This is a genomic window from Rhodococcus shunpengi (assembly GCF_048381395.1).
Taxonomy (GTDB): domain Bacteria; phylum Actinomycetota; class Actinomycetes; order Mycobacteriales; family Mycobacteriaceae; genus Rhodococcus.
This window is the reverse complement of the sequence record NZ_JBLWIU010000012.1, coordinates 531,125-645,905: the sequence shown is the minus strand read 5'-3', so window position 1 is coordinate 645,905 and position 114,781 is coordinate 531,125. Positions and strand designations below refer to the sequence as shown.

Sequence of the window (114,781 nt, the reverse complement as noted above, 5' to 3'; positions counted from 1 at the left end):
GGTTCCTCTCGCCCTCGATCGCCTCCTCGCCGGCGAACCAGCGCGGACTGATCTTCCCGAGTGCCTTGATGGGCAGGTAGGCGTCCCTCGCCATGTACTTCGGGTCGTGCTTGTCGAGGTCGAGGTTGAGCAGCGGCGAGTAGCCGATCACCGCGGCCGGTCGCTGGATGCCGCGACGCGCGGCGAGTTCGGCGACCTTCGCCGCGAGATAACCGCCGGCCGAGTCGCCTCCGACGACGATGCGGGTCGGGTCGTCGGCCACCTCGAGCAGAGCCGTGTACGCGTTCATCGCGTCCTGCACCGAACCTGCGATCGGCACGGCGGGCACCTGCCGGTAGTCCATCGAGTACACCGGGGCGCCGGAGTCGAGCGCGAGCTGCACGCACAGCTGACGGTGGGTGGACGGGCCGCAGAAGATGAAGCCTCCGCCGTGGAAGTAGAGGATGGTGGCGTCGTCGAGCGGGTCGTCGACCGGCTTCGGGGAGATGATCCGCTCACCGGGCACTCCGCCGAGTTCGGTCGGCGTGACATGCACGGCGCGCGGCGTGGGCGTGATCCTGTCGACCACCCACGACAGCCGGCCGAGCACGGCGATGCCGAAGTCGTTGCTCGGCCAGAGACTCAGAATCGGCTTGAAGAGGATCCGGACCACCCACAGGAGGATCAGCGCGACCCTGCTGCTGCGGTCGTGCCAGGTCACCGCATCGGTACGCATGTGCACACACTATGTGACCGATATGTTTCGGGCATCGAGAGTTCCGACACCCGGCGGCCCCGGACCTCGAACGCGTCACCCGATCCGCAGCAGCGGCACGAGCAGTTCCTCGTCGGTCAACGCCCCGTGCTGCCCGGGAAGGTTCGACATGACCTGCTCGCCGTCGCTGCGGATCACCGTCGATTCGCCGCGTCCGACGGCCACGATGTCGCCGATCCGCTTGGTCAGCGCCGGATCGGGATCGGATCCGAACAGGCACGCCGCGAACGCGTCGTCGCGGGTGCCGACCCACGCGTGGTCGCCGAGTTCGTTGCGCCAGCGTTCGAGGACCCGGTCGACGTGGTCGGTGTAGATGTGGCGGCACCGCGGTTCCCCGGCGATGACGGTGACGTCCTCACCGAGACCGGGGGTGTGGTCGAAGTCGATGCGGCGACCGCGCGAGGCGTCGACCATGCCGTGATCGGCGGTGACGAGCAGGCGGGTGCCGGCCGGCAGCGCGTCGGCGAGTTGCTCGACGAAACGATCGACCACCGTGAGTTGCGCGAGCCATGCCGCGGACTCCGGCCCGTAGACGTGCCCGAGGGTGTCGACCTCGCCGATGTAGCAGTAGACGAGACTGCGGTCGCCGGCGCTCACCGCGGCGACGACCTGGGCGAGCAGATCGCCGTAGGCGGAGACCCCGACGAAGTTGCCGCCGCGCAGCACGGCCCGGGTGAGGCCGCTGCCCTCGAAGGCCTTCGGCACGACGGTGGTGACGGTCAGGCCCGCCTCGCGGCCGCGTTCGAACACCGTCGGGTGGGGCTGCACGGTCTCGGGGACAAGATCGTCGCGCTGGTCGATCGCGGTTCCGGCGAGGGTCCAGCGGAGCCAGTTGACCGGGGCCTCGATCTCGTCGACGTACGACTGGTAGCCGGTGATGCCGTGGAGGCCGGAGGGCAGTCCCGTCCCGAGGGAGGCGAGGCTGACGGCCGTGGTCGTCGGGAAGCCGGCACGCATCGGGCTCCCCGGCGCCTGCGTCAGATACGGAGCTGCTTTCGCGTTGCGCTGCAGCAGTTCCCACCCCATTCCGTCGACGAGCAGGACGACGGTGTGATCGACGGGGGTGAGATCGAGTCGGTTGGTCTCACCGGCGACCCCCGCGGACGAGAGCACCGACGGCATCAGGTCGGCGAGGGTCGGCTCGGCGTAGACGTCGCGCAGCGGCAGGCTCATATCCCGAGTATGAGCCACGCGCCGGCGCCGAGGGTCACTTGATGTCGGAGCCGTGCTTCGTCAACGGCATGACCTCGATGTTCATGTAGGGGAACAGCGGCAGGTTCCACAGGATCTCGTGCAGTTCGTCGGCCGACTCGACGTCGAAGATCGAGATGTTGCTGTACTGGCCGACGATCCGCCAGATCTCCCGCCACTTGCCCTGGCGCTGGAGATCCTGGCTGTAGGCCTTCTCCTTCGCGACGGTCTCGGCGCGCACGTCGGGGTCGAGATCGCGGGGGATGTCGACATCCATCCGAACGTGGAACAGTGCCATGATGTTTCTCCTTCTTCTGTTCTGACGAGAGCGCGGATCAGGAACGCGCGTACTTCTTCACGACGTCCATGTCGAGTTCGACGCCGAGTCCCGGCCCCTCGGGCAGGTGCACCTGCCCCTCGGAGTAGTCGAGCGGCTTCTGCAGCAGTTCGACGGCGAACAGCTGCGGACCGAACAGTTCGGTGCCGTAGTCGATCCCCGGTTCGGCGCACGCGAAGTGGATGGACGCGGCGGTCCCGATGGGACCTTCGATGGAGGTTGCGCCGTGGCACCGCAGGCCGGCTGCCTTCGCGACGGCGACGACCTGCTTGCTGCGCTGCAGTCCGCCGCACTTGGTGGTCTTGAGCGCGACGACGTCGGCGGCGCCCAGCTTGGCCACCTCGTACGCGTCGTGCGGGGTCTGCACGGACTCGTCGGCCATCACCGGCGCCGAGACGCGTCGGTTGATCTCGGCGAGCACGTCGAGTTGATCTGCGGGAGTGGGCTGTTCGATGAGTTCGACACCGCCGTCGACGAGCTGCGGGACGTGGCGCAGCGCGGTGAAGCGGTCCCAGCGGGCGTTGACGTCGATGCTGAATCCGACCTCGCCGCCGAACGCCTCGACGATCTTGACGACACGATCGGTGTCGACTACCGGGTCGAGCGCACCCATTTTGAGCTTGAAGGAGTAGTTCAGGCGCTGCTCACGCTTGTGGGTGACCTCCTCGACGATCTCTTCGAGGGGCGCGGCGCCGAGCGCCCACCGCACGTCGACGCCGGTCCGGAAGGCGCCGCCGAGCAGCGAAGCGACCGGCACACCCAGCGCGCGTCCCCATGCGTCGTGCATCGCTACGTCGACGGCGGCCTTCGCGAATCGCGCGTTGGCGACGATGCGCTCGATATCGACCATGACGCCGCTGATCTCGTCGACTCCACGCCCGATGATGTAGGGCCCGATGTAGCGGTCGACGATCTGCTGCATCGTCTCGACCGATTCGCCGCCCCACCACGGTCCGCCCGGCACGACGCCCTCACCGTAACCGGTGACGCCGCCTTCGGTGGTCACCGCGACGAGCAGGATCGGCTGCGCTTCCGCGGTGGTGGTGGCGAACTTGTGGGGTCGGATCAGCGGTACGTCGATGATCGTCGTGGTGACGGAGGCGATCTTCAGATCGGGGTCGGACATCGGAATTGCTCACAATCGGATCGGGGTGTGACAGGGGGTAGGCCGCCGCGCATTCAGCATGAATGCCGGTGCCCCAGAGGGACACCGGCATTCACGATGCGAACCGCACTCTCATTCGGGTTGATCAGGCCGCATCCGCGGTCCGGATCACGCTTCCGGGTCGAGCACGAAGTTGTAGGTCACTTCGGCGATGCCGTCGGCGTTGGGCTGCGGGTCCAGAATGAGCTCGGGCTTGACGGCCGTTGCGACATCGTCCTCGACCCACTCGCCGCCCTGGAAGTACAGCTGGGTGGTGATGGCGCGCTTGCCGGGGGCCTTCACCATCAGGTGCAGGTGGGCGGGACGCCACGGGTGCCCGCCGTAGGACTTGATGAACCAGCCGGTCGGGCCGTCGGACGGGATCTGGTAGGGAGCCGGCTTGAGCGTGGTGATCTCGAAGTTGCCGTTCTCGTCCACCTCGACGGTGCCGCGCAGGTTCCACTCGGGGATGCCGGGGGCGAACTGCGAGTAGTAGCCCTCTTCGTCCGCGTGCCACAGCTCGACGGTGGCGCCGGGCAGACCGTTGCCCTCGAGGTCGGTGACCTGGCCCTTGAAGATCAGCGGCGGTGCGACCTTGTCCTTCTCGCGCATCGGCATCGTGCACTTCGACGGGAGCTTGGGGCTGTCCGGGACGTAGTAGGGGCCTTCGATGGAGCCCTTGGTGCCGGTGAAGCCCTTGCGGTTGTAGTGCACCTTCTCGATCTCGTGCTCGAGGAAGACGTCCAGCCACAACGGCCACTCGCCGTACTCGCCCACGTCGATGAGCCACTGCTTGAGCACGCGGTACTCGTCGTAGGTCACCTGGTGCTTGTCGACGATGCCGGCGAGCGCTTCGAGCAGGTCTTTGTAGATCGCCGACGCGCGCTCGACCGAGGTATCGGACGTGACCCGCTCGGACTTGAACTTGTCGGTCGCAGCATTGCCGGACCCGTGAGCGGTGGGGTTCTCCATGGTGGTCATGGCTCTCCTCGTGAAGGGCTGAACTATCGGAAAGTGCGGGGCCGGTGCGACACGGGGGCTGCGGTGATCACCGGTCGGTACGCTGTGCGTACTTGTGTATCGCAGTGCGTACACCACATACTGTGCGTGGTGTCACACGGCTTGTCAACACCGGATCGGGCACCATAGGCGAGTGCGCAGGTAGGAGGCGGGATGTCGAGCATCGACCTAGGTAATGGTCCTAGCAGCGAACGGGACTTCATCCAGAGCATCGAACGCGGTTTTGCGGTATTGCACGCTTTCGACGACGAGGACCCCAATCCCTCACTCGCCGAACTCGCAGCCAAGACCGAGCTGTCTCGACCGGCAGTTCGACGCATCCTGCTGACACTGCAGAGGCTCGGCTACGTCACCTCACGCGGGACACGATGGTCGCTCACCCCGCGCGTGCTCAGCATCGGTCAGCACTACACCGCGTCCCACACCCTCGTGGACTCGGCGCTCCCCAAACTCGTCGAGATCGCGGAATACGCCAACGAATCGGCGTCGCTCGGTGTGCTCGACGGCACCGAGGTGGTCTACGCGGCGCGCGTTCCGGTCCGCAGGATCATGAGCATCAACGTGTCCGTGGGCACCCGGGTCCCCGCCTATGCCACCTCGATGGGCCGGGCACTCCTGGCCTGGTCACCGCGCGAACAGGTGGATCACGTACTCGACCGGACACACTTCGAGCGACTCACGAGCGCGACGATCGACAACCCGGCCGACCTGCGCGCCGAGCTCGCCCAGGTACGCAGTCGGGGATACGCGATCACCGCCGCAGAACTCGAAGAAGGGCTCATCACGATCGCCGCGCCCGTCTTCGACCCCACGGGCCACGCGGTCGGAGTGCTCGCATGTTCGACGTCGACCGGCCGGCACACTCTCGACTCGTTCCGCGATCTCACCGCGAAACGGGTGGTGGATTGCGCAGAGCGGCTCAGCAGCGAACTCGGCTACCGCCACCACTGAGAGCGGCCCACCTCATCCACGCAAGGTCGCCGACGGCGCGACCCCGTACTTGCGCTTGTAGGCCGCCGCGAACCGGCCGGTATGGGTGATGCCCCATTTGAGCGCCACATCGGTGACCGACAGTTCTGCCGCGTCACCCACCGCGAGTTCCTCGTGGATGCGCTCGAGGCGCAGGTCGAGCAGATAGTCCCGCGGGCACACCCCGAGATACTCACGGAATCCCTCCTGTAGGCGCCGCACGCTGACACCGGCCACCTCCGCCATCTCGGCGGTGGTCCACGCCGAGGCGGGATCCTCGTGCAGCCGATCGAGGACGCGCTTGATGATGCGCGGACGCGCACCTCCGGTCGGATCCGTGTCCTCCGGCATGACCGCAAGGATGAACGAGGTGGTCAGAGCGCCCGACAGTTGCTCCGCGACAAGCGGATTCCGCCACAGCGATTCGTCCGCTTTGAGCTGTTCCACAATCGAACGCAACAGCGTCATCCAACTCTCCCCCGCCGGGGTCGTCAGATCCACCCGGCTCGGAAGCTGCAGATCGGGACGGGCGAGGATGCGCGACATCTCGCGCTGCAGATAGTCGCGTTCGAGCTTGATCCCGACGATCTCGCAGTCGTTCGTCCACTTCTGCTCCGGAGCTGCGATGTCGGGGCGGAAGACGGCGGCGTGACCGACCTCCGACACCACGCCGTTTCCGGCGGCGATCCGACCGGAGAGCGGAATGTTCACCGCGTACGCCCCGGGATGCTCGCTTCGGATCGACACCGCCGCTCCCCAGCCGATGCGCGCGAGACGGATCGGCCCGAGCGGCAGCGTGCGGAGCCGGAGCGAGGGCGCGACGTCGTCGAGCGGCGTCAGGTCGTGCTCGAAATAGGCATTCGAAACGACCTCTTCCACCTCTTCCCATTCGACCGGCCCCGGAGTCGGCTCCATTGCCATCGGCCCCTCACCTTCGTTTCCAGCTCGTCGTCGGCGTCCCGACCTGCGCATCCGTGTGATTCGAGCGCGTGCGATCCAGTGTGATGCGGAACACGGCCCCAGGCAAACAGGGCCCTTCGGCCCACTCGTCGCGCTAGGTGGATAGTGACCGCGCTCACCGGATCGCACAAGCTTCTCGACGTCCATATGGTCTGTGTCACATCGAATCGAAGTCCATCACCACGCACCGGACAGGAGGACGCAGACATGGATCAGCGCACACTCCGCAACATCTTCGGACAGTTCGCGAGCGGCGTCACCGTCATCACCTGCGCGAACAGCGACGGGGAGCCGCACGGCGCGACCGTCACCGCGTTCACGGCCATTTCACTCGAACCGCGCCTGTGCCAGGTCACCCTGACCCGGACGTCGAAGGCCTGCGGATTCCTGTCCGACGCGCCATTCGCCGTCAACATCCTTGCAGCCGACCAGCTCGGCACCGCCCTGCACTTCGCCGGCCGGCCCCAGTCGCCCGAACCGGTGTGGGAACAGGGACCCACCGCACCGATCCTCGCCGGTACCGCCGCGACGCTGTCCTGCAAGCCCTGGCGGGAGTACGACGGCGGCGACCACGTCATCTACATCGGCGAAATCGTCGACGCGACATTCGACGAGACCGCTGACCCGCTTCTGTTCTACCGCAGTACTTTCCACGATCTCGGTGCGCCGAGCACGTCGACTGCGTGGAACGGCTGCCTGGACGACCCGCACAGCGGCTGGTTCGACTCCCAGACCCGTTTCGTGCCGTTCCACGCACTCGCCACCCACGCCTGAAACTTCACTCCCACCGGACAAGGAGACATTCCATGACCACCACCGAGCCCCGGCCCACCGACACCCTCGACCGTTCGAAGGTGAACGTCGCCGCCGACTCCCCGGCCAACAAGCAGCAGAACTTCGCATCGAAGCCCATGACGGGCGACGAGTACATCGCCTCCATCGACGATGGCCGCGAGATCTACCTGCACGGTGAGCGCGTCAAGGACTTCACCAACCATCCGGCCTTCCGCAACTCGATCCGGATGACCGCGCGTCTCTACGACGCCCTGCACACCGGCGAGCACGTCAACACCCTCACCACCCCGACCGACACCGGCAACGGCGGCGTGACCATGCCGTTCTTCCGGACCCCGAAGTCCGCGGACGACCTGCGGGCCGACCGCGACGCCATCGCCACCTGGGCGCGGCTGACCTACGGCTGGATGGGCCGCAGCCCCGACTACAAGGCGTCCTTCCTCGGCACGCTCGGTGCGAACGACGAGTTCTACTCGCCCTTCCAGGACAACGCGAAGCGCTGGTACCGCGAATCGCAGGAGAAGGTCCTGTACTGGAACCATGCGATCATCAACCCGCCGGTCGACCGCCAGCTGCCGCCGGACCAGGTCGGCGACGTGTTCATGAAGGTCGAGAAGGAGACCGACGCCGGCCTCATCGTCTCCGGCGCCAAGGTCGTCGCGACCGGCTCGGCCATCACGAACTACAACTTCATCGCCCACTACGGTCTGCCGATCAAGAAGAAGGAATTCGCGCTGATCTGCACGGTGCCGATGGACGCACCCGGCATCAAGCTCATCTCGCGCGCCTCCTACTCGCAGAACGCGAACGTCGTCGGCTCGCCGTTCGACTACCCGCTGTCGTCGCGGATGGACGAGAACGACGCGATCTTCATCTTCGACAAGGTACTCGTGCCCTGGGAGAACGTCTTCATGTACGGGGACGTCGACAAGATCAACAACTTCCTCGGTGGCTCCGGCTTCCTCCAGCGCTTCACCCTCCAGGGCTGCACGCGACTCGCGGTCAAGCTCGACTTCATCGCCGGTCTGCTCATGAAGGCCCTCGACGCCACCGGCGCCGGCGGATTCCGGGGCGTGCAGACCCGCGTCGGCGAGGTCATCGGATGGCGCAACCTGTTCTGGTCGCTCACCGACTCGATGGTCAACAACCCGGAGCCGTGGATCGACGGCACCGTGATCCCCAAGCTCGAATACGGCCTCACCTACCGGATGTTCGCGATGCAGGGCTACCCCCGCATCAAGGAGATCATCGAACAGGACGTCGCTTCGGGCCTGATCTACCTGCCCTCGTCCGCCGCCGACTTCAAGAACCCCGACGTGCGTCCGTATCTCGACAAGTACGTCCGTGGCTCGGACGGCATCCAGGCGGTCGACCGCGTGAAGGTCATGAAGGCGCTGTGGGATTCGATCGGCTCCGAGTTCGGTGGCCGCCACGAGCTGTACGAACGGAACTACGCCGGCAATCACGAGAACGTCAAGGCCGAGCTGCTGTTCGCGGCCGAGAGCCGTGGCGACGTCGCCTCCATGAAGGGCTTCGCGGAGCAGTTCATGAGCGAATACGACCTCGACGGCTGGACCGTGCCCGACCTGATCGGCAACGCCGACGTCAGCGCGTTCTACAAGTAGAAACCCGCACTCCGCGCGCGGGCGGATGATCTCCGTTCCCCTGCCCGCCCGCGCGCGGCCCCAACATCCACCCACCGCGAAGGAGCGTCCGAGATGACCACGACCGCTTCGAACTCCGTGTCCCATCCCCCTGCACCGGAATTCGACGCAGTGGTCCTCGGACGCTCCTTCGCCTCCCAGCGGGTCTCGGCCCGGTTGCGCGACGAGCTACGGCTGGCGGTCCACGAGATCGGCACCGCGAGCGCCGTCCGCTACGACGACATCGACCATCGGTGGGAGATCCTCATCGGTGGCACCGTCGTCGGCCGAGCGAAGTTCGTCGTCGACGGACACGGCGGTCTCACATTGCAGGGCCGAGACGGCGCCGCGCTCGAGCGCGATGCCCTGACGGTGCACGGATTCCCGAATCTGTTCCGCCCCATCGTCGGTACGCGCACGGACCCCGTCGGGTACACGGTGTCCTGCATCGAGTACATGCGCAGCAACGGCCTGGACTACGTCGAGCGGCGGCTGCGGACGCCGGTCGCGGACGACGACTTCCCCGAGTTGTCGTTCGATCGGCCCACCCCGATCCTCTGGTTCGGCTGAGCAGTTCGGGGAGGACGCACGAGCGGGTGACGACCACGAGGTCGTCACCCGCCTGCGTGCGTCCGTGTCCGCATGCGCTCACCCCCTCAGGACCTCCGTGGGGGTGACGCCGTACCGCTTCCGGAAGGCGGCGGCGAAACGTCCCGGATGGCTGAAACCCCACCGAAAAGCTACATCTGCCACCGTTGTTCCCCCGGCAGCGAGATCCGCGTGGGCGCGATCGAGCCGGATGTCGCGCAGGCACGCGGACGGACTGCTGCCCACGTACTCGGAGAATGCCTCCTGCAACCTGCGCACGCTCGTCCCGGCGATCTCCGCCATGTCGGCTGCCGTCCAGACGCGACCCGGATCCTCCTGCAGAGCGTTCAACACCCGCCGAACCATGCCCGGGCGGGGTGCCGGTGACACGTCATCGACCGGCGCGACCGCCAGGACGAACGCCGCAGTGACCGCACCGCCGAGCTGGGCCGACACGAGAGGATTCGAGAGCAGCCGGGTCGGCCCGGCGAGCTGCTCGCTCAGCGATGCCACGAGACGGTGCCATTCCTGCGCCGAGCCTCGCAGATCGAGGCGGTCCGGGAGTTCGAGGCGCGACCGCAACGGACCACCGAGAATGCGGTCCGCTTCGCGTTCGAGATGATCTCGATCGAACTTGATTCCGAGGACCGAACATTCGGCATCCCACCGTGTGATGAGCGACGGGGTGTCCGCGCGGAAGACCGTCGCCGAGCCGGGTTCGGAGACGACAGTGCCCGAGCGCCCCTGCGATTCGAGCCGCCCGCTCAGCGGAATGTTCACCTCGTAGGCACCGGGATAATCGCATTCGATCGCGACCTCCGCTCCCCAGCTCATCCGGCCGATCGTGACGCCTCCGAGATCGGCCGAGACCAGTTCGAGCTCAGGACGATCCACCTTTCCGAGGTCCGTCAGCCGGTGCGGGAAGTACACGTCCGCCACGACGCGCGAGGCGTCGTCCCAGTCCTCGATCTCGCGCACACTCACGCCTTCGAGACTAACCGTTGCCGAGACCTGGATCACATAGTCGCGTGATTCGTCCAGGGACCGCGCAATGCGCATCGACCGGTCGGTCGGCGGACTCGTATGGTCCTGGCCACGTCAACAACGGTCCGGCCGTCGCCGGACGGCTCCCGACCCGGAGGTACACCGATGACCAGCACCCTTTCGTGGCTCGACGAGATCACCATGGAAGAACTCGAGCGCAATCCGTACCCGGTCTACGAGCGCTTGCGCGCCGAAGCTCCGATCGCCTTCGTGCCCGTCCTCGGCGCCTACGTGGCGTCCACGACCGAGGCGTGTCGTGCGGTCGCGGCCGGCGACGACTTCGACGGCATCATCACCCCCGCCGGTGGCCGCACCTTCGGTCATCCCGCGATCATCGGCGTCAACGGCGATATCCACCGCGACCTGCGGTCGATGGTCGAACCCGCCCTCCAGCCCGCCGAAGTGGACCGCTGGATCGAAGATCTCGTCCGCCCGATCGCACGACGCTACGTCGAGGCGTTCGAAGCCGACGGCAGGGCCGATCTCGTGGCCCAGTTCTGCGAGCCCGTGAGCGTGCGGTCGCTCGGGGACCTGCTCGGACTGAAGGATGTCAGTTCGGACAAACTGCGCGAATGGTTCCACAAGCTGTCGGATTCGTTCACCAACGCAGCGATGGACGAGGACGGAAACTTCCTGAGCCAGGAACGTTTCGACGAGGGCGACCGCGCCAAGGACGAGATCCGCTCCGTCGTCGATCCGCTGATCGACCACTGGATCGAGCATCCCGACGACAGCGCCATCTCGCACTGGCTGCACGACGGGATGCCCGAGGGACAGACGCGGGATCGCGACTACATCTACCCGACGCTGTACGTCTTCCTCCTCGGTGCCATGCAGGAACCGGGACACGCCATGAGTTCCACTCTGGCCGGCCTGTTCACCCGCCCCGAACAGTTCGAGGCCGTGGTGGACGAGCCGGGACTCATCCCCCGCGCGATCTCCGAAGGGATGCGCTGGACCTCGCCGATCTGGTCCGGCACCGCACGTATCGCCAAGCGCGACACCGTCGTGTCGGGAATCGAGATCAGCGAGGGTTCGGTGGTGATGCTGTCCTACGGGTCGGCGAACCACGACATCGACGTGTTCGACGCCCCCAGCTGCTACGACCTGAGCCGTCCGCCGCTCCCGCACCTCGCCTTCGGTGCCGGCAAGCATGCCTGCGCGGGAATCTACTTCGCGAACAACGTGAGCCGCATCGGTCTCGAAGAGCTGCTCGAGACCATCCCCAATCTCGAACGGGACACCTCCGAGGACGTCGAGTTCTGGGGTTGGGGTTTCCGCGGCCCGAAGACCCTGCACGCCCGGTGGGAGATCTGACCATGTCGTACACACTGACCGCGGGCACCGGCGTCGTTCCCTGCGAACCCGGCCGGACGGTGCTGGAAGCGTTTCTGCGCAACGGCAACTGGATGCCCAACTCCTGCAACCAGGGCACCTGCGGCACCTGCAAGATCAAGGTCCTCGACGGCGAACTCGATCATCGGAACTCGCCGGAGGAGACGCTCACCCCCGACGAACTCGCGGACGGATTCGTCCTCGCGTGCCAGGCCACACCGCGCGGCGACGTCGTCTTCGAGACCCCCGCAACGGAGGAATCCGCCGGCACGCATGTGCTGCGCGACGTCGTCGCCACCGTCACCGAGGTGCGCGACATCGCCGCCGACACGCGCAAGGTGTTGCTCACCGCCGACGAACCACTCGAGTTCTCGGCAGGGCAGTACGTGGAGGTGACGGTTCCCGGGACCGAGATCCGCCGGCAGTACTCGCTCGCGAATCCGCCCTCCGAGGCCAAGCAACTCGAACTGCACATCCGCCGGCAACCCGGTGGAATCGCGAGCGAATGGGTCTTCGAGCGCATCGACGTGGGTGAACGAGTCGCCGTCACCGGCCCGTACGGCGACTTCACCTTCGATCCGGAGGGCACCGGCCCGATCGTCCTGCTCGGCGGTGGGACGGGCCTCGCCCCGCTCGAGGCCATCGTCCGGCAGGCGCTCTCCCTCGCCCCCGACCGGCAGATCCTCCTCTACCACGGGGTCCGTACCTGCGCGGACCTGTACGACGCCGACTTCCTCCGCGAACTGGAGACCCGCCATCCCGGCTTCCGCTACGTCACCTGCGTGAGCAGGGAGAGCGGCGGAGACCGCGAAGGCTACGTCACCGACGCATTCCTCGAGGACGTCGCGTCCGCGAAGGAGTTCACCGGCTACATCTGTGGATCGGACGCATTCGTGGAAGCATCGGTGAAGGCGTTCAAGCGTCGCCGCATGTCGCCGCGACGCATCCGGCGCGAACGGTTCACCCCGGCCGGCTGAGTGCCGTCTCCCCGTACCGCTCGTGCGCCCGCGCTGCTCCGGCACCGCGATGCGCTCGAGCGGTACGGTCGTGTCGAAGGGTCTTTCCGCCTCCCGCCCCCGAGGGCCTTTCGACCCTCCACCCAGGGGTCCTAGGTATCCCTAGGCATTTGCCTGGTGTGACCGTAGCCACAGGCTGTCATCGTGGAGATATCGCCGGACACATCGCGTCGAGCCGGACCGGAAACCCGGTCACCACGAATCTTCAGTACAGGCTCGGCCGCGTCGGACACAGCCCCGTCCGTCCCGGGAACGAAGCCCGATACCTGGAGGATCCCATGACCGACATCGTGGAGCACGTGCGCACTCGCCTCGACGGCGCACTCGTCGAAGACCCGAGCACCGGGCGGTACCAGATCCGCCGCGACGTCTTCACCGACGAGGAGATCTTCGAACTCGAGATGAAGCACATCTTCGAGGGCAACTGGGTGTACCTCGCCCACGAGAGCCAGGTCCCGAACGTCGGTGACTACTTCACCACGTACATCGGCCGCCAGCCCGTCGTCATCAGCCGCGACAAGGAAGGCGAGCTGCACTGCCTGATCAACGCGTGCAGCCACCGCGGTGCGATGCTGTGCCGTCGCAAGACCGACAACCGCACCACCTTCACGTGCCCCTTCCACGGCTGGACGTTCCGCAACAACGGAAAGCTGCTGAAGGTCAAGGATCCCCGCGACGCCGGCTACCCCGAGCAGTTCAACACCGACGGCAGCCACGACCTGCGGAAGGTCGCTCGTTTCGAGAGCTACCGCGGTTTCCTGTTCGGCAGCCTGAATCCCGACGTCAAGTCGCTCGAGGATCACCTCGGCGACACCACGAAGATGATCGACATGCTGGTCGACCAGTCGCCCGAGGGCCTCGAGGTGCTGCGTGGTTCGTCCACCTACACCTACGACGGCAACTGGAAGCTGCAGGCGGAGAACGGTGCCGACGGCTACCACGTCTCGGCCACCCACTGGAACTACGCGGCGACCACCGCGCGTCGCACCGCCGGTGAGTCCAGCAACGAGACCAAGGCGATGGATGCCGGCACGTGGGGCAAGCAGGGCGGCGGCTACTACTCGTTCGACCACGGTCATCTGCTGCTGTGGATGTGGTGGGGCAACCCCGAGGACCGTCCGCTGTACCCGCGCAAGGACGAGCTGGCGAAGGAGTTCGGCGAGAAGAAGGCCGAGTTCATGGTCGGGGCCTCGCGCAACCTGTGCCTGTACCCGAACGTGTACATCATGGACCAGTTCTCTTCGCAGATCCGGCACTTCCGCCCGATCTCCGTGGACAAGACCGAGGTGACGATCTACTGCATCGCGCCGAAGGGGGAGAGCCCCGAGTCCCGCGCCAACCGGATCCGTCAGTACGAGGACTTCTTCAACGCGACCGGCATGGCCACCCCGGACGATCTCGAGGAGTTCCGCTCCTGCCAGAAGACCTACCTCGCGACCGCCGCACCCTGGAACGACATGAGCCGTGGCGCGACCCACATCCTCAACGGACCCGACGAGGTCGCGAAGGATCTCGGGATGACGAAGGTGCTGTCGAGCGGTGTCAAGACCGAGGACGAAGGCCTGTACCCGATCCAGCACGGCTACTGGCTCGAAACGATGCGCGAGGCCATCGCCGCCGAGAGCTCCGCCGCCGACCCGTCCGCGCTCTGAGAGGACCCGGAATCATGACTGCTGTACGCGAATTCACGCAGACCGACATCGAACAGTTCCTCTACCGCGAGGCCCGGTTGCTCGACGACCGCGAGTTCGAGCAGTGGCTCGAGTGCTACCACCCCGACGCCGAGTACTGGATGCCGGCCTGGGACGACGCCGGTGCTCTCACCGAGAACCCGCAGACCGAGATCTCGCTGATCTACTACCCGAACCGTGGTGGCCTCGAGGACCGGGTGTTCCGCATCCGGACCGACCGTTCGTCGGCGACCTCGCTGCCCGAGCCCCGCACGGGACACAACATCACGAACGTCGAGATCCTCGAGCGTCGTGGCACCGAGATCGACCTGCGGCACAACTGGTTCTCGTTGTACTTCCGCTACAACACCACCGACACCTACTTCGGGACCACCTTCCTCACCCTCGACGTCTCGGGCGCACAGCCGGTGATCAAGAAGAAGAAGATCGTCCTGAAGAACGACTACATCCACCACATCGTCGACGTCTACGTCGTCTAGTTCCACCCCGATCACGAAAGGAGGCACGTGCCATGGCTTACCAGGTGGCATTGAGCTTCGAGGACGGGGTCACCCGCTTCATCAAGGTCAACCCGAACGAGACCGTCGCCGACGCCTCGTACAAGGCACGCATCAACATTCCGCTCGACTGCCGTGACGGTGCGTGCGGAACCTGCAAGGCCTTCTGCGAATCGGGCAGCTACGACGGCGGCGACTACATCGAGGACGCTCTCACCGACGAAGAGGCCGAGCAGGGTTACTGCCTGCCGTGCCAGATGATGCCGGAATCCGATCTGGTGGTGCAGATCGCGAGCACCTCCGATGTCGCGAAGACCGCGGCTGCGTCGTACACCGCGACCATCACGGATCTGCGCCGCTTCTCCGAGAGCGTCGTCGGGTTCACCGTCGAGATCGACAACCGCGACGATCTGGTGTTCCTGCCCGGGCAGTACGTCAACATCGGCGTGCCCGGCAGCGACGACGGCACCGGCAAGCCCGCGACCCGCTCGTACTCGTTCAGCACCGGTCCGAACGAGAATTCGCTCGCGTTCCTGGTGAAGATCACCGAGGGCGGTCTGATGTCCGAGTACCTGCGCGACCGCGCGCAGGTCGGCGACACCCTCGAGTTCACCGGCCCGTTCGGCAGTTTCTTCCTGCGCGAGCGCAAGCGCCCGTCGCTGCTGCTCGCCGGCGGCACCGGCCTGGCGCCGCTGCTGTCGATCCTGTCGAAGATCGAGGCCGACGGCTCCGACCATCCGGTGCACCTGATCTATGGCGTCACCTTCGATCACGACCTCGTCGAACTCGACAAGCTCGAGGAGTACACGAAGAAGCTTCCGAACTTCACGTTCGACTATTGCGTGGCCGACGAGTCGTCGTCCGCTCCCAACAAGGGATACGTGACGGGCCTGTTCGAGCCGTCGCATCTCAACGACGGCGATGTCGACATCTACCTGTGCGGTCCGCCGCCGATGGTGGAGGCAGTTCGTAACCACCTGTCGGACAACGGCATCAATCCGACGAACTTCTACTTCGAGAAGTTCAACACGTCCGCGACCCCGGGCGGGGCAACCGCCCCGGTGGCGACGGACGCGGAGAAGGCCGCTGCCGAGAAGGCTGCCGCCGAGACCGGCCGTCCGGTGGTGCTCGAGAACCCCGAGCCCGGCAACTACGAAATCGGTGAGGAGCATCCGCCCGTCGCCGAGTCCGACGAACAGTTCGATGCCCGTATGGCTCTCGAACTCGGCGTCGTCGAACTGACGATCGGCCGGCTCACCCCCGAGCAACTCGTCGAGTTCCGCATCCTGGCCGAGGCGTCCGGCGCCTCGGTGGAGGGTGATCACTTCACCGACGCCGCGGCGTTCACCGACACCAACGCGGCCTTCCACGAGTTCCTCTTCCGTTGCTGCACCAACCCGGTCCTGCTCGAGGCCTACAACAAGCTCGAGGTGACCCGGCTGATGAAGCAGGTTCTGCGCGACGCGCAGTGGGTCGAGGAGCACATCGTCGACGAGCACATGAAGATCGTCGAGGCGTTCGAGAAGGGCGACAAGGCCGCCGCGCGCGACCTGATCGTCGTCCACTCGCAGCACGCCAAGGAGACGATGCGCCGCGCCATCGCCAGCGGCGCCCCGGCAGGTGCCTCTTCATGACCGAGACGAAGATCTTCCCGGGCCGGTTCGACGGCCGGTGCCTGACGATCACCGGCGCCGCGCAGGGCATCGGTCTCACGGTGGCGACCCGCATCGCCGCCGAGGGCGGTGAGGTCGTGCTCGTCGACCGCGCGGACCTCGTCCACGAGGTGGCCGAGCAGCTGCGCGAGGCCGGCGGCAAGGCGCATTCGGTGACGGCGGATCTCGAGACCTTCGAGGGCGCGGAGGAGGCGATCTCCCACGCCGTCCGCACCACCGGCCGCATCGATGTGCTGATCAACGTCGTCGGCGGCACGATCTGGGCCAAGCCGTACGAGCACTATGCGCCGGAGGAGATCGAGAAGGAGATCCGGCGGTCGCTGTTCCCCACCCTGTGGACGTGCCGCGCCGCCGCTCCCCATCTGATCGAGCGACGCGCCGGCACGATCGTGAACGTCTCGTCGGTCGCGACCCGCGGCGTCAACCGCGTGCCGTATTCGGCGGCGAAGGGTGGGGTCAACGCGATCACCGCGTCGTTGGCTCTCGAACTCGCCCCCTACGGGGTCCGCGTGGTGGCGACCGCACCGGGTGGCACCGTCGCTCCCGAGCGGCGGATCGCGCGCGGTCCGTCGCCGCAGTCCGAGCAGGAGAAGGCCTGGTACCAGCAGATCGTGGACCAGACCGTCGATTCCTCCCTGCTCAAGCGGTACGGCACGCTCGACGAGCAGGCCGCCGCGATCTGTTTCCTGGCCTCCGAGGAGGCCTCCTACATCACCGGCACGGTTCTCCCCGTCGCCGGAGGCGATCTGGGCTGACCGCCCCTCGCTCGGCCTCACCGGAGGCGCCAGTCCCTCCGGTGAGGCCACTTTTCTCCCCGAATCAGCTTGTGACTCCCCTCACAGACCGGAGCAGCTCATGACCCATGCCACGCAGACCTGGGCCAGTCCACAACATCGGCGCAGCGTCGTCTGGATCGTCGCGCTCGCCACCCTCGCGATCATCTTCGACGGCTACGACCTCGTCGTGTACGGCACCGTCCTTCCCACCCTGATGGCCGATCCGACCCAGCTCGGGGAGATCTCCGCCCAGCAGGGTGGTGCCCTCGGCTCCTACGCCCTCATCGGCGTCATGGTCGGTGCACTGCTGACCGGAGCGTTCGGTGACCGCGTCGGCCGGCGCAAGATGATGTTGATCAACATCGTCTGGTTCTCCGTCGGCATGGGTGCGGCGGCCTTCTCCACGAGCATCACGATGTTCGGCGCGCTCCGCTTCTTCACCGGCATCGGCGTCGGCGGTCTCGTCGCCACCGCCGGAGCCGTGGTCGCCGAGTTCGCTCCGCCCGGCAAGCGCAACCTGTTCAACGCCATCGTCTACAGCGGTGTCCCCGCCGGCGGTGTGATGGCTTCGCTGCTCGCGATCCTGCTGCGCGACGCCATCGGCTGGCGCGGACTGTTCCTCATCGGCGCGTTGCCCCTCGTCATCCTGCTTCCACTGGCACTGATGAAGCTTCCCGAGTCGCCGGCCTGGCTGCAGTCGCGGGGACGCTCCGACGAGGCGCAGCAGGTGTGCGAGAAGTTCGGTTTCCCGCTGCCGTCCGCAGCACCTGTCGCCTCCACCGAGAAGATCGGTTTCGCGGCACTCGCGACCCGCAAGTACGCCCTCGGTACGGGACTGCTCGGCATGATGAGCTTCGCCGGTCTGCTGCTCACCTACGGCCTCAACACCTGGCTGCCGAAGATCATGGCCGACGCCGGCTACAACGCCAACGGCTCGCTCGCCTTCCTGCTCGTCCTCAACGGCGGCGCCATCATCGGCGGCCTGCTCGCGTCGAAGGTCGCCGACGGCCGCGGACCGCAGTCCGTCATCGTCACCACCTTCTTCCTCGCGGCCGTCGCCCTGGTGCTGCTGACCCTCGGTTTCCCGCTGCCGGTGCTGCTCACCGCCGTCGCGATCGCCGGTACCGGCACGATCGGCACCCAGGTGCTCATCTACGGGTTCGTGTCCAACTACTACGACACCCCGGCTCGCGCCGCAGGTGTCGCATGGTGCGCCGGCTTCGGTCGCCTGGGCGGCATCGTCGGCCCGGTCATCGGCGGTCTGCTCATCGGTGCAGGCTTCGCGAACAACGTGAACTTCTACATCTTCGCAGGTATCGCACTCGCCGGCGGTCTGGTCACCTGGTTCGTGCCCCGTCCGGCCGGCACCGTCTCGCCGGTCCGCAGTTCCGACCGCCCCGCGCCGACTACCGTGGATGTGTGACGGACAACAGTGTGCTGATCGGCCGGAACTCCGAGTTGATGCAACTCGAACGCCTCCTCGACGAAGCCCGCGCGGGTGTTCCCTCGCTGGTCCTCGTCGAGGGGGCATCCGGCGTCGGAAAATCCTCCCTCGTCTCGTATTTCGTCGCTCGCCACGACGACCTCGTCGTCCACGACGCCACCGGGGCACGCTGGGAGGCCGACCATCCCTGGTCCGTGCTCGAACAGCTGCTCGGTGAGACCGTCACGGCCGGCGACCCGGTGGAGGCGGCACGCACGCTCCTCGACCGGATCGACGACGTGACGGTGATCGTCGTCGACGACGCGCACTACGCGGATGTCGAGTCGCTGCAGTCGCTGTCGTCGTCGCTGAGGCGAGCGCACGGACGTCCCCTGCTCATAATCTGGATCGTGCCCGACGTGCTTCCCGACGACGTCGCTCCGGCGACCGCAGACCTCCTCTCGAACAGCCACCGTGTGGACACCCTCCACGTCGGCGCTTTGGCGCCACCGGATGTCGCGCAACTCGCGCTGCATCGCATCGGCGTCGATCTGTCCGCGTGGACGGCACGTCGCCTGCAGGAACACACTCTCGGTAACGCCCGCTCGATCCTGCAGCTCCTCGACGAGATCCCCCGCGACGAATGGCACCGCTGGCAGGCACGTTTCCCTGCACCGAGACAACATGCGGGGAAGGTGAGTCGCATCCTCGCCCGATGCTCACCGGACACGCGCGCCCTCGTCGAAGCGGTCGCCGTCCTGGACACCGCCGCGACGCGGGGAGCCACCGAATCGCTCGCGCTCGTCGCCGAACTCGCCGAGGTCGGTGATACGACCGGACCGCTCGACGAGGCCCACCGGCTCGGCTTGCTCACGATGCGTGAGCAACGGGGCGTGGTGTCGCTGTCGTTCCCCGATCCCATGACCCGCGCCGCCGTGGCCGACGAGATCGGCCCGGCGCGCTGGCACAGCCTGCACGAGCGCGCCGCTTCGCTCGTCGACGACGAGGGCGCCCGGTTGTTCCACCTGGTGTCCGCGACACCGACCGGCAACGAGGAACTCGCCGCCGACCTCGACGCCTACGCCCGACAGTGCGCCGCCGACGGCGCCTGGTCCCAGGCGGCCGAAGCGCTCATCACCGCGAGCCGCATCACTCTCGACCGAGAATTGCGGACCCGCAGGATGATCCGCGGTGTCGACGCGCTGACCGGTGCGGCGGATCTGCCCCAGGCACAGACGTTCGTCCCCGAGATCGAAAGTGTGCCGAGCGGGCCGATGCGCAACGCCGTACTGGGCTATCTCGCCATCCAAAGGGGGCGAGCCGCGGAAGCGCATCACCTGCTCAGCGAAGCGTGGTCGATGCTCGACGATCCGAATTCCGAACCCGAACTCGCCGCGACGATCTCCCAGCGTATGGTGCTGCACTCGCTGGCGAGGCTGCGCGGCGACGATCTCGTCCTGTGGGCCGATCGCGCGGCGGACACCCTTCCCGAGACGGCTCCGCCCGTCGTCGAGTCGCGGGCCATCCGCGGACTCGGACTGGCGATGACCGGTCGCGTCGATGACGCCGTAGAATCGTATTCTGCTCTGTCCGAAGGTATTCGGCTCGGGGCACAGAGTCAGCGCATCCGCATGGCGGAGGGGTGGCTCGCGTTGGTGCTCGACCGGCCCGATCTCGCACGGACCGAACTCGAGGCGGCCGAACCCACCACCTTCCGCGGCGGGTCACTGCGTATCTCGCTGTGGGCGCAGGCGTGGCTCGCGCGAACACAATTCGCACTCGGTGCGTGGTCCGACGCGCTGCGCACCGTCGACCGCGCGGCGGCGCAACTCGATGCGACTCAACTCGATCTGCTCCGGCCGCTCGTCCACTGGACCGGCGCCCAGGTCCAGGCGCTGCGTGGGAACTGGACCGCCGCACGTGAACACGCCCATCGTGCCCGCGCCGGGAACAACGACTATTCGCTCATGCTCGTACCGGCCTGCCTCTGCCTGGCGCAGTGCGCCGAAGTGGTATCCGACTACACGAGCGTGCTGCGTTATCTGCAACCGATCGTCACCCTGCGCGAGCGGGGAGCGGTCGACGAACCCGGTCACTGGCCGTGGCCGGATCTCTACGGCAACGCACTCGTGATCACCGGGCGCGTGGACGAGGCCGACGAATTCCTGCGGCGGCACGAGGAACTCGCCGCCGAACGCGGTCATCGGTCCGCCAAGGCGCGCCTCGGTTACGTGCGCGGCCGGATCCTCGGTGCCCGCGGCGACATCGACGCCGCCCGCGATGCGTTCGAACGGGCGCTCGACGAGATCGACACGCTGCCACTGCCCTACGACCGTGCGCGCATCAACTTCGCGTACGGCCAGACGATGCGCCGCGCGGGGCGTCGCCGCGACGCCGACGCGGTGATCCGCACCGCCCGCGAACTGTACTCGTCGCTCGGTGCCGTCTCGTACGTCGAACGTTGCGACCGGGAACTCAAGGCCGGTGGTCTTCGCACCGGCAACGGCGAGACCGAGACCCCGCGTTCGGATTTCACGACCCTCACTCCACAGGAACGCGCCGTGGCCACACTCGTCGCCTCGGGCCGCACCAACAAGGAAGTCGCCGGTGAGCTGTTCCTGTCCGTCAAGACCGTGCAGTACCACCTGACCCGCGTGTACTCGAAATTCGGCATCCGCTCGCGCAGCGAGCTCGCCGCGAAGTTCCGACAACAGGATCGAGGTTGACCATTGACCGCCGTGGACGATCGCCCCACCGACGAGACCGATCTGTTCGAACGCCCCGTGCGTCCCGTCGTCGGACCGCGCGGGATACTCCGGGATCTCGGCCCACGATACGCCGCGAACGGCTTGATCGGGCTCATCTTCTCGTGCACCGGACCGGTCGCGGTGATCCTCGCCGCCGGCGCCGCGGGCGGGCTGAGCGCACCGCAGTTGGCGTCGTGGATCTTCGGGGTGTTCGTCCTCAACGGGCTGCTCACCATCGTGATGAGCGTCGCCTACCGGCAACCGCTCGGGTTCTTCTGGACCATCCCCGGCACCGTGCTGGTCGGCGGGTCGCTCACCCATCTGAGCTGGGCGGAGGTGGTCGGCGCGTTCTTCGTGACAGCGGCCCTCGTGACGGTGCTGGGGGCGTCGGGACTGGTACGCCGAGTGATGGAAGCGTTGCCGATGCCCATCGTCATGGCGATGGTCGCGGGAGTGTTCCTGAAGTTCGGCATCGATCTGGTTTCGGCGCTCGGTTCCGACGTCGCCATCGCCGCACCGATGGTGATCGTCTTCCTCCTGCTCAGTTCCGTTGCGGTCCTCGGTAAGTGGATGCCTCCGATCCTCGGCGCTCTGCTCGCCGGGGTGGGCGCGGTCGCGCTGTCGGGCCGGTTCTCACCGTCCGGGACCGACAGCGCGGTCTTCGCCGCACCGGTGTTCACCGCGCCGCAGTTCACGTGGTCGGCGATCCTCGAACTCGTCGTGCCGCTCGCGATCACCGTGCTGGTCGTGCAGAACGGGCAGGGCATCGCGGTGTTGCGCTCGGCCGGGCACAACCCGCCCGTCAACGTCTCGGCGATCGCGTGCGGACTGTGGTCCTTCCCTGCCGCGTGCGTCGGCGCGGTGTCGACCTGTCTGACCGGACCGACCAACGCGCTGCTCGTGTCGTCGGGCGAACGGTCCCGTCAGTACACCGCGGCGATCACGTGCGGGACGCTGGCGATCGTCTTCGGACTGTTCGCACCGCTGTTCGTCCGGTGGATGATCGCCGCACCCGTCTCGTTCGTCGCGACCCTCGGCGGCCTGGCGATGCTCAAAGCGTTGCAGGGCGCCTTCGTGGCCGGGTTCGCGAGCAAGCACACCATGGGTGCGCTCGTCGCGTTCGTGGTCACCGCCTCGAACATCACCGTCTGGAACATCGGCGCGGCGTTCTGGGGGCTCGTCGCGGGTGTGGCCGTGTCGTGGCTGATGGAGCGTCCGGACTTCAGCCGCTGATCCCGACCCCGACGTACTCGGCGAGGTGCTCGCCGGTGAGCGTCGACCGCTGCTCCACCAGTTCGCTGGGGGTGCCCTCGAAGACGATGCGTCCGCCGTCGTGGCCTGCGCCGGGACCGAGGTCGATGATCCAGTCGGCGTGGGCCATCACGGCCTGGTGGTGTTCGATGACGATCACCGACTTGCCGGACTCGACGAGCCGGTCGAGCAGACCGAGCAGCTGTTCGACGTCGGCGAGGTGCAGGCCCGTGGTGGGTTCGTCGAGGATGTAGGTCTCCCCCTTCTCGGCCATCGCGGTGGCGAGCTTGAGACGCTGCCGCTCACCACCCGAGAGCGTGGTCAGGGGCTGGCCGAGCCGCAGATACCCGAGGCCGACGTCGGACAGTCGCTGCAGGATCTTCGACGCCGCCGGGGTGCGCGCCTCACCGTCGGCGAAGTACTCCTGAGCCTGGGCGACGGACATGCCGAGCACCTCGGCGATGTTCTTCCCCGCCAGGGTGTACTCGAGCACCGCGGCCTGGAAGCGCTTGCCCTCGCAGTCCTCGCAGACCGATTCGACGGTGGCCATCACCCCGAGGTCGGTGTAGACGACACCGGCACCGTTGCAGGTCGGGCAGGCGCCCTCGGAGTTGGAACTGAACAGGGCCGGCTTGACACCGTTGGCCTTCGCGAACGCCTTGCGGATGGGTTCGAGCAGACCCGTGTAGGTCGCGGGGTTGCTGCGACGCGAACCCTTGATGGGGCTCTGGTCGATCGTGACCGCGCCGTCGCGGTCGGCCACCGAACCGTGGATCAGCGAACTCTTGCCCGACCCGGCCACGCCGGTCACCACGACGAGCACGCCGAGCGGGATGTCGACGTCGACGTTCTGCAGGTTGTGCGTGTCGGCGCCGCGGACCTCCAGGGCGCCGTTCGGGGTGCGCACCGTCGGTTTCAGCGACGCCCGGTCGTCGAGGTGGCGACCGGTGAGGGTGTCGGCACGCCGCAGTTCGTCGACGGTGCCCTCGAAGACCACCTGTCCGCCCTCGGTGCCGGCGCGCGGGCCGAGATCGACGATGTGGTCGGCAATCGCGATGGCCTCGGGTTTGTGTTCGACGACGAGCACGGTGTTGCCCTTGTCGCGCAGTTGCAGCAGCAGGTTGTTCATCCGCGCGATGTCGTGCGGGTGCATGCCGATCGTCGGTTCGTCGAAGACGTACGTGATATCGGTCAGCGACGATCCGAGATGGCGGATCATCTTGATGCGCTGCGATTCTCCACCGGACAGGGTGCCGGTGGGGCGGTCCAGCGACAGATATCCCAGCCCGATGTCCGCGAAGGAGTCGAGCAGATGACGAAGGTTCTTCAGCAGCGGAGCGACCTGCGGAAGATCCAGTCCGCGCACCCATTCGGCGAGATCGCTGATCTGCATCGCGCACACGTCCGCGATGCTCCTGCCGTCGATCTTCGACGACCGCGCCTCGGGGGCGAGACGCGTCCCTTCACAGTCCGGGCATGTGGAGAAGACGACGGCCTTCTCGACGAACGCACGGATGTGCGGTTGCATCGCGTCGAGATCCTTGGCCAGGAACGACTTCTGGATCTTCGGGATCAAACCCTCGAAGGTGACGTTGACGCCCTCGACCTTGACCTTGGTGGGTTCCTTGTAGAGCAGGTCGTGGAGTTGCCGCTTGGTGAACTTCGCGATCGGCTTGTCGGGATCGAAGAAGCCGCACCCGCGGTAGATCCGGCCGTACCAGCCGTCCATGCTGTAACCGGGGATCTTCAGGGCACCCTCGTTGAGCGAGAGACCGTCGTCGTAGAGCACGGTCAGGTCGAAATCGGAGACCGACCCCTTGCCCTCACATCGCGGGCACATGCCCCCGAGCCGGTTGAAGGTCACCTTCTCGGCCTGGGTCTTCCCCGCGCCCCTGTCCACCGTCACCGCACCGCTGGCCCGCACCGACGGCACGTTGAACGAGTAGGCGTTGGGCGGACCGATGTGCGGCTCCGCAACCCGGCTGAACAGGATGCGGAGCATCGCATTGGCATCGGTGGCGGTGCCCACCGTCGAGCGCGGATTCGATCCCATCCGTTCCTGGCCGACGATGATCGCCGCGGTGATGCCGTCGAGCACGTCGACGTCCGGGCGGGCCAGGGTCGGCATGAATCCCTGCACGAACGCGCTGTACGTCTCGTTGATCAGACGCTGCGACTCGGCGGCGATCGTGCTGAACACCAGCGAACTCTTGCCCGAGCCGGACACACCGGTGAACACCGTCAACCGCCGCTTGGGGATCTCCACACTGATGTCGCGGAGGTTGTTCACGCGCGCTCCGTGGACCCGGATCGCGTCGTGGTTGTCGGCGACGTGTGCTGCGTGTGCCGGTGTGTCCTTCGTCGAGGTCATGTTCGAAGACTCCAGTGGTCGTATGGATGCGGGCGGAACGGATGCGACGATCGGAGAGTAAGGCCGACCGTGGGATCGGTCAGCGCAATTGCTGGATGCGGACCATGTTGCCCGCGGGGTCGCGGAGGGCGCAGTCGCGGACGCCGTACGGTTGGTCGGTGGGTTCCTGGACGATCTCGGTGTCGCCGGCCTGCAGTTGCTCGAACGCCCCGTCGAGATCCTTCGTCGCCAGGATGATCGACGCGAAGGTGCCCTTGGCCATCATCTCGGCGATGGTGGCGTTCTCCTCCTCCGTGATGCCGGGGTCGGCGTCCGGTGGGTACAGCACCAGGGACGTACCGGGAGTGTCGCTGCGGCCGAGGGTGATCCAGCGCTTCCCGGCGTAGCCGACGTCGTTGAGGACCTCGAAGCCGAGGGTGTCGCGGTAGAACGCGAGGGACGCCTCGGGATCGGTGTGCGGAAGGAATGTCTGGTGAATCGTGATGTCCATGCCGATCACGGTATGACCGGCGGACCCGTCCGCGCTTCTCGATTCCTGATCGGTCTGGTGACATTCTTCGCCACGCACGACGGGATGCCGTTCGTCTCCTCGGCCGCCTGCTTGCGGTACACGCTCGGGGGCACGCCGACGAGTTCCGTGAACCGGGTACTGAAGGTGCCGAGCGACGAGCAGCCCACCTCGAAGCACACCTCGGTGACGGTGAGGTCGCCGCGTCGCAGCAGCGTCATGGCCCGTTCGATGCGCCGGGTCATGAGATACGAGTAGGGCGACTCGCCGTACGCGAGCCGGAACTGGCGGCTGAGGTGGCCGGCCGACATGTTCACGCCGCGGGCGAGGGCCTCGACGTCGAGGGGCTGGGCGTACTCGCGGTCGATGCGGTCGCGGACGCGTCGCAGCAACGCGAGGTCGCGCAGGCGCTGATCGGTGACGGGTTTACCGGGCACGGGTCCGATCGTGCCACGATGCGCCGCCTCGATCCTGTCGTCGTGCGCTTCCACAGCACACCCGCCCCGTGCGGATCCCGGGACCACAAATCGGACCCGCCGGGACCGGAAAACTGACACTCTGTCGATACCTGCTCGTACGGACGAAAGGTCACCGATGGCTCGTGCGGTTCGCGTCGTCGTTCTCGGATCGGGATCGTGGGGAACCACGATCGCGTCGTTGGCCGCACGCAATACCCCGACGACGTTGTGGGCCCGCAACGACGACATCGCGCGCGAGATCGACACCGAGCACCGCAACCGTCGTTATCTCGGCGAACGTCCGCTACCGCAGAGCCTGCGCGCGACCTCCGATCTCGAAGAAGCCGCGCGCGAGGCCGACGTCCTGGTGGTCGGTGTGCCGTCGCACGCGGTGCGCAAGACACTCGAGCAGGTCGTCGACGAGATCCGCGCGTGGGTCCCGGTCGTCTCGCTCGTGAAGGGTCTCGAACCGGGCACCCGCCTCCGGCCCACCGAGGTGATCGCCGAATGCCTTCCGGGGCACCCCGTCGGGTTGCTCGCGGGTCCGAACATCGCCGGGGAGATCGCCGACGGCATGGCCGCCGCGTCGGTGGTCGCGATGCAGGACGAAGCCGTGAGCGCGGCGCTGCAACCGCTGTTCGCCACGTCGTTGTTCCGCGTCTATCGCAACACCGACGTTCTGGGCTGCGAGCTGGGCGGGATCCTCAAGAACATTGTGGCGATCGCGGCCGGCATGGCCGAGGGGCTCAGCGTCGGCGACAACACCCGCGCGATGGTCCTTTCCCGCGGGCTGGCGGAGATGACGCGCCTCGGCGAGGCCATGGGCGCGGATCCGCGGACGTTCGCGGGCCTCACGGGGATGGGCGATCTCATCGCGACGTGCACGAGCCCGTCGTCGCGGAATCGCCGAGTCGGTGAGGCGCTGGCGCGCGGGCTCAGCATCGATGAGGCCGTCGAGGCGCTGGGGCAGGTCGCCGAAGGGGTGAAGACCGCGCCGACGGTCATGGAACTCGCCCGCGAGTACGGGGTGGAGATGCCGATCGCCGCCGAGGTCGCCGCCGTGGTGACCGGGAAGAGCACCCCCACCGACGCCTATCGGGGATTGCGGCGCGTCACTCCCGGCGACGAGAAGGACATCGTCTGACCTTCTCTACAGCTTTCTCGGAAGAATCGTAGAAAGCCGAATATTCACCTGTCGTGTGCTCGCGACCGACTGAACGAACGCTCGGTGAAGTGATGTGCCATCGTGGTGGCATGACTTCTGCCGCCGACACGCTGTCATCCCTGCTCGACACCCGTTTCAGCTGCCGCGCGTTCCTGACGAAGCAGGTCCCGCGCGAGGACATCGAACGCATGCTGCGGATGGGTCAGCGCACCGCGTCCTGGTGCAACTCGCAGCCCTGGCAGGTGCACATCGTCAGCGGCGACGCCACCGACCGCCTGCGCGACGCCGTCTACGCGCAGGCCACCTCGGGGAACATGGACCCCGACATCCCGGGACCGGCCGAATACCGCGGTGCCTACGCCGAACGTCGCCGTGGCGCCGGCTACGCCCTGTACAACGCGCTGGGCATCGCGCGCGACGACTACCAGCGCCGCGCCGAGCAGATGCTCGAGAACTACCGCTTCTTCGGCGCACCCCACGTCGCGATCATCACCTCCGACAAGGCCCTCGGCGTGTACGGCGCCGTCGACTGCGGTGGTTACGTCTCGACCTTGCTGCTCGCCGCCGAATCGCTCGGCATCGCTGCCGTCCCGCAGGCCGCCGTCGCGATGACGGCCACCGCGCTGCGACGCGAACTGAACATCGGCGACGACCGCGACATCGTCTGCGCCATCTCGTTCGGCTACGCCGACGAGGCGCACCCGGCCAATGCGTGTCGCACCGATCGCGCGTCGCTCGACGAGACCGTCGAGTGGGTCGACTGAACTCTCGGTGGCTCCGGCTGGGTCAGTCGTTCTGGGCGCGCAGATAGCGCCCGAAGTGCGGAACGGTGAACCCGATGAACCCGCGCTCGGCGGAGTAGATCAGGCCCTTCTTGATCAATCCGTCGCGCGCGGGTGACAGGGAGGCAGGCTTCCGTCCGAGTTCGACGGCGATCTTCGAGGTCGCGACCGGCCCGTCGTCGCCCGACAGATCCGCCATCGCCCGCATGTATTCGCGTTCGGCGGGAGTCGCCCGTTCGTAGCGGGAGCCGAAGAAGCCGACGGCGAGTTCCTCTTCCGCCGTGGGTGCCGCGACCCGCACGTCGTCGACGGTGATCGGCGAATCCGCCGCGACGTCCCAGGTCGCCTTGCCGTAGGCCTGCACGAAATACGGGTAGCCGTCGGCGGTTTCGTACAGCAGGTCGAGGGCGTCCTGCGTGAACTCGACGTCCTCTCGTGCCGCGGGCGCGATGAGAGCGAGATCCGCTGCCGCACGGTCGAGTCGGTCGATGCGGTGGTAGGTGAACAGCCGCTCGGAGTAGGACTTCGATGCCGACAGCACGGCGGGCAGGTGCGGCAGACCGGCCCCGACGACGATGAGCGGCGCGGCGTCCTGGCTCAACTCGTGGCAGGCACCGCAGATCGCCGAGACGTCGTCGGGTCCGAGGTCCTGCATCTCGTCGATGAACAGCGCGATGCCCACGCCCACGTCGCGCGCGAGTCCTGCTGCGTCGACGAGCAGTTCGACGAGGTCGATCTCGATGTCACCCGAATCGGCCCGCCCTTTCACGGCCGGGGCGTCGATGCCGGGCTGCCAGCGTTCGCGCATGCCCTTGTCGGCGGTGGCCCGCAGCGCGAACGACTTGAGCACGCCGAGGAAATACTCGACCGATTCCGGATCCGGATGCGCGGCGGCGATCTCGCGGACCGCCATGTGCAGCGCGGACGACAGCGGGCGTCGCAGTCCTTGATCGGGACGGGCCTCGATCTTGCCGGTGCCCCAGCTCTTCGCGATGGCGGCGGAACGCAGATGGTTGAGAAGGACGGTCTTGCCGACACCGCGGAGACCGGTGAGGACGACGCTGCGTTCGGGTCGTTCCCGGGCGATCCGTTCGAGGACCACCTCGAACGCGGTGAGTTGCTTCTCGCGGCCGGCGAGCTCGGGCGGGCGCTGTCCCGCGCCCGGGGCGTACGGGTTGCGGACAGGATCCATCCGTCGATGCTAACGGCGAGCTCATCGGATTCTGAGCTCATCTAGTGCGTGTCGTAGACGGCGGTATTCGCGTATGTCCGAGCCCGAAACCGCAGTTGTTGTCGACTTTTCGGCGAATTGTCGACAACAACTGCAACCTCGGCGGTCCGGAGCGGCATGCACGCATGCGCATTTCAGACTTTGACATTCATTTTCGATAGGGGTTATTCCTTTCCCCATGACAACGCTCTCCCGCTACGGTGGCGCCGCCTTCACCGTCGTCGCTGCAACCTTCGCCGCCGCATGCGGCGGCACCACCGAAGCCGACACCACTGCGGCCGATACCACCGAGACGACGACCGCCGCCACCGCTTCCGAAGTGGCGACGGCACAGCCGCGCCTCGCCCTGACCTACGACGGTGGCGTCCTCGTCGTCGACGAAGAAGAACTCACCGTCGTCGACGACTTCGCACTCGACGGCTTCAACCGTCTCTCCCCCGCCGGCGACGGACGCCACGTGCTGATCTCCACCGAGGGCGGATTCCGCGCCCTCGACACCGGCAGCTGGACGGAGGCCCACGGCGACCACGGTCACCACTACGCCGGCGGACCCGCCCTCACCGACCTGACGTTCGCCGCCGAGAAGCCCGGGCACGTCGTGCCGCACGCCGGGGTCACCGCCCTGTTCGACGACGGCACCGGACGCATCGACGTGTTCGACCCCGCCGACCTCGCCTCGACGACCGACCTGCCGCATCTCGACAGCCGCACACTCCCCGAGGCCCACCACGGCGTGGCCGTTCCGATGCCCGACGGCGGCATGCTCGTCACCCTCGGCGATTCCGAGGAGCGGACCGGTGTGGCACTGCTCGACGAGAACGGCACCGAGATCACGCGCGCCGAACAGTGCCCGGGCGTGCACGGTGAGACGGTCGCGGCCGACGGGGTCGTCGCCTTCGGATGCGAGGACGGCATGGCGATCTTCCGCGACGGGACGTTCACGAAAGCGTCGGTGCCCGACCCCTACGGCCGGATCGGGAACCAGGCCGGCAGCGAGGATTCGCCCGTCGTCCTCGGCGACTACAAGACCGATCCCGACGCCGAGCTCGAGCGCCCCGAGCGCGTCGCGCTCGTGGATACCCGCACCGCGTCGGTGCGCCTCGTCGACCTCGGCACGAGTTACACCTTCCGTTCCCTCGGCCGCGGACCGGCGGGTGAAGCGCTCGTTCTCGGCACCGACGGCAACCTCCACGTGATCGATCCCGAGTCCGGCGAGATCGTCCGGCGGATCGAGGTGCTCGAGCCGTGGACCGAGCCCGACGAGTGGCAGACACCTCGGCCCGCACTCGAGGTGCAGGGCGGAACGGCGTTCGTCACCGATCCCGCCACCGATTCCCTGTACGCGGTGGACGTGGCCTCAGGTGAGATCCGTACGGCCGAACTGCCGCACACCCCGAACGAGATCAGCGGTGTCGCCTGACTCCGCTACCTGAGTATTCGGCTTTCTAGCGTTACTGCTAGAAAGCCGAATAGTTTCCTCACATCCACCGGATCGAGACATTTGCGCAACGTGATCCGCCTCACTCCACAAGTGCACGAAACGGAAATCTCCGTCAAAACGGTTGGGGAGACGATATTCTCGTCGCCTGATCCCGAAGACAACGATTGTGTAACGTGGCGACGCACCTGTTTCCGATCGGGAGGTACCGCCCGTGCTGTTGACCGAAGTCCGTACCCGACCTGTTCGATCCTTGTTGATCGCCATCGGGCTGACGGTCTCGGCCCTGGCAGTCGCCGGATACCTGCGCGACGCGGTGAACGAGTACCTCATGGATCTCGACGTCTTCCGCGACGCCGGCTGGGCCTTCCTGCACCACACCCCGCTGTACACCGAGGGGTTCTTCAGTCATTCCGGTTTCCGGTTCATCTACCCACCCTTCGCGGCGTTCCTCTTCGCCCCGATGGCGTTGGTGGGCAGCACCGCCCTGCAGGTGTTGTGGACGATCGGGCTCATCGCTCTCGTGTGGTGGGTGCTGAAGGTCGTCTATCAGCGACTCGACATGTCGCAGCCGAGTCTGATCGCGGCCGCGTCGCTCGGACCGGTGCTGTGGCTCGAGCCGTTCCGCTCCAACTTCACGTTCGGCCAGATCAACATCGTGCTCATGGCACTGGTGGTCGCCGATCTGCTCGGCGTGATCCCGAAGCGCTTCCGCGGTGTCGGCATCGCGCTGGCCGCCGCCATCAAGGTGACCCCGGCCGCCTTCGGCCTGATCTTCCTGCTGCGCCGCGACTGGCCGTCGGCATTCCGTGCGCTGGGCGCCTTCGCCGCGACCGTCGCGTTCGGCTACTGGCTGCGCCCCGATTCGACCGTCTACTTCTGGACCACGGAGTTCTTCGCGACCGACCGCGCCGGCGACCCGTCGTTCTTCCGCAACCAGGCGCTCACCGGTCTCATCGCCCGTTTCGACTTCTCCGACGGCACCGCCAAGGCGCTGTGGCTGGCCGGTGCCCTGGTCGTCGTGGCCGGTACCGCGTGGGCCGCGTACCGCTTCCTGCGTGCCGACGAACCCGTGGTCGCGGTGGCCCTGGTGGGCCTGGCGTCGCTGCTCGCCGCTCCGATCGCCGTCACCCACCATTGGGTGTACGCGCTGTTCCTCGTGCCGCTGCTGGTCGCGCCGGCCTACCGCCGCTGGTGGCCCGTGCTGGTGCCCGCGACCGTCGTCTTCCTCATCGGACCCAACCACCTGCTGCGTGAGGCGTCCTCCGGCGGTTGGGTCGAGCAGTTGCTCCTCGAAGTGCTCGGCACCTCGCAGTGCCTGGCCGCGATCGCGGTCTTCGTCGCCGCGATGATCGCCGCGCGCAGCCGCCGCCCCGGGGCCGAGGCTCCTATGGAGGCCCGCCCGGTGGATGCACAGGAGGCCGTCCTGGAATCCGGCGAGAGTGCCGAGACCGCTCAGGTCCAGAACGCCGACGCGAACAGGTAGAGGCCCGTCCCGACGACGGTGCTCAGCGCGGCGTTCCGTCGCCACAGGTGCACGGCGATCGTGCCCGCGAGACCGGCGGTCGCCGGGAGCCAGGTCGACTGCCCCACATCGCGCAGCGTGTACATCACGAGGATGACCATGACCCCCGCGGGCATCGTGCGGCCGAGGAAGTCGACGAAGGCGGAGTTCTTCAGTGCCGACAACGCGAGGAACGGCGCCGCGCGCAGCGCGACCGTCACGACGAACATCACCGCCAGGGCGCCGAGGACGTACGCGGCGCCGGGCACCGACTCAGGCACGGGCCACCTTGTTCCGGTAGACGAACCGCACGAACAGGCACACCACGAACAGCCCGAGGCCGACGACGAGCATCTGCTCCTTCGCGACCAGCAACGCGACGAGACCGCAGACCAGCGCGATCACCGGTGCCGGCACGTCGCGGTTGGCGCGGAAGGCATCGATGGCGAGGACCGCGAACAGCGCCGTGAGCGCGAACTCGAGCCCGGCGAGTCCCTCCGGGAGCACCGCGCCGATCAGCGCGCCGACCGTGCCCGACACCACCCACATCAGTTGGCACAGCACCTGGACCGTGAGGATGCGGGTTCCCGTCAGCTGCTCACGTGCCTTGGGCGCGACGATCGCGTACGACTCGTCGGTGAGCGCGTACACGCCGTAGAGACGCCCGAGCCTGCTGCGGATGCGGTGCAGGGGGAACGACAGGCCGTAGAAGACGTGCCGGAAGTTCACGAGCAACGTCGCCGCCGCGACCGACGCGAGCGGGGTGACCGCCGCGATGAGACCGATCGCGAGGAACTCCATCGACCCCGCGTAGATGACGGTGGAGAAGATCGGTGCCCACCACCAGTCGAACCCGCCCTGGGTGAGCACCACCCCGAACGCGAGCCCCAGCGGGATCAGTCCGAGACCGACGGCCCAGGAGTCCGCGATACCCGCGCGGATCTCGAGGGAGCGACGGTCGGGCATGCTCATCAGGCTATCGCCGGGGCAGTGGTCTCTACGCCCGGCCCTGCCGGACTCGGAGCCACCCGTGTCCGGCCCGAAGGAAGGTGATCTGTGTCCACCTCGTTCACGGAGGTCGTGTCCTCCGCGTGGCAGGCCGTGTCGACCGTCGACGAGCCCGCACCGACGATGGTCGTCGTCGGGACGGCGATCGTCGCGCTCGTGCTCGTGACCGTCCGTCCGCTGTGGTTGAAGACCCGCCATGTCATCACGCAGGCGCACGAGGGGTCGCACGCGCTGGTCGCAGCGCTCGTGGGCCGCAAACTGTCGGGTATCCGCCTGCACAGCGACACCTCGGGGGTGATGGTGTCGTCCGGCAATCCGCGCGGTCCCGGCATGGTCGCGACGACCTTCGCGGGATACACCGGCCCGGCCGTGCTCGGTTTCGCCGCGGCGACGCTGTTGACGCTGGACCGGCCCGCCGCGGTCCTGTGGTCGATCCTCGCCGCCCTCGCCGTCCTGTTGCTGCTGATCCGCAATCTGTACGGCTTCGTCTCCGTGGTGATCGCGGGAGCGCTCGTCGGCGCGGCCGCCTATCTCGGTGATCCGGTGGTTCGGTACACCGCGGCATACCTGATCACCTGGGTGCTGCTCCTCGGCGCGACCCGCCCGGTCCTCGAACTCGCCCGCACCCATTCGCGCGGTCGCGGCCGGGGTTCGGATGCCGACCAGTTGCGCTGGCTCACCCGGCTCCCGGCCGCGGTGTGGATCGCGCTGTTCGCGATCGTCACAGCGGGTACCGCCTTCTACGGCGTCACACGGATCGTGGTGACCCAGCTGTCCTGAATCGTCAGGGCGCCGGCGACACCTCGTCGTAGCGGGCGAGCAGGGCCCGGCGCAGGATCTTGCCGCTGGGCAGTCGCGGAACCTCGCCGAACTCGATCGTGCGCGGCACCTTGAAGTGCGCGAGGCGTTCGCGGGTGTACTCGACGAGTTCGGCCGCGAGGGCGTCGTCCGCCCGCACGCCGTCCACGGGTGTGACGACGGCGTGGACGCGTTGGCCCATCTCCTCGTCGGGCAGGCCGACGACGGCGACGTCGAGGACGGCGGGGTGCATCGTCAGCACGTCCTCGGCCTCGACGGGGTAGATGTTGACGCCGCCGGACAGGATCAGATCGGTGCGCCGCGCCGAGAGGTACAGGTAACCGTCCTCGTCGACGTGCCCCAGATCGCCGAGGGTCGTCCAGCCCTTGTCGTTGTAGGCGGCGGCGGTCTTCGCCGGATCACCGTGGTACTCGAAGTCCAGGCCGTCGCCGATCCACACCTGGCCGATCTCGCCGGGCCCGAGTTCGCGGCCGGACTCGTCGCAGATGTGCACCTGACCCAGGGTCGGACGGCCGACGGAACCGCGGTGCTCGAGCCATTCCGGTGTCGTGATCATGAAGAATCCGTTGCCTTCGCTGCCCGCATAGAACTCGAGGATCTTCGGCCCGAACCACTCGATCATGCGTTCCTTGACCTCGACCGGGCACGGCGCCGCCGCGTGGACCACGACACGCAGGCTCGACACGTCGTAGCGCGTGCGGGTCGGTTCGGGGAGCTTGAGCAACCGCACGAACATCGTCGGGACGAACTGGGCATGGGTGACGCCGTACCGCTCGATGGCGTCGAGTGTGCGTTCGGCGTCGGAGGTCTCCATCACCAGCGCCGTGCCCCCGTTGCGGACGGTTCCCATCGTCCAGCCGAGCGGTGCCGCGTGGTAGAGCGGTCCGGGGCTGAGGTAGACGGAGTGCGGACCGAATCCGAAGGCGTCGCGCATCGTCGAGTCGATGGCCAGGCCCGTGCCGAACGGGGCGCCGGTGAGCGCGGGCAGGATTCCCTTCGGACGTCCCGTGGTGCCCGACGAGTACAGCATGTAGTACCCCTCGAGTTCGTCGTCGACGGGTGTATCGGGCAGGGCCGAAACAACGTCGGCGAGGATCTCGGCGCCGCTAGGCGAGCTGTCACCGGTGGTGAACCGCGCCCCGAGGACGGGGTTGCCGCCGGCGACGACCGCTCCGAGGCGGTCGAGACGTTCCGAGTGCACGAGCACACGCGCACCGCAGTTCTCGACCACGTAGGCGGCCTCGTCGTCGGACAGGTGCCAGTTGACGGGCGTGTAGAGCAGGCCGGTGCGCTGCGCCGCCCACACCACGGGGAAGACGTCGAGGCAGTTCTCCATGAGGATCGCGATGTGGTCGCCGGCCCGCAGGCCGTGCTGCCGGAACAGGTGGGCGATGCGGTTGGACGCGGATTCGAGTTCGCGGTAGGTGAGTGTTGCACCGTCCTCGACCATGACGATCGCGGGCTTGTCGCCGAAGGCGGCGGCGAGATCGGTCGGGTTCATCGACGGCATCGTCATCGGTCACTCCCTCGTGGACGTCGGCGACAAGTATTACCTGTATAACGATGTGTCGGCCAGGCTTCGTCGAAAACTCTTCCGATATCGCGAGCAGTTCCGAGGGGTCCACAAACTTCGGCACACATGGTTAACTACGTTGACGACCACATCGAAGGAGCGTCATGGACTTCGCGTTGAGCGACGAACAGGTGGCCCTCGGCGAGAGCGAGCGCGCGTGGCTCACCAAGAACGACCCGATCGCCGCGCGCAGACCGGGCATCGACGACGGACCCGCGCACCTCCCTACCGACGGACTCCGCCACCTCGCGCACTCGGGCTCGATCGGGCTGCTCACCACCGAGACAGGCGGCACCCACGTCGATCTGGCCGTGCTCGTCGAGGAACACGGACGGGCCGGCGGCGCGCTTCCCGTCGCTGAACTGGCAGTCGCGGCCAGTCTTCTCGAGACGATCGGTCATCCCGCGGCCGCAGCGGCGGAGAGCGGTGAGCGCGTCGTGCTGCCCGCCCTGTCGTCACCCGAGAAGTCCGGCCTGCAGGCACGATTCGACGGGGACGCCCTGGTTCTGAGCGGTACGACGGCACCGATCACCGGCCTGATCGATGCGCACGACCTCCTGCTGGTCGCGGTCACCGACACCGGCGCGGAGATCGCGGCGGTCGTGCCCGTGGAGACGCTCACCGTGCGACCGCTCGACGCGCTCGACCTCACACGCTCGTGGGCCGTCGCCGACCTCGACGTCACGCTTCCGCAGGATTCGTGGTTCTCCCTGCCGACCGGCATCGCGGCCTTCACCCACGACCGTCTTGCGACCTTCCGAGCGGTCGACGCTCTCGGTGCCGCTGCGCGTCTCGTCGACCTGAGCATCGACTACGTCGGTAGCAGAACACAGTTCGGCACGGTGATCGGCAGCTTCCAGGCGGTGAAGCACCACTGCGCGAACATGGCGACGACGACCGAGGCCTCCCGCGCGACACTCTGGGCCGCCGCCGTCGCACTCGACGGGGACGATCCCGTAGCACGCGCCCGGGCGGTGTCCGCCGCGGTCGCGTTCGCATGCTCCGGAGCGTCCACCACCGCCCAGACGGCTCTGCAGGTCCACGGCGGGATCGGTTTCACGTGGGAACACGACGTGCACCTGCTGCTCCGCCGCATCAAGGTCGATGAACTGCTCGACGGTTCGGTGTCGTACCACCGCCGTCGACTCGCCGTCGCCTGAGACACCGAAAGAAAGGGGGCGGGATCCATCCGGATCCCGCCCCCTTTCCTGTGCGCTATCGGGCGCGGGACGATTCGATCTCGTCCACCATCTCCAGCAGCCGACGACGGTCGACCTTGAGCGACACACTGCGGGGCAGGGCATCGACCCTGTGGATCTCCACCGGGATCTCGTAGGCCGTCAACCGGGTGCGCAGGAAGGTCTTCAGTTCGCCGACGTCGACATCCTCTGCACCCTCGACGGTTTCGATCACGGCGACCGGTACGTGTCCGAGCCGCTCGTCGGGACGGCCGAAGACCGACGCATCGAGAATCGACGGGTGGGTCCGCAGTGCGTTGCAGACGGTTTCGGGCTGGATTTTGAAACCACCACGGACGATCGCGTCGTCGGCCCGGCCGTCGATGTAGAGGAAACCATCCTCGTCGAGATGCGCGAGATCGCTGGTGCGCACCCAGTCGCCGACACCCGTGCCGGTCTGCGGTGAACTCACCTCGAGGCGACCGGTGCTCCCCTCGGGCAGCACCGCGCCGTTCTCGTCGACCGTGCGCATCCGCACCCCCGGGAAGGGCCGGCCGACGCTGCCACGTTTGTGTTCCCACCACTGCTTGATGAGGGGCTTCGTCCACCCCGCTACGGCACCACCGAATTCCGTTGCCCCGTACATGATCATGATGGGAATGCCGTACCGGTCGGTGAACTCGTCGGCCAGTTCCGGGCTGACGAAGGTGGTGCCTGCGGTGATGGCCCGGAGGGTCGCGAGCTTCTCCTTCGGCACGTCGGCGTTGAGCACCGACCGCATGGCCGCCGGCGGGAGACCCGCGACGATCATCCGGTGCTCGTAGACCGCGTCGACCCAGCCCTCGACGGTGAAACGGGGCATCAGCACGATCGGGCGTGCTTCCGACAGCGACTGGATCACGCCCCACAATCCGCCGATGTGCACCATCGACAAGGAGATCAACGCCACGGGGCCGGTGAAGGGTTCGTGATCGCCTCTCCCCTTGCCGGTGTGCCCGTGCACGGCCTCGAGGGCGGCCTCGAGTTGGCGCCAGGTCAGTGGAACCCGCTTCGGCGGGCCGGTGGTACCGGAGGTGAACATCTCGACGGCGACCGGGTCCTGCTCGTCCGGGCGGGGCGGGACGGGAGCGTCGCCGAACACGCGTGAGACGTCCGAACCGTCCACGGCGACACCGACGATGCCCGCTGCGGCGATGGGTGCGGCGAACTCCTCGTCGGCCCAGTACTCGCGCGGTGCGAGGATCACATCCGGGTGGGCCCCGACCGCGTCCTCGACGATCCGCCGCGACGGCTGGGCCGGGTTGAGGGTGAGCAGCACCCGGTCGTGTCGCAGGATCGCGATCAGGGACGCGATCGATTCGGTGCGGTTGATCAGCACGACACCGATCCGGCTGCGTGGCCCGCACCCGAGTCGTTCGAGCTCCGCGTCGATTCGCTCGGCCGTGTCACGCACCTGCGCCCACGTGTGCCAGGTCTTGTCCTCCTGCACCATGTTCGCACTGTCGGGGGTCGACCACAGCAGGGTCAACGCCTCTCTGATGCCCGTCATCGCGGAGCCTCCTCTTCGGTCGACCCGAAGGTGTTCGTAGTGCCGACCGGCGATCCGGCCGGGAGCGCGCCTCAGCGCGGAAGACCGAGCCCTCTCTCGGCGATCATGTTGCGCATGATCTCCGAGGTGCCGCCGGCGATGGTGTACGCGCGGGCGTACAGGAATTCGTCCTGCCACCGGCCCCCGTCGACGACCTGCGGGTCGCCCTCGACGAGGATGCCGTCCTCACCTGCGAGTTCCAAAGCGAATCGTGCGGTCTCGACGCCGATCTCGCTGAACATCAGCTTGGCCATGGCGGCGTCGTGGGGGCGTTCGGTGCCCCGCGACCAGCGGCCGATGTTCGCGTACACCAGTGCCGACAATGCTTCGACGGACGCCTGGAGTTCGCCGATCCGTTCCTGCACCGCACCGTCCTCGATCGCGGGACGTCCGTACCGGATGGTCCTGCGTGCGAGTTCCTTCAACGCGTCGACGTCCTGCTGCAGGCGCACTGCTGCCGACGCCACGGCGCTGCGTTCGTGGGCGAGACTCGAATTCGCGATCAGCCAGCCGTTGTCGAGGTCGCCGATGAGCGCGTCGGACCCGACGGGAACGTCGTCGAGGAAGATCTCGTTGAAATCCGAGGTTCCGGTCATCTCCCGCAGCGGCCGCACGTCGACGCCCGGCGACCGCATGTCGAGCAGGAACGCGCTGATACCACGGTGTTTCGGTGCGTCGGGATTCGTCCGGGCCAGGAGGTAACCGTAGTCGGCCCAGTGTCCGTTGGTCGTCCACACCTTCTGGCCGGTGACGGTGAACCCGCCGTCGGCCGGCACTGCCTTCGTGCGCAGGGACGCGAGGTCGCTGCCGGAACCCGGCTCGCTGAACAGCTGGCAGAAGACGAGTTCGCCCGATCGGATACCAGGCAGATACTTCTCGCGCTGTTCCTCCGTGCCGAAGTCGATCAGCGCATGTGCGACCAGCAGTCCGGCTCCTTGCACCGCAGCCGGAGCCCGGCCGCGTGCCAGCTCCTCCCCGACGACGACGTCCTTCTCCGGTGAGTGTGCTGCCCCGGCACCGCCGTAGCGCTCCGGCCAGTCGGCACCGATGTACCCGGCTTCGAAGAGTGTGCGGGTCCATTCCTTCAGCACCGCGAGTTCGTCGGCGTCGTCGGCGCTGCGCACACCCGCCTTCACCGGCACGTCGGGTTTGTGGGTCTCGACGAACTCGCGTACCTCTTTGCGGAACTGCTCGAGTTCGGGTGTCAGTCCGTAGTCCATGTCAGCGCACCTCGTAATCGCGCGTGGGGACCTGGGACCGATCGACCTGAGCCAGGCCGATGGGATTGCCGAGATCGGTGTACATCATCCCGGCGGCGAGAGCGTGTGATCGTGTGCGGTCCTTGGACTCCCAGATCGCGCGAATGCTGCCCTGGATCGCGGCCGGCGGTTTGGCGGCGATCCGTTCGGCGAGCTGCTGCGCGCGATCCCACAGCGCGTCCCGGGCGACGATCTCGCTGACGAAGCCGATCTCGTAGGCCCTCTTCGCGGACATGCGTTCGTCGAGACCGAGCAGCACCATGCGCAGCACCTCACCGATGGGGATGCGGTGTGCGAGGCCGATCGGTTCGAGTGCGGCGACCATGCCGTAGGAGACGTGCGGATCGAAGAACTGGGCGTCCTCGCTCGCGACGATGATGTCGGCCTCGTTGAGCCAGTAGAGCGCGCCGCCGGCGACCATGCCGTGGACCGCGCACACGAGCGGTTTCCAACAGTTGTTCTGTTTGGGCGACAGGTCGACACCGGGATCGCGACGGCTGAAGACGTTGTCGGACAGGAAGGTCCCCTCGTGGACATCGACGCCGGTGCTGAACGCGCGCTCGCCGTTGGCCCGGAGGACGACGACGTGCACGTCGTCGGTCTCGGAGGCGTAGTGCCACAACTCCCGGAACTCGGCGCGCATCGTGTCGGTGAAGGAGTTGAGCTTGTCGGGGCGATCGAGCGTGATGGTCAGGACGTGGTCCTTCAGCTCGGCGATCACCGTGGTCGTACCGGTCAGATCCACAGGTCCTCCTCGAGCCGCTCGGTGCGCGTCGCCTCATCCTGCCCCGCTGCCGGCAGGGACGGGTGGCCTTTCACGACGCCGCCCCGTTTCCTGCCCGCCGCTCGCTGCGCAGCTCGGCGTCGCGTTCGAGCATCCGCGCCGCGAGTTGTTCGAACTCGGCGGGAGCGTCGGGCAGCTCGACCGCAACGCCGCCACGCGACGGGAGCGCGATCGTGGCGGTGGCGGGACAGGTGACCTCACCGCGCTGGCTGGTGCCGCGCAGTTCGACGTCGACGAGGTGACGCCCGCCCTCGGTGCGCTTGCCGACGACCTCACCGGTGAAGGTGTGGGTGTCGCCGAGGTAGTTGAACTTGCGCATCTGACTCGACATCGATTCGAGCCAGGCGTCGTCGCCCATCCAGTCGGTGAGATAGTGGCTCAGCCAGCAGTCGCGCATCATGCCGTAGTCGTAGGCGGCCGGCAGGCCGATGGAGCGGGCGTAGCTGCTGTCCCAGTGGATCCGCTGCGCGACGTCGGGCACGCCCTGCTCGTTCGGGATGTAGAACGGCGCGATGCGTTGGCGGTTCTTGTAGGCGAGGCGGCTCGCGCACGGGGTGTACGGGGCGAAACCGTATCCGCCGGAGTGGAAGACGACCATGTCGGTGGTGGTCAACGGCCCCTTGGCCATCGTGCCGAGACTCTCCCCGGCCTCGACGTCCTCCCAGTAACGGGTGTTCGTGCCGCGCACCTGCTCCTGCGCGTAGATCTCGTCGATCCTCGCGATGTCGTCGGGGGTGTAGGAGGCCGGTTCGATCGAGTCGTACTTCTTGCGCTTCTTCGACTCGTGGCGCTCGGTGTGGATGGTGATGACCCGCTGGGTCTGGACCACCTCGGCGCGCTGGTTGAACTGCACCTGGAGGCCGGTGATGATGAGCGAACGCCCGGCGAACTCGGATTGCTTCTCCTCGACCTTCTCGGTGCCGTGGAAGCCGTACAGGGTGTCGCCGTCGAGGACCGGCCGGTACCAGTGGGTCGTGGTGCCGGAGACGAACACGTGGATCCCTCGGAAGGAGGGTCGGCGCTGCTCTCGGGGCACGGGATCTGCCAGCAGTTCCTTGCGGACGGCGATGTTGACCATCGGGGGCGCGATCTGGCCTCCCCACCGGGTCGCGGCACCGTATTCCTCGTCGGTGAACAGCGGATTGTCGTCGCCGTAGCTACGCGCGAAGTTCCGCATGATGTCGGGTGAGGCGCGTGTGTACTGCTCTCGCTGCGTCATGGCGTGGTAGACGCCGACGAGATCTCTCGCCCGTGCAATGTCTTCATCGCGGAAGGTGTAGATCTCCGAAGGCTTCTCGGTCTTCTCCGACGTGGTCATCGACTACCTCCGTATAGGGGACGACGCTCGACGCGAGCGGCCCGTGTCACCCACAGTAGGTCAACCTAGTTATACATGTAAAGACCTGGCGAACCTCATTCCCGGCCGGGTACTCCGTCGCCGGCCAGACGTTCGACGACATGCCGGCGCACCAGCTTTCCCGTCTCCGTGCGCGGCAGCTCGTCCCAATAGACGATGCGGTCGGGCGTCTTCGACCCGCGCAGCGTCTCGCGCACGAACGCGCGTAGCTCCTCCGCATCGACCGACTCGTCGGGGCGCAACACCACCACGGCCTCGATGCGTTGTCCCCATTCGTCGTCGGGTACCCCCACGACCGCGGTGTCGGTGACGGCGGGATGACGCAGGATCACGTCCTCGATCTCGGCCGGGGCGATGTTCTCGGCACCGCGGATGATGGTGTCGTCGCTGCGCCCACCGATGAACAGATAGCCGTCCTCGTCGACGAATCCGGTGTCGCGGGTGTCGAAGAATCCGCGGTCGTCGACGAGTTTGCCGATTCCCGCGTATTCGGCCGAGACCTGTTCTCCGCGAACCCAGATGCGTCCGGGCACACCGGCTTCGACGACGCGGTCGTCGGCGTCGCGGATCTCGAGGTCGATGCCGGGGACCGGCCGGCCCACCGATCCGAGCCGGGCACGGATCCGCTCGTCGGTGCCGGTCATCGCCGCCCGGTGGTCGTCGGGGCCGAGGACGGTGATCGTCGAGCTGGTCTCGGTGAGTCCGTAGGCGTTGACGAAGTCGACCTGCGGCCAGGTCTCGAGGGCTCGTTCGACCACTCGGCGGGGCATCGGCGCACCACCACTGGCCAGGGAGCGCAACGTCGGCACCGAGGTGTCGGCACCGGAATCGAGGATGCGCGCGAGCATCGTGGGGACGACGAGAGCATTGGTGATGCCCTCCCCACGAACGGTGTCGAGCCATTCGGCGGCGGTGAACTGCTCGAGCACCACCGTCCGGCGACCTGCGTAGAGATTCGTGAGGACGTTCGCCACCGCGGCAATGTGATAGGGCGGAACGCTCACCAGCGCGGCATCGGTGCCCTCGGCCGACGCGAACTCGACGGATCCGAGCACATACGACACGAGGTTGTGGTGATGCAGCAGAACGCCTTTCGGCGCCGACGTGGTGCCGGAGGTGTAGATCACCACGGCGGGTGCGTCCGGGTCCGGATCGTCGGCTTCCACGACCTCCGACCGTCCGAGCCGGTCGAGCCAGGTCGCGGGAGAGAGCACACCCGGTGCGTCGCCGGCGTCGTCCGCGATCACCAGGGCGTCGGGATGGTGGGACAGCAACGCCGCACCCTGCTCCGCGCCGAGCCGGTAGTTGATCGGTACGAGCGGGACGCCCGCGCGCGCCGCAGCGAACAGGGCCACAGGGAAGGCGGGGCCGTTGACCGCGCGGTAGACGAGGGCATCGGCGCCCGCCTCGCGGATCAGGGTGGCTCCGGCGACGGACAGATCGCGCAGGCGCCGGGCGGAGATGCCGCCGCCGCGGCGCCCCACCACGATGCGGTCCTCGAGCCCGTCCGCGGCCATATCGAGCAACATCGTGAGGTTCATGGAAGCCCCTGGTGCAGTTCTGATTCGGTGGTCGAGTCTCGGGTCAGTCGGAAGCCGGAAGCGGTTTCGCCGTCTTCAACGACAGCGAAACGCCGTCGACGGCGAGAGCGCCGGTGCCGGGTGTGGTGCACAGCAGTTCCACCGTGCCCTCGGCGTCGGTGTACCGCTTCCCCAGCGCGGTGGGGCCGTGATGCGCGTCGTCGATGGCCGCGCCGTCGCCGGTTCCCTTCTTTCCCGGCACCATCTCGGCGCCTCCGCAGGTGAGTGCGACCTCGTCGCCGGGCGCTCGGACGACGACCACCGCGGTGCCGTCGACGGTGCTGGCCCAGGATCGACCTACTTCGAGTTTCACGATTCCTCCGATCGAGCGGTACTGCGCTGTGACTTCCCAAAGTAGCGTGCGTCACATAGTTTAGATAGTGCTACAAGTGAACCGACCCGTGCACGGCCGAGGAGACCTCCCATGCCCCTTCCCCTGACCGACGATCACCGCGCCGTTGCAGAGGCCGTCCGATCGTTCCTCGGCGGCCACGACGCCGGCAGCCTCGCCCGGCAGGTCACCGACGACCCGACCGCCGATACCGGAAAGCTGTGGAAGCAACTCGCCGACCTCGGATGGCTCGGCCTGCACCTTCCCGGTGAATTCGGAGGATCGGACGCCGGCCTGCCCGAGGTGGCGGTGGTGGCCGAGGAACTCGGGCGGCTCGTCGTCCCCGTCCCCTACCTCGCGAGTGTCGCCGTCTCCGCCGCGCTCGCCGCGAAGGGCAACGACGAACTGCGCTCCACCTGGCTCCCGAAGTTCGCGGACGGCTCGGTGCTCCCCGGTCTCGGCCTGTCCGGATCCCTGACGAGCGGCGACACGATCAGCGGTGACGTCGACCTCGTCGTGGGTGGTGCGGGCGCCACGCTCCTCGCCCTCGTTGCAGGTGACGACCTCGTTCTCGTCGATCCCGGCCACGCCTCGGTGTCGGTGACGCCCACCGGCGACCTCGACCCCACCTCCAAGACTGCGAAGGTCGCCCTCCGCGAGACACCCGTCCTGGCCGTCGTCCCGGGCGCCGGTCCCCACGCGAACCACGTCGCCCGCACACTGGCCGCAGCGGAAGCATCCGGCGGCGCCCGCGCGACCCTCGAGGCCGCCCTGGCCTACGCGAAGGTGCGCGAACAGTTCGGCCGCCCGATCGGTTCGTTCCAGGCGATCAAGCACCATCTCGCCGACATGCTCGCAACGAGCGAACTCGCGACCGGCGTGGCCTGGGACGCAGCACGCGCCGGGGCCGACGGTGAGCAGGCGCGACTCGCACTCGACGTCGCACGGGTCATCGCGTTCGACTCGTACATCGCCAATGCCCAGAAGAGTATCCAGATCCACGGCGGTATCGGTTTCACGTGGGAGCACGACTGCCATCTGTTCCTGCGCCGTGCCCACGCCCTGCGGGTCCTGTTCGGCGAACCGACCGCCGCGCTCGACTCGCTCGCCGAATCGGGAACCTCCGGGCTGCGCCGTCACTATGCCGTCGACCTTCCTCCCGAGGCTGAGGACCACCGCGTCGCCGCCCGCGACTTCGTCGCGAAGTACACCGCGACCGCCGAATCCGAGCGACGTGCACTGCTCGTCGACTCCGGCTACCTCATGCCGCACTGGCCGCCGCCGTTCGGCCGTGGGGCCTCCCCGGTGGAGCAGCTCGTGATCGACGAGGAGTTCACCGACGTCGAACCGCACGGTCTCGGTATCGGCGCGTGGATCCTGCTCACCCTCACCCAGCACGGCACGCCGGAGCAGATCGAACGGTGGATCCGTCCCGGTCTGCTCGGTGAGCAGGTCTGGTGCCAGTTGTTCTCCGAGCCCGGTGCCGGTTCCGACGCGGCTGCCGTGTCGACGCGCGGGATGAAGGTCGACGGCGGGTGGCGCGTCACCGGCCAGAAGGTGTGGACGTCGAACGCGCAGAATTCGACGCGTGGTCTCGCGACCATCCGCACCAACCGCGACGTGCCGAAGCACAAGGGCATCACCACGATGGTCATCGACCTCACCGCGCCTGGCGTGACCGTCCGCCCGCTGCGCGAGATCAGCGGCGACTCCGCCTTCAACGAGGTGTTCTTCGAGGACGTCTTCGTCCCGGACGAGGACGTGGTGGGTGCCGTCGACAACGGCTGGACCGTGGCCCGCGCGACGCTCGGGAACGAACGCGTCTCGATCGGCGGTGGCAAGACCGACGAGACCTATTCGGCGTTCGCGCTGCTCGACCTCGCCGCGAAGCACGCGCCCGGCGACGTCTCGGTCACGCGCCGGATCGCGTCACTGATCGCCCGCGAACAGGCTTTCGCGGTCCTCAATCTGAGGCAGGTCGTGCGGGCCGTCGCCGGTGGCGATTTCGGTCCGGAGGGCAGCGTGACGAAGATGCTCATCGCCGAACACACCCAGCACGTGGGCGAACTCGCGATGCACATCGCCGGTCCCGCAGCGTTCCTCGGGGATGAACCGGTGTGGACCCACTACTACCTGCTGGGCCGTGCGATGACGATTGCCGGCGGCACGTCGGAGATCAACCGCAACGTCATCGCCGAGCGGTTGCTGGGCCTACCTCGCGAGCACATCGCCAACTAGATCGCCGAAAGCAGCGGACCCGGCATCCTGCACCGGGTCCGCTGCTTCGTCCGTCACCCCGTCGATCCGCCCGCTCGGCTCGACCGCGCCAGCACCTCTCCCACCGCGCGGTCCCGCAGCACCTCCGGGCGGGCGATACGCGCCTCGTCGGCGACCGCGCGACGGAGCAGCAAGTGGGCGGGATGTTCCCACGTGAAGCCGATTCCGCCGTGGATCTGGATGCAGCCCTCGGCGTTGGATACAGCGGACCGCAGCGCCGCCGCGGTCGCCAGGTGCACCGCCGCGGCCTCCTCGGGTTCCTGCGGTGAACGGTCGGCGGCCGCCAGCACCAGTCCCCGCGCGCCCTCGGCTGCGACGAGCATGTCGGCGCAGCGATGCGAGATCGCCTGATACGAACCGATGGGACGGCCGAACTGTTCACGTTGGCCCGCCCAGTCCACCGCCATCGCCAGAGCCCGGTTCGCGACACCCACCGCATCAGCAGCGACCAGCAGTTCCGCGACACGGAAGGACGATTCGAGTGCGGCATCGGCGTCCACCCCCGATACGAGCACGGTCGCCGCGGCGTCCTCGAAGGAGACGATCCCCACGGTCCCGGTCGGATCGAGCGACGTCTGCACGGTGACGGATGCATCGGCCCGGTCGAGGGTGAGCAGGACGTGTTCGCCCGTCGCATCGTCCGTCGCGAGGACGACGAGTACCTCGGCGACGGGTGCACCCGCGACCCGTTCCACGCGGCCGGTCAGCCTGCCGTCCCGGAGGACGGGGAGATCGGCGGTGTCCCACCCACGATCTCCGACGGGCACGACGAACGCTGCAGGTGAACCACCGATGATCCGTCGCGCGTCCTCCTCGGCGCCGGCCGCGACGAGGACCTCCAATGCGATCGCGGTGGGGACGAGGGCGACCGGTCCGAGATGGAAGGCCACCTCCTCGACCGCCGCGCAGAGCATCCGCAGCGACCTGCCGTCACCACCGAGATGCTCGGGCGACGACAAACCCGGAAGACCGAATTCCACGAGCGTGGACCACAATCCGGCGTCGTGTTCGCCTGCGGAGTCGACGCCCTCGAGCAGCGAGACGGTATCGACGCGGGCGGACAGGATGTCGCGCAGAGCCTCCCGTAGATTCGCCTCGTCCTCCGGTGGGGGCGTGAGGGGGCGCCCCGGCACCACGGCCGGTGCGCGGGTGCCCTCCCCCCGGTGCGAAGGCAGACCGAGAACGTTCTCTGCGATCGTATTGCGTTGGATCTCGGAGGTTCCGGCACCGATGGTCGCGGCGCGGGACATGAGATATCCGTACGTCCAGCGCCCCTTCTCCACCACACCTTCCGAACGGGTGCCGAGAACGGCGGCCGAGCCGGTCAATCGCAGCGCGAGCCGGTGCATGTGCTGCTCGAACTCGGCCTTCACCAACCGGTTGACCGACGCCACCCCACCCGGATCGCGTCCTGCGAGAACAGCATCCAGCGCGCGTGCGCTGTTCGCGGCGATCTGACGCACCCCGGTCTCGACGGTGGCGAGTTCCTGCCGGATCAGCGGATCGTGTGCATAACCGTGGCCGACGGCGAGGCGGAAGACCTTGTCGACGGTCGAGCGGTAGCGGAACTCGTCGGCGAGGAAGGCGGTGGCGCGCTCGTGTCCGAGCGAGGTCCGCATGATCGACCAGCCCTGCCCCTCCTCCCCCACCCGGTTGTCGACCGGCACCTCGACGTTGTCGAAGAAGACCTGGGCGAAGTGGTGCCCACCCGCGGCGTCGCGCAGGGGTCGCACCTCGATGCCGGGCGAGTTCATCGGAATGAGCAGGTAGGTGATGCCCGACGTGCTCCGTCCGGACGGACCGGTGCGCACGAGCGTGAAGATCCAGTCGGCGTGGTCGGCCATCGTCGTCCAGATCTTGCTGCCCGTCACCCGGTAGACGTCGCCGTCGCGGACGGCACGCGTGGACAGCGACGCGAGGTCGCTGCCGGCGCCGGGTTCGGAGAATCCTTGGCACCAGAACTCTTCCGCGCGCAGCAGCGGCTCGAGGAAACGTTTCTTCTGTTCGGCGGTGCCGTGGACGATAATCGTGGGCGCGACGATGAACGACAGCGGGCACGGATGCTTGGGCGCACCGGCATCGGTGATCGCGCGGTAGTAGTCGAGTTGATCCTCGAGCGAGAGTGCCATACCGCCGACCTCTTCGGGCCAGCCCGGCGCCGCCAGGGAATGGTCGACGAGTTCGGACTGCCACGCGATCGCGGCCTCGAACCGTGCGCGGGACGTCTCAGGACGGGAGCGCCGCCGGAAGTCGTCGAGCAGAGCGGACAGTCGGGGACGCCAGTCGCTACGAGCGTCGGACTCGAGCGTCACCGTGGGCTTGCCTTCCTCCACGTCACCTCCCGGGTGATGGTGCTGTAGGTGTCGGAACCCGACTGCGGCTCAGTCGGTTGTCGGAATCCGGCTGTTGCTCAGTCGGACTGCGCGCGGCGCTTCGCGTATCGGGCACCGATGTCCGCGCCGTCCGCGCGGTAGGTGGTCGCCGCTTCGGATTCGAGGGCGAGGGCGTGCGCGAGCGACGTGCCCGCACCCTCCTTGAGCAACCGGAGCATCCGCCGGATCGCACCGGGATGCCCCCCGGCGATCCGTTGCGCGACGGCCACGCTGCGGTCCAGGAGTTCGTCGTGCGGAACAACCTCGTTCGCGAGGCCGATGCGCGCGGCGGTCGCGCCGTCGATCGGCTCCCCGGACAGGATGAACTGGATCGCGGCGGGTAGACCGATCATCCGCGGCAAGACGGCACTACCGCCCCAGCCGTTGAGCAGACCGATCTGCGCGTGGGTGTCGGCGAACTCGGCGCGTTCGGAGGCGATGATGAACGAACAGTTCACGGCGAGTTCGTAACCGCCCGTGTAGCAGGGGCCGCCGACCGCCGCGATGACCGGTTTCGAGATGCCACGGAGCACGTGTGTCGGAGTGGGCCCTTCGGCGGCGGGAGGCGGACCCGACAACGCCTCGGGCAGATCCACACCCGCACTGAAGGACGTGCCCGCACCCGTGAGGACGACGACGTTCACCTCGTCGTCAGCGTCGGCGCGCCACAGTTCCTTCTTCAGCGCCTTCCGCATGGCGCGGTTGATCGCGTTGCGGCGGTCGGGACGGTTGAGGGTGAGGATCGTGACGGCACCGTCGCGTTCGACGAGCACCGGCGCGTCGTCCTCCCGCACGTCCTCGGCGGTCTCGGCCTGTCGTGTCATCGGTTTCTCCTCAGGGGACGGGAACGGAGTCGACGACGATGTCTGCGGTCAGGGAGCGCAGCTTCGCCTCGGCCTCGGCGGCGATCCGCTGCACGAGCTCACCGGCCGGCGGGATGTCGCGGATGAGACCCTGCGACTGCCCCACCGTCCAGATGCCGGCCTCCGGGTCTCCGTCCTCGTAGACGGTGCGTCCCCGCGATCCGGCGACGAGGTCCTTGACGTCCTTGAACCGCCCGCCCTTGCCGAGAATGTCCACGACCTCCTCGCTCACCGAGTTCCGCGCGGTCCGCATGGTGTTGCGCAGTTGCCGGAAAATGAGCTGGGTGTCGAGTTCGCTCGCGTCGACGATCTGCTGCTTGATGCGTTCGTGGATGGGACTCTCCTGCGTGCACATGAAGCGGGTGCCCATGTTGATGCCGTCGGCACCGAGGGTGAGAGCGGCGGCGAGTCCGCGACCGTCGGCGAACCCACCCGACGCGATGAACGGGATGTCGAGGGCGTCGGCGCAGGCGGGGATCAGGACGAGCCCGGGGACGTCGTCCTCGCCAGGATGACCGGCCGCCTCGAAACCGTCGATACTCACAGCATCAGCGCCGATTCGCTGGGCTTTGAGGGCGTGCCGCACGCTCGTGCACTTGTGAATGATCTTGATGCCGTGCTCTTTCAGATGCTCGACATGCTTGGTCGGATCGGAGCCCGCGGTCTCGACGATCGTCACGCCGGAGTCGATGATCGCCTGCCGGTACTCGGCGTAGGGAGGCTGATTGATCGACAACGTGAGGGTGAGGTTGACACCGAACGGCTTGTCGGTCAGTGCGCGGCACCGCTCGATCTCCGTGACCAGGTCTTCCGGGGTGGGCTGGGTCAGTGCGGTGATGATCCCGAGCCCGCCGCCTTCGGAGACGGCCGCGGCGAGTTCGGCGCGGCCGACCCACATCATGCCGCCCTGGACGATCGGGTGTTCGATTCCGAATTCCGCTGTGAACCGCGTGTTCAGCATGGATGCTCCTGTCCGAGGCCCGCCGGGCGATACGTAGGTAACATAGTTCACTATGTGAGCATCAGCAATAGTCGTGGACTCGCCGCCTCGACCCACGGCGACCGGTTACCTGTGAGTACGATGAGGCCGGAACTTTCACCAAGTAGTCGAAGTGATCTCGGAGCAGGAGGCCGTTCCCGTGACCGACGAAGTGTTGGCGACCGGATTCGACGCGCGTTCGGGAGTCGGATTCGACACTCGCGCGGGCGGTGGCCGGGCCATTCGCACCCCCAAGACCGCAGAACTCGTCGCCCGGAAGCTCCGCCGCATGATCGTCGACGGTGAGCTGAAGGACGGCGACCACCTGCCCCACGAGGCCTCGCTCATGGAGCACTTCTCGGTGAGCCGGCCGACGTTGCGCGAGGCGGTTCGCGTCCTCGAGGCCGAACGGCTCGTCGAGGTGCGACGCGGTTCGCGCTCAGGCGCACGGATCTGCGTGCCGGGCCCCGAGGTGGTAGCGCGACCGGCGTCCCTGCTGCTCGAACTCGCCGGCGCGACCGTCGCGGATGTCTACGTCGCACGTGAGGCCGTCGAGCCCGCCGCTGCGCGACTGCTCGCGGAGAACGGCAGCGAAGAGGCCTTCGACGAACTCGAACGTCTGGTGGACGAGACGATTCCGTCGTCCTTCGCCGACGGCACCTTCGGCCAGGCCGCGGCGATGTTCCATCTGCGGATGGTCCAGCTCGCCGGCAACTCGTCACTGTCGCTCATCGCGGGCATGCTGCACGAGATCTACGAGCGGCACACCATGAACGTCACGCGCGAGAGCATGCAGCGCGACGCGGAGAAGTACGAGGACCACTACAAGGTGTTCGTCCGCTCGCAGCGCAAGCTCATCCGGCTGCTGCGCGCCCGCGACGGCGAAGGCGCCTTCACGCACTGGCAGAAGCACATGGCCGCCGCGCGCGAACTCGTCGTCGGCGGACGCGAGGACGTCGAGGTGCGCGACATCCTCGACTGACCGGACCCGTTGCCGCCGTTCAGTTCTCGATCTGCATGGCGACGGCCCGCACCGGTGCGCCGTCGATACCGGCGAACGGGATCGGCAACAGCGAGACGAGCGGATCCGGGAAGTCGACCGCTTCGAGGTTACGCAGGTTCTCGCAGATGATCGCGCCCGCGTCGGCGAGCACGTGGTGCGCCGCGAGCGTCTCGTCGGCCGTGGGATCCACGCTCGGCGCGTCGATTCCGATTGCGCGGACGCCGCGGTCGAGCAACCACCGGCAGGCCTCGACGCTCAGGGCCGGGTGCTCGAAATAGCGTTCGGTGCCGAAATACTGCGACCAACCGGTGAGGACGAGCGCGATGTCGCCGGAGCCGATCGCGGGCTCACCCCACATGTCGGCGGTGACGAGCGAGCCGGTATCGACGCGGGCGCGCACGTCGAGCACCACTCCGCGTCCGACGAAGTTCTCCGGTGGCACCGCATCGATCGCGGTGCCACCGCTGCGCACGTGTCGCGGCGCGTCGACGTGGGTGCCGGTCTGCGAACCCATGTCGATGCGCATCAGATCGAAACCGTCGGTCTCGACGGTGGCGTGCGCAGTGAACGTCGGTGCGGGATCCCCGGGATAGACCTGGATGTCCGGGGAGACGACGTGGGTCAGATCGACGATCCGCCGTACGCGCATGACATCACTCCTGTTCGGATCAGCCGAAATCGACCTGCCGCTGCGCATTGGCAAGTGCGGTGACCACACCGGTGCCGAATGCGCCGAGGCGGTCGAACAGCACCGCCGTGCCGACCGCGATGCCCTCGCTGCTGATGTGGTTGTCGGCCTCGATACCGACCTCCGGACCCTCCGGCAGGCGGGACAGCGCCAGGGTGACATCGGAATTGATGTAGCCGACACCCTTGTCCGACCAGTTGGTCACGAACGACGTGCCCTCACCGACGGTCGCGGTGTTGACGAACGGCGACAGTTCCTCGCCGGCGATGATCGGCAGCTGCCGCGACCACAGCCGCTTGCGATCGGAGTTCTGGTGCTCCGACCGCACCCGCGTCCATCCCGGACCGTCGCTGCCGTACCAGGACGAGTACTCGAGCGGTCCGGGCTGCGTCTCCAAGGAACCGGGAGGGGGCGTCGGGGGCTCGCCACGCAGCCATACCGATCCGGGCGGCGGGGCCGACTTGCGGAGGAAGGTGAGCGTCGCGCGCGCCGACACCTCGCCACCCTGCATCAGGTTCGCGTCGGCGACGCGGATGCGGTTGCCGTCGCGCACCCGGGTGGTGGTGAAGGTGATCGGCTCGTTGCGGACCGGCCTGAAGAGATCGAGCGTGAACCGGGACGGGACGAAACCCTCGACGGCATGGTGGATTTCGAGCTCGCGTGCGACCAGACCGCTCACACACGGCCCGTTGAGCATCGTGTCCGACCACGGGCTGGTCGCGTACTTCGTGGGCAGGTAGACACCGTCGTCCTCGGTGAAATAACCGCGGTTCTTGCGCTCGTGCATTCGGGAATTCTCCCAGCACCGGCCGCGGCGCGCTCATCGGGATGCCCCAAGATGGGATCGTGCACGTACACGAACCCGATGTTCCGGCCGCCCGTACCCGTCTGATCGTCGACGTCGACACCGGCATCGACGACGCTCTCGCCCTGCTCTATCTCGTCGCGAGTCCGGAAGCCGAGATCGTCGCCGCCCTGTGCACGGCGGGGAACGTGCCGGTGGACCAGGTCACCGCCAACACGCTGTCGTGGCTCGAGGTGTGCGGCCGGCCCGATATCGAAGTGGCTGCCGGATCGCAGGTTCCGCTGGTCGCGCCGCTGATGACCACCGAGGACACGCACGGTCCGCAGGGAATCGGGTATGCGGAACTTCCCGCTGCGTCGCGGTCGCGGTCGTCGCGATCGGCCGCGCAGGCGTGGGTCGATCTCACCCGCGAGCATCCGGGAGAGCTCACCGGGCTCGTCACCGGCCCGCTCACCAACCTCGCCCTCGCCCTGCGCATCGATCCGGAACTGCCGTCGCGGTTGCGTCGCCTCGTGATCATGGGTGGGTGTTTCCACCATCCCGGTAATACGACGCCGACCTCGGAATGGAACGTCGCGGTGGATCCGGAGGCCGCCAAGGTCGTGTTCGACGCGTTCTCGATCGCGCCTCCGGACCGGCGGCCGATCGTGTGCCCGCTGGATGTCACGGAGTCGATCGAGATGCATCCCGAGCATGTCGCGCGGATCGGGGACGTCGTCGGTGTGCCCCGCTCCGGGGAACTCTCCCCGGATGCTCCGCGCGGTACGCGGTCGACGGCCGATGTCCCTCTCGTCCGCCACATCTCCGATGCACTGCGGTTCTACATGGAATTTCATCGTGACCAGGGCCTGGGCTTCCTCGCGCACGTGCACGACCCGTTCGCCGCGGCGGTCACGCTGGGCACGGTTCCCTACACCTCCCGGCCCGCGACGGTCGACGTCGAGCTCGACGGACGGCTCACCCGGGGCACGACGGTCGCCGATCTGTCCGGTATGTGGCAAAGGACGCCGAACGCGGATATCGTGGCGGGCACCCGTCCGGCAGAGTTCTTCGATCATTTCGTCGAGCGGGTGGGATCGTACATTCGCGACTTGAACCTACCCCCGAGTAAGAACTAGCGTCGACAGCGCACAGTTCGGGGACAAGGAGATAAACGTGGCACAGAAAGTGCGCGTCCAATATTTCGACGATATCGACGGCCAACCGATCATGGACGGCCTGGCGCAGTCGTTCCGCATCACGGTCGACGACGACGAGTACGAAATCGACCTGCGGCCGGCGAACGCAGACAAGTTCCTGGCGGTACTCCGCCCGTGGCTGCACGAGAAGGCACCTGAGAAGCCCGCATCGAGCACCCGCACCATCACGCCGAAGCAGACGGTGACAAAGGCCCGCACACGGACGGCGGGGACCCACAAGGTGATTCCGCCCACCCGGTCGCCGGAGCAACTGGCCGCGATCCGACACTGGGCCCGTAACAAGGGCTACGACGTCAGCTCGCGCGGCCGGATCCCGCGGCACATCCTCGAGCGGTTCGAAGCCGCTCACTCCTGAGCATCACCCCGCCGCCTCCCGCGGCAGGCCATGAACGCCACCGACGACCGGTGCCGCCTCGTCACGCGACGAGATGGTGCCGGTCGTCGCGTCGGATGGTCACCGCAGCGACGATCACGCCCACGACCACGCCGATGACGGTGTCGGCGACCCGGTTGGCGGCGAGACCCGGACCCGCGTGCTGCCCGAGGCCGGTGAGCAGCAACGCCATCGTCGTCACCCCGACCGAGGCGAGCCCGTAGTTCCGGGTCACCGTGAGTTCGGTGAGCGTCTGGAACAGCACGGCGGCCGCGACCACCGGCCAGTAGCCCAGGTCGAGCGCGAGCAGCACGGCAGCGATCAGTGCGCCGCCGACATTGCCGATCAGACGCTGGATGCCGCGCTGAACGGTGTTGCGGTAGTTCAATCCCTGCAGCGCCGCCATGGCACCCATCGCAGCCCACAGCGGATGGTCGAGCCCGATCAGTGCTGCGAACGACGCGGCGAGCAACGACGCCACGAAGATCCGGGCCGCTCCGATCAGCACGAGACGGTCGAGCAGACGACTGCATCCTTCGCGGACGAAGCCGGGCGGCGTCGGCAGCACCGGCCGACCCTCGGCATCGACACGCGGAATCTCGATGTCGCGCCGCGCCTTCCGAAGTTCCTTCTCGAACCGGGCGAAGTCGTCGCGGCGTGCGCGGGAGGTGTCGTGCGACCCGCTGTCGAGAACCGTCTCGGCCGCGTCGAGCAGGGCGACCAGTTCGTGGACATGGGCGTCCGAACGTCGCGGGGCGTTCAGTGCGACGGTCTCGCGCGCCTTCCGGATGCTCTGTCTCGCGGCGGGAACGGCGTCCGCACCGCGGATTTCGACGGCGGAGACCGCCGCGAGGGCGCGCGCGACCGCGAGGCGAGCGGGCGTATGGGGATGGGAGAGCGCGGGCAGCATCGCGATGACATATCCGAGCAGCGCACCGATGGTCGCCGCGACGGTGACCAGGCCCGCGTCACCCCATCCGTCGGAAAAACCGGCGGCGCCGGCGGCGGCGAAGATGAGGATCACCGGGCCGGGGCCCATGAGCGAGAAGGCCGTGAACACCCAGTACGCGACGGCCGAGCCCACCGAGAGCGCGACGATCTGCACCCACAGTGGGGCGCCCATCGCGCCGAGTGCAGCCCCGAAGGCGGTGTAACCGGCGATGCCGAGACCTACCCACGGAAGGCGCACCGCGAGACGCGGATACGGCTCGTATCGCAGGAAGGCACTGGTCAGTGCGCCGAGAGCGGCGAAGCCGGCGACCTGTCCGTAACCGAGCAGACCGCCGCCGACGAGAGCGAGCATGGTCGCGAATCCCACGCGCAGCGCCACGGCCACGGTCGGGTCGCCACGCCGCACTTCGAGGGCGTCCTTCCACGCGCTCGCCGAGAGCGGATGCGCGAGCGCTCCCCGGGTGTGACGGAGCTGGGGACGGTCGTCGAGTCGGCGGTCGAGCATCCGTCCACCATATTACTTCACTAGTAAAATATCTATGAAATTGTTCGTCCGATGCCGTTAGACTTGCCACATGCCCTCCGAGACACCCCAGCCCGATTACGTCGATCGCGTACGTCTCGGATGGACCGCTCACTACCCCGACCTCGACCTCCGCCCCATCGACGTGATCGGCCGCATCACCCGCATCGGCTCGCTCGCGCTCACCTACTTCGATCGGGAACTCGAAGCGAGCGGCATCAGCCGCAGCGAATTCGAGGTCCTCAGCGCGCTCGCCCGCAGCGACCATCCGTTACGCGCCAGCGAGGTCACCTCGATCACGGGCATCTCCGGCGCGTCGACCACGAAGCACACCGAACGACTCGCCAAACTCGGTCTCGTCGAACGCAAACGACTCGAACGCGACGGCCGCGTCGTGCTGCTCACCCTCACCGACGACGGGCGCGCACTCGTCGAGAAGGAATTCCCGCGACGCCTGGCACGCGAGCGGCAGATGCTCGACGGGCTCGACGACGACGAGGTGCAGGTCCTGTCCGACCTGTTGCGCAAAGTCGTCCGCAACGTCGAGAACCATTATCCGGCCTGACCCCCGGAACAGCTCAGGGCATCTCCTGCGTCTCGGCCCGTTCGATCTCGCTCACGGCGCGACGCAGATACGCTTCGGGAGCCACGCGGCGCGCAGCGACGAGATCGGCGACGACGAGCAGGCCCGCGGCCAGATACTGCTCGGGGCGGATCCTCGGGCGTTCGGCGTCGGGATCGGACACGCCGAGCGCACCCGTGAGCACGGCGACGACGGCCTCGGGTTCGAGCGACGGCAACCATCGCAGACCGGAGCGGACGGAGCGTTCGAGCACGGCCTGCACGTCCTCACCGGCGAGGCCGTCGGGATGCAGTTCCTCGAGCAACTCCCGGACCATGCCCGCGTGCACGGCCGTGACCTGCTCGTAGGGCAGGTCGACGAGCACCGCAACCGCCTCGTCGAAGGGCTCGGCCGACTCGCTGCGGGCAGCGGCGAGCGCATCGGCGGTGGCCGTCGCGATCTCCCGCGGCGTTCTCGGCCAGTGGTCGGGCCACACAGCGATCTCCTGTCCTTCCTCCGGACGCCCGGGTCACAGGCGTTCCTGCAACGCGAGCGCGTCGTGCGGTGCACAGCCTTTCATGTCGTTGTCGAAGTACACGTAGACGTCCCTGCCGTCGCCGAGCCACCGGCGGATCCGCTCGGCCCACACGTCGAGGACCTCGGGGGTGTACCCGCTCGCGTACAACTCCTTGTCGCCGTGCATCCGCACGTAGACGAAATCGCTCGTGACGTCGGTGAGGAACGGGAACTTGCCGGCCGTGTCGGCGACGACGAGCCCGATATCGTGCGCGCGCAGCAACTCCACGGCCTCCGGGCTCGCGAGGTCGGGGTGCCGCACCTCGACGGCGTGCCGCAGCGGACGCTCGGCATCCACCTCCACCCACACCCGGTCGTCGGCGAGTTTGTCGGTGTGCCGGCGGGCGAGTTCGCCGGCGGCCGTCGTCGTGCGGGGCAACCGGTCGAAGAAGTCCGCGAACCTGTCCTCCTCGAAACCGAGGGTCGGCGGGAGCTGCCACAGCACCGGACCGAGTTTCGGGCCGAGCGCGAGTACGCCGGAGGCGAAGAAATTGGCGAGGGCGTCGTCGACACCCGCGAGCCGCTTCATGTGGGTGACGAACCGCCCGCCCTTGACGGCGTAGACGAAGTCGTCGGGTGCGGCGTCCCGCCACGCGAGATAACTGCTCGGGCGCTGCAGCGAGTAGAACGAGCCGTTGATCTCGATCGACCCGAACCGCTGGGCGGCGTATTCGAGTTCCCGGCGCTGGACGAGTCCTTCCGGATAGAAGTCTCCGCGCCAGCCCGGATAGCGCCATCCCGATATCCCGATCCTCGCCCCGGCCACGTTTCCGAGCGTAACCTCGGCTTCGATTCGGCACGCGAAGCAGCACAACCGCGCTTATCCTCGGGGCTACAAGATCACATCACACGCCAGGAGCCGTCATGTCCACGAGCTCGGTTTCTTCCAACGATCCGTTCCGATCACTGCTGAAGCAGATCTGGTGGGTGGTGCTGCTGCGCGGCATCCTCGCGGTCCTCTTCGGTGTCGTCGCGCTCGTCTGGCCCGGCATCACCGTGTGGGCGCTGGTGGTCGTCTTCGCGGCCTACGCGATCATCGACGGCATCGTGCTGGTCGTTCAATCGATCCGTGACAAGCCCGAGGGCTGGGGTTGGTGGCTCGCCATGGGCGTCGTCTCCGTCCTCGCCGGTCTCGTCGCGCTGTTCTGGCCCGGCATCACCGCACTCGCACTGCTGTACGTGATCGCGTTCTACGCCATCCTGTTCGGCATCACCGGCATCGTCGGTGGTGTCCGCTTCCGGAAGGTGCCCGAGTCCGGATGGGTGTGGTCGGTGCTCGCGGGCGTCGTCGCCGTCCTGTTCGGCATCGTGCTGCTGATCTTCCCCGGCGAGGGCATCCTGAGCCTGATCGTCCTGCTCGGCATCTACGCGATCCTGTTCGGCGTGCTGCTCGTCATCCTGGCGTTCCAGGCACGCAGCGCGGCGAAGAAGGCCGGCGTCATCTGACAGCCGGCCTTCTCCCCGATCGATCTCAGGCGTTGCGCAGACGACCCCACGCGTGCCAGCGGTCGATCTCGATCCACGCGTTGACGCGCTTGCCGTCGCGCGCGTGGTACGGCTTGCCCGTGTAGTGGCGAGCGATCCGATCGATGTCCTCCAGGGACGGATCGTCGGCGAGTTCGACGACCCGCCCCTGGAGGCTCACGTGCGTGACCCAGTCCTGCGGATCCATCGCCGACAGGCTCACCCGCGGATCGTTCCGCAGGTATTCGAGGCGCTTGCGGGTCGAATCCATGTTGACGAGGATGCGGCCGTCCTCGAAGACGTACCAGGTCGGAACGGACACCGGATGACCGTCCGGGCGCAGTGAGCTGATCGTGGCGTAATTGGGCTGGGCGAGGAATTCGGCGACGGCCTCGGGTACGGGTCGTTTCGGCACGGCACTCCCTTTCGATGCGGCGGACAGGGTCTCGATATCGAGCCTAGGCCGCGATTCCCGGCGAAACCGTCCCCGGTGACGCGGGATGGACCGACCATGGAGGTCGGGATCCTCGAAAGGAGACGATCATGCCGCGATATCTCTGGCAGGTGAACTACACCGCGGACGGCGCACGCGGGCTGCTCACGGACGGTGGTACGTCCCGACGCGACGCCATCGTCCGGATGGTCGAAAGTGTGGGCGGGACGGTCGATTCGGTGCATTTCGCGCTCGGTGGTCACGATCTGTACGTGCTCGGCGAGGTGCCCGACGAGATCGCGGCCGCGACACTCGAGCTCCGCACGATCGCCTCCGGTGCCGCGCGCTCCACGCCGATCGCCCTGCTCACCCCCGAACAGGTCGACGAGGCCGCGCGCCGCGACGCGAGTTACCGGACGCCGGGGAGCTCGGGCAACTGACCGCTCGCCTCCCGCGACGAGCTGCTGGGTATCGTCTGCTCATCCTGTTGCTTTCTCGAAGAAAGTGAATTCGTGATGAGTGTGCGCCCGGCCCAGCGCAGCGACCGCCGCCCGGCCCGGATCCACCCGGCATGGTGGGTCGCCGCGGTGGCCTTCCTCGCGTTGTTCGGCGCCGCAGGCTTCCGGGCGGCACCCGGCGCGCTCATGGTGCCGCTGCACGACGAGTTCGGCTGGTCGACGAGCGTCATGTCGCTCGCGGTGAGCATCAACCTCGTCCTGTTCGGACTCGTCGCACCGTTCGCCGCCGCCCTGATGGACCGGTTCGGCATGCGCCGGGTGATCTCGTCGGCGTTGTTCCTGGTGGCGCTCGGTGCTGCCGGCAGTGTCGCCATGACCGCCTCGTGGCAGTTGCTCGTGTTCTGGGGACTGCTCATCGGTACCGGCACGGGGTCGATGGCCCTGGTCCTGGCGGCGACCATCGCCGACCGATGGTTCGTCGAGCGTCGCGGGCTGGTGATGGGCATCCTCACTGCGGGTTCCGCGACCGGCCAACTGGTGATCCTGCCACCCGTCGCCGCGCTCGCAGAGAACGTCGGGTGGCGGCAGGCATCGCTCGTGATCGCCGCGGCGGCGATTGTCGTCGTCCCGCTGGTGTGGGCGGTGATCCGCGATCATCCCGACGAGCGCGGTGTCCTGCCCTACGGTGCCGACCCCGAGACCTACCTGGCGCCGACGCGAGCGACCGGCGGTGCCGTCACCCGCGCTCTCGAAGGGCTGGCCTTCGCGGTGCGTCACCGGGCGTTCTGGGCGCTGGCGATCGCCTTCGCCATCTGCGGGGCCACCACCAACGGACTCGTCGGCATCCACTTCATCCCGTCGGCCCACGACCACGGCATGCCCACGACCACCGCAGCGAGCCTCATGGCCGCCGTGGGGATCTTCGACATCGTCGGCACCATCGCCTCCGGATGGCTGACCGACAAGTTCGACCCCCGCAAGCTGCTGGCCTTCTACTACACCTTCCGCGGCGTGGGTCTGCTCCTGCTGCCCTGGCTGTTGCAGGAGTCCGTGCACCCCAGCATGATCCTGTTCGTCGTGGTCTACGGTCTGGACTGGGTCGCCACCGTGCCGCCGACCGCGATGCTGTGCCGCCGGATCTTCGGCGACCGCGGAACCATCGTGTTCGGCTGGGTGTTCGCCTCCCACCAGATCGGTGCCGCGGCGGCCGCTTTCGGAGCCGGGGTCATCCGCGACAGCCTCGGAACCTACACCTACGCGTGGTGGGCCGGAGCGACCCTGTGCGCGGTCGCCGCCTCGCTGTCGATCCTCACCAGAGGCAGTGTCGCCGTGAAATGTCGCAATTGAACGAATCGGCTGTTTCCGCCTGCGCGGAGCTGTCACACTTTCGGCATGCTGATCGGACGAAAGGCTCCGGCGCTGATCTGTGCCGTCGGAATCCTGTGCGCCTGTTCGCCATCGGGTGACGATCCGACCGCCCAGGCACAGCCGACGAACAGCGCCGGGACCGACGCGATCGTGCAGATCGTCGACGAAGCCATGGCCGACCGGCACCTGCGCGCCGTCCTCGTGCGGGTCTCGCAAGGCGGCGAGGAGATCGTCACCCGTGCCTTCGGAGAGTCGATGACGGGTGTTCCGGCGACCACCGACATGCACTTCCGCAACGGTGCCGTCGCCATCTCGTACGTCGCGACCGTGCTGCTGCAACTCGTCGACGAGGGCGTGGTGGGTCTCGACGACAGGGTGTCGCAGTGGCTGCCCGATCTCGCGCACGCCGACCGCGTCACCCTCGGTCAGCTGGCGCAGATGACGTCGGGTTATCCGGATTACGTGCTCGGCAACGACGAGTTCGCCGACGCGAGCTACGCGGATCCGTTCCGCGCGTGGACCCCGGACGAACTCCTCGCGTACGCGACGTCGAAACCGTTGCTCTACGAGCCCGGCACCAACTGGAACTACGCCCACACCAACTACGTGATCCTGGGCTCGGCGCTCGAGGAGATCACCGGCCGGCCGATGGACGAACTCGTTCGGGAACGAGTGCTCGAACCCCTGGGGCTGGACGGCACCGCGGCCTCGCAGACGGCCGCGATGCCCGACCCGGTACTGCACGCCTTCTCCTCCGAACGGCGCGAGTTCCTGGGTGTTCCCGCGGGCACCCCCTTCTACGAAGAGAGCACCTTCTGGAACCCGTCGTGGACCATCACCTCCGGAGCCGTGCAGACCAGCACCATCTTCGACCTGCACGACACCGCCGTGGCGATCGGCACCGGTGAACTGCTGTCGGAAGAGTCGTATGCGGCCATGGTCTCGACCGATCTGCGCGGTCGCACCCATGCGCAGCCCGACTGTTCGACCTGCTTCGAGCAGTCGGAGGCGTACACCTACGGGCTCGGTGTGGTGATCACCGGGGACTGGCTGATGCAGAACCCGATGTTCGGTGGTTACTCCGCCGTCGAGGCGTATCTGCCCGAGCAGGAGGTGGCGATCGCACTCGCCGTGACCTACGAACCGGAGGCCTTCGACGACACCGGCGGATACGTGAACGAGGCAGACGCCCTGTTCCGCAGGATCGCGGCGGAGGTCGCCCCCGATCACGCACCGCCGACGCACGAGCGCCCGGCCGGCAACTGAGCCGGCCGGGCGCATCGGGTGCGTCGCGGGGTTGGTCAGGTGTTTCGGAAGTCGCGTTCGGAACCCGCCCACTCGCCGGCCCACTCGCGCAGTTCCACGGCGCGGATCTTCGATCCGTTGCCACCGACAGTGGTGGGCATCCGTTCGATGACGTGGATCGCCGTGGGCACCTTGAAGGCCGCGAGGGTCTCGCGGCACCAGGCCCGAAGGGTCCCCGAGGTCGTGTCCGCGGGTGCGTCGTCGGTGGGGACGACGAAACCGATCGCCTCGGTGTAGCCGCCGTCGCCGGTGATACCGACGACCTTGGCCGTGGCCACGCCGGGATGCTCCGCCAGACGAGTCTCGATCTCGGCGGGGTCGACGAGGAAGCCGCGCAGGCGCAGGACGTCGCCCATCCGGCAGATGTAGCGGAAGCCTCCGTCGCCGAGGGCGACGGCGAGGTCGCCGCTGCGGAACCAGCCGTCGGCCGTGAACGCGCGCGCGGCGGCGTCGGGGTTCCCGAGATAAGCGTCGACGACGTTCGGGCCGCGGAACTGCAGTTCACCCTGCTCACCGGCCGGGAGGACCCGATCGTCGTAGGGGTCGGCGACCCGCAGTTCGATCGCCGTGTCGACCGCGCGGCCACCACCGTTCCAACGCACCGATTCCGGATCGTCGGCATTCCACAGCATCGCGAGAGCGAACACCTCCGACGAACCGAACACACCGGAGGTGTGGGTGCCGAATTCGTCGCGCAGCCATCGGGCGATCTCGTGGGAGCGGCCGAGGAAGTCGGCGATACCGACCCAGCGCAGTGCCGACAGGTCGACGCGTTCGCCATCGTGCCAGGCGTCGTAGAGACGGCCGAACAGGTCGTCGGCGCCCACCGCGTGCGTGACCCCGACCTCCCGCATCCGGCGCAGGACCGCGCCCGGATCGAAGACCGTCTCCATGAGCAGCGCTCCCCCACCGGCGAGCGCGGCCATCGCGGTACTGAAACCGAAGACGCCCGAAACGGGGAGCACGCACAGCGCCACGTCGCCCTCGACGATCTTCATGATCGCGGCATCGGCGCGTCCGTGACGGACGACCGCGTTGCCGCGGTGCGCGGCGAGTTTGGGCACACCGGTGGAACCGGACGTCGTGAACGCCACTGCGATCCGGTCCTCGGGATCGTCGTCGATTCCCGCCGGGGTGAGTGTCGCGGTGTCGGGTGTCCCGGGTGCACTCGCGCCACGCGTGTCGCCGCTGCCGGCCGTCCACGCGCCGCCGCCGAGGTCGAAGTCGGCCGGGGACGCCGACGCGTTCGCCGGTCCGGGCACCACCGCGACCACCGGGGTGGCCACGTCGGGGACGGACGCCGCAGCCTCGGTGAGCCGGCCGAACAGGTCGAGTCCGTGGAAGGCGGCCGGCACGGCCACGACGGCAGGTCGCGCGGCAGTGAGGATGTGCGCGACCTCGCGGGTGTTGTAGCGGGTGTTGACACCGATGACGTGGGCGCCGAGCGCGGAGGCCGCGAACTGCCACACGAGTGCGTCGGACCAGTTCGGCAACATCACCGCGATGCACTGGCCGGCGCGCAGGCCGATTCCGTCGAGTTCACTGCGCACGGCCTCGACCCGGTCGCGGAACTCTTCGCGGCTGCGGGCCACCGCCACGTCGTCGACGATGTCGTAGGCGATCGGGGCGTCCGCATTCGCGGCGACGAGGCCGTCGAGCAGTGCGGGCAGGGTGTCGGTGCGGGTGGTGGTCACAGCGCTGCCTCCTCGGGAACAGCGACCCGGCGCAGCTCACCGATCCAGGTGTCGGCGAGCGCGGCGAAGTCGTCGATCTCCTCCATCGGATAGTGCCCGATGCCGGCCAATGCCGTGAAGCGGGCGCGTCCGGGAAGTGCGTCGTTGATGGTCTCTGCGGCCCGGGCCACGGCGTCGGGGTCGATCCACGGGTCGTCGACGCCGGCGACGAGGTGGATCGGTGCGGTCAGGCGGTCGAGGCGGTCGCGCACGTCGTGGGTTCCCCAGCCGATCAGATCGGACGACGAGATCTCCGGGTCCTCCCGCTTGTGCATGAGCGCGATCGTGTGCGCCTTCGCCTCCGGAACCGAGCGCCCCACGGATGCAAGGGTTCCCAGATAGGTGCGCTCGGAGCGCGACGGTCCGGCGACGTCCTCGAGTTCACGGCGCAGACCGGCGACGTTGACGCGGCCCGGGCCGGGTTCGGCTTCCATCGCGACGGCCCCGGACAGCGGACGGTCCGGGCGGGTCGCGAGTTCGAGGGTGAGCTTGCCCCCGATCGAGCAGCCCATGACGAACGGCCGGTCGATCCCGAGCGCGTCGAGCACCTCGCACAACCAGTCGCCGTAGGTGATCAGGCTTGTGACGGGGCCCCCGGGTGCGGGTTCGGAACGTCCGTGGCCGGGCAGGTCGGGGACGATCACCCGGTAGCCGCGGTCGGCGAGATCGCGGGCCACGTGGCGCCACTGCACGCCGCTCTGGCCGGCGGTGTGGATGCACAGGACGGTGGGCAGGTCGGTCGCGTCGAGCGCGTTGCCGGATCGTGCGTCGGGAGTGACGATCTCGACGAAGCCGAGCGCTCCGCCGATCTCCAGGTAGCGGGCCTCGATCATGAGCGGGCCTTTCGGGCGAGGGCACGGGCGTGCCCGATGATCGTGTTGAGCGGCTTGGTCAGTCGCAGGTACTCGTATCCGTCTCCGGTGGAGGAGAATTCGCCGCGGATGGCGCGGCGCATGAAGTCGTTCTCCTCGGACAGGACGAGATCGGCCCAGGCGTGGTCGGGTGCGACGAAGGTGAACGTCGCGCCGTGCGGGGTGCGCCGGGTGACGTCGACGATGCGCCCCTTGTAGATGCGCAGGTGCAGTTCGGTCTCGCCGCTGCGCAATCCGATGGTGCCGTCCCAGGTGGACAGCGACGAAGTGAATTCCCGGTCTTCCGAGAGGCTCTCGGCGAGCAGCGCTCCCCAGGCCGGTGCGCAGAAGTCCAGTTCGGGAACCGCCGGCTGTTCGTCGTCGAAGGTCCATGTCTCGGTGCCGGATTCACGCACCGCGCCGGCCCGGTCCACGAGCCGGATGTAGCGGCGCGCGGTCCGTCCGGATACGCGGGTGATCACGGTGTCCGCCGACACGACGTCCGAGACGGAGACCGGATCGTGTGCGTTCCAGTCGAATCCGGTCGGGACGCCACCGGGAACGGGCGAGACGAGCGAGGCGACGGCCAGGGCACCGAGGACGGGTGAGTTCGGCGGTGCCACCGCACCGGAGCCGGTCAGGACATCGGCCACGGTGCGGGGTTCCGAGGAGGTGCGGTCCCCGACGGTGAGCGGGCGGGTGACGGTGTGTGCGCTCATGCCTGCTCGGGCCTTCCCAGGAGTTCGTCGGAGATGATGCGCATCTGGATCTCGCTGGTGCCTTCGAAGATCTTCGTCAGACGCGCGTCGCGCCAATGGCGTTCGACCTGGAAGTCGGTGGTGTAGCCGGCGCCGCCGTGGATCTGCACGGCCTCGCTGGTGACCTGCTCGGCCATCTCGGTGGCAACGAGCTTGCACATCGACGCCTCGAGCGAGCACCGCCGGCCGGTGTCGATGTCGGTGGCGACCGAGTACATCAGCTGACGTGCAGCCTCGATGTCGGCGGCCATCTTCGCGATCTTGAACCTCAGATGCTGGAAATCACCGATGGGACGGCCGAACTGACGGCGGGTGTGCACGTACTCGATCGAATCCTCGAGTGCGGCGCGGGCGAGACCGATGGCGCGGGCGGCGGTATGGGCGCGCCCCACCTCGAGACCGGAGACGGCGAGATAGAAGCCCTTGCCCTCCTCGCCGAGCATCTTGTCGGCCGGGATGCGGAAGTTGTCGAAAGACAACTCCCAGGTGCTCCACCCGAAGTAGCCGATCTTGCGGACCTTGGTGCCCGAGATGCCCTCGGGGAAGACGCCGCGTTCCTTCTCGACGAGGAAGGCGCTGATCCCGCGGTGTGGCTTGGCCGGGTCCTTGTTCGGATCGGTGCGGGCGAAGAGCACGAGGTAATCGGCCTCGTCGGCATAGGTGCACCACATCTTGGTGCCGTTGACGACCCACTCGTCGCCGTCACGCACGGCACGGCACGAGATGTTCGCGACGTCGGATCCGGCCTCGGCCTCGGACAGGGCGTACGCGCCGAGGTATTCACCGCGGGCGACCTTGGGCAGCAGTGCCGCCTCCTGTTCGGGGGTGAAGCCGCCGCCCATGCCGTTGCCGCGGGCGAGCAGACCCGACACGCTCATCCATGCCCGCGACAGTTCCTCGGCCACGAGGCAGTACTCGAAGACGCCGAGCCCGAGGCCGCCGTGTTCCTCGGGGATCATGATCCCGAAGAAGCCGGTCTCGGCCATCTCCTTCTTGAGGGAGTCGGGGATGGTGCCCTGGACCGGGTCGAGTTCGTTGGCGACGGGCAGCACCTTCGTCATCGCGAAGTCGCGGGCGAGGTCACGGATCGCGAGGCGTTCCTCGGTGAGATAGCGCGGGGAATCGGTGCGCGGCTGCGAGGGGCGGTGGGTCATGGGAGGTGCACTCCTTCGATGGACCGGAGTAGGTCATTAACGCTTGTTCACCCAGTACAGCACGGCACCCATGACCCGTCAACGGTTCAGCGCGAATATCCGACCAGATTGAGCGCGTATCCAGCGAAATCATCGGCGACCTCCTGCGCCGAGAGGGGGCCGCTCTCCCGGAACCAGAGGGGGATGCCGGCGCACATCGTGAGCACCGCCGTGACCCCCTGATGCACCCGCTTGATCGTGAAAATCGCCTGCGCTACACCGTCTTCCGCGATGTCGACGAAGAGTTGCTCCTGCGCGTCGCGCGAGCCCACCACGCGCTTGCGGTCGAGCGGACCGAGATAACGCAGTTCAGAATTCGCCACCAGACACGCCCGCGGATTCCGCGCGGTGTACAGAGCGTGGGCTGCGACCGCCGCGCGCCACCGTTCGGCCGGATCGTCACCGACCTTGCGCAGGGCGTTGCGGGTCGCCGTGAACTGCTCGTCGCTCGCACGGCGGAGAATTTCCACGAGCAGTTCCGACTTGTTCTCGAAGTGGTTGTAGACGTTGGCAGCGCTGCAACCTGCGGCGTTGGCGATATTGCGCATCGTCGCCCCGTGGAATCCGCACTCGTAGAACTCGTCGAGCGCGGTCTCGAGAATCCGTTCCCGAATGGACGAGGACGCACCGTTCGACCGGCTGTTCATCCCTGCACAGTAGGCACACATCGCACGGACCAGCAAGAACCCTCCCGTTGACGACGATGCGCACCGTTGTTATGGTCCACATCACATGAACGGTTGTTAATAACCACGCACAACGGAGGATCTGCTGTGTCCAGTCCCCACCCCGAGTCGTCCCTGCTCGACCGCATCACCCGCCTCGAAGACCTCGAAGCGATCCGGAAGCTCGACGCGCAGTACTGCCGCCATCTCGACGACGGCAACTGGGACGCGCTCATGGAGCTGTTCACCGACGACGGCGAGTTCGACGGCCTGTCCCACCCGCGAGGAAAGGAGGAGATGCGCACCTTCTTCGCGGGACTCGCCGACGGCGGCCTGACCTCCTTCTGGCACTTCATCACGAACCTCGAGATCGACCTCGACGGTGACCGTGCCACGGTGCGCTCGTTCCTGTGGCAGCCGTGCGTCACCGACGGTGCACCCGCGATCGCCGCCGGTCGCTACAACGACCAGGTCGTCAAGATCGACGGCCGTTGGCTCTACAAGGTCAAGCAAGTGCGCTTCCACTTCTTCGGCCCGCTCGAGGCCGGCTGGGACGAGAACCTCTTCGCGCTCGACAGCGCCCGCGGTGCGGCGGTACGGGCATGACCGACACCGCGCACGGCACCGTTCCTGCATCCTCGACGGACGAATTCGTCTGGACGCGGATGCTCCACCTTCCCGAGATCGCGGAACTGCGTCGCCGACGTGCCCGGGTGACCAACACGCTCGGCGGCGTCACCGTCGTGCTGTTCACGTCCTTCCTCGTCGCCTTCATCGGGTTCCCCGACCGATTGGGAACCACCGTCGTCCTCGGCATCCCGCTGTCGCTGTGGGTGGTGTTCTCCCAGTTCGTCGGAACCTGGGTGCTGGTCTGGGCGTACTTCCGCCTCTCCCGCACCTACATCGGCCCCGCCGTCGACGACGCCGTCGCAGCCGTCGAACGGAACCGTCCCGCATCCGAGGAGGTCGCATCATGACCGGTGACGCCGATTATCTCGCCATCGCGATCTGCAGCGCCGTCATCTCACTGACCCTGTGGGTGACCTTCGCTGCCTCCCGCCGCGCGAAGAGCGCCGACGGATTCTTCGCCGCGGGCCGCTCGATCTCGAGCTGGCAGAACGGATTCGCCATCGCAGGTGAATTCATCTCCGCCGGCAGCTTCCTCGGCACCACCGGCCTGATCTTCTCCAAGGGTGTCGACGGCACCGTCATCCTGTTCACGTCCGTCATCTCGTTCCTGCCGGTGCTGTTCCTCCTCGCGGAGAAGATGCGCAATCTCGGCAAGTACACCCTCGCCGACGTTCTCGTCTTCCGAACCGACTCGCGGAACGTGCGGGTCGCGGTCGCGCTGAGCACGATCGCCACCGGCACCTTCGTGCTGCTCGCCCAGCTCGTCGCCGCGGGTGTGCTCCTCGAATCCGTCTCGGGCATCCCGTTCTGGCTGTCGGTGGTGGTCGCCGGATCGCTCATGGGCATCTACGTCTTCGTGGGCGGCATGCTCGCCACCACCTGGGTGCAGGTCATCAAGTCGACGATCCTGTCGGTGCTCGCGATCATCGTGTGCTTCGGCATCCTGGCGCAGTTCGGGTTCGCATTCCCGAAGGTCCTCGACGCCGCGACCGACAACGCCGTCGCGGGCGACGCGATCCTGTCGCCCGGGTTGATCTTCGGCCAGACCAGCGCGATCAACCTCGTCTCCTACGCGCTCGCGTTCGCCCTGGGCACTGCCGGGATGGCACACATCCTCATCCGGTTCTTCACCGTCCCCGAGGCCACGACGGCCCGTCGCTCGCTCGGCTGGACCGTCGCGCTGTGCAGCCTGTTCTACCTGATCGTCATCGTGATGGGCTTCGGCGCCGCGGCCGTGCTCGGACCGAACGGCACCGACCTCGTCGGGCCCGGTGGCAACCTCGCGGCACCCGTGCTCGTCACCGAACTCGGTGGCGGCGCCGGCACGGTCGGTGGTTCCATCGCGCTCGCACTCGTCGCCGCGGTCGCCTTCGCGTCCATCGTCGCAGTGGTCGCCGGTGTCGTGATCTCCGCTGCCGGTACCTTCGCCCGCGATGTGTGGCCGGCGGTCACGCGGAAGGAACCGATCGAGAATCTCGACGCGGACGAGCAGGCTCGGGAGGACCAGGCCCAGGCCCGCATCGCGCGGTACGGAGCCGTATCCTTCAGCGTCCTCGCCATCGGTCTGGCCATGCTCATCGGTGACGACACGAACATCACCTTCTTCATGGGCATGGCGTTCATGGTGGCCGGCAGCGCGCATCTGCCCGCCCTCGTGCTGAGCCTGAACTGGCGACGGTTCAATGCCACAGGCGCGGTCTGGGGTGTGCTCACCGGTCTCGTCTCGACCGTCGTGAGCCTGATGTTCACCGAGGCCCTGTGGATGGGCAGCGGGCCCGCTCCCCTGACCATCCAGCTCCCGGTGATCGTCACCATGCCGCTCGGTATCGCGGCGTGTGTGATCGGGTCGATCGTCGGCGAGAAGCGTCGGGGACGAGGCCGCCTCGAGGACGAGAAGTTCGCGGAGATGCTCGTGCGTGCCGAGACCGGCATCGGCGCGGAGGTCGCCGCCACGCACTGATCCGTCAGCGATATTTCGGGTTCGCGACCTTCAGCCGGTTCGCGGCCAACCCCCTGATCACCTCGGCGACCTGCGGGTCGTCGAGGTGATCTCGTCCTGCACGCACACCGAGGGCGAGTTCGGCTTCGGAGCGGTAGCCGAGCCCGGCGAGTCGCACCCGGTAGGTTTCCCGCACCCCAGGGGCGAGGGTGGCCTCCCGCGCGGCGATGCCGAGGACGTGCGCCGCCACCCGGCTGCGGTAACGGGTCTTCGCGTCGGCGCCCGCCCCGACTTCCAGGACGAACTCGCGGACCGCCTCGAGCAACTCCTCGACGGGCGGCGCCCCGAGGAAGGGTGGAGTGGCGGGAGGAGTCTCCGTCTCCTCGTGGGGAGCGACGCCGAGCAGGTCCAGCAGGTTGTGTTCGCACTCGGCGACGCGCCGTCCGATGGCGAGCAGTTCGAGGGTGTTGTCTCCTCCCGTCGCCGCTGCGGCGGCCTGCATCCGGCAGATCACCGCCCACCGCAGCGAGCCGTAGACCTCCCACCAGTGGACGACCTCGGGGTCGGGACTCTCCCCCGATTCGTCGGCGTACCCGCGGAACAGGTCGTCGCGGGAGCCGAACCCGCCGACCGGGTGCGGCGAGCCGAAACGCCACGTCCGGGTGCACAGCCACCCGAGGTCCTCCATCGGGTCCCCGACGTGCGCCAGTTCCCAGTCGAGCACCCCACGCACGCCCTCTGCGTCGACGAGGAGGTTCCCGTTGCGGAAGTCGCCGTGTACGAACGCTTTCCCGGTCGCCGGTGGACGGTTGCGGGTGAGCCACGCGAACGCGGCCTCGAGCGCCGGCACGGGTTCGCCGTTGGTGAGGTACTCGTCGAAGAGGGAGGTCAGCGGGTCGTGTTCCGGCAGGTTCGGTACGGCCTCGATGTCCATGCGGTGGATCCGAGCGAGGATGCGTCCGAGTTCGTAGGGCAGTGCGGCGCGGACCTCGGCCAGATTCTCGTCGCGCAACAACTTCTGTGGGAGTGCTTCGCCGGGCACCTTCGACATCACGAGGTAGGCGCCGATCCCGGGGTGCGGTTCGTCGCCGCTGCGGTCGATCACGTCGGGCACGGGCACGCCGACGCGGGCGGCCTCGTCGAAGGACGCCGCTTCCATGGTGATCCTGCGCGCGTCCTCGCGTCCCGGCGGGTCGCGGCGCAGGATCAACTCCCGGGTGTCGCCGGTGGCCGACACCGCGGTGATCGCCCACGTCTCGCGGCTCGCACCACCGGTGAGCCGTTCGATGCGCCGCAGTGTCCAACTTCCGTCGAGTACCGACGAAAGACGCTTCGTCAGTTCGTTTTTCAATTCACCGCTGACGCCACCCACCGCGACCTCCCCTGTTCGGTTTCCTGCGGTGGATACTCCCACGGTGATCGGCGGTGTGCGAGCACTTCCACCGCGACGTCGCGGAGTGTCAGGCCGCGAACCCCACCGCCCCGATGACCGGGATGATCGTCATGAAGACGATAGCGATGACGAAGAGCGTGATGGTGATCTTCTTGTCCCAGCGCGATCGCGTGCCCGTCGCGGCGAGCATGAAGAAGACGAACCCCACGCAGATCGATCCGATACCGATGACGACGGGTGTTTCCAACATGCCTTCCATCATCACCCATGCCGGTTCCGTCGTTCCGCCGGTCTACCGCCGATGACCGGGCTCCGGCCGGAAGGCACCGTGGAAGGTCATCGGCACGTGGTGCTGCAGGTTCACCGCCGCGACCGGCCCGTCGCCCGGTCGATCGGCGCGCAGGACGACGAGTCTGCTGGTCCTGCGCGCGGGCCGGTGCTCGAGTGTCAGCAACCAGCCGTCGCCCTCGGCGTCGCCGCCCGGCGCGAAGAGCGGTTCGCAGACGGTGTCGCCGGCGGCGGCCGTGTATCGGCTCACGGCTCCGGCGCGATGATCGATCGTGGTGACCGAGTCGGGATCGCCTCCCGGGACCGATGCCGACGCCGTGTAGCTGTAGCGATGCTCGGTGGTAGCGAACCGCTGGTCGAGCTGGGGGAACTCACATCCGTGATCGTCGAGTTCGATGGTGGTGACGCGGCGGGTCCGCCGGTCGACGGACAGCCGGGTGAGGGTGCCCCCGAAGGCCGGCCCGGCGGACTCGCGATAGTTGCGCAGGTGCCTGTTCCACCCTCCCCAGCCATCGGCGGGATCGTGTGCGACGAGTTCGACGACAGTGCGGTCCCCGTCTTCATGGGCATTGGTGACGTGGAAATGGAACAGCGCATCGTGTTCGACGGTGGTCGGCCTGCCGCCGTCGCGCGGGACCAGGACGATGGTGGTGCCGAGTTCCGGTCGATAGGACAACGCATCGTCGAAGGGACGCAGACCCAGGGCGACCGGGATCGGATTCCGGACCACCAACGGCCCGAGCACGAACACCAGGTGCCGTTCGGTCAACGCGAAGTCGTGGACGAATCCGAGTTTCGGGATCGGGACGGTCGCGAGTCCGTGGAGGCGACGGCCGCGATCGAGTCGATAGCAGCGGATCATCGGTCGCGGGAAGAAGTCGAGCCCGAAGTTGAACACCTCGCCCGTCGCGGGGTCGGTCTTCGGATGCGCAGAGAACGCTCCGAGCCGTTTCAACGCGCCACCGAAGGATTCGGGTCCGTAGGTCTGCAGGGTCTCGGCGTCGAGCCGGTGCGGTCGTCCCCCTTCCCAGAGGGCGTAGAGCACGTCGTCGTGCAACAACACACTCGTGTTCGCGAGATTCTCAGGGAACCTCAGCGCGTTGGCGAGCGACCCGCCGATCCTCTGTGTACTGAATCCTTTTGCCGGACGACGTGTCTCGTTCGTCCTCGCGAAGCTCTTCGTCCGCACGTACCGATTCCGGTAGTGGACCCCCTCCGGCCCGATGTCGATGCGGGAGACCATGCCGTCACCGTCGAAGATATGACTCAGGGGATGACCGTCGACGTCGAGACGGCCGGGCCCGATCCGGTAGAGCGCGCCCCGCAGGCCCTCGGGGATCGCGCCCTCGACGTCGTCCAGGTCGTAGTCGAACTCCCGGTGCTGGGAGTCCCACGGTGACGCCCCGAGTTCCTGCGCTTGTTGTTCCGACGCCCCCGTTGCAACGGTCATATACCGACGGTCGCACAGATGAGACACATTGGGAAGAACTGTCTCATTACCGTCCGCGACATCGGCGGATCAGCGATTGAGCTGTGTGATCCGCCCGGTCAGCAGCGTGGCGAACGCCGTCCACGCCGAGTACGGAGCCAGCGCAGCCCCCGCAGTCGGATTCGCCTCGGCCGTCCGGCGCGTCAGATCCGCGGTACTCGCGGCGAGCAGTGCGGCCACCACGGTGGCCGGCATCAACCGATGCCACTTGAAGAACACCCACGACCACGACGCGTTGAGCACGAGATTCGTGGCCAGAGCCGCGATGTAGTTGCGACGACCCACATAGTCGTCGGCATCGGTGTACTCGTCGATCGCGACGGCCGAGGTGACAGCGATATCGGCATACAGCGCCGTCCAGACGATCGGGAACGCCGCGGCCGGAGGCTGGAAACCGGGCTTGCGCAACTTGCGGTACCACCGGGAGTTCGTGTCCTGGGAGGCGATCGACCCGACGATCGCGGTGGTCGTGGTGGCAGCGGCGGTCGCGAGGACGGTACTGAGTCTCATGTCTGTCGGCTCCTGTAGAAGACGGTTGATCGTCGGCTACCCGAGCCGAAGGCGCACGAAACGGACACCTCGGTAGGGTGGCGGGCCGGGAGGTCGACATGAGTGGATTGCAGCAGGTCGGCGACGGGGTCTGGGCGTTCGTGCGCACACCCGGCGGCTGGGGTGAAGCCAATACCGGGTTGGTCGTCGCGCCGGGAACGGCGTCGTTGGTCGTCGACACCGCATGGGACGTCGCATGGGCTCAGCGCATCGCCGAGGCGCAGGCACCGCTGGTCGCGGATGCTCCGATCACCGACGCGGTGAACACCCACAGCGACGGCGACCACTGGTGGGGCAACGACACGCTGCCGCCCGACACGCGGATCACCACCAGCGCCGCCGCACTGGACGGGATGCGCGAGGATCTTCCACCGCGCGCCCTCACCGTGCTGGCCGGCACGGGCTCCCTGATCCGGCGCGTCCCCGGTCCCATCGGTGCGGCCGGTGCCTATATGGCGCGGGTGCGCGGCGGTGCCCGATTCCCGCGCCGCACCCCGCGGATGCCCGACACGACCTTCGCGACCGCCACCTCACTGGACATCGGCGGTCGCACGATCGAACTCGAGCAACTCGGACCGTGCCACACGGCCGGCGACCTCGTCGTCCGCGTGGCCGACGCCGGGGTCGTCTTCACCGGCGACCTGCTGTTCATCGGGTCGACACCGATCCTGTGGCACGGCCCGCTCGACAACTGGCTGTCGGCGCTCGATCGGCTGCTCGACTGGGACGCCGTGGTGTACGTACCCGGCCACGGACCGACCTGCGGCGCGACGGAGATCCGAGCACTGCACGACTACTGGCTGTGGCTGGGCGACGCCGCCCGCGACCATCACCGGGCCGGACTCACCCCGCTCGAGACAGCACGGAAACTCGTGCGCACGAGAGACTTCGATGCGTGGCGCCAGTGGGAGTCGCCGGAACGCATCGCGCTGAGCCTGAGCACGCTGTTCGACCAGTGGAACGGCAACCCACCGGCACCACCCACCGTCACACGTCGCGCCGCAGCCTTCATCACGGCCGAAACACTGCTGCGTGAAGGAGCATTCGAGACGTCCTGACCGTCGATCAGGACAGGTGCTTCGGCTCCGGGGTCGTCTTGTGCGACCAGTCCGACCCCACGGGCGCGGTTCCGAGCGCGTCCGGGCACTCGTCGCGTCCAGCGGGTGCCAGGGAGATCACGATCGACTTGTAGGTGGGGCAGTTGCTCTTCAGCGCAGTCGAATCGAGCGGGACGAGAGGGTTGGTCTCCGGGTAGTAGGCGGCAGCGCTGCCCCGTGGCAGGTCGTATTCGACGATCCGGAACCTCTTGGCGCAACGGTCACGGTCGTCGCCGTCCCATCGTGTGAACAGGTCGACGAAGTCTCCGTCGTCGAAACCCAGTGCGGCGATGTCGTCCCGGTGCATGAACACCACACGGCGGCCGCCCGCGATCCCGCGATAGCGGTCGCTGAGGCCGTAGATGGTGGTGTTGAACTGGTCGTGGCTGCGCATCGTCTGCAGCAGAAGATGACCCGGCGGTACCTGAACCACCTCCACCGGCGAAACCGCGAATTCCGCCTTGCCCGAATCGGTATCGAAGGACCTGGTATCTCGGGGAGGGTGCGGCAGGATGAATCCTCCCGGACGCCGGACGTTGACCTCGTAGCCTTCACAACCCGGGACGACGCGGGAGATGCGCGATCGGATGTTCGCGTAGTCGTCGCGCATCGCCTTCCAGTCGATCCCGTAGCGGTCACCGATCGTGGCCTCGGCGATGCCCGTGATGATCGCGACCTCCGAACGCACCTGTTCGCTGGGCGGTTTCAACGGCCCTCGGGAGGCGTGGACCGCGCACGTCGTGTCCTCGACCGACACGAACTGCGGTCCGGATGCCTGGACGTCCTTGTCGGTGCGCCCGAGCGTCGGAAGAATCAATGCCGTTCTACCGCAGACCAGATGGGAACGGTTGGGTTTCGTCGAGATGTGCACCGTCATGTCGATTCCGGCTATCGCCTCGGCGGTGACGCCTGTGTCCGGCGCCGCCTGCACGAAGTTGCCACCGAGGCCGAGGAAGAACCGCACCTTGCCGTCGCGCATCGCCTTGATCGAATCGACGGTGTCGTAACCGTTCTCGCGAGGCGGATCGAAACCGAACTCCTCCTCGATCGCGTCGAGGAAGCTCTGCGGCGCGCGTTCCCAGATCCCCATCGTGCGGTCGCCCTGGACGTTCGAATGTCCGCGCACAGGCATGAGCCCGGCACCGCGCTTGCCGATGTTACCCTGCGCGAACGCGAGATTGCAGATCTCCTTGATGGTCGCGACGGCGTTGCGGTGCTGGGTGATACCCATGGCCCAGCAGAAGACCGTTGCCTGCGAGCGTCGCAGCATCTGAGCGGCTTCGGTGATCTGCTGTCGCGACAGGCCGGTCGCGGCGACCACCTCGTCCCAGTCGATGTCCCGGACATGTTCGACCCATTCTTCGAATCCCTGGGTGTACTGCTGCACGAAGTCGTGGTCGAGCGCGTCCCATTCGACGAGCAGCGACCCGAACGCCTGCAGCAGCGCGAGGTCCCCGTTGACCTTGATCGACAGATGCAGGTCGGACAGATCCGTTCCCCGCCCGAGCACGCCGCGCGGCGTCTGCGGGTTACGGAAGTTGACCAGGCCCGCCTCGCGCAGCGGGTTGATCGTCAGGATCTTCGCGCCGTTCTGCTTGGCCTCTTCCAGTGCGGTGAGCATGCGCGGATGGTTGGTGCCGGGGTTCTGCCCCTGCAGGATGATCAGCTCGGCGTTGTGCACGTCGTCGAGCGTCACGCTGGCCTTGCCGATGCCGATCGATTCCTGCAGCGCGATGCTCGTGGACTCGTGGCACATGTTGGAGCAATCGGGCAGGTTGTTGGTCCCGAACGCCCGCGCGAACAGCTGGTACACGAAAGCGGCCTCGTTCGATGCACGCCCGGAGGTGTAGAAGGTGGCCTGATCGGGACTGTCCAGCGACTTCAGCTGCTCGCCGATGAGGGAAAAGGCCTCCTCCCATTCGATCGGGGTGTAGTGCGTGGCACCGGGCCTCTTGACCATCGGGTGCGTAATGCGGCCCTGCTTGCCGAGCCACAGTTCACTGTGGGAAGCGAGCTCGGCGATGCTGTACCGCGCGAAGAACTCGGGGTCGGCGCGTCGCTTGGTGCCCTCCTCGGCGACGGCCTTGGCACCGTTCTCGCAGAACTCGGCGATCTTGCGATGCCCGGGGTCCGGGTCGGGCCACGCACAGCTCGGGCAGTCGAACCCTTCGGCCTGGTTCAGCTCGAGCAGCGTCTCGGCCGAACGCACCAGTCCCATCTGTTCGAGGGATCGCTTCATCGCCACGGCGACGCCGGTGACGCCGGCGGCAGCCTTCTTGCGGTCTCCGACCTCGAGGTCGGCCTCGTCGTAGTCGGTCTGCAGGTCGCTCTTCTGCATTCGCTCACCTCTCACCGAGCACAGTTCTGCGCGGCGGGTACCCGTGATGCCCACTCGGCCAAACCCGGATCGGTTCCCGCTCCGAGACCACTGATCGGACGTACCCTCGGAGAATGGGATGGTCGAAAACGCTCGGTATCCCGGCCGCTGCGGCGGCCGCCGTCGGTGCCTACGATCTTGTGCAGAAACGACATTCGCTGCTGCGGAACTTTCCGATTCTCGGGCATGCGCGCTACGTCCTCGAGTCGCTGGGACCCGAACTGCGGCAGTACATCACGACGAACAACGACGAGGAACGTCCGTTCAATCGCGACCAGCGCAGATGGATCTACGCGTCGTCGAAGAACGTCACGAACACCTTCGGTTTCGGCAGCGACAACGACATCGAGTACACCGACGGGTACACGATCATCAAGCACCGCACCTTCTCGGACCTGCCGCCGTCGGCCGCTCCTCACGGTGGTGAGAAGGTCTCCATTCCGTCCGCGAAGGTCCTCGGCGCCGCGCGCGGGCGTGCCCGTGCCTTCCGTCCCGGATCGTTCGTCAACATCTCCGCGATGAGCTTCGGCTCGCTGTCCGGTGCCGCCGTGGAGGCACTCAACCGAGGTGCCGGCGCGGCCGGGTGCCTGCAGAACACCGGCGAAGGTGGTTTGACGAACTACCACCGCAACGGCGGAGAATTGATCTTCCAGATCGGCACCGGCTACTTCGGGTGCCGCGACGAGGACGGCCACTTCGACCTCGCACGGCTGAAGCGGGTCGTCGAATCGGCACCCATCCGTGCTCTGGAGATCAAACTCAGCCAGGGCGCCAAGCCCGGACTGGGCGGACTACTCCCCGGAGCCAAGGTCACGCCGGAGATCGCCGAGGTCCGCGGAATCCCCGTCGGCAAGGATTGTGTGAGCCCCTCCCGGCACACGGAGTTCCACGACATCGACAGTCTGCTCGACTGGGTCGAACTACTCGCCGCCGAGACGGGCCTTCCCGTCGGGATCAAGTCCGCCGTCGGCGACACGACCTTCTGGGACGAACTCACTCGGCGGATGAGCGAGACCGATCGCGGCGTCGACTTCGTCACCATCGACGGCGGCGAAGGCGGAACCGGCGCAGCACCATTGGTGTTCGCCGATGCCGTCTCACTGCCGTTCCGCAGCGGATTCGCGCGGGTCTACGCGACGTTCGCCGAGGCCGGTCTGACCGACGACGTCACCTTCATCGGCGCCGGCAAACTCGGTCTGCCCGACAACGCGGTGGTCGCCATGGCACTCGGCTGCGACATGGTCAACGTCGCCCGTGAACCGATGTTCTCGATCGGATGCATCCAGGCACAGAAATGCCACACCGACCGCTGCCCCACCGGGGTCGCCACCCAGAACCGCTGGCTCACCCGAGGACTCGACGTCCCGTCGAAGGCCGACCGCGTCGCCGACTACATCGAAGCCCTACGGCGCGATGTGTTCAAGATCGCGCAGGCGACCGGGGTCGTGCATCCGGGCCTGATCACCGTCGACGACATCGAGATCGCCGACGGCAACCGGCACGCGGTCACCCTGCGCGAGATGTACGGCTATCGAGACGGATGGGGACTGCCGTCGCAGGCGGACCGGGAGGAGATCACGCGGCTGATGACCGCGGAAGCGGTGACGACGCCGGGTGGGACGGAGGCGTCGACGGCGACATCGTAATCACTTGTGGATCAAGCGATCGAAAGCACCCCGACGGATAAGATCTCGTTATATCAACTAGCAACTTCAAGCACGCGTATATCGACTTCTCAACAACCAATATGATGGACAATCGCGGTTATCCATGATTATCGCAATGGCGGAACTGCGCGAAGATGACCGTGTTCATCAGCGCCATCCTGTGACTTGAAGGACTCCACGTCGAGAGGCCGTCAAGCCCGCTGGGCACGTGCGAGTTGCTACCCCGCAGGAATCCTCTGGGGTCGGAGAACCCGGGTTCTGGACCACTGTGCGTGATGGTGTGACACTGCGACTCAGTGTAGGGATCCCGGCAATTCCGCCTGGCAGACTTCGACCATGGACCGGAACCGAGGCACCGGAATTCTGCACCCAACAAGGTATTTCGTTGTTGGTCAGTGGTGATGCGGAGGCCAATGTGTACGCCCCGTGAAGGTTGCCGACCCGGGCGCTGCTCTATACCGATCGGTTCGTCGACCTGAGCGCCGCCGGCTTCAGTCCCGCCACCGCGGCCGAGCACACCCTGGCCGTGCAGGTCCCGGCCGACCCGACGCTGTGGCGCACCGGCGGCGCCGACGCCGCCGAAGCGGCCGATCATGTGCTCGCCGTGGCCCAACAGAAGGCCGCCCCATGAGTGATGTGACCGAGGTGGAGATCCTCGCCGCGGCCGATGCCACCTTCCGCACCGCGCTGCTCGCCCGTGGCTATCGGTTGGTGACCGGCAACCACTACGAGGCGCCCTCCGGGGACGACACTCCCCTGTCGGTGGATCTCCTGGTTCCCGGCACCGGCGGTGGCCGACTCGAACGCATCAAGTACGCCGGGCGCGGCTTCGATGTCATCCCCGGTTGACTCTCGCGCTCGCCTCCGATCCGATGCAGGTGCGGGTGCGGGCACGCCTGACGACCGGCGAGACCGTGCGTTTCGGATCTCCCCCCTGAGCAGGGGTTGACCACCATGCAGGTCCTCGAACTCGCCCGCATCCCGAGACTCGATGCGCCCCGTGCACCTTTCTTCGGGAGCCAGTCGATCCTCCCGACATCGTGCGTGCTGTGCGTGCACGCACAGCACGCAGGGGGATGACTCGGTTCAGCATCCCGGAATCCGAATGATTTCTGCAGGTCACCCTGCTCCGTCCGCCACCGCTCGACCCCGGGAATACCTCGTCTTCGGGTCGTGGTGTGCTGAGCGGATCGGGGGCGTCTTCGTGTCCCCCGGGCTCAACCCAGTTGCCTTCACGGATTTCCGTTCGGCTGGAACCGTGCTGCACCTTTCGCCGAGAGGCGACCGAACCCACCCGATCCTTCTTCGTTTCCACCCGGCATCGACATCCCTGCGGCGGTACAGACCGCGGGCTTGCCACCCGACTGATGTCCCCGGATTGGGACGCAAGAGACGATCGCGATTCCGCACGCCGAGGGCGTGCATGATCGTTCCCGGGATCCTTGTGCCCGGAGCCAAAGGATCCGGGCACAAGGAGGGTGCCGCTCCGAGGGGTGAGCTGAACACCCTGAAACCTGCCACCTTCACCAGATGACAAGTCCGGTGCCGTAGCCCGAGGGGGAGTGAGCTACAGCGCGACCACACCTTGCGAGGGGATGAAAGTGTGGTCGTTTACCGAGCGTACAAAACCGGCAAATCCACCTGGTTCTTCACCCGAAGCCTTCACCCCGAAATTCCCTCCTCCGAATGTCACCGGGCCAAGAGCACGGTCGACAACACCGGTTGCCACAGCGAACCGGTGTCGGAGCCGGCCGACACATCGGCGTGACGGCGATCCGGGCGTACTCGACCGAACGTGCCGTGCGGGGCAACCAGTCCTGATGGGCTACCGACCACGTCTGGACTTGCGGCCGGGTCGGTGCGGGAAGCGGCTGACGGGACAACACTCCTCAGACCCGATACGGATCCCCACGGAGGGGAACCCCGATGTCTGAAGTCAAACCGTGTACTCGCCGGTCGTGAGGGAAGTGGTGATCGTTGATGGGGTGACGTACCCCGCTGCCGGCCGGTAGCGGCACACGGTCTCGATTCGGCGCAGCGCTTCGGCCAGAACATCGTAGGAGGCCGCGAAGGACAATCGAACGCGGCCCTCACCTCCCGGACCGAAGACCTCCCCCGGCGTTACAGCGACCTGAGCCTCCTCCAGCAGCCAGGAAGCCGTGTCGACACCGGTTCCCACGCCGAGCTCTTCGACGGAAGGAAATGCGTAGAATGCCCCTTCCGGCAGGGCGCATCGAATTCCGGGAATCCTGTTGAGACCGTGCACTACAAGGTTGCGGCGCCGTTCGTATTCACGAGTCATGTCAGTGACGGCTTCTTCTGTTTCGGTAAGGGCAGCCAGCCCTCCACGCTGAACGAAGGAACTTGCACACGACACGGTGTGTTGGTGAACTTTCAGCAGTTGCTGTATGGCGAAAGAGGGTCCGGCGACATACCCGAGTCTCCACCCGGTCATGGCGTACCCCTTGGAGAATCCGTTCACAGTGAATGTGCGGGCTCCCGCCTTCGGATGCGCTGCGAGACTGCGGTGACGGTAGCCGGAGTAGATGACTTTCTCGTAGATCTCGTCGGAGATGATGAAGAGGTCGTGTCTTTCGGCGAATTCGGCGATCGTCTCGACTTCTCGGACAGTCAACACGTTCCCGGTCGGGTTGTTCGGCGTGTTCACCAGGATTGCCCGAGTTCGGGAGTTGACCGCCGCCTCCAGCGCTCCCTGGGTCACGCGGAAGGCACCGTCGCGCGCTTCCAACGGGACCTTCGCAATCGAGCCGCCGGCCAAGGACACCATGGACTCGTAGCTCACCCACCCCGGTGTCATGATCATCAGTTCGTCTCCAGGATCGAGAACGGTCATGATCGCAGCGAACAGAGCGTGTTTCGCGGAGGGGGTCACACAGATTCCGAACTCGGGATCGACGATCACCCCGTTGTCGGTGCGCAGTTTGTCGGCGATCGCGGCCCTGAGTTCGGGTACACCGCTGCTCGACGTGTAGTGGGTGAATCCGTCGCGCAGAGCTCGGACAGCTTCATCGACCACCGCCGCGGGAGTGTCGAAATCCGGCTCTCCCCCAGTGAGATCGATGATGTCGGTGCCGGACGCACGCATAGTGCGGATCCTGTCTGCCAACTCGACGGTCGATGACGACGCCAGTGCAGCAACCCTGTGCGCAACACGCATTTCAGATCCGTTCCCTTCCTCGGACGTCACGACTTCGCTCTCAGGCACCCCAACGTCTCGATGCTGCCGCGGCACTTCGGCCGGCAAGAAATCCGAAGGTCATTGCTACAGCGATCGGAGAACCACCGGACGGGTAGAGGTGTCCGAAGACACCGGCTGCCACGGTTCCTGCAGCGAACAGTCCCGGAATCGGGACACCCTCGTGTCGAAGTACTTCGCCACACGAGCTGATTCGAGGACCACCGGTGGTGGTGAGTGTTCCTGGATGAAGGCGGAGCGCGTAGTAGGGCGCCGTATCGACCGGGGCCAGGGCGCGCCGGCCGAACGTCGGGTCCATCCCGTGCTTCGCGAAGTCGTTGTACTCCGCGACCGTTGCCGTCAAGGCTGTGGCGTCGACGCCGATCCGCTGCGCGAGTGCGTCGAGATCGCTCGAAGGGTGCAGCCAGTCCGGGTCGGGCCCACCGGGGGCCGCGGACAGCACCGCGATCCGGGAACGGGCAGTGGAATCGAAGATCAGCCACGAGGCACCGAGATTGGGGAGCCCGGGCCCTCGCGTGTCGTGATTGCCGAAGACCTTCGGAAAGTCGTTGTAGCGGGTGTGTTCGTTCACGAACCGCTCACCGCGAGTATCGACGATCAGCGAGGCCGCATGGGTGCGGATCGGCAGGCCCGCCTGGGCAACCGGTTCGCCCGCCTCGGTCAGCGCCGGGTCGTATGCGACGACCGTGCCGAAATACGACCGCATGTTCGCCACCGACGCGCCGGCCTCGAGCACCATTTTCAGTCCGTCGCCGGTGTTGGTGGATGCACTGACGGGCACGACGTCGTATCCGATGAAGCCGCGCACCGATTCGGAATCCCACTCGAAACCGCCGCTGGCCAGGACGACAGCCTGCCGCGCACCGAGGTCGACGCCGCAGGATCGCACGCCGACCACGTCGTCCCCCGCGATGATCAATCCGTCGACAGGGCTGGAGGCGCGGACGACCACCCCGCGATCCAGAAGTCCCCGCAGCAGTCGTGCCACCAGTGCGACGCCCTTGACGCGCACGTCGGCGGCCGTGCGCCGCGCGATCTCCGCGGCCAGTTCGTCGGGGTCCTGCCGAGTGCGTTCCTCGGCGTGAGTCGTTCTCTCCCCCAGGATGTTCAGGGTGGACCGCACCGGTAGAGCATCGGCATGGTCGGGCAGCTCGTCCCGAACGGGAAACGGCAGTGCCTCGACCGCGCGGCCACCCGACGTTCGTCCCGGTATCTCCTCGAGGTGCAGGTAGTAGTCGGGAAAGCCCGGGATCGCCGCCATCTTCAGTGGCGTGTGCTGCTCCAGATAGTCCAGCATCTGCGGTGCCGTATCGACGAAGACGTCGATCAGTTCCGGGTCCGGCACGTCGTCACCGGCCAGGGCCTTGATGTAGGCGAGGGCATCGGCCCGGGAGTCGGTACCGCCCAATTCGCCGACGTGACCGTTGGCCGGGATCCACGCCGCTCCTCCCGACAGCGCGGTGGTTCCCCCCAAACGGGCACTCTTCTCGAGCAGCAGCACGGAGGCGCCTCCGTCGGCGGCCATGGTGGCCGCGACCAGACCCGCCGCACCACTTCCTACGACGACGACGTCGAACACCTCCTGCCACGGATGGGTCGCGGCATCGTCGATCAGTCGGTTGCGCACGAGACGGTCTCCTTCGCCGAAATCCGTGGTTGCGCAAGGGCGGCGGATGCCCCGGCGCGTCGTCCGAAGAAGGTGCAGTCGCCCAGCGATGCACCACTGACATATCCGGTGGCCGGGATACCCGACGTGATGCGACCGGCCGCGTAGAGCCCGGGCACGGGCGCACCGTCGTGGTCGAGCACCGTCCCGTCCGGGGTGGTCTTCAATCCGCCGAGCGTGAAGGTGCGGAATCGTCCGCTCGCGTCGATCGCCGCGAACGGTGATCGCAGGGGCGCGAGCCAACGCGGCGACTTTCCGAAGCGTTCGTCGTGCCCGGTTTCGGCGGCGCGGTTGTAGGCGGCCACGGTGTCGGCGAGGGCGCCGGCCGGCAGACCTGTTTCCTCGGCGAGTTCCTCGATGGTTTCGGCGACGAATCCGGGTTGGACAGGACCGCGGAATTCCTCTGCGGCGTCGAAGATCTCCTCGTCGAGGATCAACCACACCCGTCCGTCCTGACGGAACAGTCCGTGCTGTCCGACGCGGCCGAGATAGGCGTCCTCGTTGATGAAGCGCTGCCCCGAAGCGTTGACGAGTACGCCCGGTTTGACCAGAGCCGGCGGTACCGAGAACGCGGCTTCACCAGCGTCCATGCGCACCGTCGCCGCGCCCACTGCCATGGCCGCGCGGAGAACCGATCCGTCGTTGTCCTCCACGCCCAGCTTGTCGGTGCCGACCAGCGCGGGCGCGTGATCGGCGAGCAACCGTTCGTCGTAGATGAACCCACCGGCGGTGAGAACGACCCCGCGACGGGCCGCCAGCAACAGGTCCTTACCGAACCGGCGGGCGAGGACCCCCACCACCGCTCCGTCGTCGTCGACGACGAGCCGTCGCACCCGGGTGTTGTTGCTCTGCTCGACACCGAGTTCGGTGGCGCGACGCGCGAGCACCTCCATCAACAGGAAGCCTCCGGCGCTGCCGTGCCGCGACGCCGACGGCGCAGCAGGGCAGTGACCGCGAGGTGCCGGTTTCGCGAGGCCGGCGAAGGGCGCGGCGTCCTCGCCTCCGGAGAACATCAGGCCGTCGTCGTTCCACGGTTCGGCAGTGGGAGCCGACCAGAAGGACGGCTTGAACGGCACACCGCAGTCGACGAGCCAGTCGTAGTGCGCCACACTGCCTTCGCAGTAGATCCGCACCTTCTCCTCGTCGGCGTGCGGCCCGCAGGCCGCCATGAGGAAACGGGCCATCTCCTCGGGCGAGTCCTCGAATCCGCAGGCCTGTTGCAGGGCTGTGCCACCGCCGAGATAGATCAGGCCGCCGGACATCGCCGAGGTGCCGCCGGGTTCACCGGCGGCTTCCAGGGCGAGAACCTCGGCCCCCGAGACGCGGGCCTCGATCGCAGCCGAGACACCGGCGGCACCGCATCCGACGACGATGACGTCGACCTGCCGGTCCCACTCGGTGATCTCGGATGCCTTCAGAGCTGCGAAGTCGTTCACCGGACTCCTCGTGGTCGGGTCAGTCGGACGAAGGCAGCGGCTGCGGGGGACGTTCGGGCAGAACCCGATCCCCGAGACTCAGAGAGCCCGGTCCCGCCGAGGTGCACACGACCTCCAGGCCGGTCTCCTCGTCCCAGTACCGCTTCCCGATGATCGTGCCCTGGTCGTAGCCTGCGGCGGGGCCCGGACGCGAGTCCACGTCGGTGCCGGCGGCCACCATCGCCGTGCCACCGCATTTCAGGTCGATATCGGAGGACGGTCCCTTGACCACCACGATCGACGTTGCACATACCGCGCTGACGTAGCGCTGGCCGGATCGAACTTGCATCATCTACCTCCGTTTCACGCCACGGACGTGGCGACTGGGCGGGTCAGGAACTCCATGACCACGCGCTCGAACTGCTCGCGCTTCTCCGTCATCGCCCAGTGACCGCAGCCCGAGAAGACGTGCAGTTCCACTTCGCGCATCTGACGCAACGGAAGCCACGCCATCTCGAGCGGGGTCACGCGGTCGTCGCGACCCCAGGTGATCAGCGTCGGCGCAGCGATCTTCGGCACCTGCGCCCACAACGGGATCTCTTCGGTGGGGCGCTTGCTCTTGCCGCCGACGTGCGAGAAGAACAGGCGCAGCCATTCGATGGCGCCGGGTTCGGTGGCGTTGCGCCAGCGTTCCTCGATCAGTTCCTCGGTGATGAACGCCTTGTCGCTGACCATCGTCTTCATCCACGCCACCAACTTCTCGCGGGTGGGGTCCTGGGCGAATTCGACGAGGCGGCCGAGCCCCTCCGGCGGGGACGGCGACAGGATCGCCGCGCCGACGCCGCCCGGGCCCATCAGAACGAGCTTGCCGAGACGGTCGGGATGGTCCAGAGCGAAACGCGCTGCGACGCTGCCGCCCATCGAGTTACCGAGGACGTGCGCCTTCTCGATTCCCAGTTCGTCGAGCAGGGCCGCGATAGCATCCGACGAAATCCGATGGTAGGGGCGGTCCATCTCGGGACGAGGGCTCGCGCCGAAGCCGGGCTGGTCGGGAATGATCGTCCGGAAGTGTTGCGAGAACAAGGGCAGGTTCGCACCGAAGTTGCCCCACCCCGAGACACCGGGGCCCGAGCCGTGCAGCATGACGAAGGCTTCACCCTCGCCGGCGATGTGGTAGCTCAGCGGGGTGGGGCCGTCGAAGGTGCGCCGGGTTCCCTCGCGGGTGATGTCTACCGTGTCCAGCATCTGGTCTCCTATCGAGGTGGGCGGGAAGTTCAGGAAGCAGTAGGGGCTGCGTCGACGATGGGAAGCAGCACCGCCGAGGCCGCAACTCCCCCGCAACGAACGGTCTGGGTGCGCACGGCGCCGTCGATCCCCCCGACGATGGGGTGACGTGGCGAGGAGCTACCGGCGATGTGCACCCGGATGCGGTGCCCGGCCCGGAACCGCTGGGCGGTCGCGCCGAGGCTGATCCGTATCGGAGCCTCTGCCGTGGCTGCACCTGCCCGAACGTGCAGGTAGCCGTCGCAGACGTTGTAACTGCGACCGTCCGGGTGGACGTCGCTGACGGTGATCGAGTAGTCGGCATCGACCGCGCTGCCGTCCACCCACAGTTCGGCGTCGACCCAGCCGATGACGTCGAGGTCCTCGGTCAGTTCGGGGCCGGTGAAGACGAGCACGTCGTCCCTCTGCTGCACCTCGGTCTGTTCGATCGGTCCGGCCGGGCAGACCGCCTCCGGGGTCATGTGGGCGCCACCGGAGGTGGGCACGGGGTCGGTGGGATCGTGCTGCCAGCTGTCGGCGACTTCCCGCTCGGGTGCATCCCACGACAGCGTCCCGTCCTGTCGGGCGGCGGTACCGTTGCCGACGAGATGCAGGCGACGCGTCTGCGCCTCTGCCGGGGGCCACTGCGAGTAGTTGCGCCAAGCGTTCTCACCCATCATGAACAACCGGACCCGCTCGGGGTACGGCCATGTCGCGGGTTCGCCTGCCAGAGCGCTGCGGAAGAATCCGATCTGGAGGTTGTCCATGTCGAACATCGCGCTCGTCCCGAAGTAGAGATCGCCGATTTTCAACTGGCCGAGCGTGCTTCCTCGGGGAACGCGGTGCGCCCACGGGCCCATCAGCAGGAACTGCTGGTCGCGTACGGATTCGGGGGCTCGGCTCGTCATTCCCTCGAAGTTGCGGAGCGTCCCCACGTGCGCCTGGTCGTACCAGGAGCTCAGGTGAAGGACCGGTACGGAGACGTTCGGGTACGACGATTCCACCGAGAGCGAGGTCCAGACCTCGGAGGTGGGATCGTCGGCGGCGGCCCAGTCGAAGAAGAACGGCGCGATGTCTCCCAGGACCGTCTCGCGCAACTTCTCGATCGGTGCGGTCCGGGCCCAGGGTGCCAGGTCGTTGACCGCTTCGCGGGCCTCCCGCGCTGCGGACGGGCGCAGCTCGCCACGCTTGATCATCCGGTGAGCGATTCCTCCGCCCAGCGCGTTGAGCGAAACACCCAGCAGCGCGCCGAGTTCGAAGGCGCCGCCGCGGTAGCTGCGTCCCTCGAAGTAGTCGCTGCTGGCCTGGAAGGGTGCCAGTGCCATCAGTCCTTCGGGGGATCGCTTGGCAGCCTGCCAGGCGGCCGCGGCCATGTACGAACTGCCGTACATGCCGATGGCACCGTTGCACCAGGGTTGCGCTCGCACCCACGCCACCGCGTCTTCACCGTCCTGGGCTTCGGCGGTGAAGGGGTAGAAGTCGCCGTCGGAGCGCCCGCGTCCCCGGACGTCCTGCACCACGACTGCGAAACCGGCGGAAGCGGCTTTGATCGGGTCGAGCACGACCCACAGGCCGGGGTTGAAGTCCTTGCTGTACGGCGTGCGCTGCAGCAGCGTCGGGAAGGGTCCTTCGCCGGCGGGTCGATAGAGATCGGCTCGCAGGATCGTGCCGTCTCGCATCGGCACTTCGACGTTCCGCTGAACGATCAATTCCGCAGTGTGCGTTCCCATGTGAGGAAACCTAAGAGTCGAAAGGCCATGCCGACAGAGGTCTGTGCCGGGGGATGGGACCGGATTCTGCTACCGACCGCATCCCCCGGACACCGTGTCCTTCGGTCAGACGTAGCCGCCGTCGAGACGCATCACTGCTCCCGTGGCGAAGCTCGATGCGTCGCTGGCGTAATACAGTGCTGCGCCGATGATCTCCTCCGGCCGGCCGCCGCGTTGCAGTGCCATGGTCCGCTGTGCGCGTTCTTCGAATTCCTCCATGTCCCATGCCTCGGATACCTCGGTCAGGAACGGGCCGCACAGGATCGCGTTGACCCGAACCTCCGGGCCGAAGGCATGGGCGAGGCCTTCGGTGATCGCGTTCAGTCCTGCCTTCGCAGCCGCATACGGAAGAGCGTGCGGACGCGGCTTGATCGACTGGGTGGAGGTGATGTTGATGATCGAACCACCGCGGCCTTCGGCCATCCTGGTCCCGGCCAGCACCGAGAGCCGGAACGGGCCTCGCAGGTTGACGCCGATCACCTTGTCGAACAGCGCCGCCTCGACCTTGTCGAGGCTCGGATACAACGGCGAGAGCCCGGCATTGTTGACCAGCACATCGAGTTGGCCGTACCGCTCGTGCACCGCGTCCATCAGGTCGTCGCATTGCGACCAGTCGCTCACGTTGCAGGCATAGGCACCGGCGTCGACGCCGTAGGTGTTGCGCAGTTCCGCCGCGGTTTCCTCACAGGCCTCGATCTTGCGGCTGGCCACGATCACGTTCGCGCCCCGTGCCGCGAAGGCGTGTGCCATCTGCAGGCCCAGGCCGCGGCTGCCCCCGGTGATCAGCACCGCCTTGTCGCGAACGTCGAACAACGGGTCGGTCTGTACGGGTGAGGAGGTCGTGGTCACGAGACGATTCTTTCTGCGCGGCGGAACAGGGCTTGGCTCATCCGGTGGAGTCGGGCGCCGACGGCCGGGTCGGCCAGTCCCGCGCACGAACGAGCGTGGGTTCCTTCGAGGATGACGCCGATCTTGAAGCAGGCGAGCACGATGTACCAGTCCACCGCGCTCACGTCGAGAGTGCTGGTGGCCCGGTACCTGTCCACGAGTTCGTCGGCCAGGGGCAGACCTTCGGTCCGGTAGATGGGGCCGGCGGTCCCGATGGGTTCCTCGGCCGACGGCCAGGTCGCGAGGAATCGGCCCAGGTCGAGTAGTGGATCGCCGATGGTTGCCATCTCCCAGTCCACCACGGCCAGGACACGTGCATCGTCCTCGGAGAAGATGAGATTGGCGAGGTGGTAGTCCCCGTGCATGATGCCGGGTCGGAAGAATGCGGGCCGGTTCTCCCCGAGCCAGGTCACGATGCGGTCGAGTCCCGGGAGTTCGACACCCTCGTAACCGTCCAGTGCGCTGAACGACTCGAGTTCCCGCAACCATCGAGGCACCTGGCGTTCCAGAAATCCTTCCGGTTTACCGAACTCTTCGAGGCCCACACTCCGGTGGTCCAGATTGCCCATCGTCGCGAGCACGTCCATCGCATGGAAGGCGAGATCGCGCCTGAGATCACGGGAATCGGCGAAACGTGGAGGAACGACGACGGCCGGATTGAACCCGTCGACCATGTCCATGACGTAGAAGACCCATCCGGTGACATTGTCGTCGGTACATGCGGCGACCAGGCCGGCATGGGGAACGTCGGTGCCGTTCAGCGCCCGGAGGATCTCGATCTCTCGCAGCAGCACCGAATTGCTGCTCTTGCGCAGATGCAGCGGTGGGCGACGAAGGACGAGGTCGCGACCCGCATGGGAGTAACGGATGAGGATGTTCTGGGTGCCGCCGGCGAGTACTTCGACGCGACTGTCCTCGTCCGGCCCGATACCACGCTCGCGGAGCCAGTCGGCGAGCCGATCCCAGTCGGCCAGACGCGGATCCTGGTCTTCACTCGAGAATCCCGCGGTGTCGGGCGACGGCAGTCCGGTCCGGTTCATGCCGCCATCCTGTTCACCATGTGTCGGGCCGCGAGATAGCCGAAGACCATGGACGAACCGATCGGGGCGCCGGGACCCGGATAGCAGGAACCCGTCCACGACGCCATGATGTTTCCGGCGGCGTACAGACCCGTGATCGGCTCGCCCGATTCGTCGAGTACGCGAGCATGCGGGTCGGCGCGTAGCCCGCCTTTGGTACCCAGATCGCTGAGCACCATCGGTAAGGCGTAGAACGGACCCTTTTCCAGTGGTGAGAGTGCAGGGTTCGGGTACACGTCGGGATCGCCGAAGAACGCATCGAACGCATTGTCGCCGCGACCGAACTCCTCGTCGACACCGGTTTCGGCGAATTTGTTGAACCGCTCCACGGTCTCGACGAAATTGTCCGCGGGTATCCCCAAGGAACTTGCGAGCTTTTCGAGCGTGTCTTCGCGATACGCGAAGCCACCCGCAAGCCACTCTTCCGGAACCGGCGCACGGGGCGGCACACCATTGAGACCGTAACGGTCCACGTACGACTGATCGACAATGAACCAGGCGGGCAGTGTCAAGGTGCCGTCGAGCACGCCGGCGCGAAACGCCCGCCCGATCCGGTCGTAGGGTAGCGATTCATTGCAGAAGCGACGTCCGTCCTGATTGACGACGATCGAGCCAGGGTGTCCACGTTCCCGGACACGGAAGGACGGACCGAGCGGAGTGTGAAAGGCCGGTGTCCACCAGGCTTCGTGCAGCAACTCGGCCCCGGCACCGATACGTCGGGCCTCGGCGAGAACTTCACCGGTACTGCCCGGAGCGCCCATCTGCCATCCCGGCTCGACCGGATGCCCCTCGCGCTTACGCATCTCGATGTCATGGTCGAAACCGCCCGCTGCCAACAGAACCCCGGCACGCGCACGTACGCGCATGTCACCGTCGCGTCCGCCCAGGCGTGCACCGACGACCGTGCCCTCCCGGGTTTCGAGCTCGAGCAAGGGCGACTCGAGTTCGATCCGAACACCGGCACGCATACAAGCCTGGATGAGGCGGCCCAGCAGGACACGTCCCCCTTCGACCGTCTTGCCGATCTTGTGGCCACCGCGGATCAGCGGAAGTTCCGGTCGGATCATCCGCATCACACCACTCAACGCGAAGGCAGGTAGCGGCTTCGGGAAGATTGCGCGTCCTTGCGGCTTGTACCCCGGGGCGTCGGGGTAATAGTCGGGGAAGGCTCGCCAGTAGAAATCCAGAGAGCGATCCTGCAGGAGGAAGTCGATCATCTCCGGCGCGGCATCGAGATACGCTTCGCGCAGGTCGGCGAAACCGGTGTCATCGGTTGTCGCGGCGACATACGCATCGACTTCCTCCCGGCTATCTGCGAAGGCCGCGGCGGAAACCTTGTTCAGTGGTAACCACAATCCGGCTCCGGCGTAAGCGGCTGTACCGCCGAGGTACTCGGTCTTCTCCGCGAGAATCACGTCGAGTCCGAGGGTCGCGGCGGTGAGAGCGCCTGTGAGTGCGCCCGCACCGCCGCCGACCACGAGGACATCGCACTCGAGCGACGATGTCATGCACTTACCTTTCTGTGCCCCCAGTAGCTGGTGGCAGTGGTTTCGTAGGTCGGTGTCCCGGGTTCGATCAGGCGCCCTTCGCATCCGACCTCGACGGTGAAACCATCGGGGGTCGTCGAATAGAACGAGACCATCCCGTCGTTGCTGTGCCGGCCCAACGAAAGGCGCTGCGGGATACCGGAGTCGAGTGCGCGGTCGTACGCACGGCCGACGTCGTCGATCGAACCGACCTCCACCATGAAGTGGATCAACTGCGCGGGCGCCGGCCGTTTCATCAGCGCCACCGTGTGATGGCGACGGTTGCAGCCGAGGAAGGTGATCCGCTCGTCACCCCGTCTACCATCCGGCCCCATCGCACGCATGGTGTTGCGGTCGACGAAGCCGAGAACGTCCCGGTAGAACGTCAAGGCGTCATCGGCCTCGGGGCCGCCGAAGACGACGTGGCCCATTCCGAGATCACCGGTGACGAACTCGCGCACATGACGGGTTTCGAGCGGATCGTGCACCAGCGAGGGCCCACTGTACAGCTCGAGCGGCATTCCGAACGGGTCCTTCACCAGCCGCACATCACGCACTCTGCGGGCGTCGCATTCCGCGGAGGTCCCGCTCCGGACCTCGAATCCGCGGCTCGTCAGATCGGCGGCGAGAAGGTCGAGCACCCCGCGGTTTTCCACTTCGAAACCGATACCGGCGACAGCGCTCGCATCTCCGGGAACGATCTCCAGGCGAGCAGCGTGCTCGTCCATCCGGAAGGCGACCCCGCCCTGGGGAGACCGTTGCGCGGTCATCCCCAGGACGTCGGCCCCGAAGCGAGTCCACGCGTCGACGTCGACCGAAGTGAGACGGAGATAGCCGAGCGAGTGGATCGTCATCGATATTTCCTTGTCACCGCGCGAGGGTCTGCATGGCGTCCTGGAACCACTCGCAGTCACGCGGGTAGTCCTCGGAGGCCAGCGGAACCCTCAGTTCCTCGACACTGGGACCGACCCGCTCGGCGATCTTGTCGAGCGCAGCGAGATCGAACCCGTAGAGGTTGGCGCAGGTCTCGCCGAGCAGACGGCGGGCGTCTGCCTCTTCCACGTCGGCCAGCGCGACACGGAGGTGCTCGCGGGTGTAAGGCGCGGTTCCCTCACGGTGCGGGTAGTCGCTGCCCCACATCACGTTTCCGGGACCGAGGCCGAGGGCCGGCTGAACCTCGCCGGGTCGGATGGTGCTGGCACCGACGAAGCAGTTGCGGGCGAAGTACTCGCTCGGGCGCAGCGTCAGCTTGTCGAACGCCTGCTTGACGAACATCTCCAACCACGGCCGATCGGAGACTGCGGAGAACTGCACCTCGAGCTTGTGCAGCGTCTCGAGGACCCACTTGACGCCCTGCTCGGTCATCGAGAACTTCAGGTTCGGGAACTTCTCGAAGACACCGCCGATGAGCATGTGCGAGAGAGTGCGGTTGGTGAACAGACCGAACTCGTAGAGCATGACGGCCGACGTGGCCGGGTCCTCCGGGTACTCGGGCTCACCGGAACCGGAGTGGGTGCCGACGACGAGACCGGTCTCCTCGACTGCGCGCCAGACCGGGTCGTAGTGGCCGGTGTAGTGCGGAAGGACGGTCGGGTGGTTCGGCGGGCTGGCGGGGATGACCACGCCACCGATGACGCCGGTCTCGGCCGCCCAGTAGATCTCCTTGACCGCGTCCTCGACCTGGTGCGGGAACACCTGGATCATGCCGCGACGCTGGACCGGGAGCTCCTTGCAGAAGTCGACGAGCCAGCGGTTGTGCGCCTGGATGCCGGCCCAGCGGCGGTCGTACTGCTCCTGCGTGGTGGGCAGCGGCACCACGTTGACGATCGACGGGAAGAAGGGCGGGATGGTGTTCGGGAAGATCACCTCGCCGACGACGCCGTCCTCTTCCATCTGCTTGCGGCGAAGTTCACTGTCCCAGTTGCGGGCGGCGGTGTCGTTGACCAGGTCGTCCCAGGGGCTCGAGTATGCCTTGGCCCACTCGTCGAACTCTTCGTGCCAGCTCGAGGCGAGGTACTGCTTGTATTCCCACAGATCTGCGCCGGCATGGGTGTCGGCCGAAACGATGGTGTAGTTCTTCTTGGTGCTCATGACTTGTCCTTCTTGCTCAGACGATCGATTCGCTCGGGCCCAGCCCCATGGCGTTGTGCGCCCAGCTGTGCAGGGTTCGTTCGTTCGTATTGATGGTGTGATGCTTGGCCGTGTGCGCGTCCCGCCAGAAACGGGCCATAGGGTGGTCTTCGCGGATCACCGCGGCACCCTGGCGGTCGTAGATGTCGTCGATGGCGGCAACACACCGAACGGTGCCGAGCACTTGATCCCGGCGTGCCGTGGAACGCTGGTCGGTTGTAGGGGTTCCACCCGCCATCAACGTCTCGTAGATGTCACCGATGTTGCCGAGCAACTGCCGCCGGCACGCATCGACGATGCTCGCGGCTCCACCGAGAGCGGCCACCGAGTAAGGGTCGGCGTCGAGCATCTTGCCGTGTGCCCGGCTGACACGAGTGCCCTGGTACTCCAGCGCGAGGTCGATGAGGCCCTTCGCCATACCGATGACGGGGCTGGTGATTGCACTGGGAAACAGTGTCGTGAACGGCATGCCGAACAGCGGTGAGGTGTTGAGCGCGCGTCCCGGTGCATCGTTGGTGTAGACCTGCGTCTTGGTCAGTGCCCGGTAATCCGGGACGAAGGCACCGTCGATGACGATGTCGTTACTGCCGGTGCCACGCAGACCCACTGTGTGCCAGACATCCTCGACGACGTAGTCGGTTCGCGGCACCACCACGTTGTAGGTGGTCGGCGGGCCGTCCTCCTGCATCTCGAGAGCTCCGAGGATGGCCCACTGGCAATGGTCGCTACCCGAGGAGAAGCTCCATCGACCCGTGAGCTCGAATCCGCCGGGCACTCGCGTCAATTTGCCACCGGGCATGTAGGACGAACTGGTCCAGGTGTCCTGGTTCTCTCCCCAGATTTCCTGCTGGAGCTTCTCGTCGTAAAGGCCGAGCTGCCAGTTGTGTACACCGACAACGCCGGTCACCCATGCGGTGGAACCGCAACGCTCGGCAATCGCAAGCACTGCTTCGTAGAACGCTACCGGGCTTGCTTCGTATCCACCGAATGCCTTGGGCTGCAGCAGACGCATCACACCGCTGTTCGCGATCTCCTTCACCGTGGCGTCCGGGAGACGACGCTCGGCATCGGCCTGAGCGGTACGCTCGCCGATCCCGGGAAGCATGCCTTCTACGGCCTCCAGCACGGTGGTTACCGCAGCCTCGTGACCGACTCCTGAACCTGGATGCGGGTCGCCTCGTCTTGGCATCTTTCCTCCTCTGTTCCGGGCTGCGCGATAGTTGGACCCTAGGCGCAGGAGGGAAGGTTGCAGGAGGGGAAAGTGCCATTGGATGAGATCCGGTTCACAGGAGTTCCGAGATCTTCCCGGTCACCGAATTCGGTTATGCAGCAATGGAAGGTCGCGGGTCAGACCCATTCGATGACGGAGTCGAGAGCCATCGCGTAGTGCGTCTCGACGTACTCGGCGAGATCGGCCATGTGCTTGACCATCAGTTCCTCGGCACGCGTTCCGTCGCCGGCGGCCACGGCCTCCGCGATGGCCCGATGCTCGGCGAGGATCTCGGGACGATCCGCCGGTTCCGTACTGGGGCCTTCCGCGCGGATGAATTCCCGATAGATCTGGCAGACAGCGCGTGCGAACAGGCTCAGCACCGGGTTCGCCACCGAGTAACTGGCGATCAGGTCGTGGAATTCGTGTGCTTGCGCACGAAAGATGGCCCCGGGTTCCGGGTTTCGGCTCGTGATGTCGAGCAGAGCCCGGCGGACTTCCGGGGCGCTGTCGGTTGCCAGCTCGCGCACCAGTATCGGCTCGAGTGCCTGCCGCGCGCCGATGATGTGGCGGTAGGTGACGCCCATGATCTGGCAGTAGAGGCGGATGACCGAGCTGAACTCCGCGCCGTCGCGATCGTTGACGACCGGTCCACCGTTGGGTCCGGGCCGGACCTTGATCAATCCGATCGATTCGAGCATGCGCAGAGCTTCGCGAACCGAGGCGTATCCCACCCCGTAGTGCTCGGCCATGGAAGCCACCGCGGGAAGCCGGTCGCCGGCGCCGAGACCCGACTCCACGATGTCGGCCACCACCTGACGCGCGGTGTACTCCGACATCTTCTGCGGGCGGCGCAGGGAGGGTACGGGACTCGATTCGCTGCGTACCGGCTTCCGCGTGGTGGGCTTGTTCGCCTCTTCGGCAGGCATCTCTCTCCTCTGATCGCATGCGCGACCAGGGTGGGAGTCAGGCCTGCAGAGAGTCGAGTACCTCTGCGGTGTGCTGTCCGAGGGTGGGTCCGGGGCCGGTCTTCCGACCGGGCGTCTCGGACAACCTCACGGTCAAGCCCACTTCCCTGATGTAACCCCAGTCCGCGTGCTCTAGGTGTTCGAAGACGTGACCCGATTCCACCGCCCATTCCTGCCAGAAGAATTCCGGCATATAGGGTGTGTCCCGCGCCACTTCGTTGGCAATACTATGCGAGTCGAGCCATTCGGTCGCGGAGGTCGTGTCCAAACCGGACAGGTGGGTCTCCAGGGCCGCACCGAGTGCTTCTTCGCCGTTCGGGCCGCCGGTATCGGCGCCCACCGAGCGCAGTGCGTCGCGCAGGCGATCCTGCGCGCGCTGCCCGACCGCTGCGACGCAGACCCAGCCGTCGCTCGTCTCGAAGAGCCGGTAGGTCGGCGAGAGCCCCAGCTGGTGTGCGTCGAGACGAGCCGTATCCAACGGCTTGTGATCGCCGTCGGTCATGTGCTCGCTGACCGCGAAGAGGCTGGCGTGCAACTGCGGGGCCAGGATGAACTGGCCTTCTCCGGTGCGGGCGCGGTGTTCGAGGGCCATCAGGATGCCGGTGGCTCCCAGGAATCCGCCGTAGTAGTCCTCGCTCGCTCGCGCCCGGCGCACGGGCTTGTTGCCGGCTCCGGAGGCAACGTACATCAGTCCGGTCAGTGCCGAGAGCAGCGGGGCGAAGCTCTTTTCCATCGCCCACGGTCCGTCGGCGCCCCAGCCGGGCTGGTAGCAGTAGATGAGGTCGGGCTTGATCTTGCGCAGTGTCTCGTAATCGACGCCGAGCTTCTCGGCCTTGCCGGGACGCTGGTTGTGGACGACGACGTCGGCGGTGTCGAGCAGACGCAGGAAGTGACTCTTGCCTTCCTCGGTCGTGAGGTCGAGGACGATGGCGCGCTTGCCTCGCTGGCAGGCCTCGAACGGGTCGGGCAGCGAGCGCATCGTATCGCCGATGGGCGGTTCGATCTTGATGACGTCCGCGCCCAGATCCGACAGATACTTCGCGCCGTAGGCAGCAGCCATGAACTGGCTGAGATCGAGGATGCGCAGGCCCGTCAGCGGATGATCGAGGTCTCGGCCCGACTCGGCCGCCTTCGGTTCGAGACCGAGCAGCTCGGACAATTTCTCCTGGTGCTGCCCGACCGCCGGGGCGGGTTCGGGAAGTTCGGGGGCGGCGGTCGAGAACTTGATCACCGGCGCGACCTGCCGCAGTGTTCCGTGTTCGTCGTCGGGCATGTCCATGACGAGGCCGGCGTGCCGCACCTGCTCGTGTTCGAGGATCTCGCCGGGACGCAGCACGGGGACGACCGCCACGTCACGAGCGCGCAGCAACTCGAGCCATTCGTCGCGAGGACGTGTCTTCCAGATCTGCGGCACCTCCTGCCGGGCGATCCGGAACTCCTCTTCGTTCAGCGGCACCGCCATCTCGACCTTGCCGGTCACCGTCTGGAAGTGCTCACCCACCCCCAGTACCTCCATGGCGGCCTTGAAGGCTCCGTTGCCGCCGGTGTGGATCATGAGGTACTCGCCGTCACCGCACTCGAACAGGTCGATGAGCACGCGGCGATGACCGAAGTGGCCTTTTTCCTCGGTGTCGAGGTAGGACTCGTCCTTCGAGGTGAACCACCAGTTCATCGGTGCCTGCCCGAGCACACCGTCGAGGATGGAGACGTCGACGCGTTGTCCTCGTCCGGTCACGCGACGGGCGCGCAGGCCGGCGAGAATGCCGATCGCTCCGAGGAATCCGGTGGTGTACCCGATACTGGGGTGCCCCAGGAAGATCGGACCCTTCCGGTGCCCGGGCTGCTCGGCCATGAATCCCATCCGGGCGGCGACCAGCGCTTCGTAACCGGGCCGGTCCTGCCACGGCCCGGACCGGCCGTATGCCGTGGTGGACAGGTGGAGCAACCTCGGGTTGAGGACACGAAGGTCCTCGTAGTCGAGGCCGAGCTCCTTGCTCCGTGCGACACCGTAGGACTCGATGAAGACATCTGCGCGGCGCAGCAGTTGCCGCAGAGTCTCGGCGTCGTCGGGGTTTTCGGGATCGAGCACGATGCTCCACTTGCCGCGATCCCACATCTTGCGTTCCGGGGCGGTGGCGTCGATACCACCGCCCGGCCGCTCGACCTTCACGACATGCGCGCCATAGTCAGCCAACAGCAGCGAGGTTATGGAGGAGGGCATCCCCCATGAAGCATCGATGACGAGCAGTCCGTCGAGCGGCCCGGGCATGTGAGTACTCCCCTCTTACTTCGAAACCAAGGTCGGAATATGGGCTTCGCGAGCCCATTCCGGGATTTCCGGGACCTTCCAGTTGAACATCTTCTCGGCGTTCTTGTAGAGGATCATCTCCGCTTCGTCGTCGGGGATGTCCGCGAAGAGTTCCTCCACCTTCGGCTGAGTTTCGTCCCAGATGCAGTTGGCGTGCGGGTAGTCGCACTCCCAGAAGATCTTGTCGAGACCGATCTCGTGGCGGTTGGCCAGGCCGTACGGCTCGTCGATCATGCAGAACCACATGTTGCGCTTGCAGATCTGCGACGGCGTCAGGCTCTGGTCCAGGTCGCCCCAGTACTTGTGAAGACCGTACTGGCGATCGGCACGCTCGAGAGTGACCGGCACCCAGCCGATTCCACCCTCGGAGTACACGAGCTTGATCTTCGGGTACTTACGAGCCACCGGGCCGTACATCATGCCGACAGCGTGGGTGATGGTCTGCGTCATGCTCAGTGCGATCTCGAGCGCCGCCGAGGACTCCGGCGGGCGGTACGCCTTCCAGCCACTGGACGCGATGTGCATGCAGACAGGAATGCCTTCGGATTCGCAGATTTCCCAGATCGGGTTCCAGTAGTCCGAGTAGTAGGACGGCAGGCCGAGGTTGCTGGTCTCCTCGGGGATGGTGATCGCCCGGAAGCCGCGCTCGAGGTTGCGCTTGATCTCCTTGACGGCAGCTTCGATGTCCCAGAGCTGGATGATCGCCATCGGCACATACATCTCGGGTGCGACGAGGTGCCAGTCGTACATGAAGTCGTTCCAGGCCTTCACGCAGTAGTCTGCGAGTTCCTTGTCCTGGAAGTTGATGAACAGGGCACCACCGAAGCGCGGAAGGGTCGGGAAGCTCAGGCTCGACATGATGCCGGCCCGCTCGAAGTCCGTCTTACGAGCAGCCGCGTCGTAGCAACCCGGGATCATGTCCTCGAATCGCATCGGCTCCCGGCCCCACTCCTCCTGCGGCTTGCCCGCAACGGCGTTGAGACCCAGGTAGGTGTGGCGAGTGTCCTCGTACATCCAGTACTCGGCACCGTTCTCGTCCTCGAGAACACGTGGGGCGCGGTCCTTGAACCGCGCGGGTACCCGCGAAGTCCAGGTGTCGCGCGGTTCGACGATATGATCGTCGACGCTGAACAATTTGCGCATTGACCTTCCTTCTTCCTTCATTGATTGCGGAACCGGTTGGCTCGTCAGATATGTGAGGCCGCGAGTTCCGTTGCCAGGTCGTGTAGTCCGAGGTCGATGAGGACATCGACGGTGTCGGCTCCGAGTTCCGGAGCCGCAGTGAGGCCCGCTCCGCGCTGTCGACGGCGAACGGCCATCTCCTCGCTTCCGGGATGATCGCCGTCCACGGGAACGACCGCCACCGGAGTCAACGGAACGGTGTACGTCGCGTCGGGCAGCGACACCGGAACGCTCACTCCGAGATGATGAGCATGATCGGTGGCGACCGCTTCGCGGACGGTGCGGACCATCGCGGCGGGAACTCCCGCCTCGGTGAACATCTTCTCCCAGACGTGCGCGGGGCGGGCACCCAGAGCAGCTGCGATCACGGCTGTTTCGTCGTCGCGACCGGCACCGTAGTCGGCTCCGCGTTCCCACGAACCGACGGTCCGGTAGGACTCGGGCAGGCCCACGATGTCGACGAAGCGTTCCCAGTACTTGCGTTCGATGGGGCAGATGAGCAGGACCCGTCCGTCGCCACAGGGGTACATTCGGTAGCGCGAACCCATCGCCTGGAAGGAGGGGCGCGACGGCAGGTCGTTCAGGCCGGCCTGCGCCTCGCGCCACATCCAGGACAGCGCCGCCTCCCAGATGGAAACGGTGACGACCTGACCGGATGCGCCACGTAGGCGCCGGAGCAGGGCTTCCTGGATGCCCAGGGCCGCCCAGATGCCTGCGAGAGCGGTGCCGTGTGCCTGGTACGACGCGGGCACACGGGGCATCCCGTCGTGCCATTCGACCTCGACCAGTCCGGCCATGACGTCGGGCTGGAGGCCGTGGGCCGGCATCGCGGCCCAGGGACCGTCGTCGCCGTATCCCGTCACAGAGCAGTACACGAGCTCGGGATTGGCAGCCAGCAGCGTCTCGGCGTCCACGCCCCGCCTGCGGGCATCTTCGGGTCGGGCACCGACGATCACCACGTCGGCCCACCGGGCGAGGGCCGCCACGGCGGTCGGCCAGGTAGCGGAGCGCCGGTCGAGTGCGATGCTGCGCGTGCCGGCGTTGAGTGCGTGATGCACGTCGGATGTTCCCGCGAAGGGATTGCCGACCTGCCGGTTGCCGTCGCCGCCCCGCGGATTTTCGACCTTGACCACGTCGGCGCCGAAGTGGACCAGTGCCCGGCTCGCCATCGGACCACTGAAGTGGGTGGAGAAGTCGACGACGCGCGGCCAGCCGCGGCCCGAGGGGTTCGAGTGTGACACGGATGAATCGAGTTGTCCCACCATGAATCTCGCCCCCTTTCTCGGTTCGTGGAGATGGTGTGTATCGGTATGCATGAGTTGTATCAGCGGCGACGGTGCGGTTTCACTAGCTCCGTCCCATCTCGTGAAATCGAAGTTCGGGGATTTCGACGGAACGAGGCAGTCCCGGCCACGGAAGTGACCGGGACTGCCTCGTCGCCAGGTTCGGGGCCCTCTCGGGCGGGGTTCAGTTCTTCAGGAACGCCTTGTCGAACAACATGATCGAGTCGTTCAACGGGGTGACGCCGTACACGTTCGGTGTCCAGGCCACGAAGTTGATGCCCGCGCCCCACAGCGGCATCGGCTGGTCGACGTTCATGAGCTCCTGGACCTTACCGATGGCAGTGCGCTTGGTTTCCTCGTCGGGAGCCGACAGCACCTCGTTGAGCAGTTCGTCCATCTGCGGGCTGTTGTACGCGAGGATGTTGTTGGTCGATTCGCTGTGGAGCGCACCGTAGAGCCGGATCTCCGGGTCCACGTCCGACATGCTGAAGCCACCGAAGCTCAGATCGAAGTCCTTGTCCACGAAACGGCGCTTGACCAGGTCGGTCGAGCTGCTGGCGTACTCGACTGCGGTATCGAAGCCGACAGCATTGAGCTGGGCCTGCACCGCCAGCGCCAGCTCCTGGGAGTCGGGATTGTTGACGCTGAGGAACGTGATCTTGCCGTCGTAGCCGTCGGCCTTCGCCTCGTTCAACAGTTCGGTGGCCCGCTCGGGAGAGGGGGTGATGCCGTCGACATCGCCGTGCCATGTGGACCACGGCTGGAACATGTCGGTTCCGGGCATGCCCTTGCCTTCGCGGACTCGTTGGTCGATCACCTCGGGATCGACGGCGAAGGCGATGGCCTGACGGACGCGCGGGTCCTCACCCGGACGTCCCGGAGCGGCATTGATCTGGCCGAGCAGCTTGAGGTTGACCGGCTCGGCATATCCCGGGAACTCCGCCATCGCTGCTTCGACGGCCTCTGCGTTGCCCAGGTAGGCCATGTTGATGCCGTTGGTCCGGAGCGCTTCGATCTTGGGCTGGTCGCCGGCGATGGCGACGAACTTCAGGCCGTCGAGGTTCGGCTCTCCGCCCCAGTAGTCGGGGCGTGCCTTCAGTTGCAGCTCCTGCTGTGGTTGCAGGCCGACCACCGTGAACGGCCCTGCACCGATGGGGGTGAACGTGTCGCCCTGCTGGGACGACGGCGCGACGACCATCCCGTGGCCGTACGACAGCAGGGCCGGGAAGGTGGACCATGGGCGGTCCAGGCTGAACACCACGGTCGTCGGATCCGCAGCGGTCGTACTCGTCACGATCTCCTGGTAGAGCTGTGAGTGCGCACCGCGCCGGGTGTTGTAGCGGTCGATGCTGGCGACGACCGCGGCGGCATCGAGCGGAGTTCCGTCGCTGAACGTGACGCCTTCACGCAGCGTCATCGTCCACGTCAGTCGATCGTCGCTTTCTTCCATCGACTCGGCGAGGTGCGGCTCGAACTGTTCCGATTCGATGTCGTACCGCATCAGGACGTCGTAGACGGCGGCCATCTCGGTTCCGCCGGTCGGGCCGGTGGCCTGGGTCAGCGTCGGATCGAGGTTGGTCACCGGCGCGAGCGACGCAAAGGTGAGAGTTCCGCCCTTCACCGGCGGCCCGCCGTCACCCTGGTCGCCGATGACGCCGTGGACCACCTCCCTTTCCGATGAGGAACTTGCCGACGCTTCGTCCGATCCGCCGTTGCTCGCGCACCCGGTGAGCGCCACGGTACCGACCGCAACCGTCGCCAGTATTCGACCGAACCTTCTCGAGAACCTGCTCATGAACAACCTCCTAGAGAGAGGATCGGTCCCCACACCGACGGCGTCGCCCGACCCGCTGCGTTGCGGACTGTATGCTGCATCTCAGCTGTGCCACAAGATCTTTCGATAAAAAAGCGTTTTTCCGATATACGGAATGCCGTTGACGGACCGCACATTACGGCCGAGGCTGCAAGTGCGTCTCCCTACCGACCGTAGGGGGACGGCCCGTATGTTTCGGCCACGCGTGTGGTCACGCCCGTGATCTCGCCAATCCGTACCGCAGCATCGCCCCTTCGGACAAGACCCGACATCCCGGTTCGGGGACCTCCGGGAGCCCCTGCGGCAGAGCCGTCGGAGAGACCCGGAACAGCTCCGGCGCCCGGCGCGACATCCACACCCGTAGCCTCGCCCCTCGGTGCCGCGCCATCGGACGCGCGCGCTCGACGAGCCCGAGGCCGGCCGGGACACCGGACGGCGCAGCTCCCGAACACTGCCCTGCCGGTGTGCCGAATGGCCGATGATCGAGCCTTTGATCAGCGGTTTCACCGTTCGATGGTTCGCGCTTGGGCCATTCGTCCGAGAATCGGCCATGCCCGTCGACACCAGGCTCTCGGGTCCGGCGGCCGGGAGGTCGCCTCGCGATTCGGCCGGCGCGGGGCCGCGAAGAGCTCGCTTCTCTACGCCGCAGATACAGACCGACGGGTCCATTCCCACCATCGGCAGGCGGTCTCACGACGCCGTTCTGTCGCACCGGCAACTCGATGCCATTCAATGGGACCAGCGCTCACGGCTTCGGATGTGGCGGAGGCTACATTCGAGTCGCACCCGGTCGGGTGGTGGCCGGCAATCGGTTCGCGAGCCGCTCTCCCTCGATCCCGCATCGATGCGCATCCCAGGAGGGTGAGTATGTGATCCGCCGAAGATGCTCTTCACCACCCCGGCAGGACACGGTCCGGTGCAGTTCGCTTCCGTCATCGTCTTCCGGCACAGGTCCGGCCACGTCGGAGATCGATCGTTCACGAAAATAGGAAGGAGGCGGTGACGCGGTGGCACGAACAGTGATCGACAAGGTGATCGAACTGGTCGTCGTGCTCTTCATCGTCAGTCTCGGCACGTTCGCCCTCGTCTCGCTCATCCCCGGCGACCCATCGGTTGCTGTTCTCGGCGAAGGGCGTGCCCCGGAGGAGTACGCCCGGGTTCGCGCGGAGATGGGTCTCGACGACCCCTTCCTGACGAGGTACTGGGGCTGGCTGTCCGGGGCGCTGCAGGGCGACCTGGGGCAGTCGATGGTCCCGCCTCAGGGTGAGGTCACCGAGAGCATCGGCCTGGCACTGCCGGTCAGCTTCCAGCTGGCTCTGATGGGCCTCGTCATCGCCATCGCGGTGTCGATTCCACTCGCGATGTACTCTGCCCGGCACCAGGGCGGCTGGATCGACCGCATGATCAGCGCCGGCACGTTCGGCATCCTGTCGGTCCCCAGCTTTCTCGCCGGGCTCCTGCTCATCATGGTGATGGTCAACTATCTGGGCTGGTTCCCACGTTCGCAGTGGGTGCGCATCTCCGAGGACCTCGGCCAGAATCTGTACCACGCCTTCCTGCCGGCCCTGACCATCAGCCTGCTCGAACTGGCGATGTTCACCCGTATCCTCCGTAGCGACCTCGTGACCACGCTCAAGGAGAACTTCATCCTCGTGGCGAAGGCGAAGGGGATGTCGAACGCCCGGCTGCTCTTCAGCGATGCTCTGCGGCCGTCGTCCTTCTCCCTCATCACCATGATCGGCGTCGTGATCGGCTCGATGATCGGCAGCACCGTGATCGTCGAGACCCTGTTCTCCCTGCCGGGGATGGGCTCGCTCATCGTCCGGGCGGCGCAGCAGGGTGACATTCCGATGGTGCAGGGAGCCGTCCTCGTGATCGCGGCGATCTACGTCATCGCGAACGCGGTCATCGACCTCTCCTACGGATACCTCGACCCAAGGAGTCGGCGTGCCCATGTCTGAGACGACCATCATCGAGAACCCGACGGACACCGGTCCCCTCGCCGAGGAGACGACGTCGGAGACCGCAGTGAACCCGACCGACCGAGAGGAACTGCGCCGGCTCTATCGTGTCGGCTCGGTCCTGACGGTCGTGGGCGCGCTCGCTGCGGGCCTCGCCGCGGCGCCGTTGCTCATCGTCCCGGTTCGCGTGCTGATCTTCCTGGCCGCCCTCGTGTTGCTGTACACGGGCGTGCGGCGGCTGGGACTGGCACGCTTCGGCCCCGACTTCGATCTCACCTTCATCCTGTCCTGCACCTGGCTGGCCGTGTTGGCCGCAGCCGCGCTGCTGGCCCCGCTCCTGCCCCTGGCCGAGCACGAGGACACCGCCAAGACGCTGACCTCGCCGAGCTACGCGCAGCCGAGCCTGTTCTCCGACCACCCGCTGGGCACCAACAATTTCGGTCTCGACCTGTTGGCCCGATCGGTCTACGGGGCCCGGTACTCGCTGGTGGTCGCCATCTCCGCGGTGCTGATCGGCATGATCGTCGGCGGCGCGATCGGTGTGCTCGCCGGGTACTTCGGTGGGTGGATCGATCGGATCGTCGGTGTGCTCACCAACTCGCTCCTCGCGGTTCCCTCGTTGATCCTGCTCATCGCCCTTGCGTCGGTCCTCGAGACGAACCTGCGCAACATCTCGTTCGCGCTCGCCATCCTCGCGATTCCCAGCATGGCCCGCATTGCACGAGCCAATACGCTGGTGTTCTCGCAACGAGAGTTCGTTCTGGCAGCACGCGCGATGGGTGCCACCCGGTTGCGGGTGATGGTCCGAGAGATCGCCCCCAACGTCGTCCTTCCGCTGGCTTCGATGGGCATGGTCCTGATCTCCGCGATGATCGTCGCGGAAGCCTCGCTGAGCTTCCTCGGCCTGGGCATCCAGCCCCCCACCCCCACCTGGGGAAACATGATCGCCGAAGGTCAGGGCACCGTATTCGAGCAGTATCCGCACATCGTCTGGGTGCCCGGATTGTTCCTGTTCCTGACCGTGTTCTCGTTCAACCTCGTCGGTGAGAAGGCGCAGAAGCGCACCGGCGGTACTCGGGAGGTGAAACTGTGACCCGCAACGAACCGCTGTTGACGGTGAGCGAGGTATCCACACGGTTCCGTACCAAGCGAGGCCGGCTCAGAGCCGTCGAGAACGTGTCGCTCAGTCTGGAACCGGGTGAGACCCTGGGGTTGGTCGGTGAATCGGGCTCCGGAAAATCCGTTCTGGGCCAGACGATCATGGGGCTCGTCTCGCACGGCGGGAAGACCACTGTGACCGGCACCGTGCTCTTCGAGGGCCGGGACATGCAGAAGCTGACCCGCAAGGAACAGCAGCAGGTGTGGGGCAAGGACGTCGCGATGGTCTTCCAGGACCCGATGTCCGCCCTCAACCCGTTCAAGAAGATCGGCACGCACATCACCGAATCCCTGCGCGCCCACCTGGGCCTGGACAAGGCCCAGGCGCGTGAACGGGCCATCGAGATGCTGCGCAAGGTCCGCATTCCCGAGCCGACCCGGCGCATCGACCAATACCCCCACGAACTGTCCGGTGGTATGCGTCAGCGTGTCGTGATCGCGATGGCCCTGGCCTGCGATCCCAAGTTGGTCATCGCCGACGAACCCACCACCGCACTCGACGTGACGGTCCAGAAACAGATCCTCGAGCTGCTCGATGCACTCCGCACCGAGACCGGTATGGCGGGGATCCTCATCAGCCACGACCTCGGAGTCGTGGCAGGGCAGACCGATCGGGTTGCGGTGATGTACGCGGGCCGGATCGTCGAGACCGCGCCCACGCGGCAGTTGTTCACCTCGCCCCGGCACCCGTACACCGAGGCACTGCTCGCCGCGGTCCCCCGCATCGAGCAGGACCCGCATACCCGGCTCGAATCGATCGAGGGCGGACTGCCCGACATGACCGCCCCGCCCCAGGGTTGTGCGTTCGCGTCGCGGTGCAAGTACAGCCGGCAACAGTGCCGGGAGACGGTCCCCCATCTCGTTCCGTCCTCGGATACCGTCGGAGCCCCCCATCCCCACGAGGTGGCCTGTCATTTTCCTTTGGACGGTCGACCTGCAACCGATCTCGGTATGCCCCGCCTGGAAACACTCGATGATCGCGTGCTGGAAATGGAGGCAATCTGATGGCAGGTAGTGGAGTCGCGCACCTGCGCACGAACGACGAGCCCGTCCTCTCCGTCGAGAATCTGGTCGTCGAATTCCCGGCCGGCCGTCATCAGACGGTCTACGCGGTCTCGGACATCAGCTTCGATCTCCTGCCGGGGGAAACCCTCGGGATCGTCGGCGAATCCGGGTGCGGGAAGTCGACGGCAGGTCGGGCCGTGATGCAGCTACCGGCTCCGAAGTCCGGCAATGTCCGGATCGATGGGACGGAGTTGTCTTCGCTCAGTGCCTCTGCGCTGCGCCGGATCCGCGCGAAGATGCAGATGATCATGCAGGATCCCATTTCGTCGCTGAATCCGCGCCGCAAGGTCAAGCATCTGGTGACCGAGGGGCCTCGCATGTGGGGCCGGCAGGACAAGGAAGCACTCGAGAAGCGTGGTCGGGAGCTGCTCTGGGCGGTCGGTCTCGATCCGGACATGGTGTGGGAGCGACTGCCCGGAGAGTTGTCGGGTGGTCAGTGCCAGCGGGTGTGTATCGCGCGAGCGATGATGCTCGAGCCGAAGTTGCTCATCTGCGACGAGCCGGTGTCGAGTCTCGATGTCTCGGTGCAGGCGCAGATCCTCAATCTGCTCGAGCAGACGAAGGCCGAGTTCGACCTGACGATGATCTTCATCGCCCACAACATGGCCGTGGTCAAGAACATCAGCGACCGGGTCATGGTGATGTATCTGGGCAAGGTGTGCGAGATCGCACCCAGTCGGAACATGGAACATCAAGCGCGGCATCCATATACGCGTCTGTTGCTGGCTTCCATCCCGGATCCGGATATCCATCGTGAGGAGACCGAGGCCACGCCGGTGATCGAAGGCGACCTTCCGTCGCCGCTGGATCCGCCGTCCGGCTGCCGCTTCCGCACGCGTTGTCCGCTGGCGACCGAGCGCTGTGCCGCGGAGGAGCCGCTCCTCCGCGAGGTGACCGAGGGGCACTACGTAGCGTGCCATCACGTCTGATCGATTCCCCCGGGTGGCCGGATCACCTGCCACCCGGGAGGAACAGTCAGTCGCCTATGCTCACCGAATCGGCTACGGACGAGCGAACGTCGAAACGGTCCTCGAGCATCTGCAGGATCTCCCGTCGGCCGGCAAGGATCTCGCGCCGGACCACCGCGACCTGATTGTCGCGGTCGGTCGTTACCGACCATTTGTCCCACCATGTCTCCAGCGAAGGTTCGGGAGCACGTACGGCAACCGAGAACTTCAACCGGACGGCATGATCGGAGCCTTCCACCGGCCGAGTTCGCACGACGAAGTCGGACTCGGGGAACAGGACCCACATCTGATCTTCGTTGATCTCGATACGGCAGTCTTCGAGCAGGTGAGGGTGTCCGCTGAAAGCCGCGGCCAGCTGGGGGTCCAGGCCGGTGCGGACAGGTTGGGAAGGACAGGCCATGGTGGCAACCTCCGATCGAGGGGGAGAAACAGTTGTGGAACTTGTCGGGAGCGTCATTCGACGACGAACCCGGTGGTCGTGAGACAACGATTTCCGATGTCTCCGAGAGACGGGCTCACAACGCACGCATGTAATCGGCCAACTTCGCATGAGTCTGCTCGTGCAGATCTCCTGCTCGGCGGACGCCGCCGCGCCCCTTCGGGGCAGCAGGGACCAAGCGTGTGGCGATGGCTTCTGCCGTCTGCTTGACCACGCGTGCGTGTGCTTGGAGTGTCGCGCGATTGGTGGTGGCCGGCCCGGTGATCGACACGGCACCGACGACGCCCGACGAGGAGAGGATCGGCGCGGCGACACACGACAGTCCGCTGATGGAATCACCGAAGTCGGTTGCAATGCCGGTGCGCCGCGCGGTCTCCAGGATCGATGTCAGGCTCGGCGCACCGGGGCGGGTGGGAATGGTCGCGATATCGACGAGGATTCGCTTCCAGACGCTCTCCGGCTGCGCCGAGAGGAGGGCGCGCCCGATGGCCGTGCGGTGGGCGGGCAACCGGCCGCCGATGCGGGTCGGAACCTCGCTCCGAGCGGGGCCCACCTTGTCGATGTAGACGACCTCGTCGCCGTCCAGGATGCCCAGATGCACGGTTTGCGCACACTGCTGCTGTGCCTGGAAGAGCCAGGTTCCGGCCTGGGCGCGCAGTCGGGAGGCATCGGCGGCCAGACCGCCGACCTCGAAGAGGCGCAATCCGATTCGGTATCCGGCGGCTACTCGCTCGATCCATCCGACCTCGCGCAGTTGCTCGGCGAGTCGATAGACGGTGGAGCGCGGCAGGCCGGTGCGCACGGTCAGGTCGTCGAGGGAGAGCGCGCGGCCGTCGTCGAATGCATCGATCACCACCGCCGCGCGTCCGAGCACCGAGCGGTGCCCGCTCCCGCGGCGTGGAGCGGTCTCGATCTCGAAGTCTTCGGGGGTGTTCTGCAGGACGGTCATGGCCACTCCTAGACAAACATCATCATTGCTTTGATCTATGCATAGAATATTCGGAATGTGATCTGCGTCAAGTCGATTTCGGATGAAAAACGTTGACTACCAGGACTTTCGGAGATCACGCAGGGTCGGGGCGCCGCCTCCGACGTCACCCGGTCTCTCATGCGGCCGATTCGACCGCAGCGCACGATATGGGCTATCCACCTCGCGTCATCGCGTCGGACCATTCGACGAGTTCGTCGGCGAAGCGCTGGAACAACATCGCGAAATCGAGAACCTCCTGATCGAGGAAGTCCCCCAGCCGAGCGGTGATCAAGCCGTGAAACTGTTGTTCGATCCGGCGCGCGGCCTGCTTACCCGAAGGGGTGGCCGCCAGAATCGTCACGCGGCGATCGTCGGCCGGGACGGTGCGTTCGACCAGCCCGTCACGAACGAGGCCCTCGACGAGCCGACTGGCGTGCGAGACACCGAGATTGCTGGCCAGGGCCAGATCTCCGAGGCGACGCGGTCCGTGCTGGTCCAGCTCTCGGAGCATGGTGTAGGCAGGGCGCTCGAGGCGAACGCCCGGAATCCCCGTATCCACGGGATACACGCCGGCAGCCGCGAAGGCGCGAGCGGCGCGCACCCACGCATCGAGCACTCCTGCTACTGCTGCCTCGCGGGCACGAATCTCGCGGGTTGTGACTGAGGTCATATGAGAAGCACACCACAATTCATTCTCATTGACAACTATTGCGGCCGGAAACTTTTGTCGTCCGGAAAATTTGTCATGCTTCCAGCGACGCATGGGTGCCGAAAACCCGACGGTGATAGACCAACGGGGACCCCTCGCAGGTCTGGACCGACACCACTCGCCCGAGAGCGATGATGTGGTCGCCACCTTCCACCAGATCGACGACATCGCAGGCCAGCCACCCGACCGAGCCCTCGAGCCGAGGAAGACCGGAGTCCGCCTGCCAGCCGATGCCGTCGAACTTTCCGACACCACGACTGGATGCGAACCGCAGAGCGGTCGGGGCCTGGGCGGCCGAGAGAATGTTGACACCGAACCGGTTCGCGGACCGGATCGCGGTGAGCAGGGTCGAGCGGTGGTCGAGGGAGACCAGGACCATGGGAGGGTCCATCGAGAGCGACGAGAACGCACTCACGGTCGCTCCGTAGTGCTCGTCCTCCCATGTGGTGGTCACCACCGACACCGGTGTTGCCACCGAGGCCATCGCCTCGCGGAAACCCCGCTGAATTCCGGTTTCGAGTTGCGCAGTCATAGCGTGCCTTCCGTGTGGTCCTCGTCGCGGCACGACGGCACCGTGCCGCATTTCCGGGAGCCGTACAGACGTTCTCCGAACGGCCCTGTCGCTCAAAACCTTTCTTCTCGTCGAGGCGCCGCGAATCGCCGGTCCTGCGGTGCCGGATCGAACTGTCAGGACACCGTGGCCCGCGGCCTGTAGAACACGGCCATCAGTCCCGCTGCCGCGAGCACCCCCACCGCAACCGAGAGACCGGCCCAGCCGAGTCCGAAGAACTCGAATCCGATCGCGTGATCGAGCGACCAGCGACCCGGACCGACGAGCGCCGGCACGACGGCCACCATGCCCACCAGCAGGGTGTACTCCCAGCCGCCCTTGAAGACGAAATAACCCTTGCCACGATGGTCGGTGAGTGCCGCGACCAGCATCAGGCCGATGAATGCGGCCGACGCGACCGGCGTGAGGAGCCCGAGCAGAAGCAGTGCGCCCGCGCCGATCTCGGTGTAGGCGGCGAGCGCGGCGTGCAGGCGACCCGGACGCAGGCCGAGGGATTCGAACCATCCCGCCGTGCCGGTCAGCCCTCCGCTACCGAAGATCTTGTTGGCGCCGTGCACGATGAGCATGCCGCCCAGCGCGATCCGCAGCACCAGCATCGCCAGGTCGAGTTCCGTATCCACTCCAGTCCTTTCACCTCGCTGCCCGCCGCAACGGTGCGGTCAGCGCCATTCGATGACCCGGTCGAGGAGTTCGGGGATCCGCTCCTCGCAGTAGTCGTTGATGTCCTGTTGGTGCTCGTGCGACAACCGATGAGCGTCCTCGGGACGGCCCTCGATGATCGCCGCCGCGATCTGACGGTGCGCATCGAAGAAGTCGTCGTGTTTCGGAGACAGGTCGATCGCCGCGAGCACCTGTTCCCGGAAGATCGCCGACATGGCACTTGCCGACGTGCTGAGCACGAGGTTGCCGCTCAGCGCGTAGACCGTCTCGTGGAACTGAGGTGTGGCGCGCCAGATTCCGCGGGGCCGAACGGCGTCGTCGATCTCGGTCTCACCCTCACCGAAGGTGGCGAAGAGCTGGTTTCGCGCCTGCTCGGGATCGGAGCGTCGGGCGGCGAGGTCGGCGAGCCACGGTTCCAGGGCGACCTTCGACTCGGCGAGTTCGCGGTAGGTCGCCCCGGCAAGCCGGTAATACAGTGCCGACGTGCGGCCCAGGTCCGAGGCGTCCACCGCGGCCATCACCGGCCCGCCGCCCCGGCCCTGCTTCACGACCACGAGTCCCTGCGCCTCGAGCAGCCTCAGCGCTTCGCGCAGGGTGGTCCGGGCGACGCCGTAGTTCGCCATCATCGTGACCTCGGAGGGCAGCACATCTCCCGGCTCGACGCCGTCCTCGATCATCGCCTCGACGATCTCGCGGGCGAGCACCTCGGCGAGTTTGAGCGGACGCATGCGAGGCGGCAGCGGCTTGAGCAACGTCCGGTTGCCCCGCTGCACGCGCTCACCTTCGACTCCGGTCGCGTGTTTCATGGGTCCACTCCTCGCCTCGAATTTCCTGGGTGCCCACCCAACGTCTCACGCGTTGAGCGCGACCTGTTCCAGGAGGTCCGTGAAATTCTTCTCGGCGTCGGCACGGCGGGTGGGCACGTGCTCGCTGGGAACCTCGCGCGGCTCGTACTCGCGCATCAGCAGCCGGGCCACGGTGACCTTGTGCACCTCGTCCGGGCCGTCGTACAGGCGGGCTGCGCGGGCGCGGCGGTACATGTATTCGAGGGGCAGGTCGGACGAGTAGCCCAGAGCGCCGTGGATCTGGATCGCCCGGTCGAGGACGTCGTAGAGCACCCGGCCGCCCCAGAACTTGATCAATCCGATGTCGAGGCGGGCATCGCTGTAGGGCCGGCCCTCGTCGTGGAGGCGATCCATCCGCCAGGCCGCCTGCAGGGTGAGCAGACGCGCCGCCTGCATCGCCGCATACGATTCTGCGACCCAGTCCTGGATCATCTGCTTGTCGCTGAGCAGCGAGCCGTGGGCCGTGCGGCTCACCGCACGCTCGCACAGCATGTCGAAGGCCCGCTGGCTCTGGCCCAGCCAACGCATCGCGTGGTGGATCCGGCCGGGTCCGAGGCGGCCCTGGGCCAGGGCGAATCCGCCACCGCGTTCACCGATCAGGTTTTCGCGGGGGACTCGGACGTCGCGGTAGATCACCTCGGCGTGTCCGCCGTAGTCGTCGTCGCGGACGTCCGGCTCGGCCATGGTCGGGATGTTGCGGACGACGTCCACGCCTGCCGTGCCCGCGGGCACCAGGATCATCGAGAATGCCTTGTGCGGACGGATGTCCTCGCCGAACTCGGTCCGGACCATCACGATGTGGAAGTCCGCCAGCGCCGCATTGGTGATGAACCACTTGTGGCCGTTGATCACCCACTCGTCGCCGTCGAGGTGGGCGGTGGCCGCCATCAGTTTGGGGTCGGCGCCGGCTCCGGGTTCGGTCATCGAGTAGCAGGAGGTCAGCTCGCCGGCCAGCAGGGGCTCGAGGTAGTCCTTGCGCTGCTGTTCGGTGGCTCCGAGGGCCAGCAGTTCCGTGTTTCCGGAGTCGGGGGCGTTGTTGCCGAAGATGTGCGGAGCGAGGTGGGACCGGCCGAGGATCTCGTGCATGAGGCCGAGTTTGACCTGGCCGAAGCCGGCACCGCCCAGCGACGGCGGCAGGTGGGCGGCGAACAGGCCCTGATCCTTGACCTGCTGCTTGAGCGGCTGGATCAGGCGGAGGTAGTCGGCTCGCCCTTCGCGGCCGCGGAAACGCTCACCGAGCGTCTCGAGGGGAAGGATTTCCTTGTCGACGAACTCTCGCATCCAAGCGAGCTTCTCTTCGAAATCCGGATCGGTCGAGAAATCCCAGGCCATAGCGCGCGGTCCTCATCGGTACGGGTGGCTGAGCGCCACAAGCAAATTCATGCCGTCCCGCTCGACGGCTGAAAACAAACGTACACAAAACCTCCAAACATGTCTATGTTTAGATAGAACCTCTTCTCCATGCGCCTTACCCGACCCATCCGGAGGCCCGAGCATGAATCTGACGACGATCCTGGACATGGCCAACGCCAGCCATCCCGACCGCAACGCCCTCGGCTCGTGGTACGGCGGTACCACCTACCTCGAACTGGGCGAGAAAGCCGCGCACGGCAGCCGCGTGCTCACCGACCTCGATGCAGGCACCGTGGTCTTCCTCGGGATCAACGGGCCGATCCTGCCTGTCCTGACCTTCTCCGCCGCCTGGGCGGGAATACCGATCGCCCCCCTCAACTACCGACTCCCCGGCGACCAGCTCCTCGCCCTCGTCGGACGACTCGAACGCCCCGTGGTCGTCGCCGACAACGACTATCTGCCCACCTTCGCCGGGAGTAGCATCACCGCGATGTCCGTCGACGAGTTCGAATCCCGGCTCGCCGCCACCGAACCTTCGGCCGCCCCCGCGGAAGTCGACGAGGATGCCGTCGCTGTCGTCCTCTTCACCAGCGGAACCACCTCGGCCCCCAAGGGCGTGCTGCTCAAGCACTCCAACCTGGTCTCCTACGTGCTGCAGACCGTCGATCTCGGCAGCGCCGAGGCGACCGACGCCGCCCTCGTGAGCACTCCCCCGTACCACATCGCCGGTATGGGAACGATCCTCACGAACGTCTATGCGGGCCGGCGCATGGTCTACCTGGCCGACTTCTCCCCCGCCGGATGGCTCGACCTGGTCCGCACCGAACGGATCACCAGCGCCATGGTCGTCCCGACCATGCTCGCGCGTATCGTCGAACACCTCGACGGAGCCCCCGCCGACACCCCCGACCTTCGTTCCGTCGCCTACGGCGGGGCCCGGATGCCGCTGCCCGTCCTCGAGCGCGCGCTGACCGCCTTCCCCGACACCGGTTTCGTCAACGCCTACGGCCTGACCGAAACCAGTTCGACGATCGCGCTTCTCGGACCCGACGATCACCGCGCCGCGATGGCCGACGACGACCCGTCCGCCCGGGCACGGCTGACCTCGGTCGGACGTCCCGTGCCCGGAATCGAAGTCCTGATCCGGGACGAGAACGGAAACGCCACCGCCCCCGGCGACACCGGTCTGCTCTGGGTCCGCGGTGCCCAGGTGTCCGGTCACTACCTGGAACAGGGCTCCGTGCTCGACGACGAAGGCTGGTTCCCCACCAACGACCGGGCTCGCCTCGACGAGGCCGGGTACCTGTTCATCGAAGGACGAGCCGACGACACGATCATCCGCGGGGGCGAGAACATCGCACCCGCAGAAGTCGAGGATGCCGTCCTCACGCACCCGGAGGTCTCCGAGGTCGCCGTGGTGGGCCTGCCCGACGACGAGTGGGGCGAACGCATCGTCGCCGCGGTGATCCGCACCCCCGGCAGCGACCTCGGTGCCGACGAGGTGCGCAGCTGGGCACGCAAGCAGGTGCGCGGATCCCGCACCCCGGATGACGTCGTCTTCGTCGACGACCTGCCGCGGACCCCGACCGGCAAGGTCGTCCGGCGACAGTTGATCGCCGAACTGACCGAGATGTCCACCGCCACGGCAGGAGCACTGTGATGTCCGGTCCGCTCAGCGGCGTGCGGGTCGTCGAACTCGCCGGTCTCGGACCCGCCCCGTTCGCAGCGATGATGCTCGCCGATCTCGGG

At 66.9% G+C, this 114,781-nt stretch carries 104 protein-coding genes (2 of these 104 cut by a window edge); 41 read left to right on the top strand and 63 right to left on the bottom strand.

Translation table 11 applies throughout. The features are described 5' to 3' along the window. The 5 genes from ACNJ7K_RS08245 to catA form a co-directional block, all read right to left on the bottom strand. Positions 1-715, bottom strand: the 5' portion of a protein-coding gene (locus ACNJ7K_RS08245; protein ID WP_016691169.1) for an alpha/beta hydrolase. Its footprint begins 254 nt before the window's first position; the window shows 715 of its 969 coding nt (coding positions 1-715); its start codon is at positions 713-715; the stop codon falls past the left edge of the window. Between the two features lie 75 nt (positions 716-790). Then, complete coding sequence (locus ACNJ7K_RS08240; protein ID WP_016691168.1) at positions 791-1,927, bottom strand: alkaline phosphatase family protein; 1,137 nt, start codon at positions 1,925-1,927, stop codon at positions 791-793. Positions 1,928-1,961: 34 nt separating this feature from the next. Beyond that, positions 1,962-2,243 carry a muconolactone Delta-isomerase gene (gene catC / locus ACNJ7K_RS08235; RefSeq protein ID WP_006553167.1) on the bottom strand — a complete coding sequence of 94 codons (282 nt, stop codon included), beginning with the start codon at positions 2,241-2,243 and terminating at the stop codon, positions 1,962-1,964. Between the two features lie 37 nt (positions 2,244-2,280). Next, positions 2,281-3,408, bottom strand: coding sequence for a muconate/chloromuconate family cycloisomerase (locus tag ACNJ7K_RS08230; protein WP_120280740.1), 1,128 nt, complete (start codon positions 3,406-3,408; stop codon positions 2,281-2,283). 147 nt (positions 3,409-3,555) lie between these two features. Beyond that, entirely contained in the window at positions 3,556-4,407 is an 852-nt protein-coding gene (gene catA / locus ACNJ7K_RS08225) for a catechol 1,2-dioxygenase (RefSeq protein WP_016691166.1), read from the bottom strand. A 192-nt stretch (positions 4,408-4,599) separates the two neighbouring features. On the opposite strand from catA, the gene ACNJ7K_RS08220 reads away from it, so the two are divergent. Continuing rightward, on the top strand, positions 4,600-5,397 hold the full coding sequence (locus ACNJ7K_RS08220) for an IclR family transcriptional regulator domain-containing protein (RefSeq protein WP_037189706.1): 798 nt from the start codon (positions 4,600-4,602) through the stop codon (positions 5,395-5,397). 12 nt (positions 5,398-5,409) lie between these two features. Here ACNJ7K_RS08220 and ACNJ7K_RS08215 read toward each other — a convergent pair whose 3' ends face one another. Further along, entirely contained in the window at positions 5,410-6,330 is a 921-nt protein-coding gene (locus ACNJ7K_RS08215) for an AraC family transcriptional regulator (RefSeq protein ID WP_230791895.1), read from the bottom strand. A gap of 252 nt (positions 6,331-6,582) precedes the next feature. On the opposite strand from ACNJ7K_RS08215, the gene ACNJ7K_RS08210 reads away from it, so the two are divergent. From ACNJ7K_RS08210 to ACNJ7K_RS08200, 3 genes are all read left to right on the top strand, one after another. Then, positions 6,583-7,149: a flavin reductase family protein gene (locus tag ACNJ7K_RS08210; protein WP_120280742.1), complete on the top strand. Its 567-nt coding sequence runs from the start codon at positions 6,583-6,585 to the stop codon at positions 7,147-7,149. A 32-nt stretch (positions 7,150-7,181) separates the two neighbouring features. Further along, complete coding sequence (locus ACNJ7K_RS08205) at positions 7,182-8,795, top strand: 4-hydroxyphenylacetate 3-hydroxylase family protein (protein WP_120280743.1); 1,614 nt, start codon at positions 7,182-7,184, stop codon at positions 8,793-8,795. 93 nt (positions 8,796-8,888) lie between these two features. Beyond that, on the top strand, positions 8,889-9,383 hold the full coding sequence (locus tag ACNJ7K_RS08200; protein WP_159417265.1) for a hypothetical protein: 495 nt from the start codon (positions 8,889-8,891) through the stop codon (positions 9,381-9,383). A gap of 78 nt (positions 9,384-9,461) precedes the next feature. Here the strand turns inward: ACNJ7K_RS08200 and ACNJ7K_RS08195 are convergent, their stop codons facing one another. Then, positions 9,462-10,385 carry an AraC family transcriptional regulator gene (locus ACNJ7K_RS08195; RefSeq protein ID WP_230791886.1) on the bottom strand — a complete coding sequence of 308 codons (924 nt, stop codon included), beginning with the start codon at positions 10,383-10,385 and terminating at the stop codon, positions 9,462-9,464. 165 nt (positions 10,386-10,550) lie between these two features. Here ACNJ7K_RS08195 and ACNJ7K_RS08190 point away from each other — a divergent pair, with 165 nt between their 5' ends. From ACNJ7K_RS08190 to ACNJ7K_RS08150, 9 genes are all read left to right on the top strand, one after another. After that, positions 10,551-11,762, top strand: coding sequence for a cytochrome P450 (locus tag ACNJ7K_RS08190; RefSeq protein ID WP_230791885.1), 1,212 nt, complete (start codon positions 10,551-10,553; stop codon positions 11,760-11,762). Between the two features lie 2 nt (positions 11,763-11,764). Beyond that, a complete protein-coding gene (locus ACNJ7K_RS08185) occupies positions 11,765-12,757 on the top strand; it encodes a 2Fe-2S iron-sulfur cluster-binding protein (protein ID WP_183070602.1) in 993 nt (330 codons plus the stop codon). Positions 12,758-13,074: 317 nt separating this feature from the next. After that, positions 13,075-14,448, top strand: a complete 1,374-nt coding sequence (gene benA / locus ACNJ7K_RS08180) for a benzoate 1,2-dioxygenase large subunit (protein WP_159417261.1) — start codon at positions 13,075-13,077, stop codon at positions 14,446-14,448. 14 nt (positions 14,449-14,462) lie between these two features. Continuing rightward, a complete protein-coding gene (benB, locus tag ACNJ7K_RS08175; RefSeq protein WP_159417260.1) occupies positions 14,463-14,966 on the top strand; it encodes a benzoate 1,2-dioxygenase small subunit in 504 nt (167 codons plus the stop codon). Between the two features lie 32 nt (positions 14,967-14,998). Beyond that, positions 14,999-16,618 carry a benzoate 1,2-dioxygenase electron transfer component BenC gene (gene benC, locus ACNJ7K_RS08170; RefSeq protein WP_016691753.1) on the top strand — a complete coding sequence of 540 codons (1,620 nt, stop codon included), beginning with the start codon at positions 14,999-15,001 and terminating at the stop codon, positions 16,616-16,618. After that, on the top strand, positions 16,615-17,412 hold the full coding sequence (locus ACNJ7K_RS08165) for a 1,6-dihydroxycyclohexa-2,4-diene-1-carboxylate dehydrogenase (RefSeq protein WP_016691752.1): 798 nt from the start codon (positions 16,615-16,617) through the stop codon (positions 17,410-17,412). The genes benC and ACNJ7K_RS08165 overlap by 4 nt, the downstream gene beginning before the upstream one ends. A 100-nt stretch (positions 17,413-17,512) precedes the next feature. Beyond that, positions 17,513-18,856 carry an MFS transporter gene (locus ACNJ7K_RS08160; RefSeq protein ID WP_016691751.1) on the top strand — a complete coding sequence of 448 codons (1,344 nt, stop codon included), beginning with the start codon at positions 17,513-17,515 and terminating at the stop codon, positions 18,854-18,856. After that, positions 18,853-21,582 (top strand): LuxR C-terminal-related transcriptional regulator, encoded by a 2,730-nt coding sequence (locus tag ACNJ7K_RS08155; RefSeq protein WP_230791884.1) that lies wholly within the window; start codon positions 18,853-18,855, stop codon positions 21,580-21,582. The genes ACNJ7K_RS08160 and ACNJ7K_RS08155 overlap by 4 nt, the downstream gene beginning before the upstream one ends. 12 nt (positions 21,583-21,594) lie before the next feature. Continuing rightward, positions 21,595-22,836, top strand: a complete 1,242-nt coding sequence (locus ACNJ7K_RS08150; protein WP_159419093.1) for a benzoate/H(+) symporter BenE family transporter — start codon at positions 21,595-21,597, stop codon at positions 22,834-22,836. Here the strand turns inward: ACNJ7K_RS08150 and ACNJ7K_RS08145 are convergent. The 3 genes from ACNJ7K_RS08145 to ACNJ7K_RS08135 form a co-directional block, all read right to left on the bottom strand. Further along, positions 22,826-25,225: an ATP-binding cassette domain-containing protein gene (locus ACNJ7K_RS08145; RefSeq protein ID WP_159417259.1), complete on the bottom strand. Its 2,400-nt coding sequence runs from the start codon at positions 25,223-25,225 to the stop codon at positions 22,826-22,828. The genes ACNJ7K_RS08150 and ACNJ7K_RS08145 overlap by 11 nt on opposite strands. A gap of 79 nt (positions 25,226-25,304) precedes the next feature. Continuing rightward, positions 25,305-25,715, bottom strand: coding sequence for a VOC family protein (locus ACNJ7K_RS08140; RefSeq protein ID WP_026061047.1), 411 nt, complete (start codon positions 25,713-25,715; stop codon positions 25,305-25,307). 5 nt (positions 25,716-25,720) lie between these two features. Further along, the gene (locus ACNJ7K_RS08135) at positions 25,721-26,170 is read right to left on the bottom strand and encodes a helix-turn-helix transcriptional regulator (protein ID WP_026061046.1); all 450 of its coding nucleotides are present in this window, start codon (positions 26,168-26,170) and stop codon (positions 25,721-25,723) included. A gap of 157 nt (positions 26,171-26,327) precedes the next feature. Between ACNJ7K_RS08135 and ACNJ7K_RS08130 the strand changes: the two genes are divergently transcribed. Both ACNJ7K_RS08130 and ACNJ7K_RS08125 read left to right on the top strand, forming a co-directional pair. After that, a complete protein-coding gene (locus ACNJ7K_RS08130) occupies positions 26,328-27,335 on the top strand; it encodes an NAD(P)H-dependent glycerol-3-phosphate dehydrogenase (protein WP_016691745.1) in 1,008 nt (335 codons plus the stop codon). 110 nt (positions 27,336-27,445) lie between these two features. Then, positions 27,446-28,120, top strand: a complete 675-nt coding sequence (locus ACNJ7K_RS08125) for a nitroreductase (protein ID WP_487041462.1) — start codon at positions 27,446-27,448, stop codon at positions 28,118-28,120. A 22-nt stretch (positions 28,121-28,142) separates the two neighbouring features. Here the strand turns inward: ACNJ7K_RS08125 and ACNJ7K_RS08120 are convergent, their stop codons facing one another. Next, the gene (locus ACNJ7K_RS08120; protein WP_016691742.1) at positions 28,143-29,330 is read right to left on the bottom strand and encodes an AAA family ATPase; all 1,188 of its coding nucleotides are present in this window, start codon (positions 29,328-29,330) and stop codon (positions 28,143-28,145) included. 217 nt (positions 29,331-29,547) lie between these two features. Here ACNJ7K_RS08120 and aztD point away from each other — a divergent pair, with 217 nt between their 5' ends. Continuing rightward, the gene (aztD, locus tag ACNJ7K_RS08115) at positions 29,548-30,789 is read left to right on the top strand and encodes a zinc metallochaperone AztD (protein ID WP_487041461.1); all 1,242 of its coding nucleotides are present in this window, start codon (positions 29,548-29,550) and stop codon (positions 30,787-30,789) included. A gap of 232 nt (positions 30,790-31,021) precedes the next feature. Continuing rightward, positions 31,022-32,293 (top strand): glycosyltransferase 87 family protein, encoded by a 1,272-nt coding sequence (locus ACNJ7K_RS08110; RefSeq protein WP_225623670.1) that lies wholly within the window; start codon positions 31,022-31,024, stop codon positions 32,291-32,293. On the opposite strand, the gene ACNJ7K_RS08105 is transcribed toward ACNJ7K_RS08110, so the two are convergent. Beyond that, positions 32,263-32,592, bottom strand: a complete 330-nt coding sequence (locus tag ACNJ7K_RS08105; protein ID WP_016691739.1) for a branched-chain amino acid transporter permease — start codon at positions 32,590-32,592, stop codon at positions 32,263-32,265. The genes ACNJ7K_RS08110 and ACNJ7K_RS08105 overlap by 31 nt on opposite strands. Further along, positions 32,585-33,283 carry an AzlC family ABC transporter permease gene (locus tag ACNJ7K_RS08100; RefSeq protein WP_016691738.1) on the bottom strand — a complete coding sequence of 233 codons (699 nt, stop codon included), beginning with the start codon at positions 33,281-33,283 and terminating at the stop codon, positions 32,585-32,587. The genes ACNJ7K_RS08105 and ACNJ7K_RS08100 overlap by 8 nt, the downstream gene beginning before the upstream one ends. 84 nt (positions 33,284-33,367) lie before the next feature. Here ACNJ7K_RS08100 and ACNJ7K_RS08095 point away from each other — a divergent pair, with 84 nt between their 5' ends. Beyond that, entirely contained in the window at positions 33,368-34,099 is a 732-nt protein-coding gene (locus ACNJ7K_RS08095) for a M50 family metallopeptidase (protein ID WP_016691737.1), read from the top strand. A gap of 4 nt (positions 34,100-34,103) precedes the next feature. Here ACNJ7K_RS08095 and ACNJ7K_RS08090 read toward each other — a convergent pair whose 3' ends face one another. Beyond that, the gene (locus ACNJ7K_RS08090) at positions 34,104-35,654 is read right to left on the bottom strand and encodes an acyl-CoA synthetase (RefSeq protein ID WP_487041460.1); all 1,551 of its coding nucleotides are present in this window, start codon (positions 35,652-35,654) and stop codon (positions 34,104-34,106) included. A gap of 161 nt (positions 35,655-35,815) precedes the next feature. Between ACNJ7K_RS08090 and ACNJ7K_RS08085 the strand changes: the two genes are divergently transcribed. Further along, the gene (locus ACNJ7K_RS08085; RefSeq protein WP_487041459.1) at positions 35,816-36,871 is read left to right on the top strand and encodes an acyl-CoA dehydrogenase family protein; all 1,056 of its coding nucleotides are present in this window, start codon (positions 35,816-35,818) and stop codon (positions 36,869-36,871) included. A gap of 55 nt (positions 36,872-36,926) precedes the next feature. On the opposite strand, the gene ACNJ7K_RS08080 is transcribed toward ACNJ7K_RS08085, so the two are convergent. The 6 genes from ACNJ7K_RS08080 to ACNJ7K_RS08055 form a co-directional block, all read right to left on the bottom strand. Then, positions 36,927-38,438, bottom strand: a complete 1,512-nt coding sequence (locus ACNJ7K_RS08080) for a class I adenylate-forming enzyme family protein (protein ID WP_487041458.1) — start codon at positions 38,436-38,438, stop codon at positions 36,927-36,929. A gap of 71 nt (positions 38,439-38,509) precedes the next feature. Then, positions 38,510-39,697, bottom strand: coding sequence for an acyl-CoA dehydrogenase family protein (locus ACNJ7K_RS08075; protein WP_016695641.1), 1,188 nt, complete (start codon positions 39,695-39,697; stop codon positions 38,510-38,512). Between the two features lies 1 nt (position 39,698). Continuing rightward, entirely contained in the window at positions 39,699-40,481 is a 783-nt protein-coding gene (locus ACNJ7K_RS08070; protein WP_085469976.1) for an enoyl-CoA hydratase/isomerase family protein, read from the bottom strand. A 70-nt stretch (positions 40,482-40,551) separates the two neighbouring features. After that, a complete protein-coding gene (locus ACNJ7K_RS08065) occupies positions 40,552-41,838 on the bottom strand; it encodes an FAS1-like dehydratase domain-containing protein (RefSeq protein WP_487041457.1) in 1,287 nt (428 codons plus the stop codon). Between the two features lie 95 nt (positions 41,839-41,933). Continuing rightward, on the bottom strand, positions 41,934-43,418 hold the full coding sequence (locus ACNJ7K_RS08060) for a class I adenylate-forming enzyme family protein (protein WP_487041456.1): 1,485 nt from the start codon (positions 43,416-43,418) through the stop codon (positions 41,934-41,936). Between the two features lie 43 nt (positions 43,419-43,461). Beyond that, entirely contained in the window at positions 43,462-43,770 is a 309-nt protein-coding gene (locus tag ACNJ7K_RS08055; protein ID WP_120280762.1) for a hypothetical protein, read from the bottom strand. 111 nt (positions 43,771-43,881) lie between these two features. Between ACNJ7K_RS08055 and ACNJ7K_RS08050 the strand changes: the two genes are divergently transcribed. After that, a complete protein-coding gene (locus tag ACNJ7K_RS08050; protein WP_159417252.1) occupies positions 43,882-46,026 on the top strand; it encodes an acyl-CoA dehydrogenase family protein in 2,145 nt (714 codons plus the stop codon). A 53-nt stretch (positions 46,027-46,079) separates the two neighbouring features. Here ACNJ7K_RS08050 and ACNJ7K_RS08045 read toward each other — a convergent pair whose 3' ends face one another. From ACNJ7K_RS08045 to ACNJ7K_RS08035, 3 genes are all read right to left on the bottom strand, one after another. Continuing rightward, entirely contained in the window at positions 46,080-48,398 is a 2,319-nt protein-coding gene (locus ACNJ7K_RS08045; RefSeq protein ID WP_487041455.1) for an acyl-CoA dehydrogenase family protein, read from the bottom strand. Between the two features lie 77 nt (positions 48,399-48,475). Further along, complete coding sequence (locus tag ACNJ7K_RS08040; RefSeq protein ID WP_487041454.1) at positions 48,476-49,261, bottom strand: enoyl-CoA hydratase-related protein; 786 nt, start codon at positions 49,259-49,261, stop codon at positions 48,476-48,478. 10 nt (positions 49,262-49,271) lie between these two features. Next, entirely contained in the window at positions 49,272-50,261 is a 990-nt protein-coding gene (locus tag ACNJ7K_RS08035; protein WP_016692607.1) for an NAD(P)H-dependent flavin oxidoreductase, read from the bottom strand. A 178-nt stretch (positions 50,262-50,439) separates the two neighbouring features. Here ACNJ7K_RS08035 and ACNJ7K_RS08030 point away from each other — a divergent pair, with 178 nt between their 5' ends. Beyond that, the gene (locus tag ACNJ7K_RS08030; RefSeq protein ID WP_100226116.1) at positions 50,440-51,261 is read left to right on the top strand and encodes a FadR/GntR family transcriptional regulator; all 822 of its coding nucleotides are present in this window, start codon (positions 50,440-50,442) and stop codon (positions 51,259-51,261) included. 19 nt (positions 51,262-51,280) lie between these two features. Here the strand turns inward: ACNJ7K_RS08030 and ACNJ7K_RS08025 are convergent, their stop codons facing one another. Beyond that, positions 51,281-51,931 carry a cyclase family protein gene (locus tag ACNJ7K_RS08025; RefSeq protein ID WP_487041453.1) on the bottom strand — a complete coding sequence of 217 codons (651 nt, stop codon included), beginning with the start codon at positions 51,929-51,931 and terminating at the stop codon, positions 51,281-51,283. Between the two features lie 19 nt (positions 51,932-51,950). Then, entirely contained in the window at positions 51,951-52,757 is an 807-nt protein-coding gene (locus tag ACNJ7K_RS08020) for an acyl-CoA thioesterase domain-containing protein (protein ID WP_487041452.1), read from the bottom strand. A gap of 41 nt (positions 52,758-52,798) precedes the next feature. Here ACNJ7K_RS08020 and ACNJ7K_RS08015 point away from each other — a divergent pair, with 41 nt between their 5' ends. Together ACNJ7K_RS08015 and ACNJ7K_RS08010 are read left to right on the top strand one after the other, a co-directional pair. After that, on the top strand, positions 52,799-53,893 hold the full coding sequence (locus ACNJ7K_RS08015) for a nucleoside hydrolase (RefSeq protein WP_487041451.1): 1,095 nt from the start codon (positions 52,799-52,801) through the stop codon (positions 53,891-53,893). 37 nt (positions 53,894-53,930) lie between these two features. Continuing rightward, positions 53,931-54,329 carry a histone-like nucleoid-structuring protein Lsr2 gene (locus ACNJ7K_RS08010; RefSeq protein ID WP_016692602.1) on the top strand — a complete coding sequence of 133 codons (399 nt, stop codon included), beginning with the start codon at positions 53,931-53,933 and terminating at the stop codon, positions 54,327-54,329. A 61-nt stretch (positions 54,330-54,390) separates the two neighbouring features. On the opposite strand, the gene ACNJ7K_RS08005 is transcribed toward ACNJ7K_RS08010, so the two are convergent. Then, a complete protein-coding gene (locus ACNJ7K_RS08005; RefSeq protein WP_230791867.1) occupies positions 54,391-55,803 on the bottom strand; it encodes an FUSC family protein in 1,413 nt (470 codons plus the stop codon). 70 nt (positions 55,804-55,873) lie between these two features. Here ACNJ7K_RS08005 and ACNJ7K_RS08000 point away from each other — a divergent pair, with 70 nt between their 5' ends. Then, positions 55,874-56,386 (top strand): MarR family winged helix-turn-helix transcriptional regulator, encoded by a 513-nt coding sequence (locus tag ACNJ7K_RS08000; protein ID WP_016692600.1) that lies wholly within the window; start codon positions 55,874-55,876, stop codon positions 56,384-56,386. 13 nt (positions 56,387-56,399) lie between these two features. Here the strand turns inward: ACNJ7K_RS08000 and ACNJ7K_RS07995 are convergent, their stop codons facing one another. Both ACNJ7K_RS07995 and ACNJ7K_RS07990 read right to left on the bottom strand, forming a co-directional pair. Further along, positions 56,400-56,879 (bottom strand): hypothetical protein, encoded by a 480-nt coding sequence (locus tag ACNJ7K_RS07995; RefSeq protein ID WP_016692599.1) that lies wholly within the window; start codon positions 56,877-56,879, stop codon positions 56,400-56,402. A gap of 33 nt (positions 56,880-56,912) precedes the next feature. Further along, positions 56,913-57,725 (bottom strand): DUF72 domain-containing protein, encoded by an 813-nt coding sequence (locus ACNJ7K_RS07990; protein WP_230791865.1) that lies wholly within the window; start codon positions 57,723-57,725, stop codon positions 56,913-56,915. 98 nt (positions 57,726-57,823) lie between these two features. Between ACNJ7K_RS07990 and ACNJ7K_RS07985 the strand changes: the two genes are divergently transcribed. Next, entirely contained in the window at positions 57,824-58,405 is a 582-nt protein-coding gene (locus ACNJ7K_RS07985; protein ID WP_016692597.1) for an HdeD family acid-resistance protein, read from the top strand. A gap of 25 nt (positions 58,406-58,430) precedes the next feature. On the opposite strand, the gene ACNJ7K_RS07980 is transcribed toward ACNJ7K_RS07985, so the two are convergent. After that, the gene (locus ACNJ7K_RS07980) at positions 58,431-58,838 is read right to left on the bottom strand and encodes a TIGR03618 family F420-dependent PPOX class oxidoreductase (RefSeq protein ID WP_016692596.1); all 408 of its coding nucleotides are present in this window, start codon (positions 58,836-58,838) and stop codon (positions 58,431-58,433) included. A 128-nt stretch (positions 58,839-58,966) separates the two neighbouring features. On the opposite strand from ACNJ7K_RS07980, the gene ACNJ7K_RS07975 reads away from it, so the two are divergent. The 3 genes from ACNJ7K_RS07975 (at position 58,967) to ACNJ7K_RS07965 (ending at position 61,948) form a co-directional block, all read left to right on the top strand. Beyond that, complete coding sequence (locus ACNJ7K_RS07975; protein ID WP_120280770.1) at positions 58,967-59,296, top strand: GYD domain-containing protein; 330 nt, start codon at positions 58,967-58,969, stop codon at positions 59,294-59,296. Positions 59,297-59,371: 75 nt separating this feature from the next. Next, entirely contained in the window at positions 59,372-60,661 is a 1,290-nt protein-coding gene (locus ACNJ7K_RS07970) for an MFS transporter (RefSeq protein ID WP_016692594.1), read from the top strand. A gap of 45 nt (positions 60,662-60,706) precedes the next feature. Further along, entirely contained in the window at positions 60,707-61,948 is a 1,242-nt protein-coding gene (locus ACNJ7K_RS07965; protein WP_016692593.1) for a serine hydrolase domain-containing protein, read from the top strand. A 35-nt stretch (positions 61,949-61,983) separates the two neighbouring features. On the opposite strand, the gene ACNJ7K_RS07960 is transcribed toward ACNJ7K_RS07965, so the two are convergent. From ACNJ7K_RS07960 to ACNJ7K_RS07940, 5 genes are all read right to left on the bottom strand, one after another. Further along, positions 61,984-63,681, bottom strand: coding sequence for an AMP-binding protein (locus tag ACNJ7K_RS07960; RefSeq protein WP_487041450.1), 1,698 nt, complete (start codon positions 63,679-63,681; stop codon positions 61,984-61,986). Further along, a complete protein-coding gene (locus tag ACNJ7K_RS07955) occupies positions 63,678-64,553 on the bottom strand; it encodes an alpha/beta fold hydrolase (RefSeq protein ID WP_159417247.1) in 876 nt (291 codons plus the stop codon). The genes ACNJ7K_RS07960 and ACNJ7K_RS07955 overlap by 4 nt, the downstream gene beginning before the upstream one ends. Then, entirely contained in the window at positions 64,550-65,290 is a 741-nt protein-coding gene (locus tag ACNJ7K_RS07950) for a hypothetical protein (RefSeq protein ID WP_016692590.1), read from the bottom strand. The genes ACNJ7K_RS07955 and ACNJ7K_RS07950 overlap by 4 nt, the downstream gene beginning before the upstream one ends. Beyond that, positions 65,287-66,483, bottom strand: coding sequence for an acyl-CoA dehydrogenase family protein (locus ACNJ7K_RS07945; protein WP_016692589.1), 1,197 nt, complete (start codon positions 66,481-66,483; stop codon positions 65,287-65,289). Before ACNJ7K_RS07945 ends, ACNJ7K_RS07950 begins: the two co-directional genes overlap by 4 nt. Positions 66,484-66,569: 86 nt before the next feature. Beyond that, positions 66,570-67,169 carry a TetR-type transcription factor C-terminal domain-containing protein gene (locus tag ACNJ7K_RS07940; RefSeq protein WP_016692588.1) on the bottom strand — a complete coding sequence of 200 codons (600 nt, stop codon included), beginning with the start codon at positions 67,167-67,169 and terminating at the stop codon, positions 66,570-66,572. A gap of 126 nt (positions 67,170-67,295) precedes the next feature. Between ACNJ7K_RS07940 and ACNJ7K_RS07935 the strand changes: the two genes are divergently transcribed. From ACNJ7K_RS07935 to ACNJ7K_RS07925, 3 genes are read left to right on the top strand one after another with little or no spacing between them, the layout of a single operon-like run. Next, on the top strand, positions 67,296-67,793 hold the full coding sequence (locus ACNJ7K_RS07935; RefSeq protein WP_159417244.1) for a nuclear transport factor 2 family protein: 498 nt from the start codon (positions 67,296-67,298) through the stop codon (positions 67,791-67,793). Then, the gene (locus ACNJ7K_RS07930; RefSeq protein ID WP_016692585.1) at positions 67,790-68,164 is read left to right on the top strand and encodes a DUF485 domain-containing protein; all 375 of its coding nucleotides are present in this window, start codon (positions 67,790-67,792) and stop codon (positions 68,162-68,164) included. The genes ACNJ7K_RS07935 and ACNJ7K_RS07930 overlap by 4 nt, the downstream gene beginning before the upstream one ends. After that, entirely contained in the window at positions 68,161-69,777 is a 1,617-nt protein-coding gene (locus ACNJ7K_RS07925) for a solute symporter family protein (protein WP_016692584.1), read from the top strand. The genes ACNJ7K_RS07930 and ACNJ7K_RS07925 overlap by 4 nt, the downstream gene beginning before the upstream one ends. Before the next feature lie 4 nt (positions 69,778-69,781). Here ACNJ7K_RS07925 and ACNJ7K_RS07920 read toward each other — a convergent pair whose 3' ends face one another. The 4 genes from ACNJ7K_RS07920 to ACNJ7K_RS07905 all read right to left on the bottom strand — a co-directional run bounded on the left by ACNJ7K_RS07920 (position 69,782) and on the right by ACNJ7K_RS07905 (position 73,436). Beyond that, positions 69,782-71,128 (bottom strand): phosphotransferase family protein, encoded by a 1,347-nt coding sequence (locus ACNJ7K_RS07920; RefSeq protein WP_487041449.1) that lies wholly within the window; start codon positions 71,126-71,128, stop codon positions 69,782-69,784. Positions 71,129-71,216: 88 nt separating this feature from the next. Continuing rightward, positions 71,217-71,399 (bottom strand): hypothetical protein, encoded by a 183-nt coding sequence (locus ACNJ7K_RS07915; RefSeq protein ID WP_120280779.1) that lies wholly within the window; start codon positions 71,397-71,399, stop codon positions 71,217-71,219. Between the two features lie 42 nt (positions 71,400-71,441). Further along, the gene (locus ACNJ7K_RS07910) at positions 71,442-72,887 is read right to left on the bottom strand and encodes a carotenoid oxygenase family protein (RefSeq protein ID WP_487041448.1); all 1,446 of its coding nucleotides are present in this window, start codon (positions 72,885-72,887) and stop codon (positions 71,442-71,444) included. A gap of 69 nt (positions 72,888-72,956) precedes the next feature. After that, entirely contained in the window at positions 72,957-73,436 is a 480-nt protein-coding gene (locus ACNJ7K_RS07905; protein ID WP_120280781.1) for a TspO/MBR family protein, read from the bottom strand. Positions 73,437-73,534: 98 nt separating this feature from the next. On the opposite strand from ACNJ7K_RS07905, the gene ACNJ7K_RS07900 reads away from it, so the two are divergent. Then, positions 73,535-74,533: an MBL fold metallo-hydrolase gene (locus tag ACNJ7K_RS07900; RefSeq protein WP_487041447.1), complete on the top strand. Its 999-nt coding sequence runs from the start codon at positions 73,535-73,537 to the stop codon at positions 74,531-74,533. A gap of 7 nt (positions 74,534-74,540) precedes the next feature. Here the strand turns inward: ACNJ7K_RS07900 and ACNJ7K_RS07895 are convergent, their stop codons facing one another. Continuing rightward, entirely contained in the window at positions 74,541-76,910 is a 2,370-nt protein-coding gene (locus ACNJ7K_RS07895) for an FdhF/YdeP family oxidoreductase (protein ID WP_120283774.1), read from the bottom strand. Positions 76,911-77,023: 113 nt separating this feature from the next. Between ACNJ7K_RS07895 and ACNJ7K_RS07890 the strand changes: the two genes are divergently transcribed. The 3 genes from ACNJ7K_RS07890 to ACNJ7K_RS07880 all read left to right on the top strand — a co-directional run bounded on the left by ACNJ7K_RS07890 (position 77,024) and on the right by ACNJ7K_RS07880 (position 79,465). Beyond that, positions 77,024-78,595, top strand: coding sequence for an FMN-binding glutamate synthase family protein (locus ACNJ7K_RS07890; protein ID WP_120280783.1), 1,572 nt, complete (start codon positions 77,024-77,026; stop codon positions 78,593-78,595). A gap of 454 nt (positions 78,596-79,049) precedes the next feature. After that, entirely contained in the window at positions 79,050-79,247 is a 198-nt protein-coding gene (locus ACNJ7K_RS07885; RefSeq protein ID WP_159417238.1) for a hypothetical protein, read from the top strand. After that, positions 79,244-79,465: a hypothetical protein gene (locus ACNJ7K_RS07880; RefSeq protein WP_487041446.1), complete on the top strand. Its 222-nt coding sequence runs from the start codon at positions 79,244-79,246 to the stop codon at positions 79,463-79,465. The genes ACNJ7K_RS07885 and ACNJ7K_RS07880 overlap by 4 nt, the downstream gene beginning before the upstream one ends. Positions 79,466-80,552: 1,087 nt before the next feature. Here the strand turns inward: ACNJ7K_RS07880 and ACNJ7K_RS07875 are convergent. From ACNJ7K_RS07875 to ACNJ7K_RS07795, 17 genes are all read right to left on the bottom strand, one after another. Next, positions 80,553-81,794: a pyridoxal phosphate-dependent aminotransferase gene (locus tag ACNJ7K_RS07875; RefSeq protein ID WP_159417237.1), complete on the bottom strand. Its 1,242-nt coding sequence runs from the start codon at positions 81,792-81,794 to the stop codon at positions 80,553-80,555. Positions 81,795-81,834: 40 nt separating this feature from the next. Continuing rightward, the gene (locus tag ACNJ7K_RS07870) at positions 81,835-83,460 is read right to left on the bottom strand and encodes an FAD-dependent oxidoreductase (protein ID WP_159417236.1); all 1,626 of its coding nucleotides are present in this window, start codon (positions 83,458-83,460) and stop codon (positions 81,835-81,837) included. Further along, positions 83,445-84,935 (bottom strand): FAD-dependent oxidoreductase, encoded by a 1,491-nt coding sequence (locus ACNJ7K_RS07865; RefSeq protein WP_159417235.1) that lies wholly within the window; start codon positions 84,933-84,935, stop codon positions 83,445-83,447. Before ACNJ7K_RS07865 ends, ACNJ7K_RS07870 begins: the two co-directional genes overlap by 16 nt. Positions 84,936-84,954: 19 nt before the next feature. Then, a complete protein-coding gene (locus ACNJ7K_RS07860) occupies positions 84,955-85,266 on the bottom strand; it encodes a hypothetical protein (RefSeq protein WP_120280789.1) in 312 nt (103 codons plus the stop codon). A gap of 11 nt (positions 85,267-85,277) precedes the next feature. Further along, positions 85,278-86,159: an alpha/beta fold hydrolase gene (locus ACNJ7K_RS07855; protein ID WP_183070608.1), complete on the bottom strand. Its 882-nt coding sequence runs from the start codon at positions 86,157-86,159 to the stop codon at positions 85,278-85,280. Positions 86,160-86,188: 29 nt separating this feature from the next. Next, entirely contained in the window at positions 86,189-87,907 is a 1,719-nt protein-coding gene (locus ACNJ7K_RS07850) for a CocE/NonD family hydrolase (protein ID WP_120280790.1), read from the bottom strand. 105 nt (positions 87,908-88,012) lie between these two features. Further along, entirely contained in the window at positions 88,013-88,795 is a 783-nt protein-coding gene (locus ACNJ7K_RS07845; protein ID WP_225623672.1) for an SDR family NAD(P)-dependent oxidoreductase, read from the bottom strand. Continuing rightward, positions 88,792-89,874 (bottom strand): phosphotransferase family protein, encoded by a 1,083-nt coding sequence (locus ACNJ7K_RS07840; protein ID WP_120280791.1) that lies wholly within the window; start codon positions 89,872-89,874, stop codon positions 88,792-88,794. The genes ACNJ7K_RS07845 and ACNJ7K_RS07840 overlap by 4 nt, the downstream gene beginning before the upstream one ends. After that, positions 89,871-91,421: an FAD-dependent oxidoreductase gene (locus ACNJ7K_RS07835; protein WP_183070609.1), complete on the bottom strand. Its 1,551-nt coding sequence runs from the start codon at positions 91,419-91,421 to the stop codon at positions 89,871-89,873. Before ACNJ7K_RS07835 ends, ACNJ7K_RS07840 begins: the two co-directional genes overlap by 4 nt. Further along, positions 91,418-92,293: a VOC family protein gene (locus ACNJ7K_RS07830; protein WP_487041445.1), complete on the bottom strand. Its 876-nt coding sequence runs from the start codon at positions 92,291-92,293 to the stop codon at positions 91,418-91,420. Before ACNJ7K_RS07830 ends, ACNJ7K_RS07835 begins: the two co-directional genes overlap by 4 nt. Positions 92,294-92,306: 13 nt before the next feature. Then, positions 92,307-93,530, bottom strand: a complete 1,224-nt coding sequence (locus tag ACNJ7K_RS07825) for an amidohydrolase family protein (protein ID WP_120280794.1) — start codon at positions 93,528-93,530, stop codon at positions 92,307-92,309. Positions 93,531-93,546: 16 nt separating this feature from the next. Further along, the gene (gene hsaA / locus ACNJ7K_RS07820; RefSeq protein WP_159417233.1) at positions 93,547-94,695 is read right to left on the bottom strand and encodes a 3-hydroxy-9,10-secoandrosta-1,3,5(10)-triene-9,17-dione monooxygenase oxygenase subunit; all 1,149 of its coding nucleotides are present in this window, start codon (positions 94,693-94,695) and stop codon (positions 93,547-93,549) included. 221 nt (positions 94,696-94,916) lie between these two features. Further along, the gene (locus ACNJ7K_RS07815) at positions 94,917-95,708 is read right to left on the bottom strand and encodes a FadR/GntR family transcriptional regulator (protein WP_120280796.1); all 792 of its coding nucleotides are present in this window, start codon (positions 95,706-95,708) and stop codon (positions 94,917-94,919) included. Positions 95,709-95,745: 37 nt separating this feature from the next. After that, a complete protein-coding gene (locus ACNJ7K_RS07810; RefSeq protein WP_159417231.1) occupies positions 95,746-98,016 on the bottom strand; it encodes a CaiB/BaiF CoA transferase family protein in 2,271 nt (756 codons plus the stop codon). Between the two features lie 15 nt (positions 98,017-98,031). After that, positions 98,032-99,198, bottom strand: a complete 1,167-nt coding sequence (locus ACNJ7K_RS07805; protein WP_120280798.1) for an amidohydrolase family protein — start codon at positions 99,196-99,198, stop codon at positions 98,032-98,034. 44 nt (positions 99,199-99,242) lie between these two features. Continuing rightward, a complete protein-coding gene (locus tag ACNJ7K_RS07800; protein ID WP_230791852.1) occupies positions 99,243-100,478 on the bottom strand; it encodes a CaiB/BaiF CoA transferase family protein in 1,236 nt (411 codons plus the stop codon). Between the two features lie 226 nt (positions 100,479-100,704). Then, positions 100,705-102,186, bottom strand: a complete 1,482-nt coding sequence (locus tag ACNJ7K_RS07795) for an ABC transporter substrate-binding protein (RefSeq protein ID WP_487041444.1) — start codon at positions 102,184-102,186, stop codon at positions 100,705-100,707. Between the two features lie 1,154 nt (positions 102,187-103,340). Between ACNJ7K_RS07795 and ACNJ7K_RS07790 the strand changes: the two genes are divergently transcribed. From ACNJ7K_RS07790 to ACNJ7K_RS07775, 4 genes are read left to right on the top strand one after another with little or no spacing between them, the layout of a single operon-like run. Then, a complete protein-coding gene (locus ACNJ7K_RS07790) occupies positions 103,341-104,294 on the top strand; it encodes an ABC transporter permease (RefSeq protein WP_120280801.1) in 954 nt (317 codons plus the stop codon). Beyond that, the gene (locus ACNJ7K_RS07785) at positions 104,287-105,387 is read left to right on the top strand and encodes an ABC transporter permease (protein ID WP_120280802.1); all 1,101 of its coding nucleotides are present in this window, start codon (positions 104,287-104,289) and stop codon (positions 105,385-105,387) included. The genes ACNJ7K_RS07790 and ACNJ7K_RS07785 overlap by 8 nt, the downstream gene beginning before the upstream one ends. Then, entirely contained in the window at positions 105,384-106,457 is a 1,074-nt protein-coding gene (locus ACNJ7K_RS07780; RefSeq protein ID WP_120280803.1) for an ABC transporter ATP-binding protein, read from the top strand. The genes ACNJ7K_RS07785 and ACNJ7K_RS07780 overlap by 4 nt, the downstream gene beginning before the upstream one ends. Next, positions 106,457-107,446, top strand: a complete 990-nt coding sequence (locus ACNJ7K_RS07775) for an ABC transporter ATP-binding protein (protein ID WP_487041443.1) — start codon at positions 106,457-106,459, stop codon at positions 107,444-107,446. Before ACNJ7K_RS07780 ends, ACNJ7K_RS07775 begins: the two co-directional genes overlap by 1 nt. A gap of 46 nt (positions 107,447-107,492) precedes the next feature. Here the strand turns inward: ACNJ7K_RS07775 and ACNJ7K_RS07770 are convergent, their stop codons facing one another. The 7 genes from ACNJ7K_RS07770 to ACNJ7K_RS07740 form a co-directional block, all read right to left on the bottom strand. Then, entirely contained in the window at positions 107,493-107,885 is a 393-nt protein-coding gene (locus tag ACNJ7K_RS07770; protein WP_120280805.1) for a hypothetical protein, read from the bottom strand. A 115-nt stretch (positions 107,886-108,000) separates the two neighbouring features. Next, positions 108,001-108,873 carry an IclR family transcriptional regulator gene (locus tag ACNJ7K_RS07765; RefSeq protein ID WP_487041442.1) on the bottom strand — a complete coding sequence of 291 codons (873 nt, stop codon included), beginning with the start codon at positions 108,871-108,873 and terminating at the stop codon, positions 108,001-108,003. A 193-nt stretch (positions 108,874-109,066) separates the two neighbouring features. Then, the gene (locus ACNJ7K_RS07760; RefSeq protein WP_183070612.1) at positions 109,067-109,564 is read right to left on the bottom strand and encodes a MarR family winged helix-turn-helix transcriptional regulator; all 498 of its coding nucleotides are present in this window, start codon (positions 109,562-109,564) and stop codon (positions 109,067-109,069) included. Positions 109,565-109,637: 73 nt separating this feature from the next. Beyond that, positions 109,638-110,135 carry a flavin reductase family protein gene (locus ACNJ7K_RS07755; protein WP_159417227.1) on the bottom strand — a complete coding sequence of 166 codons (498 nt, stop codon included), beginning with the start codon at positions 110,133-110,135 and terminating at the stop codon, positions 109,638-109,640. Positions 110,136-110,290: 155 nt separating this feature from the next. Beyond that, positions 110,291-110,794, bottom strand: coding sequence for a DoxX family protein (locus ACNJ7K_RS07750; protein ID WP_225623674.1), 504 nt, complete (start codon positions 110,792-110,794; stop codon positions 110,291-110,293). 39 nt (positions 110,795-110,833) lie between these two features. Next, a complete protein-coding gene (locus tag ACNJ7K_RS07745; RefSeq protein ID WP_120280809.1) occupies positions 110,834-111,640 on the bottom strand; it encodes a FadR/GntR family transcriptional regulator in 807 nt (268 codons plus the stop codon). A gap of 45 nt (positions 111,641-111,685) precedes the next feature. Then, the gene (locus tag ACNJ7K_RS07740) at positions 111,686-113,011 is read right to left on the bottom strand and encodes an acyl-CoA dehydrogenase family protein (protein ID WP_159417226.1); all 1,326 of its coding nucleotides are present in this window, start codon (positions 113,009-113,011) and stop codon (positions 111,686-111,688) included. Between the two features lie 163 nt (positions 113,012-113,174). Here ACNJ7K_RS07740 and ACNJ7K_RS07735 point away from each other — a divergent pair, with 163 nt between their 5' ends. Both ACNJ7K_RS07735 and ACNJ7K_RS07730 read left to right on the top strand, forming a co-directional pair. Beyond that, positions 113,175-114,692, top strand: coding sequence for a class I adenylate-forming enzyme family protein (locus tag ACNJ7K_RS07735; RefSeq protein WP_159417225.1), 1,518 nt, complete (start codon positions 113,175-113,177; stop codon positions 114,690-114,692). After that, positions 114,692-114,781: the 5' portion of a CaiB/BaiF CoA transferase family protein gene (locus ACNJ7K_RS07730; protein WP_159417224.1), read on the top strand. The gene runs 1,044 nt beyond the window's last position; the window shows 90 of its 1,134 coding nt (coding positions 1-90); the start codon lies at positions 114,692-114,694; the stop codon falls past the right edge of the window. The genes ACNJ7K_RS07735 and ACNJ7K_RS07730 overlap by 1 nt, the downstream gene beginning before the upstream one ends.

What these genes read in the sequence shown, in the direction of transcription:
- ACNJ7K_RS08240 (WP_016691168.1), bottom strand. Translation starts at nt 1,927, where the DNA reads ATGAGCCTGCCGCTGCGCGACGTCTACGCCGAGCCGACCCTCGCCGAC.
- catC (WP_006553167.1), bottom strand. Translation starts at nt 2,243, where the DNA reads ATGGCACTGTTCCACGTTCGGATGGATGTCGACATCCCCCGCGATCTC.
- ACNJ7K_RS08230 (WP_120280740.1), bottom strand. Translation starts at nt 3,408, where the DNA reads ATGTCCGACCCCGATCTGAAGATCGCCTCCGTCACCACGACGATCATC.
- catA (WP_016691166.1), bottom strand. Translation starts at nt 4,407, where the DNA reads ATGACCACCATGGAGAACCCCACCGCTCACGGGTCCGGCAATGCTGCG.
- ACNJ7K_RS08220 (WP_037189706.1), top strand. Translation starts at nt 4,600, where the DNA reads ATGTCGAGCATCGACCTAGGTAATGGTCCTAGCAGCGAACGGGACTTC.
- ACNJ7K_RS08215 (WP_230791895.1), bottom strand. Translation starts at nt 6,330, where the DNA reads ATGGAGCCGACTCCGGGGCCGGTCGAATGGGAAGAGGTGGAAGAGGTC.
- ACNJ7K_RS08210 (WP_120280742.1), top strand. Translation starts at nt 6,583, where the DNA reads ATGGATCAGCGCACACTCCGCAACATCTTCGGACAGTTCGCGAGCGGC.
- ACNJ7K_RS08205 (WP_120280743.1), top strand. Translation starts at nt 7,182, where the DNA reads ATGACCACCACCGAGCCCCGGCCCACCGACACCCTCGACCGTTCGAAG.
- ACNJ7K_RS08200 (WP_159417265.1), top strand. Translation starts at nt 8,889, where the DNA reads ATGACCACGACCGCTTCGAACTCCGTGTCCCATCCCCCTGCACCGGAA.
- ACNJ7K_RS08190 (WP_230791885.1), top strand. Translation starts at nt 10,551, where the DNA reads ATGACCAGCACCCTTTCGTGGCTCGACGAGATCACCATGGAAGAACTC.
- ACNJ7K_RS08185 (WP_183070602.1), top strand. Translation starts at nt 11,765, where the DNA reads ATGTCGTACACACTGACCGCGGGCACCGGCGTCGTTCCCTGCGAACCC.
- benA (WP_159417261.1), top strand. Translation starts at nt 13,075, where the DNA reads ATGACCGACATCGTGGAGCACGTGCGCACTCGCCTCGACGGCGCACTC.
- benB (WP_159417260.1), top strand. Translation starts at nt 14,463, where the DNA reads ATGACTGCTGTACGCGAATTCACGCAGACCGACATCGAACAGTTCCTC.
- benC (WP_016691753.1), top strand. Translation starts at nt 14,999, where the DNA reads ATGGCTTACCAGGTGGCATTGAGCTTCGAGGACGGGGTCACCCGCTTC.
- ACNJ7K_RS08165 (WP_016691752.1), top strand. Translation starts at nt 16,615, where the DNA reads ATGACCGAGACGAAGATCTTCCCGGGCCGGTTCGACGGCCGGTGCCTG.
- ACNJ7K_RS08160 (WP_016691751.1), top strand. Translation starts at nt 17,513, where the DNA reads ATGACCCATGCCACGCAGACCTGGGCCAGTCCACAACATCGGCGCAGC.
- ACNJ7K_RS08145 (WP_159417259.1), bottom strand. Translation starts at nt 25,225, where the DNA reads ATGACCTCGACGAAGGACACACCGGCACACGCAGCACACGTCGCCGAC.
- ACNJ7K_RS08140 (WP_026061047.1), bottom strand. Translation starts at nt 25,715, where the DNA reads ATGGACATCACGATTCACCAGACATTCCTTCCGCACACCGATCCCGAG.
- ACNJ7K_RS08130 (WP_016691745.1), top strand. Translation starts at nt 26,328, where the DNA reads ATGGCTCGTGCGGTTCGCGTCGTCGTTCTCGGATCGGGATCGTGGGGA.
- ACNJ7K_RS08125 (WP_487041462.1), top strand. Translation starts at nt 27,446, where the DNA reads ATGACTTCTGCCGCCGACACGCTGTCATCCCTGCTCGACACCCGTTTC.
- ACNJ7K_RS08120 (WP_016691742.1), bottom strand. Translation starts at nt 29,330, where the DNA reads ATGGATCCTGTCCGCAACCCGTACGCCCCGGGCGCGGGACAGCGCCCG.
- aztD (WP_487041461.1), top strand. Translation starts at nt 29,548, where the DNA reads ATGACAACGCTCTCCCGCTACGGTGGCGCCGCCTTCACCGTCGTCGCT.
- ACNJ7K_RS08100 (WP_016691738.1), bottom strand. Translation starts at nt 33,283, where the DNA reads ATGAGCATGCCCGACCGTCGCTCCCTCGAGATCCGCGCGGGTATCGCG.
- ACNJ7K_RS08090 (WP_487041460.1), bottom strand. Translation starts at nt 35,654, where the DNA reads ATGACGATGCCGTCGATGAACCCGACCGATCTCGCCGCCGCCTTCGGC.
- ACNJ7K_RS08085 (WP_487041459.1), top strand. Translation starts at nt 35,816, where the DNA reads ATGGACTTCGCGTTGAGCGACGAACAGGTGGCCCTCGGCGAGAGCGAG.
- ACNJ7K_RS08080 (WP_487041458.1), bottom strand. Translation starts at nt 38,438, where the DNA reads ATGACGGGCATCAGAGAGGCGTTGACCCTGCTGTGGTCGACCCCCGAC.
- ACNJ7K_RS08075 (WP_016695641.1), bottom strand. Translation starts at nt 39,697, where the DNA reads ATGGACTACGGACTGACACCCGAACTCGAGCAGTTCCGCAAAGAGGTA.
- ACNJ7K_RS08065 (WP_487041457.1), bottom strand. Translation starts at nt 41,838, where the DNA reads ATGACCACGTCGGAGAAGACCGAGAAGCCTTCGGAGATCTACACCTTC.
- ACNJ7K_RS08060 (WP_487041456.1), bottom strand. Translation starts at nt 43,418, where the DNA reads ATGAACCTCACGATGTTGCTCGATATGGCCGCGGACGGGCTCGAGGAC.
- ACNJ7K_RS08050 (WP_159417252.1), top strand. Translation starts at nt 43,882, where the DNA reads ATGCCCCTTCCCCTGACCGACGATCACCGCGCCGTTGCAGAGGCCGTC.
- ACNJ7K_RS08040 (WP_487041454.1), bottom strand. Translation starts at nt 49,261, where the DNA reads ATGACACGACAGGCCGAGACCGCCGAGGACGTGCGGGAGGACGACGCG.
- ACNJ7K_RS08035 (WP_016692607.1), bottom strand. Translation starts at nt 50,261, where the DNA reads ATGCTGAACACGCGGTTCACAGCGGAATTCGGAATCGAACACCCGATC.
- ACNJ7K_RS08025 (WP_487041453.1), bottom strand. Translation starts at nt 51,931, where the DNA reads ATGCGCGTACGGCGGATCGTCGATCTGACCCACGTCGTCTCCCCGGAC.
- ACNJ7K_RS08020 (WP_487041452.1), bottom strand. Translation starts at nt 52,757, where the DNA reads ATGCACGAGCGCAAGAACCGCGGTTATTTCACCGAGGACGACGGTGTC.
- ACNJ7K_RS08015 (WP_487041451.1), top strand. Translation starts at nt 52,799, where the DNA reads ATGCCCCAAGATGGGATCGTGCACGTACACGAACCCGATGTTCCGGCC.
- ACNJ7K_RS08005 (WP_230791867.1), bottom strand. Translation starts at nt 55,803, where the DNA reads ATGCTCGACCGCCGACTCGACGACCGTCCCCAGCTCCGTCACACCCGG.
- ACNJ7K_RS08000 (WP_016692600.1), top strand. Translation starts at nt 55,874, where the DNA reads ATGCCCTCCGAGACACCCCAGCCCGATTACGTCGATCGCGTACGTCTC.
- ACNJ7K_RS07985 (WP_016692597.1), top strand. Translation starts at nt 57,824, where the DNA reads ATGTCCACGAGCTCGGTTTCTTCCAACGATCCGTTCCGATCACTGCTG.
- ACNJ7K_RS07975 (WP_120280770.1), top strand. Translation starts at nt 58,967, where the DNA reads ATGCCGCGATATCTCTGGCAGGTGAACTACACCGCGGACGGCGCACGC.
- ACNJ7K_RS07970 (WP_016692594.1), top strand. Translation starts at nt 59,372, where the DNA reads ATGAGTGTGCGCCCGGCCCAGCGCAGCGACCGCCGCCCGGCCCGGATC.
- ACNJ7K_RS07965 (WP_016692593.1), top strand. Translation starts at nt 60,707, where the DNA reads ATGCTGATCGGACGAAAGGCTCCGGCGCTGATCTGTGCCGTCGGAATC.
- ACNJ7K_RS07955 (WP_159417247.1), bottom strand. Translation starts at nt 64,553, where the DNA reads ATGATCGAGGCCCGCTACCTGGAGATCGGCGGAGCGCTCGGCTTCGTC.
- ACNJ7K_RS07950 (WP_016692590.1), bottom strand. Translation starts at nt 65,290, where the DNA reads ATGAGCGCACACACCGTCACCCGCCCGCTCACCGTCGGGGACCGCACC.
- ACNJ7K_RS07945 (WP_016692589.1), bottom strand. Translation starts at nt 66,483, where the DNA reads ATGACCCACCGCCCCTCGCAGCCGCGCACCGATTCCCCGCGCTATCTC.
- ACNJ7K_RS07940 (WP_016692588.1), bottom strand. Translation starts at nt 67,169, where the DNA reads ATGAACAGCCGGTCGAACGGTGCGTCCTCGTCCATTCGGGAACGGATT.
- ACNJ7K_RS07930 (WP_016692585.1), top strand. Translation starts at nt 67,790, where the DNA reads ATGACCGACACCGCGCACGGCACCGTTCCTGCATCCTCGACGGACGAA.
- ACNJ7K_RS07925 (WP_016692584.1), top strand. Translation starts at nt 68,161, where the DNA reads ATGACCGGTGACGCCGATTATCTCGCCATCGCGATCTGCAGCGCCGTC.
- ACNJ7K_RS07915 (WP_120280779.1), bottom strand. Translation starts at nt 71,399, where the DNA reads ATGTTGGAAACACCCGTCGTCATCGGTATCGGATCGATCTGCGTGGGG.
- ACNJ7K_RS07910 (WP_487041448.1), bottom strand. Translation starts at nt 72,887, where the DNA reads ATGACCGTTGCAACGGGGGCGTCGGAACAACAAGCGCAGGAACTCGGG.
- ACNJ7K_RS07905 (WP_120280781.1), bottom strand. Translation starts at nt 73,436, where the DNA reads ATGAGACTCAGTACCGTCCTCGCGACCGCCGCTGCCACCACGACCACC.
- ACNJ7K_RS07900 (WP_487041447.1), top strand. Translation starts at nt 73,535, where the DNA reads ATGAGTGGATTGCAGCAGGTCGGCGACGGGGTCTGGGCGTTCGTGCGC.
- ACNJ7K_RS07895 (WP_120283774.1), bottom strand. Translation starts at nt 76,910, where the DNA reads ATGCAGAAGAGCGACCTGCAGACCGACTACGACGAGGCCGACCTCGAG.
- ACNJ7K_RS07890 (WP_120280783.1), top strand. Translation starts at nt 77,024, where the DNA reads ATGGGATGGTCGAAAACGCTCGGTATCCCGGCCGCTGCGGCGGCCGCC.
- ACNJ7K_RS07880 (WP_487041446.1), top strand. Translation starts at nt 79,244, where the DNA reads ATGAGTGATGTGACCGAGGTGGAGATCCTCGCCGCGGCCGATGCCACC.
- ACNJ7K_RS07875 (WP_159417237.1), bottom strand. Translation starts at nt 81,794, where the DNA reads ATGCGTGTTGCGCACAGGGTTGCTGCACTGGCGTCGTCATCGACCGTC.
- ACNJ7K_RS07860 (WP_120280789.1), bottom strand. Translation starts at nt 85,266, where the DNA reads ATGATGCAAGTTCGATCCGGCCAGCGCTACGTCAGCGCGGTATGTGCA.
- ACNJ7K_RS07855 (WP_183070608.1), bottom strand. Translation starts at nt 86,159, where the DNA reads ATGCTGGACACGGTAGACATCACCCGCGAGGGAACCCGGCGCACCTTC.
- ACNJ7K_RS07850 (WP_120280790.1), bottom strand. Translation starts at nt 87,907, where the DNA reads ATGGGAACGCACACTGCGGAATTGATCGTTCAGCGGAACGTCGAAGTG.
- ACNJ7K_RS07840 (WP_120280791.1), bottom strand. Translation starts at nt 89,874, where the DNA reads ATGAACCGGACCGGACTGCCGTCGCCCGACACCGCGGGATTCTCGAGT.
- ACNJ7K_RS07835 (WP_183070609.1), bottom strand. Translation starts at nt 91,421, where the DNA reads ATGACATCGTCGCTCGAGTGCGATGTCCTCGTGGTCGGCGGCGGTGCG.
- ACNJ7K_RS07830 (WP_487041445.1), bottom strand. Translation starts at nt 92,293, where the DNA reads ATGACGATCCACTCGCTCGGCTATCTCCGTCTCACTTCGGTCGACGTC.
- ACNJ7K_RS07825 (WP_120280794.1), bottom strand. Translation starts at nt 93,530, where the DNA reads ATGAGCACCAAGAAGAACTACACCATCGTTTCGGCCGACACCCATGCC.
- ACNJ7K_RS07815 (WP_120280796.1), bottom strand. Translation starts at nt 95,708, where the DNA reads ATGCCTGCCGAAGAGGCGAACAAGCCCACCACGCGGAAGCCGGTACGC.
- ACNJ7K_RS07810 (WP_159417231.1), bottom strand. Translation starts at nt 98,016, where the DNA reads ATGCCCGGGCCGCTCGACGGACTGCTCGTCATCGATGCTTCATGGGGG.
- ACNJ7K_RS07805 (WP_120280798.1), bottom strand. Translation starts at nt 99,198, where the DNA reads ATGCGCAAATTGTTCAGCGTCGACGATCATATCGTCGAACCGCGCGAC.
- ACNJ7K_RS07785 (WP_120280802.1), top strand. Translation starts at nt 104,287, where the DNA reads ATGTCTGAGACGACCATCATCGAGAACCCGACGGACACCGGTCCCCTC.
- ACNJ7K_RS07775 (WP_487041443.1), top strand. Translation starts at nt 106,457, where the DNA reads ATGGCAGGTAGTGGAGTCGCGCACCTGCGCACGAACGACGAGCCCGTC.
- ACNJ7K_RS07770 (WP_120280805.1), bottom strand. Translation starts at nt 107,885, where the DNA reads ATGGCCTGTCCTTCCCAACCTGTCCGCACCGGCCTGGACCCCCAGCTG.
- ACNJ7K_RS07765 (WP_487041442.1), bottom strand. Translation starts at nt 108,873, where the DNA reads ATGACCGTCCTGCAGAACACCCCCGAAGACTTCGAGATCGAGACCGCT.
- ACNJ7K_RS07760 (WP_183070612.1), bottom strand. Translation starts at nt 109,564, where the DNA reads ATGACCTCAGTCACAACCCGCGAGATTCGTGCCCGCGAGGCAGCAGTA.
- ACNJ7K_RS07755 (WP_159417227.1), bottom strand. Translation starts at nt 110,135, where the DNA reads ATGACTGCGCAACTCGAAACCGGAATTCAGCGGGGTTTCCGCGAGGCG.
- ACNJ7K_RS07745 (WP_120280809.1), bottom strand. Translation starts at nt 111,640, where the DNA reads ATGAAACACGCGACCGGAGTCGAAGGTGAGCGCGTGCAGCGGGGCAAC.
- ACNJ7K_RS07740 (WP_159417226.1), bottom strand. Translation starts at nt 113,011, where the DNA reads ATGGCCTGGGATTTCTCGACCGATCCGGATTTCGAAGAGAAGCTCGCT.
- ACNJ7K_RS07735 (WP_159417225.1), top strand. Translation starts at nt 113,175, where the DNA reads ATGAATCTGACGACGATCCTGGACATGGCCAACGCCAGCCATCCCGAC.